General features: G+C 60.7%; 93 protein-coding genes and 2 tRNA genes (1 of these 95 running past the window's edge). 39 read left to right on the top strand and 56 right to left on the bottom strand.

Annotated elements, in window-relative coordinates:
- On the bottom strand, nt 1-184 hold the 5' portion of the coding sequence (locus FYK55_RS21775) for a DUF4416 family protein (RefSeq protein WP_150078726.1). The gene continues 380 nt to the left of window position 1, outside the view; the window shows 184 of its 564 coding nt (coding positions 1-184); the start codon lies at nt 182-184; its stop codon lies off the left edge, out of view.
- Nucleotides 185-259: 75 nt separating this feature from the next.
- Between FYK55_RS21775 and FYK55_RS21770 the strand changes: the two genes are divergently transcribed.
- Nucleotides 260-1366 (top strand): pyridoxal phosphate-dependent aminotransferase, encoded by a 1107-nt coding sequence (locus tag FYK55_RS21770; protein ID WP_150078725.1) that lies wholly within the window; start codon nt 260-262, stop codon nt 1364-1366.
- Nucleotides 1367-1429: 63 nt separating this feature from the next.
- Here FYK55_RS21770 and FYK55_RS21765 read toward each other — a convergent pair whose 3' ends face one another.
- From FYK55_RS21765 to FYK55_RS21750, 4 genes are all read right to left on the bottom strand, one after another.
- Complete coding sequence (locus FYK55_RS21765) at nt 1430-2608, bottom strand: cysteine desulfurase family protein (protein WP_150078724.1); 1179 nt, start codon at nt 2606-2608, stop codon at nt 1430-1432.
- Between the two features lie 18 nt (nt 2609-2626).
- Nucleotides 2627-3244: a phosphoesterase gene (locus FYK55_RS21760; RefSeq protein WP_150078723.1), complete on the bottom strand. Its 618-nt coding sequence runs from the start codon at nt 3242-3244 to the stop codon at nt 2627-2629.
- A 155-nt stretch (nt 3245-3399) separates the two neighbouring features.
- Nucleotides 3400-4503, bottom strand: a complete 1104-nt coding sequence (locus FYK55_RS21755; RefSeq protein ID WP_150078722.1) for a cis-3-hydroxy-L-proline dehydratase — start codon at nt 4501-4503, stop codon at nt 3400-3402.
- A 111-nt stretch (nt 4504-4614) separates the two neighbouring features.
- A complete protein-coding gene (locus FYK55_RS21750; RefSeq protein ID WP_201743774.1) occupies nt 4615-5118 on the bottom strand; it encodes a GNAT family N-acetyltransferase in 504 nt (167 codons plus the stop codon).
- Nucleotides 5119-5328: 210 nt separating this feature from the next.
- Between FYK55_RS21750 and FYK55_RS21745 the strand changes: the two genes are divergently transcribed.
- Complete coding sequence (locus tag FYK55_RS21745) at nt 5329-5997, top strand: transposase (RefSeq protein WP_150078720.1); 669 nt, start codon at nt 5329-5331, stop codon at nt 5995-5997.
- A gap of 79 nt (nt 5998-6076) precedes the next feature.
- On the opposite strand, the gene FYK55_RS21740 is transcribed toward FYK55_RS21745, so the two are convergent.
- From FYK55_RS21740 to FYK55_RS21715, 6 genes are all read right to left on the bottom strand, one after another.
- On the bottom strand, nt 6077-6508 hold the full coding sequence (locus FYK55_RS21740; protein ID WP_150078719.1) for a response regulator: 432 nt from the start codon (nt 6506-6508) through the stop codon (nt 6077-6079).
- Nucleotides 6509-6532: 24 nt separating this feature from the next.
- Nucleotides 6533-7966 (bottom strand): protein kinase domain-containing protein, encoded by a 1434-nt coding sequence (locus FYK55_RS21735; RefSeq protein WP_150078718.1) that lies wholly within the window; start codon nt 7964-7966, stop codon nt 6533-6535.
- Nucleotides 7967-8093: 127 nt separating this feature from the next.
- Nucleotides 8094-10301 carry a PAS domain S-box protein gene (locus FYK55_RS21730; RefSeq protein WP_161604670.1) on the bottom strand — a complete coding sequence of 736 codons (2208 nt, stop codon included), beginning with the start codon at nt 10299-10301 and terminating at the stop codon, nt 8094-8096.
- A gap of 205 nt (nt 10302-10506) precedes the next feature.
- Nucleotides 10507-12189: an L-lactate permease gene (locus tag FYK55_RS21725; RefSeq protein WP_150078716.1), complete on the bottom strand. Its 1683-nt coding sequence runs from the start codon at nt 12187-12189 to the stop codon at nt 10507-10509.
- A gap of 147 nt (nt 12190-12336) precedes the next feature.
- Nucleotides 12337-13149 carry a sugar phosphate isomerase/epimerase family protein gene (locus FYK55_RS21720; protein WP_150078715.1) on the bottom strand — a complete coding sequence of 271 codons (813 nt, stop codon included), beginning with the start codon at nt 13147-13149 and terminating at the stop codon, nt 12337-12339.
- A 423-nt stretch (nt 13150-13572) separates the two neighbouring features.
- Nucleotides 13573-16443: a 2-oxoglutarate dehydrogenase E1 component gene (locus FYK55_RS21715; RefSeq protein ID WP_150078714.1), complete on the bottom strand. Its 2871-nt coding sequence runs from the start codon at nt 16441-16443 to the stop codon at nt 13573-13575.
- Between the two features lie 533 nt (nt 16444-16976).
- On the opposite strand from FYK55_RS21715, the gene FYK55_RS21710 reads away from it, so the two are divergent.
- The 4 genes from FYK55_RS21710 to FYK55_RS21695 all read left to right on the top strand — a co-directional run bounded on the left by FYK55_RS21710 (nt 16977) and on the right by FYK55_RS21695 (nt 23632).
- Nucleotides 16977-17618, top strand: coding sequence for a hypothetical protein (locus FYK55_RS21710; RefSeq protein ID WP_150078713.1), 642 nt, complete (start codon nt 16977-16979; stop codon nt 17616-17618).
- Between the two features lie 113 nt (nt 17619-17731).
- Nucleotides 17732-19996: a multiheme c-type cytochrome gene (locus FYK55_RS21705; protein ID WP_150078712.1), complete on the top strand. Its 2265-nt coding sequence runs from the start codon at nt 17732-17734 to the stop codon at nt 19994-19996.
- A 101-nt stretch (nt 19997-20097) separates the two neighbouring features.
- On the top strand, nt 20098-20484 hold the full coding sequence (locus tag FYK55_RS21700) for a hypothetical protein (RefSeq protein ID WP_150078711.1): 387 nt from the start codon (nt 20098-20100) through the stop codon (nt 20482-20484).
- A gap of 91 nt (nt 20485-20575) precedes the next feature.
- A complete protein-coding gene (locus FYK55_RS21695) occupies nt 20576-23632 on the top strand; it encodes a M28 family peptidase (RefSeq protein WP_150078710.1) in 3057 nt (1018 codons plus the stop codon).
- 30 nt (nt 23633-23662) lie between these two features.
- Here the strand turns inward: FYK55_RS21695 and xerC are convergent, their stop codons facing one another.
- From xerC to FYK55_RS21680, 3 genes are all read right to left on the bottom strand, one after another.
- Nucleotides 23663-24565: a tyrosine recombinase XerC gene (gene xerC / locus FYK55_RS21690; RefSeq protein ID WP_150078778.1), complete on the bottom strand. Its 903-nt coding sequence runs from the start codon at nt 24563-24565 to the stop codon at nt 23663-23665.
- 6 nt (nt 24566-24571) lie between these two features.
- Nucleotides 24572-24817 (bottom strand): hypothetical protein, encoded by a 246-nt coding sequence (locus FYK55_RS21685; protein WP_150078709.1) that lies wholly within the window; start codon nt 24815-24817, stop codon nt 24572-24574.
- Between the two features lie 490 nt (nt 24818-25307).
- Nucleotides 25308-25868 (bottom strand): hypothetical protein, encoded by a 561-nt coding sequence (locus tag FYK55_RS21680; RefSeq protein ID WP_150078708.1) that lies wholly within the window; start codon nt 25866-25868, stop codon nt 25308-25310.
- A gap of 404 nt (nt 25869-26272) precedes the next feature.
- Between FYK55_RS21680 and FYK55_RS21675 the strand changes: the two genes are divergently transcribed.
- The 6 genes from FYK55_RS21675 to FYK55_RS21650 all read left to right on the top strand — a co-directional run bounded on the left by FYK55_RS21675 (nt 26273) and on the right by FYK55_RS21650 (nt 34157).
- A complete protein-coding gene (locus FYK55_RS21675; protein WP_235908880.1) occupies nt 26273-26503 on the top strand; it encodes a hypothetical protein in 231 nt (76 codons plus the stop codon).
- Nucleotides 26504-26746: 243 nt separating this feature from the next.
- Nucleotides 26747-27928 carry an NPCBM/NEW2 domain-containing protein gene (locus tag FYK55_RS21670; protein ID WP_150078707.1) on the top strand — a complete coding sequence of 394 codons (1182 nt, stop codon included), beginning with the start codon at nt 26747-26749 and terminating at the stop codon, nt 27926-27928.
- Nucleotides 27925-29871, top strand: coding sequence for a S1C family serine protease (locus FYK55_RS21665; RefSeq protein ID WP_235908879.1), 1947 nt, complete (start codon nt 27925-27927; stop codon nt 29869-29871). Before FYK55_RS21670 ends, FYK55_RS21665 begins: the two co-directional genes overlap by 4 nt.
- Nucleotides 29868-30992, top strand: coding sequence for a S1C family serine protease (locus FYK55_RS21660; RefSeq protein ID WP_150078706.1), 1125 nt, complete (start codon nt 29868-29870; stop codon nt 30990-30992). The genes FYK55_RS21665 and FYK55_RS21660 overlap by 4 nt, the downstream gene beginning before the upstream one ends.
- Nucleotides 30993-31004: 12 nt before the next feature.
- Nucleotides 31005-33026 carry a PDZ domain-containing protein gene (locus tag FYK55_RS21655; RefSeq protein ID WP_150078705.1) on the top strand — a complete coding sequence of 674 codons (2022 nt, stop codon included), beginning with the start codon at nt 31005-31007 and terminating at the stop codon, nt 33024-33026.
- 66 nt (nt 33027-33092) lie between these two features.
- Nucleotides 33093-34157 carry a ThuA domain-containing protein gene (locus FYK55_RS21650; protein WP_150078775.1) on the top strand — a complete coding sequence of 355 codons (1065 nt, stop codon included), beginning with the start codon at nt 33093-33095 and terminating at the stop codon, nt 34155-34157.
- 190 nt (nt 34158-34347) lie between these two features.
- Here the strand turns inward: FYK55_RS21650 and FYK55_RS21645 are convergent, their stop codons facing one another.
- From FYK55_RS21645 to FYK55_RS21635, 3 genes are all read right to left on the bottom strand, one after another.
- Nucleotides 34348-36264 carry a hypothetical protein gene (locus FYK55_RS21645; protein ID WP_235908878.1) on the bottom strand — a complete coding sequence of 639 codons (1917 nt, stop codon included), beginning with the start codon at nt 36262-36264 and terminating at the stop codon, nt 34348-34350.
- On the bottom strand, nt 36242-37135 hold the full coding sequence (gene kdsA / locus FYK55_RS21640; protein WP_315854064.1) for a 3-deoxy-8-phosphooctulonate synthase: 894 nt from the start codon (nt 37133-37135) through the stop codon (nt 36242-36244). Before kdsA ends, FYK55_RS21645 begins: the two co-directional genes overlap by 23 nt.
- A gap of 77 nt (nt 37136-37212) precedes the next feature.
- On the bottom strand, nt 37213-38196 hold the full coding sequence (locus FYK55_RS21635) for a diacylglycerol/lipid kinase family protein (protein WP_150078704.1): 984 nt from the start codon (nt 38194-38196) through the stop codon (nt 37213-37215).
- An 846-nt stretch (nt 38197-39042) separates the two neighbouring features.
- On the opposite strand from FYK55_RS21635, the gene FYK55_RS21630 reads away from it, so the two are divergent.
- Genes FYK55_RS21630 through FYK55_RS21620 form a run of 3 tightly spaced genes read left to right on the top strand, consistent with a single transcriptional unit; the run spans nt 39043 to nt 43552 of the window.
- Nucleotides 39043-40545, top strand: a complete 1503-nt coding sequence (locus tag FYK55_RS21630; RefSeq protein WP_235908877.1) for a BamA/OMP85 family outer membrane protein — start codon at nt 39043-39045, stop codon at nt 40543-40545.
- Nucleotides 40545-42209: a BamA/OMP85 family outer membrane protein gene (locus FYK55_RS21625; protein ID WP_150078703.1), complete on the top strand. Its 1665-nt coding sequence runs from the start codon at nt 40545-40547 to the stop codon at nt 42207-42209. The genes FYK55_RS21630 and FYK55_RS21625 overlap by 1 nt, the downstream gene beginning before the upstream one ends.
- A 2-nt stretch (nt 42210-42211) precedes the next feature.
- Nucleotides 42212-43552 carry an SMI1/KNR4 family protein gene (locus FYK55_RS21620; protein WP_150078702.1) on the top strand — a complete coding sequence of 447 codons (1341 nt, stop codon included), beginning with the start codon at nt 42212-42214 and terminating at the stop codon, nt 43550-43552.
- A gap of 331 nt (nt 43553-43883) precedes the next feature.
- On the opposite strand, the gene FYK55_RS21615 is transcribed toward FYK55_RS21620, so the two are convergent.
- The gene (locus tag FYK55_RS21615; RefSeq protein WP_150078701.1) at nt 43884-47429 is read right to left on the bottom strand and encodes a hypothetical protein; all 3546 of its coding nucleotides are present in this window, start codon (nt 47427-47429) and stop codon (nt 43884-43886) included.
- 665 nt (nt 47430-48094) lie between these two features.
- Here FYK55_RS21615 and FYK55_RS21610 point away from each other — a divergent pair.
- The gene (locus FYK55_RS21610; protein WP_150078700.1) at nt 48095-49171 is read left to right on the top strand and encodes a transposase; all 1077 of its coding nucleotides are present in this window, start codon (nt 48095-48097) and stop codon (nt 49169-49171) included.
- A 203-nt stretch (nt 49172-49374) separates the two neighbouring features.
- On the opposite strand, the gene FYK55_RS21605 is transcribed toward FYK55_RS21610, so the two are convergent.
- Nucleotides 49375-49668 carry a hypothetical protein gene (locus FYK55_RS21605; protein ID WP_150078699.1) on the bottom strand — a complete coding sequence of 98 codons (294 nt, stop codon included), beginning with the start codon at nt 49666-49668 and terminating at the stop codon, nt 49375-49377.
- 544 nt (nt 49669-50212) lie between these two features.
- On the opposite strand from FYK55_RS21605, the gene FYK55_RS21600 reads away from it, so the two are divergent.
- The gene (locus FYK55_RS21600; protein WP_150078698.1) at nt 50213-51433 is read left to right on the top strand and encodes a DUF1559 domain-containing protein; all 1221 of its coding nucleotides are present in this window, start codon (nt 50213-50215) and stop codon (nt 51431-51433) included.
- A 976-nt stretch (nt 51434-52409) separates the two neighbouring features.
- On the opposite strand, the gene FYK55_RS21590 is transcribed toward FYK55_RS21600, so the two are convergent.
- From FYK55_RS21590 to FYK55_RS21470, 25 genes are all read right to left on the bottom strand, one after another.
- Nucleotides 52410-56987, bottom strand: coding sequence for an outer membrane protein assembly factor BamB family protein (locus tag FYK55_RS21590; RefSeq protein ID WP_150078696.1), 4578 nt, complete (start codon nt 56985-56987; stop codon nt 52410-52412).
- A 496-nt stretch (nt 56988-57483) separates the two neighbouring features.
- A complete protein-coding gene (locus FYK55_RS21585; protein ID WP_150078695.1) occupies nt 57484-58053 on the bottom strand; it encodes an adenylate kinase in 570 nt (189 codons plus the stop codon).
- Nucleotides 58054-58294: 241 nt separating this feature from the next.
- On the bottom strand, nt 58295-59692 hold the full coding sequence (gene secY / locus FYK55_RS21580; RefSeq protein ID WP_150078694.1) for a preprotein translocase subunit SecY: 1398 nt from the start codon (nt 59690-59692) through the stop codon (nt 58295-58297).
- A 188-nt stretch (nt 59693-59880) separates the two neighbouring features.
- Nucleotides 59881-60375, bottom strand: a complete 495-nt coding sequence (rplO, locus tag FYK55_RS21575; RefSeq protein ID WP_150078693.1) for a 50S ribosomal protein L15 — start codon at nt 60373-60375, stop codon at nt 59881-59883.
- Between the two features lie 119 nt (nt 60376-60494).
- Nucleotides 60495-61031: a 30S ribosomal protein S5 gene (gene rpsE / locus FYK55_RS21570; protein ID WP_150078771.1), complete on the bottom strand. Its 537-nt coding sequence runs from the start codon at nt 61029-61031 to the stop codon at nt 60495-60497.
- A gap of 119 nt (nt 61032-61150) precedes the next feature.
- Nucleotides 61151-61519: a 50S ribosomal protein L18 gene (rplR, locus tag FYK55_RS21565; RefSeq protein ID WP_150078692.1), complete on the bottom strand. Its 369-nt coding sequence runs from the start codon at nt 61517-61519 to the stop codon at nt 61151-61153.
- A gap of 23 nt (nt 61520-61542) precedes the next feature.
- Complete coding sequence (gene rplF / locus FYK55_RS21560; RefSeq protein WP_150078691.1) at nt 61543-62082, bottom strand: 50S ribosomal protein L6; 540 nt, start codon at nt 62080-62082, stop codon at nt 61543-61545.
- 37 nt (nt 62083-62119) lie between these two features.
- Entirely contained in the window at nt 62120-62515 is a 396-nt protein-coding gene (gene rpsH, locus FYK55_RS21555; protein ID WP_150078690.1) for a 30S ribosomal protein S8, read from the bottom strand.
- A gap of 22 nt (nt 62516-62537) precedes the next feature.
- The gene (locus FYK55_RS21550; protein ID WP_095738320.1) at nt 62538-62723 is read right to left on the bottom strand and encodes a type Z 30S ribosomal protein S14; all 186 of its coding nucleotides are present in this window, start codon (nt 62721-62723) and stop codon (nt 62538-62540) included.
- Nucleotides 62724-62786: 63 nt separating this feature from the next.
- Nucleotides 62787-63359, bottom strand: a complete 573-nt coding sequence (gene rplE / locus FYK55_RS21545) for a 50S ribosomal protein L5 (protein ID WP_150078689.1) — start codon at nt 63357-63359, stop codon at nt 62787-62789.
- 111 nt (nt 63360-63470) lie between these two features.
- On the bottom strand, nt 63471-63815 hold the full coding sequence (rplX, locus tag FYK55_RS21540; protein ID WP_150078688.1) for a 50S ribosomal protein L24: 345 nt from the start codon (nt 63813-63815) through the stop codon (nt 63471-63473).
- Nucleotides 63816-63863: 48 nt separating this feature from the next.
- On the bottom strand, nt 63864-64232 hold the full coding sequence (gene rplN, locus FYK55_RS21535; RefSeq protein ID WP_150078687.1) for a 50S ribosomal protein L14: 369 nt from the start codon (nt 64230-64232) through the stop codon (nt 63864-63866).
- A gap of 131 nt (nt 64233-64363) precedes the next feature.
- Nucleotides 64364-64690, bottom strand: a complete 327-nt coding sequence (gene rpsQ / locus FYK55_RS21530) for a 30S ribosomal protein S17 (protein WP_150078686.1) — start codon at nt 64688-64690, stop codon at nt 64364-64366.
- Between the two features lie 4 nt (nt 64691-64694).
- Nucleotides 64695-64913 carry a 50S ribosomal protein L29 gene (gene rpmC, locus FYK55_RS21525; protein ID WP_150078685.1) on the bottom strand — a complete coding sequence of 73 codons (219 nt, stop codon included), beginning with the start codon at nt 64911-64913 and terminating at the stop codon, nt 64695-64697.
- A 110-nt stretch (nt 64914-65023) separates the two neighbouring features.
- Nucleotides 65024-65431 carry a 50S ribosomal protein L16 gene (gene rplP / locus FYK55_RS21520; RefSeq protein WP_261344960.1) on the bottom strand — a complete coding sequence of 136 codons (408 nt, stop codon included), beginning with the start codon at nt 65429-65431 and terminating at the stop codon, nt 65024-65026.
- Nucleotides 65379-66089: a 30S ribosomal protein S3 gene (gene rpsC / locus FYK55_RS21515; RefSeq protein ID WP_150078683.1), complete on the bottom strand. Its 711-nt coding sequence runs from the start codon at nt 66087-66089 to the stop codon at nt 65379-65381. Before rpsC ends, rplP begins: the two co-directional genes overlap by 53 nt.
- A 37-nt stretch (nt 66090-66126) precedes the next feature.
- Nucleotides 66127-66486, bottom strand: a complete 360-nt coding sequence (rplV, locus tag FYK55_RS21510) for a 50S ribosomal protein L22 (protein WP_150078682.1) — start codon at nt 66484-66486, stop codon at nt 66127-66129.
- Nucleotides 66487-66495: 9 nt separating this feature from the next.
- Nucleotides 66496-66765 carry a 30S ribosomal protein S19 gene (gene rpsS, locus FYK55_RS21505; RefSeq protein ID WP_150078681.1) on the bottom strand — a complete coding sequence of 90 codons (270 nt, stop codon included), beginning with the start codon at nt 66763-66765 and terminating at the stop codon, nt 66496-66498.
- A gap of 55 nt (nt 66766-66820) precedes the next feature.
- Complete coding sequence (rplB, locus tag FYK55_RS21500) at nt 66821-67681, bottom strand: 50S ribosomal protein L2 (protein WP_150078680.1); 861 nt, start codon at nt 67679-67681, stop codon at nt 66821-66823.
- A 101-nt stretch (nt 67682-67782) separates the two neighbouring features.
- A complete protein-coding gene (gene rplW, locus FYK55_RS21495; RefSeq protein WP_150078679.1) occupies nt 67783-68106 on the bottom strand; it encodes a 50S ribosomal protein L23 in 324 nt (107 codons plus the stop codon).
- Nucleotides 68107-68150: 44 nt separating this feature from the next.
- Nucleotides 68151-68795 (bottom strand): 50S ribosomal protein L4, encoded by a 645-nt coding sequence (gene rplD / locus FYK55_RS21490; RefSeq protein ID WP_150078678.1) that lies wholly within the window; start codon nt 68793-68795, stop codon nt 68151-68153.
- Between the two features lie 5 nt (nt 68796-68800).
- On the bottom strand, nt 68801-69454 hold the full coding sequence (gene rplC / locus FYK55_RS21485; protein ID WP_235908876.1) for a 50S ribosomal protein L3: 654 nt from the start codon (nt 69452-69454) through the stop codon (nt 68801-68803).
- A gap of 261 nt (nt 69455-69715) precedes the next feature.
- Entirely contained in the window at nt 69716-70042 is a 327-nt protein-coding gene (rpsJ, locus tag FYK55_RS21480) for a 30S ribosomal protein S10 (protein WP_147871869.1), read from the bottom strand.
- A gap of 649 nt (nt 70043-70691) precedes the next feature.
- A complete protein-coding gene (locus FYK55_RS29805) occupies nt 70692-70985 on the bottom strand; it encodes a hypothetical protein (protein WP_235908875.1) in 294 nt (97 codons plus the stop codon).
- A 250-nt stretch (nt 70986-71235) separates the two neighbouring features.
- Nucleotides 71236-71308 (bottom strand) — tRNA-Gly (locus FYK55_RS21470).
- Between the two features lie 575 nt (nt 71309-71883).
- Between FYK55_RS21470 and tig the strand changes: the two genes are divergently transcribed.
- The 4 genes from tig to FYK55_RS21450 all read left to right on the top strand — a co-directional run bounded on the left by tig (nt 71884) and on the right by FYK55_RS21450 (nt 76512).
- On the top strand, nt 71884-73371 hold the full coding sequence (gene tig, locus FYK55_RS21465) for a trigger factor (protein WP_150078675.1): 1488 nt from the start codon (nt 71884-71886) through the stop codon (nt 73369-73371).
- Between the two features lie 66 nt (nt 73372-73437).
- Complete coding sequence (locus FYK55_RS21460; protein WP_150078674.1) at nt 73438-75207, top strand: SpoIIE family protein phosphatase; 1770 nt, start codon at nt 73438-73440, stop codon at nt 75205-75207.
- On the top strand, nt 75204-75491 hold the full coding sequence (locus tag FYK55_RS21455) for an acylphosphatase (protein WP_150078673.1): 288 nt from the start codon (nt 75204-75206) through the stop codon (nt 75489-75491). The genes FYK55_RS21460 and FYK55_RS21455 overlap by 4 nt, the downstream gene beginning before the upstream one ends.
- Before the next feature lie 118 nt (nt 75492-75609).
- Complete coding sequence (locus FYK55_RS21450; RefSeq protein ID WP_150078672.1) at nt 75610-76512, top strand: thiamine-phosphate kinase; 903 nt, start codon at nt 75610-75612, stop codon at nt 76510-76512.
- An 88-nt stretch (nt 76513-76600) separates the two neighbouring features.
- On the opposite strand, the gene FYK55_RS21445 is transcribed toward FYK55_RS21450, so the two are convergent.
- Entirely contained in the window at nt 76601-77554 is a 954-nt protein-coding gene (locus FYK55_RS21445; RefSeq protein WP_150078671.1) for an AEC family transporter, read from the bottom strand.
- A gap of 285 nt (nt 77555-77839) precedes the next feature.
- Here FYK55_RS21445 and trhA point away from each other — a divergent pair, with 285 nt between their 5' ends.
- Nucleotides 77840-78622: a PAQR family membrane homeostasis protein TrhA gene (trhA, locus tag FYK55_RS21440; protein ID WP_235908874.1), complete on the top strand. Its 783-nt coding sequence runs from the start codon at nt 77840-77842 to the stop codon at nt 78620-78622.
- Between the two features lie 87 nt (nt 78623-78709).
- Here the strand turns inward: trhA and FYK55_RS21435 are convergent, their stop codons facing one another.
- Nucleotides 78710-79372: an RNA polymerase sigma factor gene (locus FYK55_RS21435; protein WP_150078670.1), complete on the bottom strand. Its 663-nt coding sequence runs from the start codon at nt 79370-79372 to the stop codon at nt 78710-78712.
- A 10-nt stretch (nt 79373-79382) separates the two neighbouring features.
- Nucleotides 79383-81173, bottom strand: coding sequence for a patatin-like phospholipase family protein (locus tag FYK55_RS21430; RefSeq protein WP_150078669.1), 1791 nt, complete (start codon nt 81171-81173; stop codon nt 79383-79385).
- Nucleotides 81174-81254: 81 nt separating this feature from the next.
- On the opposite strand from FYK55_RS21430, the gene FYK55_RS21425 reads away from it, so the two are divergent.
- The 4 genes from FYK55_RS21425 to FYK55_RS21410 all read left to right on the top strand — a co-directional run bounded on the left by FYK55_RS21425 (nt 81255) and on the right by FYK55_RS21410 (nt 86778).
- Entirely contained in the window at nt 81255-83321 is a 2067-nt protein-coding gene (locus tag FYK55_RS21425; RefSeq protein WP_150078668.1) for a prenyltransferase/squalene oxidase repeat-containing protein, read from the top strand.
- Between the two features lie 279 nt (nt 83322-83600).
- Entirely contained in the window at nt 83601-85361 is a 1761-nt protein-coding gene (locus FYK55_RS21420; protein ID WP_150078769.1) for a polyprenyl synthetase family protein, read from the top strand.
- A 55-nt stretch (nt 85362-85416) separates the two neighbouring features.
- Nucleotides 85417-85983: a hypothetical protein gene (locus FYK55_RS21415; RefSeq protein ID WP_150078667.1), complete on the top strand. Its 567-nt coding sequence runs from the start codon at nt 85417-85419 to the stop codon at nt 85981-85983.
- A gap of 24 nt (nt 85984-86007) precedes the next feature.
- Nucleotides 86008-86778, top strand: a complete 771-nt coding sequence (locus FYK55_RS21410; protein ID WP_150078666.1) for a tetratricopeptide repeat protein — start codon at nt 86008-86010, stop codon at nt 86776-86778.
- A gap of 495 nt (nt 86779-87273) precedes the next feature.
- Here the strand turns inward: FYK55_RS21410 and FYK55_RS21405 are convergent, their stop codons facing one another.
- Nucleotides 87274-87963 carry a class I SAM-dependent methyltransferase gene (locus FYK55_RS21405; RefSeq protein WP_150078665.1) on the bottom strand — a complete coding sequence of 230 codons (690 nt, stop codon included), beginning with the start codon at nt 87961-87963 and terminating at the stop codon, nt 87274-87276.
- 445 nt (nt 87964-88408) lie between these two features.
- Nucleotides 88409-88711, bottom strand: a complete 303-nt coding sequence (locus FYK55_RS29215) for a hypothetical protein (RefSeq protein ID WP_161604669.1) — start codon at nt 88709-88711, stop codon at nt 88409-88411.
- 138 nt (nt 88712-88849) lie between these two features.
- Between FYK55_RS29215 and FYK55_RS21400 the strand changes: the two genes are divergently transcribed.
- The 4 genes from FYK55_RS21400 to FYK55_RS21385 all read left to right on the top strand — a co-directional run bounded on the left by FYK55_RS21400 (nt 88850) and on the right by FYK55_RS21385 (nt 93870).
- A complete protein-coding gene (locus FYK55_RS21400; RefSeq protein WP_161604668.1) occupies nt 88850-90004 on the top strand; it encodes a glycosyltransferase in 1155 nt (384 codons plus the stop codon).
- A gap of 132 nt (nt 90005-90136) precedes the next feature.
- Nucleotides 90137-91423 carry a TIGR03000 domain-containing protein gene (locus tag FYK55_RS21395; RefSeq protein WP_150078663.1) on the top strand — a complete coding sequence of 429 codons (1287 nt, stop codon included), beginning with the start codon at nt 90137-90139 and terminating at the stop codon, nt 91421-91423.
- Between the two features lie 453 nt (nt 91424-91876).
- Nucleotides 91877-92518, top strand: a complete 642-nt coding sequence (locus FYK55_RS21390; RefSeq protein WP_150078662.1) for a hypothetical protein — start codon at nt 91877-91879, stop codon at nt 92516-92518.
- The gene (locus FYK55_RS21385) at nt 92515-93870 is read left to right on the top strand and encodes an HTTM domain-containing protein (protein ID WP_150078661.1); all 1356 of its coding nucleotides are present in this window, start codon (nt 92515-92517) and stop codon (nt 93868-93870) included. Before FYK55_RS21390 ends, FYK55_RS21385 begins: the two co-directional genes overlap by 4 nt.
- Nucleotides 93871-94000: 130 nt before the next feature.
- On the opposite strand, the gene FYK55_RS21380 is transcribed toward FYK55_RS21385, so the two are convergent.
- A complete protein-coding gene (locus FYK55_RS21380; RefSeq protein WP_161604667.1) occupies nt 94001-94795 on the bottom strand; it encodes an FHA domain-containing protein in 795 nt (264 codons plus the stop codon).
- A 291-nt stretch (nt 94796-95086) separates the two neighbouring features.
- Entirely contained in the window at nt 95087-96031 is a 945-nt protein-coding gene (locus tag FYK55_RS21375; RefSeq protein ID WP_161604666.1) for a ThuA domain-containing protein, read from the bottom strand.
- Nucleotides 96032-96243: 212 nt separating this feature from the next.
- Here FYK55_RS21375 and FYK55_RS21370 point away from each other — a divergent pair, with 212 nt between their 5' ends.
- The 3 genes from FYK55_RS21370 to FYK55_RS21360 all read left to right on the top strand — a co-directional run bounded on the left by FYK55_RS21370 (nt 96244) and on the right by FYK55_RS21360 (nt 99233).
- Nucleotides 96244-97134, top strand: coding sequence for a class I SAM-dependent methyltransferase (locus FYK55_RS21370; protein ID WP_235908873.1), 891 nt, complete (start codon nt 96244-96246; stop codon nt 97132-97134).
- A 128-nt stretch (nt 97135-97262) separates the two neighbouring features.
- Nucleotides 97263-98852, top strand: a complete 1590-nt coding sequence (locus tag FYK55_RS21365; protein WP_150078655.1) for a protein kinase domain-containing protein — start codon at nt 97263-97265, stop codon at nt 98850-98852.
- Between the two features lie 153 nt (nt 98853-99005).
- Complete coding sequence (locus FYK55_RS21360; protein WP_150078653.1) at nt 99006-99233, top strand: hypothetical protein; 228 nt, start codon at nt 99006-99008, stop codon at nt 99231-99233.
- Between the two features lie 99 nt (nt 99234-99332).
- Here FYK55_RS21360 and FYK55_RS21355 read toward each other — a convergent pair whose 3' ends face one another.
- A complete protein-coding gene (locus FYK55_RS21355; protein WP_235908872.1) occupies nt 99333-100262 on the bottom strand; it encodes an aldo/keto reductase in 930 nt (309 codons plus the stop codon).
- A gap of 175 nt (nt 100263-100437) precedes the next feature.
- Nucleotides 100438-101814, bottom strand: coding sequence for a BBP7 family outer membrane beta-barrel protein (locus tag FYK55_RS21350; RefSeq protein ID WP_150078651.1), 1377 nt, complete (start codon nt 101812-101814; stop codon nt 100438-100440).
- 542 nt (nt 101815-102356) lie between these two features.
- Between FYK55_RS21350 and FYK55_RS21345 the strand changes: the two genes are divergently transcribed.
- The 6 genes from FYK55_RS21345 to FYK55_RS21320 all read left to right on the top strand — a co-directional run bounded on the left by FYK55_RS21345 (nt 102357) and on the right by FYK55_RS21320 (nt 112591).
- Complete coding sequence (locus tag FYK55_RS21345; RefSeq protein ID WP_201743776.1) at nt 102357-104291, top strand: preprotein translocase subunit SecA; 1935 nt, start codon at nt 102357-102359, stop codon at nt 104289-104291.
- A gap of 557 nt (nt 104292-104848) precedes the next feature.
- Entirely contained in the window at nt 104849-108127 is a 3279-nt protein-coding gene (locus FYK55_RS21340; protein ID WP_390621755.1) for a hypothetical protein, read from the top strand.
- Between the two features lie 619 nt (nt 108128-108746).
- Nucleotides 108747-108941 carry a carbon storage regulator CsrA gene (gene csrA, locus FYK55_RS21335; RefSeq protein WP_150078647.1) on the top strand — a complete coding sequence of 65 codons (195 nt, stop codon included), beginning with the start codon at nt 108747-108749 and terminating at the stop codon, nt 108939-108941.
- Between the two features lie 270 nt (nt 108942-109211).
- Nucleotides 109212-109284, top strand: a tRNA-Glu gene (locus tag FYK55_RS21330).
- 347 nt (nt 109285-109631) lie between these two features.
- Nucleotides 109632-110837, top strand: a complete 1206-nt coding sequence (locus tag FYK55_RS21325) for a DUF1559 domain-containing protein (protein WP_150078645.1) — start codon at nt 109632-109634, stop codon at nt 110835-110837.
- A 545-nt stretch (nt 110838-111382) separates the two neighbouring features.
- The gene (locus FYK55_RS21320; protein ID WP_150078643.1) at nt 111383-112591 is read left to right on the top strand and encodes a DUF1559 domain-containing protein; all 1209 of its coding nucleotides are present in this window, start codon (nt 111383-111385) and stop codon (nt 112589-112591) included.
- Nucleotides 112592-112784: 193 nt separating this feature from the next.
- On the opposite strand, the gene FYK55_RS21315 is transcribed toward FYK55_RS21320, so the two are convergent.
- From FYK55_RS21315 to FYK55_RS21305, 3 genes are all read right to left on the bottom strand, one after another.
- A complete protein-coding gene (locus tag FYK55_RS21315) occupies nt 112785-112964 on the bottom strand; it encodes an LptM family lipoprotein (RefSeq protein WP_150078641.1) in 180 nt (59 codons plus the stop codon).
- A 229-nt stretch (nt 112965-113193) separates the two neighbouring features.
- Nucleotides 113194-113589, bottom strand: a complete 396-nt coding sequence (locus tag FYK55_RS21310; RefSeq protein ID WP_150078640.1) for a rhodanese-like domain-containing protein — start codon at nt 113587-113589, stop codon at nt 113194-113196.
- Between the two features lie 143 nt (nt 113590-113732).
- Nucleotides 113733-115112: a sulfatase gene (locus FYK55_RS21305; protein WP_150078637.1), complete on the bottom strand. Its 1380-nt coding sequence runs from the start codon at nt 115110-115112 to the stop codon at nt 113733-113735.
- Nucleotides 115113-115343: the final 231 nt, after the last annotated feature.

Here is a 115343-nt window from a genome sequence, read left to right as displayed (position 1 = left end):
TCAACGGGTGCCCCATCGACTCGGCGTAATAGCCTCCCGCTTCAAATGGCAAACAGGGCGACTGCACCATGATTTCACCCCAATTCTCGGACAACCTGTTGATTGCCTGGTTGCGGATGCGATCATCCGCTGAAATCACGGCACAGATTCGCACCACCGGTTCGACGTTGAACACCTCGGCCATCAGCCACCTCTCGTCTAGAATCTCGCGGTGTCACCGAAAACGACCGCATCCTCCCCACGCATTCATCGATCTATTATGCACCCCTGGATCGCCGATCGAACCACCACCTTTGACGCCAGCGGGATTCGAAAGGTTTTCGACCTGGCCGCAAAGCTTAAGGATCCCATCAACTTGTCGATCGGGCAGCCCGATTTTGACGTCCCCGAGTCGATTCAGGATGCCGCGATCGATGCGATCCGAAGTGGAAAGAACGCCTACTCACCAACGCAGGGCATCGCTCCGTTGCGGGAGTCGTTGATGCAATCGATCAACGCCCGCTATCCGAGCCAGGATCGCGACGTGTTCATCAGCAGCGGCACCAGCGGTGGGTTGATGTTGGCGATGATGTCGATGGTCAATCCGGGCGACGAAGTGATCTACCTGGATCCGTACTTTGTGATGTACCCGGCGCTGTTGAAAATGTCGGGTGGCGTCGCGGTTCCGGTGGATTCTTATCCGGATTTTGAATTGGATCCGGACAAAATCGCCGCCGCCGTGACTCCACGCACCAAGATGATCCTGTTGAACAGTCCGGCAAACCCGACCGGCGTCACGGCCAGCCGGGAGCAATTGGAGGCCGTCGCCCAGTTGGCGGCGAGCAAGAACATCGCGTTGGTCTCCGACGAGATTTACAGCCGCTTCTACTACGATAAATCCTTCGTGTCGCCCGCCGAGTTCAATCCCGACACGATCGTGATCGACGGATTCAGCAAGAGCCACGCGATGACCGGCTGGCGTGTCGGCTACGTGCACGGGCCGCCGGAGATCATCGCGACGATGCTCAAGATCCAACAGTACTCCTTTGTTTGCGCGCCACAACCTTTTCAATGGGGCGCGGTGCAGGCGATGCAGGTCGACCTCCAAGACCAGATCGAAGCCTACCGTCGTAAACGAGATTTGATCTGCGACGGCTTGGCGGACCGCTTTGAATTCACACGCCCCGGGGGCGCCTTCTACTTGTTCCCCAAGGCCCCCGGCGACGCGGGCGGTGAAGCGTTCGTGCGGACCGCCATCGACCGAGGCCTGCTGATCATCCCGGGAAACATCTTCAGCGACCGAGACACCCATTTTCGCATCAGCTTTGCGGCCTCCGACGAAACCATTCGCAAAGGTGTGGCCCTGCTGAATGAGCTGGCCGGGTGACGTGAAAAAGCCCACGTAGCCACGCTCGCCAGAGTGTGGCTATCTGGAACTGCCTCTGGCCAACTACTGCAGCGACCCTGCTACGCGCTGGAATCCCTCGACCAACGCTGCGATTGCCAGTTCGATCTCGTCGCGTGTGTTGAACTTGCCGACGCCGAATCGGACACTCCGCCGCGCTTCACTTTCGCTCAACCCAATGCCCGTCAAAACATGACTGGGTTTCGCGTCTACGCTGCTGCAAGCCGAGCCGCTGCTGAACGCCACGCCCGGGGTCGCCGACATCCACGCTTCACCTTCAATTCCGGGAAGCATCACGTTCAAGTTGCCGACCAGGCGGCCCGACGGCTCCAGCGATGATCCGTTCAACCGCAATTCGTCGATGGACCGGTTCAGGCCGCTCCACAACCGATCTCGCAATGACAGAGCTTCCCGGGCGGTCGACTCGATTTCGGCACAGGCCAGTTCCATGGCGGCGGCGCAGCCGACCACGTTGGCCGGAGCCATCGTCCCGCTTCGAAGATTGCGTTGCTGGCCGCCTCCGACGATCAGAGGTTTCAAACGGACGCGACGGGGATGACAGCCGCTGGCGATCGTTAAAAACCCGACGCCCTTGGGCCCATAAAACTTGTGCGCCGAAGCACTCAGCAGGTCCACATCGACCTCAGCCAACGACACCGGGATTCTTCCCACCGCCTGTGTCGCATCGCTATGCAGCAGGGCTCCGGCTTCGTGGACCATCGCCGCAATCTGGTCAAGCGGCTGGATCACGCCGATTTCGTTATTGGCCCAATGCACCGAGACAAGTGCCGTGTCCTCATTCAATGCATCGCGCAGCGCGGCCAGGTCAACTTGTCCAGCCGATTCATGCCCCTGCTGATGAACCGGGACGCGGGTCACGCGAAAGCCATCCTTTTCCAATCGATCCACCACGTCCAATACCGCCGGATGCTCGATGGTCGTGGTGATCACATTCCGCCGTTTCTGTCGCGGATGCCGACAAACGCCGTCGATTGCCAGATTATTGCTCTCGGTCGCACCGCTGGTCATCAAGATCGAGTCGGCGGCGACCCCCAGAATCGCCCCCATGACGTTTAACGACGAATCAATGGCCTGTGCAGCTTCACGTCCGATTTCGTGCGAGGTGCTGTGGGGGTTTCCAAACTTCTCGGTCAACCACGGCAGCATGCGATCCAGCACGCGGCGGTCACAAGGGGTGGTTGCGTGGTTGTCCAGATAGATCACGTTCGATCCCCACCCACCTCAAGGTGACCCGTAAAGGGCGTTCAACGTGATCTGGCTCCAGGTCTCCAACCCCTCACGCTGCTCGAACAGGTCGCTGACGGGCACGAAGCCGCCATCGGCGAGGTCCGCTTCGTTGCTGGAGACATCGGGTGAATCGAGCACAAATCGGTGAACGACGCCCAGGTGAACCTGGCCCACTTCATTGGACGGATCGTAAATCAACCCCTCGCGTGATTCGGTGTACTCCGAACCCAAACGAATCTCTTCCTCCAGTTCCCGCTGCATGCCGGTGGAGTACGCGTCCGCACCGTCGCCGGCGTCTTCGCGACTGATGTGCCCGCCGATTCCGATGCTTCGCTTGGCATGCAACCGAGCCTCGCCGCCTCCGCCGCCGCGTGTGTAGGCAAACACATGCACCTGCCCCTCCGCATCGGTCCATTGCAGCACGACGTAGGGAATCAGCTGTTTGAAGCTGGGATCAACTTCCATCTGACTCCGCGGCCGGTAGGCCAACTGATCACTGGCAAGGATCGGGCCCAAAAACCGTTCGACTCCGGACTCAAATCCTTCAATCGCGCCGATCGAATCGATCACGCTTGCGGGAATGACCAGTACATGTTCTTCGGAAACAGTCATCGACCAGATTTGCTCTCGAGGCAGACGTATTGTGAGACGTCCCAAAGCTACCAACCACAGCCCGGTACGTTAAGCCGTCCACACCGCCGCCAGCCGTCCGCAGGGCCCACGGTCGTGCCGCGCCCCCAACCGAACGAAGACTCGCGGTCGGCGTGTCACGCAATTTCCACGACCCGTGGCCCCAGAACCTCCCATTTCGGGGTAACTCCCAGCCCCGGTTCCGAGCTCGCGGCCATCATCCCGTCCTGCCGTTTCGGCGCCCCCTCGGCAGTGCTGACGGTAACGTAGCTGTTGAAATCCGTGCTCGTGAACCGAAACGGTTCGGGGGTGCTGTGGGCCAAGTGAGCGATTGCAGCGGTGGTGACATCACCACCCCAGCTGTCTTCCAGCGTCATCGCGATTCCCATCGAGACGCACAGGTCACGTGCTTGCTTGGCTTTGGTCAATCCACCCAACTTGCTGATTTTCAAGTTGACGACATCCATCGCCAAATCGGACTTGGCCTGTAACAGCATGTCCAGTGAATCGATGTTTTCGTCCAGCACGAATGGATGGCTGGTGTTTCGACGCACGGCAAGGCATTCCTGATAGCTCAAACACGGTTGCTCGATGTAGACATCCAAATCGTGCACCGCGCGGACGACGCGCATCGCTTCGTGCTGTGTCCAGCCCGTGTTGGCATCGGCGACCAGGCGGTCGGTCGGTTGCAGGACGGCACGGGCGGCCCGAATCCGCTGGATGTCCGTATCCGGATCGCCGCCAACTTTCAGTTGAAAACGCGTGTAGCCTTGATCGCGATAGCCGGCGACGTTTTCGGCCATCCGATCCGGTTCGATCTGGGAGATGGCCCGATACAGCCGGACGCTCTCCCCAAACCGTCCGCCCATCAACACGCAGACCGGAAGCTCCGCCGCTTTGCCCAGAAGGTCCCAGCAAGCGATGTCGATGCCGGATTTGACATACGGGTGTCCCTTCAGCGCCGCGTCCATCCGCACATTCAACTTGCCAAGTTCTCTCGGATCCATGCCCAACAGGTGCGGCCCCAACTCCCGCAGCCCCGCCCGGACACCCTCCGCGTAAGCCGGCAAGTAAAACGGTCCCAGAGGACAAACCTCGCCGTATCCGGTCAGCCCGCATTCGGTCTCGACTCCCACAAGGGTGCTGTCGAACACCGAAACGGATTTGCCGCCGGACCACTTGTAGGACCCTTCGATCAGCGGCAGTTCGACGCGATGAGCAAAGAGACGAGCGATTTTCATCACGAGCACCAGCGAAACGGCAAGGGGAACGGCGGCAATCAGTCAGCAGGTCGACCGGGGCAGGGCGACCAGGGCAGGGCGACGGGCCAAATCATAACGGAATTGAACGCGTCAGAGCGGCGACCCACCGACGTCAATCTTTTTCTCCCAGAACATCGCCCGGCCGTCTTCCTCCCGAAGCTGGTAGGGGACAAACCCGAATCTGCGGTAGGCGCGTTGGGCCGGTTCATTGCCCTCCAAAACCTCCATCGTCATTTTGCAGCAACCTCGTTCGGCGGCAACCTCCTCAACGGCCTGCAGCAACTCCCCCGCAATCCCCCGTCCGCGAAACTCACGTTCCACCACTACGTCGTGAATGTTGACAATCCCCTGGCAGGCAAACGTGGAAAAGGATTCGAAACAATTGATCAATCCCACGGCCCGATCGTCGACGAAAGCAAGCAAGCTGAAGGCGTAAGGGCGACGCGCCAGCTCGCCGACCAGCCGGCTCAACCGGTCGGCCGGGATCGGCTGGCCACCCCCGGCCGGATCCCGGGCGTAGCCGTCAAGCAATCGCACGATCGACTGCGCGTGACGTTCGCACGAATAATCCGCCAATCGGACCGTTGGACTCATCGACATCATCTCTCCGATCAAAACGCAGGACGAACCTGCTTGACACACTTCTGCTCCGCCCAGAGTGCGATCCGTCAGTGCCGCCACACCACTTTCGCGGAGCGAAAGGCGACAATGACACTCCGTCGCCTTTCGCTCCGCGAAAGTAGCGTTCGACTACCCGAGTCCTCCAACACAAACGCGACGCTCGAAAGGAGGCAATGCTATCCAATGGATGACAAACCGCTGGGGGAATTGTATGACCCACAGGCTTCCCTTGCGATCAGTCGGCACAATCGCCCCCACTGGTCGCAAGCCGGCGCGATCGTCTTCATCACATTCCGTACGGCAGACTCGGTTCCCAGAGACGTCTTGCAGCGATGGGACCGCCAGAAGAATCATTGGATTCACCGACACACGGGAATCGAACTGCCCTGGCGAGACGCTTTGCAGAAGCTTGGTCGTTCAGATCTTAACCGATTCCATCGAGAGTTTAATCGGTGCCGCGAAACCTACCTGGACTGCTGTCACGGACGGTGCGTTCTGCGGCAACCGGAATTGGCGAAGATCGTGGCGAATTCGCTGCTTCACTTTGACGGCGATCGCTATTGCATGGGCGACTTTATCGTGATGCCCAATCACGTCCACTTGCTGGCGAGCTTCGCGTCGGAAGATTCGCTGGTGGCGCAGCTTGATTCCTGGTTGCACTTTACGGCACGGCAAATCAATCGTGCCCTGAACCAAACCGGGAAATTCTGGCAACAAGAACCTTTCGACCACTTGGTTCGCAGCCCCGAACAATATGAGTATCTGCGGAAATACATTCGGGACAACGGTAAAAAAGCCGGGTTAAAGAGAGGCGAGTATCTCTATCGGCGTTACGGAAAACAACGCGATTAAGCTGACCAAGATTTGTTCGGTCCAACCGGCGCCTTCCCGCCGCTTTCGCGGAGCGAAAGGCGACAATGCTGGCCGGCAGTCATCCAGAGGGTAGCGTTACCGTATCAAACCAGTACGTGCACAGACGGTCCACCACCGATTGAAATTCGAAGACGTCCATGGGCTTGACGATGTAGGAGCGACAGCCCAGTTGATAACAAATGCGAAGGTCGGTTTCGGCGCGCGAGGTCGTCAACACGACCACGGCCAATTGGTCCAGACAGGGATCCTCCCGCAGTTCCGCCAACACGTCACGACCATCCATGACCGGCATGTTCAAGTCCAGCAGCACCAAATCGGGCGTGCGAGCTTCCGCAAACTCGTTCTCTTTTCGCAGGTATCTCAGGCACATCCTGCCGTCGGGAACGTGGTAAAGATCAACCGAATCACGGCTGCGTCGAAATCCTTCACGAGTCAGCTGCACATCGTCGGCATCGTCCTCAACCAGTAAGACAAGGTTCGTGCGCTCCATGGTAGTGATTTCCTCTGCTGCAGATCATGGGGTCGCCAAGGATTCGGCCGAATGACTCCGGCGGCTCAGGGTGATAAAGATCATTCTTTCCAAAACGTTCGCATTCAGATCGTTCTTACTTGCAAAATCATCCGCGCCACCCGCGATACAGGCTTCACCCACCGAGACGTCTTGTTGACCGGTCAGCACCAGAATCGGCAAGTCTTCGAACAGGCCTCGCATCTTCTGCACGGTCCCGCAGCCAAAACTGTCCGGCAATTGCAGATCCAACAGGACGACATCGATTGTCGGATGTGCACGCAGTTGCTCAACCGCTTCGGCGACGGAGTGCGCCGCGTGGGTGGTGATCGAACTGTTCGCCCGGCGCAGCATTTCCACGGTCAACACCAAGTCGTCCTGATTGTCTTCGACGATCAACACTTCCACACTCCGCTTCCCGCAAGGCTCGATGTTGACGGGGCGGATGGATTCAAGTGTTTCCAGAACTTCCGTCATCGATTGGTAGCGGTTCTCCGGTTGGTGGGCGACCATCTTCTCCCAGACCGCTCGGACGTGACTGGGCGCGACGTCATGACAGAGTCGCCCCAACGACCGATTGTGCCGCAGTGCTCGCAGCTTGTCGCACAGCGAGTCGCCGGGAATCCGAGAGCGGCCCGTCAACAAGTAGAACCAGGTTGCTCCAAGCGAGTAAACATCGGACAGCGCGGTCGCCGAGGAAAGTGAAATCGCCTGCTCGGGAGCCATGAAATCGGGAGTCCCCGCCGAAACACCATCCAGCGTATTGAAAACTGCCAGCGACGCCTGTTCCTCCTGATCCGACAACGCCGCCAACCCCAAATCCGTGACCTTGACGATTTCGTCGCCGTCAAACATCAGATTGCCTGGCTTCACATCCCGGTGGATCAGTCCGCGGCGGTGGGCGTGTTCCAATCCGCGCGCCGCATCAATCATCACATCCAAGGAGCGTTTCCAATCCAAGGGGCCGTGATGCAGCACGTACTTTTGAAGGTCCGGCCCCAGCAATTGCTCCATCGCGATGTACAAAATCTGATCCTGCTGGCCGACTTCGTAGGAGATCACGACGTTGGGGTGCGCGAGCCGCTGCACCAAGTCCATTTCACGCTTGAACCGGTCGGTTGAGTGGATCGACCGCAACACCTTCAGGGCCACCCGCTCACTGCCGTCCTCCGTCAACGCGCTGAAGACCTGGCCGGATCCACCGCAGCCCAACAGCTCCTGGATCACGTAACGACCAATCTTCTTGCGCTCTAAGGACTCTTCGAACGAGAGAGACGACTGGTGATTCAGCCACCGCCTCAGTTCCTCCCGGACCAATCCCAACTGTTCGCTCGAAAATTGCCCACTCGCGTTCAATCGTTCGATCATCGATTCCGCGACGAACTGCGTCGCTGGTCCTTGCGGCACACGGCACAGAACCGACGTATTGAAACTACTCATGACGTTTGCAACCCAAAGCGACGCGAATCATGTGACGCGAACTGGCTTGCCCCTAGTCTGTACGGAATTCTAACGCACCACAGGGGGGCTTCGGGCGGCTTTTTCTCGCGTCTGGCAATGTTTTTCCTCAGCCGTTTTGGAGCCGCTCCCCATCGAGCGGTGCCCCAGAATGCCGCCCGGAATGCTGCGGCACCTCAGGCGGGCGGGCCGGCGGGCTGATCGCCTGGCCCGTCGTTCCGCCGTCCGATGCGTTTCTCGAGGCCCGCCCCGCCGGCTCCGTGGTTTCCGGGTTTTGGTCCCCAAATGACGCTTCGACGGCCGGTGCGTGCAACGGATTGATCGGCAACTCCACGAAAAAGGTGCTGCCTTGCCCGTCCACGGATTCGGCCCAAATCTTGCCTCCATGACGGCGGACGATCCGACGGCAAACGGCCAGCCCGATCCCCGTTCCCGGGTAAGCTTCGCGCGTGTGCAGCCGACGAAAGATTTCGAAGATCCTCTCCAAATGCTCTTCGCCGATGCCGATCCCGTTGTCGCGAATCGAGATCAGGCACCGCTCCGGCCCGACATCCGCATCGATCTGCACCCTCGGTTTGTCGCGGCAGTACTTGATCGCGTTTCCAATCAGGTTCAGCAGCAACTGCAGGATCTGGGAGCGGTCGCAATCGATCGACGGCAAAGTCGCGCACTGGATCTCGGCCCCACGCTCTTCAATCGATGCGTCCAGCAAAGCGAGCGCGTCGTTGACAATGTCGTTCAAGTCGGTTCGCTCGAATGGTGCCGCACGAGATTCGACGCGACAATAGATCAACAAATCGTCGATCATCCGTTGCATCCGCTTGGCAGCTTCGACGATCCGACGCATGTAGTCATCCGCCTTTTCATCGAACTGGCCCTCATAGTCCGTCCTCAGGAATTGCGCGAATCCGGTGATGCCGCGGAGCGGCGTTTGCAAGTCGTGGGAGGCGACGTAGGCGAACTGCTGCAATTGAACGTTGCTCTCCTGCAACGCTTCGTTGGCCCGCTCCAATTCATGGTTCAATCGTTTCAGTTCTCGCTCATTTTCAATTCTCTCGGTAATGTCAACGTGCACGCCGATCATTCGCATCGGCAGTCCCTGTTCGTCAAACGTGGCGTCGCCCTGAGCGAGAATCCAGCGGTAGGAGCCGTCTTTGCAGCGTAGCCGAAAGATCGACTTGTATTCGTTGGTTCGATGCTCGAAGTATTCATTCACTCGCTCGTGGGCGACATCGAAATCGTCGGGATGAAGCTGAGATTCCCAGTGGCTGAAGTGGTTCCACTGGACATCGTGCGGATACCCCAGCTGCTTCTTGTAGGTGGCCGAGTAGTAGACTTTGTTGGTGCGCGCGTTCCAGTCCCAAAGGCCCACGTTCCCCGCCGTGAGCGCCAGCTCCAAGCGGTCGCGTGCCATCGCCAGATCGCTGTTGCGAACCGAAACGACACGCTCCAATTCTTCGTTGTCGCGTTTGAGCGCTTCTTGCAATCGCTTCCGCTCGGTGACATCGGTGAAGGTGACCACCGCCCCGATCAGCTGGTCATTTTCGTAAATGGGATGCGACCAACATTCCGCCGGAAATGACGACCCGTCGCGGCGCCAGAAAGTTTCCTCCTCCAAATGCGCCGACGTCCCCCGTAGGAATGCATGCGAAATTTGACATTCACCGATCGGGTACACCTCCCCTCCGTCTCGGGTGTGATGCGTCAACGCATGCATGTTTTTCCCCAGCAACAGATCGGCCGATTGATACCCCAACATCTCGGCACAGGCCGTGTTGGCGAACGTGCAATTGCCTTCGTTGTCCAGCCCGTAGATGCCCTCGGCCGCCGAATTCAACAGCAGTCGCGTGCGCTCTTCGCTGAGCGCCAATTTTTGTCGTTCGGCATTCAACTGTTCGACAAGCGAAGTCAATTCACGGCTCTTGGAATCCCGCTCTCGATGAGTCTCCTCGATATCGCTTGCCCAGCGTTGATCAATCGCGACGCGTCTCAGTTGGCTGGACCTTAAACGCAACCACTGAAGACTCAGCAGCGTGACCGCACCGATCGTCAAAGCAATCAACAGACGGGCAACGAACTGCTCGGCGACCGGATTGAGAGCACCGACCAGCAGAAGCAGGACCACACACGCAGCGGCGGAGACGAGGACGACCGCAGCGTTCCTCGACTGCGAAGCGACGATCACCACTCCCACGTACAAGACCGCGATGGCACCTGCACCTTGCCAATACCAGTCAGCGATCGCGACCAAGCTCGCCAGGATCGCTGCCAGAACGGCGTAGCCCCCACGCAAAAATTGGGTGGTATTCGCATCCACGGGATCACTCCGCATTCAACCACTGGCGTCCGAGCGACGACATTTTCCGTCGTGCCAGTCCCTCTATCCTAACCGCATCGGCAGTGCGGCGCAGTCTTTTTCGTGACATCCGGCCTCCCCAGCCCTGACGGCCAACGCCAAGCCGCCTGCACGTCTTGCCCCAAAACGGCCGGCAACGCCACCGAGACCTCAGGCGGACGAGATCTCACGCGACCGTCAGCCCGATCAATCCGGCTACCAGGATGTAGTAGAAGAACACCAGCGCGGTCACGCGAATCACGTCGCCTTCGCGTCCGACCAGCCCCACGACCGCGCAGGCGGCGACCACATTGTGAACGCAGATCACGTTCCCGGCCGCACCGCCCACTGCCTGCAACGAAACACCCCACAGGGGATCCGCGCCGATTTGCTGGGCAGCCTGGAACTGAAACAGCGAGAACATCATGTTGCTGATCGTGTTGCTGCCGGCGACGAATGCTCCCAGACCGCCGACCAACGGCGAAAACAACGGCCACGCCCCACCGGCAACCGAAGCCACTCCTTCGGCCAGAACAATCGGCATCGCCTCCAACCCCGAACTCCCGCCGCCGGAATGAATGAAAACCTGGACCATGGGGACGGCAAACAACAAGGCCGCCGAGGCGGAAAAGATCATTCGTCCCGACCGCGCCCAAGCGCGTCCGATCGCGGGCCGGCTCATCCGATGCAACGCGGCGGTCCCCAGGGACACCAACACGAACACGCTGCCCGGGACATACAACCATTGGATCGGTTTGATTTCGATTCCTGAGCCAAACACCGAATGCAGCATCGGGCTGTCGCTCGGGATCGTCCAGGCCTTCAACGAATCGCCAATGCCCAGTTGGGGCAGTCGAGTGATGACCAACAGAATGGCGATCACCAGGTAAGGCAACCAGGCTTCCCACAGTGGAATCCGTCGAGGTGCGTCGTCCAAGTCGATGGCGACGGATCCGTTCCAGTTGGAGGGCCAATCGGTTCGCGGCGGAAAATCCCACCCCGTGTCCTCGGGCAACAGAAACCCTACCTTCGCCGCGGGGATAATGATCGCTAGCCCCACCAAAGCGCCCAACAGCGACGGAAACTCGGGCCCCAGCAGGCGGGCGATGATTGCGTACGGGACTGTCATGCACAGTGACGCCAGCAACGCAAACTTCCACACTTGCAGCCCTTCGGCGACGCTGCGTTTCGCACCAAACAAACGAGTCATCACGCACACGACCACCAGCGGAATCACCGTTCCGCAAACGGCGTGAATCAGCGCCACGCGGGCGCCGACGATCGGAAGCAATTCCGTCCACGACAGCATTCCCTGTTGGGCTGCGTAATCGCTCACGCCCGGACTGTTGTCCAATCCGTTCTTTACACCCACCAAGATCGGTGTCCCGACCGCCCCGAAAGACACCGGGGTGCATTGGATCAGCATCCCGGAAATCACCGCTGACTTCGCCGGAAACCCCAGCCCCACCAGCAACGGGACACACACCGCCGCGGGCGTTCCGAATCCGGCTGAGCCTTCGATGAAGGATCCGAACAACCATGCGACGATGATCACTTGAACGCGGCGATCGTCGCTGATTTGAGTGAAGCCGCGACGGATCACGGCCAGAGCACCACTTTCACTCAAGGTGTTGAGCAGCAGAATCGCGCCAAACACGATGTACAGCAGCGTGATCGCGACCACCACACCGTTCAACGACGCGGCGGCAATTTGCACGGGTGCGATTCCCCAGTACAGCCACGCAACCGAGATCGCCCCCAAGTACGCCAACGGCATCGCCCTGGATGCCGGCCAGCGACGTCCCACAAGGAAGACAGCCACCACCACGATCGGCAGCAGAGACATCACGGGCGGCAGCCATTGGTTCATCGCCGGCAAATCACCTCAATCGGGGAGAGACAGGTGGGCACTGACTGATCGGGACTGACTGATCGGGACTGACTGATCGGGACTGACTGATCGGGACTGCCAGATGGGGTTCTGACAGGGATTCGCCGGGGACCGCAACCGCGTCGCTCAGCACAGCCCGGCGAACGTGCGATCCAGGTAGCGTTTGGTGTGATCGAGCAGTTGCTCGTAACCGATCGTTTCCACATCCTCACCGATCAGCTCGACTTCCCAGGCCCCACGATACCCTTGCTCGTGCAGCATTTCCATCAATCGGCCCAACGGAACGCAACCGTCACCGAGCAAACAGCGGTTCATCTCGCCATGCGGACAATGGCGTCCATCGCCTAATTGGACCAGGTGAATGTGTGGTGCCACATCAGGCAGCCAATGCATTGCTCCCTCGTCCATCCCGACATGATAGGTGTCCAAGACCAGGCCGAGTGCCGGATTGCCGACCCGCTCGATGATGTCCAGCGTCGATTGCAGGTCGTTGACAAAAGACCATTCGTCGCCGCAGCCAGGATGGTACGGTTCCAGAGCCAATTGGATTCCGTGTTCGCAGGCGACGGCCGCCAGGCGGCAGAGGGCCTGGCAAAGCGTCCGTCGCAGATGCGTTTGGATGTGATTGTTTTTTCCGCCGGCCAGGACGATCAACGTGTCGGCGTTCAATTCCGCCGCTTGGATGACAGCCTTGATCGCATCTTGCACCGCATCCTCATACGTTCGTCCGTCGCTTCCGGTGAAGCCGCCGACCCAGGAAAGCGATGTGACCGCCATGGAATGTTCGGCCAACAGTTCGATGGCCCGATCGACGCCGTAGTCCTCCAGCTTGGGACGGTACAGACCGATCCCGCTGAAACCGTGTTTGGCGTAGGCGATCACCTCCGACTCCAGGTCCCAACGGAGCGTCGAAAGCTGGCTTACAGAAAGCGTTGTCATCCGTGCGTCGGCTGATGGTAATGGGAGGGGAAAAGGGTCCGCACGAGCGCAGTCATCGGCAGTGACGACCGCCCTCGATTCCGTTGGTTGCGGATCGCGGTTCCGCGTTTAGCGGTCCGCGAGGTGGTGCCCGCGCCGGCCGAACAACCCGGACCCGCCTGCGATTGAATCGCTTACCTTGTGGCGGGCCGGCAACCGTCCTGGCCGGTCGCCGGCGATTGTAACCAATCGAACGAAGGAATCATCGGCGAAGCGTTTGATGGCAAAAGAGATTTTGAAAACTCTTTTCGCCAGACTTTGTGGCGAGCCGGACCGCACTACTGTCTCGCCGAATACGCGTCGATCACGAATTCGATCTAGGGACCTTCCCCAGGCGGTGGCAACGCTGGAAACTTCACGCTCTGGCGAGCGTGGCTACGGATCTCACAGGCCTTCGAAGGCCGCTTCGATCAGCTCTTTTTGCTCTAGCAAGTGGGCCGCCATGCTGCCCGTGCTGGGACTGGCCGATTCCGCTCGCGTGACCGGAACCAGTTCCCAACCGGTCGATGCGATTTCGTCACCAAACTTCAGTTTGATGTACGGCCAGGCGCCCATGTTCAGCGGTTCGTCCTGGACGAAGTACACGTCGCGGCCGCGTGGCAAACCGGAGAGCGCCGAAATCAACTGTTCGGCCTCCAGCGGATACAGCTGCTCGACCCGGATCAATGCGACGTCTTCCAGCTCCCGTTCACGACGCGACTTTTTCAAGTCGTAATAAATCTTGCCGGTGCACAACATCACGCGGCGGGCGGTGGCCAGATCGACCTCGGGATCACCCAGGATGCGATGGAAGCCGCCGTCGGACAATTCACTTCGATCGCTAATCACCTCGGGGTGCCGCAGCAAGCTCTTGGGCGTCAGGACGACCAGCGGCTTGCGCCAATTGCGGAGCACTTGGCGCCGCAGCAGGTGGAAATATTGCGCCGGAGTCGTCGGCTGGCAAACCTGGATGTTGTGTTCGGCTGACATTGCCAGAAAACGTTCCACGCGAGCGCTACAGTGTTCCGGTCCCTGGCCTTCGAAACCGTGTGGCAACAACATCACCAAGCCGCTCAACCGATTCCACTTGTCCTCGGCGCTGGCGATGAACTGATCGACAATCACTTGGGCACAGTTCCAGAAATCGCCGAACTGGGCCTCCCACATGACCAGATCATCGGGGGCGTCCAGCGAATATCCGTATTCGAAACCCAGCACGCCGGCTTCGCTCAGCGGGCTGTTGTGCATTTCCACCCGGCCCTGCTTGAACCCCAAATGCTCGCCGATGTGTTCCAAGGGCATGTAGGTCGCGCCGGTTTTGACGTCATGCTGGACGGCATGCCGCTGACTAAACGTGCCCCGCTGACAATCCTGTCCCGTCAATCGGATGGAGGTGCCGTCGGCCAGCAGCGTGGCAAACGCGGCCAGTTCGGCGGTGGCCCAATCGAACGGTTTTTCACCGCTGGCCATTTTGCGACGATTGGCCAACAAACGCTTGAGCTTCTTGTGCTGGGAAAACTCGCCGGGCAACCGCGTCGCCGCGTCGACCAGCTCGCCCAGCCGCGTTTCATCGAACGTCGTGTCGGTCGGATCAACGGGCTCGCGTCCGCCGAAGTAAGCCGCCCATCCGGCAGCCAGGGTCTGAGTGTCGGGGACGAATTTTTCCGCCTGACTGGCGGCGAATTCCGATTCCAGCTTTTCCGTTCGTTTCTGCTGAATCTTTTCCGCTTCGGCGTCGGTGATCTTCCCGAGGGTCTTCAGCCGATTGAGGTACTGCTCGCGGACACTGGCGCGGCTGTCGATCTCGACGTACATCCGCGGCTGTGTGAATCGCGGCTCGTCGCCCTCGTTGTGCCCCCAACGGCGATAGGCATACATGTCGATCACGACGTCGCGTTGGAATTCGTTGCGGAAATCCATCGCCAGCGAAACCACTTGCGCAACGGCCTCCGGGTCTTCCCCGTTGACGTGAAAAATGGGCACCTGCAACATTTTTGCGACGTCGGTCGCGTAGGTGGTGCTGCGTCCCTGGGACGGCTCGGTGGTGAACCCCACCTGGTTGTTGATGATCACATGCAACGTGCCGCCGACGCGATAACCCGGCAACTGGCTCAGGTTCAGCGTTTCCTGCACAACGCCCTCACCGGCGAAAGCGGCGTCGCCATGGATCAGGATGGTCATGACTTCGCGGCGTTTCGAATCGCCACGCCGGTCCTGTTTGCAACGCGTCCGTCCCAGCGCCACCGTGTTGACGTATTCCAGGTGGCTGGGATTGAAGCACAGGGAAATGTGCAGTTTGTCGCCGCGGGCCGTCTTCCAATCGCTGCTGTAGCCCAGGTGGTAGCGGACGTCGCCGCCGCCGCGATTCATCTCGGGATTGGGGTCGTCAAAGGACCAGAAAATGTTCATGGCCCGCTTCTTCAAGATGTTCGCCATCACGTTCAGACGGCCGCGGTGGGCCATCCCCATGACAACTTCCTTCACCCCGTGTTCGCCGGCTTTTTCCAGAGCCAGGTCCAACATCGGGATCAAGGTTTCGGCGCCTTCGAGCGAAAACGTTTTGGCGCCCACAAATTTCCGCCGCACGAACTCTTCGAAAATCGAGGCGTCGGCCAACCGTGCGTAAATCCGCCGTTGCTTTTCGTGGGAAAGCTCCAGCCGATTCTCGGTGCTTTCCATCCGTTGCTGGAGCCAATCGCGGATATTGCGATTGTCGATGTGCATGAACTGCGCGCCGATCGAACGGCAGTACGTGTTTTGCAGCTTCTGCAAAATCACGTCCAACGTGTCGCCCTCGACGTGTTCCAACGCCGCGGAATCCAGCCGCCGCTGAAGATCCTGGTCGCTGACGCCGTACCGTTGGGGACTCAGCTCGGGCGCGTCCCCACGGTCAAACCCCAGCGGGTCCAACTGGGCACGCAGGTGCCCCCGGACCCGATACTCACGCACCAGCTGATTGACGCGGTCCTGCATCCGCGACATCCACAACGCCTGATCGGTCGATTCATCTCCGGTCGATCCCTTGCGGGTCAGCGGCGGGGCGGCCACGGACACTGCGCCACCGGACGCCACCGCGCCTCCAGCAGCCTGTGCGGATGCGCCTCCCCGGCGACGTCCGTCACGCTCAACCGCGGCCTCCTCCCGACGCGCCGGTGCGGTTCGCGAACCGAGCATGAACTGCTCAAAATACTGTCGCCACGTGTCGGGCACACTTTCGGGGTCGCGAACATACTGGACATACAAATCATCGATGTAGTCCAAGCTGAAACTATTCATGTCAGCCGAAACCAGTCACATGCGTGAATGCGGGGGGGCAAGCGGAGGTGATCGCGTGGCGGGTCGATCGGTCGGTCGATTCGGTCTTGACCCGACGGCACCGCGGTCGGCACAGTCTAGAATTCCGTCCCAGGACCGTCACCAGCACTCGCGCCGCGGCGCGAATGATTTTCGGAAAAACGTTCCAGCCTGCTCGCGAAGCGCCCCAACATCTGTCGCCGCACCGAGACGGCACCGGCATGGCCCCGCCGCAAGCAACGTGTTCGACTTCGTGACCGTTTCCGTTCAACGGTTCCTCTCCACAAGCGCACAGCCCGTTCATGTCCCGATCGTTCAGGCCCAGGGTCACCCGAATTCCGGCGGTCGCCCGGATTCCGTTCTCGCAGCCGCGTCCCTCGCCGGTGCCCCGTTCACACACGCTTTCGACCCCTTCCGGCGACCGTGGCAAACCCAGCGGGAAACATGCAACGAATTGCGTGCTTCCGCAAACGCCAGACCGGCAAATGGCAGCCCACCGGGGGATGCGATTCGTCGTGACCCTGACCTCCTTCATCATCGCATGCTCGATCGCAAAGTCGAGTCCGTCCCAGGAGATTTCCGCCGGTCAGTCGATCACCTTGCCCGACGTCGACCTGCCCCAGACGCCCCCCCAGGCGGTATCGCCGCGGACCCAGGAGCTGATCCGCCAGGCGATCGAAGGAAAACCGGTGCCGGCCACTGCGGATCCGATGCTGCAGGATGTGCTCGATCACATTCGCGGCAGCCGCTTGCTGGAAGGTTTCCCCGACGCCGAAGATGTGATTCCCCCACCCAAACAGCCCGGCGACCGAGCGAAATCGCTCGCCGAACACGACAATCCCGACTCCACTCATCGCTACCCCAGGCTGATTCCCGAGGCTGCCCCCTGGAAAAACCGCGTGAAAGAACTGCGAACGGCCGAGCTTTTGCTGCGTACAGCACGGTTGCTTGCCAAACAGAGGCCGGTCGACGAAAAAAGGGAGCAACTGGTGAACGAGATGTGCCGGCAAGCGGTTCTTCTGGCGTCACCTGAACCGTCCCACAAACAGCCTTCCCAGACTCGACCACCCCGACGCCGGCCCCACCCGGATCTCCCCCTGGATCCGCATTCCACCACGCCGCAGGGCGGCGAACCGTTATCGCCCCAGTCCCCCTAACATCCTCCAGGCGGATCCCGCCTTCCAACGTCTTGCCATCCGCCGAATCGCTTTCCCCGTCTTCACCATCGAACGCTTCGGCCGATCATTCGCCTCGGCCGAGGAGGCGCTTGATGATGTTTGTCGGCCTGGTCGCCGTCGTCGCCGCCGGCGGGGTGCTTGCCGATTACTGGAGCGCCCACCCGGCCGGGATCACGCCCGAGTTTGTCGGACGCGACACCTGTGCCCAATGCCACCAGCAGGAATTGGCCGCCTTCACCGGTTCCGACCATGACAAGGCGATGGACGTTGCAACCGAGACGACCGTCCTGGGCGATTTCAACGACGTGACGTTCGAGCACGACGGTTTGACGAACCGCCTGTACCGTGACGGCGACCGCTTCATGGTGCACACCGAAGGCGAAGACGGCACCATGCAGGAATTCGAGGTCAAGTACGTGTTCGGCGTTTATCCGCTGCAACAATTCATGGTGGAATTTGACCGGGACCAGGACACGGATGACTGCGAGATCGCCCGGCTGCAGGTCTTGCGAATCTCCTGGGACAGCCGCGACAACCGCTGGTTCTATCTGCGGCCCCCGGATGTCGATGACAAATTGGCCGCCGACGACCCGCTGCACTGGACCGGGATCGCTCAGCGTTGGCAGACGATGTGCGCCGACTGCCACTCCACCAATCTGAAACGGAATTTTGACCCGGTCACGGCCACGTACCATACAACGTTCTCGGAGATCGACGTCAGCTGCGAAGCCTGCCACGGCCCGGGGTCGTTGCACGTCGAACTGGCCAACGAGTCCTCACTGTTCTGGGATCGCCGCTACGGGTATGGGCTGGCAAAGTTGAAAGGCGACGATGCCGAACCCCAATTGCAGACCTGCGCCCCCTGCCATAGCCGACGAAGTGTCATCGAAGGCGATTTTCAGCCCGGGCCGAACTATTGCGACCACTACCGGTTGGAGACGCTGGGCGAATCGACGTATTTCCCCGACGGACAAATCAAGGACGAAGTCTACGTCTACGGCTCGTTCATCCAGAGCAAGATGTATCACAAGGGGATTCGCTGCACGGATTGTCACGACCCGCACTCGTTAAAACTGAAACACCCCGGAAACGAGACCTGCACCTCCTGCCATCAACACGCCGCCGGCAAGTACGACGTGCCCTCGCACCACCACCACGCGCCGGGCAGCGAGGGGGCCAAGTGCGTGAATTGCCACATGCCGCACACCACGTACATGGAGATCGACCCCCGTCGCGACCACAGCCTGCGTATCCCGCGTCCGGACCTGTCTGTTCAGCTGGGCACTCCCAACGCCTGCAGCCATTGCCATGTCAAAGACCAGCTGGCCAAGATCCAACCGGAACGGCGCGACGACTTTGCGGCCATGGAATACTCCCAATGGTTGCAAGCAGCCGATCAGGACGGGTCAGAGGAATTGGGCCAGGACGGACAAACACTCGACGAGTTGATCGAACAGACGGACCGTTGGTGCGACGAAGCCTGCGACCGTTGGTACGGAGCCGACCGGCAACGCCCGGAGCATTTTGCCGAAATCCTGGTTCCGCTCCGACGCGGCGAACCGGGCGCGGCCACCGACGCGTTGGAAAAACTGTCCATCCAGGACGAGCGATTTCCCGCGATCGCCCGAGCAACCACGCTGGAAGAACTGGCCCGCCGGCCCGTTCCGGGGTTGACCACCGTGGCCGCGCAGCTTGCTAAAGATCCGTTGGAAGAACCGCTGGTGCGGGCTGCCGCCGCCGGCGCACTGGCCACCGCGACTCCGGGCACCGCGAAATCAAAGCTGTTGCCGATGCTGCAGGATGAATCGCGTCTGGTGCGCACCTCAGCGGCTCGCGCGCTGCTGTCCTCAGGGGCCTTCAATGAGCTCTCGTCCTCCGAACGGACACGTCTGGAGGGTGCGCTGCGCGAAGTCCATGAAGAACTGATGCAAGCCTCGGACCGCAGCGGGGCTCACATGAGTTGGGCGATGATGTTGGAGCAGCTCGGGCGTTTTGGTGAAGCGATCGAAAGCTACCAGACCGCCATCCGCGTCGAACCGAAAACGACCGGTCCCCGTTCCAATTTGGCAAACCTGTTGGAACAGTTGGCACCGCGGGTCTCGCCGCAGGAACGCGAGGCCCTGCAGAATCGCGCCAGCAAACTCCGCCAACAAGAGCTTCCGCTGATGGCGCGTGACGCGAAACTGGCGCCCAATCTGGCGGAAATCCAGTACCGTTACGGGCTAGCGCTTTACTTGGACGGCCAAAATGACGAGGCCCTTGCCCAGCTTGAGAAGGCCCAGGAGTTGGAACCGGAGAACCCGCAATTCGCCACCGCGGTGAAGTTGCTGCGGGAAAAGATGGACGAAGCGCCATAATTCCGATGGTCCCGCGTGCGACCGCGCCGCCGATCGCTTCCCCGGACTCCATCGTTTCGTTCTCACCGACATCGGGATTCAAGCTCACCCCCCGCCGCCGCATGATTGCCTTTCTTAAATCACTTCGAGAAAAATGGAACAATTGGTGCGGTGACCACGAAATGGAACTGGAGATCCGCAAACACCTGACCCGCAACGGGTACTACGGCGGCACCGTCAAGTTGCAAAACGTGCGACTGGTCGCGGTCCAGCGCCCAGGTTGGTTGCAGATCTATCGCTTTGAAGCCGTCGCCCGCCTGAAAGTGGAAGAATCCGATGGTCCCGACCCGGAACCGCAGTACGACCAGCTTTACGGGTTGGTCCGCGACGACATCCGCCACAAACTGACGCGTGTCCGCGTCTTCCACGATCCCGCCGAACGACGCGAATTGTTCCTGCGTTGGAGCGAAGACCTGATCCAACTGAGAGGCAGTCACGGACTGGTATAATCAGCCGCCGCCACCGCCTCGCCAGACCACCGTCTCGCCAGACCAACGACACGAATCCGATTCGCTGTTTCCCACCTTGCTTTGTGCGCCCATGCGATATTTTCTTGCTTCCCTTTGCCTTGTTGCCACCTGGTCCTTGTCGCCCCCGTTCGGTCATGCCTTGCGTGCCGAAGAGCCACCCGCCGAGCAATCCCCGAGCGACACCGATGATTCTGCCGAAAAGGATTCCGCCGAAAAAGAACAGGAACTGATTTCGAATCCCCGGCAAATCACATTCGAAGGCCTGCGCGCCGGTGAGGGGTATTTCAACCAGGACGCCACGCAGATGGTGTTTCAAAGCGAACGGGATCCGGCCAACCCGTTCTATCAAATCTATTTGATGGACCTACAAACCGGCGACATCGAAAAGGTTTCACCGGGGACCGGCAAAACCACGTGCGCCTGGATTCACCCGTCGGGCGACCGGATCCTGTTTTCCAGCACGCACCACGATCCCCAGTCGGTCCAAAAGCAGGAAGAATTGTTACAGCTGCGGCGTGAAGGAAAGCAACCCCGCTACGCCTGGGACTACGATCCGGAATTCGAGATCTACGAACGAACCGAAGACGGGGCGTATCACCGGCTGACCGATGCCCGTGGCTACGATGCCGAAGCGAGCTACAGCCCCGACGGCAAGCAAATCGTCTTCGCTTCCAATCGCGCCGCGTACTCGCGTGACCTCTCGGAGAAAGAGGCGGAGTTGCTGAAGACGGACAAGTCTTACTTCATCGACTTGTACATCATGGACGCCGACGGCACCAACGTCCGCCGATTGACCGACGTCCGCGGCTACGACGGTGGCCCGTTCTTTTCCCCCGACGGATCCCGCATTTGTTGGCGTCGGTTTTCGGAGGATGCGACCACCGCCGAGATCTACACGATGAAGACCGACGGCACCGATGTGCGGCGTCTGACCGACATCCATGCGATGAGTTGGGCTCCCTTTTTTCATCCCAGCGGCGACTACCTGATCTTCACCACCAACCGTCACGGGTTTTCCAACTTTGAACTGTATTGTGTCCGCGCCGACGGCAAAGGTTCCCCGGTTCGCGTCACCTACACCGACGGCTTTGACGGCCTGCCGGTGTTCCTGCCCGGAGGCGACCGCCTGGCCTGGACCAGCACCCGCACGCCCGAGAAACGATCCCAAATCTTCCTGGCCGAATGGGATGACGCCAAGATCCGTGAATTGTTGCAACTGAATCAGGAAGACGATTCCGATCTACAAGCAGCGCGACAGGCGGCCGAGGAATCGGCGCCCGAGTTCATCCCGGCGGACATCGCCCGGCACGTTGATTTTCTGACCCGACCGGAACTGGAAGGTCGCTTGACCGGGACCGAAGGGGAACGGCGGGCAACGGCGTACGTCGCCGCGTATCTGGAAAGTCTGGGTTTTGTCCCAGCGGGGGAATCAGACAGCTTTTTTCAAACCTTTGAGTTTCCCGCCGGATCGTCGCTGACCGACAACAACGTTCTGACCGTGGGCGACAAGCGGGCGACGTTGGATGTCGACTGGCGGCCGCTCGCTTTTTCAGCCGACGGAACCACCAAACCGACCGAGGTCGTCTTTGCCGGCTACGGAATGCAGGTTCCCGGCAATGACGAAGTCGAAGAGTACGACAGCTATGTGCACTTGAACGTTGCCGACCGCTGGGTCCTGGTGTTTCGCGATCTGCCGCAAGACATTTCACCGGAGCGGCGACAGCAACTGGCACGTTTCAGCTCGCCACGTCGCAAGGCCACCGTTGCTCGCGATCTGGGCGCGAAAGGAATCATCTTTGTCGCCGGCCCGACCAGCAAAGTGCGTGACGAACTGATCCGCTTCGATTCAAACGCCTCGTCAGCCGGAATCAGCATCCCGGCGATCTCCGTCACGAACAAATTGGCGTCCGAGTTGTTCTCCGCTGATGCCAAGCTGGTCGAAATCCAGAAAGAATTGGATGACGGGTCATTGGCAATGGGATACGTGCTGGAGGGAAAAAAGGTCGGAACCGAGGTCGAGATCGAACGCAAGACCGGTACCGGACGCAACGTGATCGCACGACTGCCGGCCGCGGAGTCGGACACTACCGAGTACCCCATGGTGATGGTGGGCGCCCACATCGATCACCTGGGACGAGGCGGCGGCAGCAACAGCTTGGCAACCGGCGATGAACAGGACATGATCCACCAGGGCGCCGACGACAACGCCTCCGGTGTCGCCGCCATGCTGGAGATTGCCCAGTATCTGGCCAACGAGAAAGCCGCCGGACGCTTGGACGCCCGTCGTGATTTTGTGGTTGCTGCGTGGAGCGGAGAAGAGCTGGGGTTATTCGGATCTCAGGCCTTCATCGAATCCTTCTACCAGCTGTATCCCGAGGCGCCCCGGGCGGAGGTTGATGAGCAGGCCCAAAGGGTCGCCCGCGCCCATGGGATGAGCCCCGGTGCGGCCCCGCTTTCGCCGGCCATCGCCGCGTACCTGAACCTGGACATGGTGGGACGATTGCGCGACAAGCTGGTCGTTCAGGGGGTTGGATCTTCGCCGCAGTTTGGATCTCTGGTTCGACGCCGCAATGTGCCCGTCGGATTGCCGCTGACTCTGGACAAAACCAGCACACGGCTGCCAACCGATGCCTCGGCGTTCGTCGCCCGCGATGTCCCGATCCTGTCGGGATTCACCGGAGCGCACGAAGACTATCACACGCCACGCGACACGAAGGAAAAACTGAACTACGAAGGGGCGTCGGACACCGCCAAGTTGTTTGCACTGCTCGCACGCGGCCTGCTGACCGACGCCGAACCGCCGGTGTTCGAATTAGACGAAGGGGAAAAGAAGGACCAGGAAGTGCCCCGCGCTCGCCTGACCGCCTACCTCGGGACCGTGCCCGATTACGCCGCCGGCGACATCAAAGGACTGAAGCTCAGTGGCGTTGCCGCCGACGGTCCCGCTGCCAAAGCCGGAGTCCGCGGGGGCGACGTGATCGTGAAACTGGCCGGCCGTGACATCGAGGATATCTACGACTACACCTACGCGATCGAAGCATTGAAGGTCGGCGAGCCCACGGATATCTCGGTCCGTCGGGGCGAGAAAACGGTGGAGCTGAAGATCACGCCAAGCTCGCGCGAGTAGCAGCCGCACGGATGCCGCCCGCAGGCGCAATCATTTGGCCCGCGGGTGCGCCCGTTCATACACCTGGCGCAAGCTTGCGGCGCTGACGTGCGTGTAGATCTGCGTGGTCGCCAGGCTCTTGTGCCCCAACAACTCTTGCACGCTGCGAATGTCTGCCCCGCGATCCAACAGGTGCGTGGCAAAGGAGTGACGCAACGTGTGGGGACTGGTGCGAGTATCCAGGCCGGCGGAAGCCAGATGTTTTTCCAGCAACCGTCCCACGCTGCGGGTGGTCAGACCGTTGCCGAATCGGTTCACAAAGACGGGAGCCTTGCGGCCCAGCGCCGCCGTTTTCTCGCTCCGCTGTCGGCGGGCCGCATAGCGATCGATTGCTTTCAGGGCGAAAGATCCGAGCGGACAAATGCGTTCTTTACGTCCCTTTCCGCGAATTCGCATGATCTGCTCGTCGGCGTCCAGATCCTCGTCGCGCAGCCCCACGAGTTCGCTGACGCGCAGGCCGCCGGAATAGATCGTTTCCAGGATGGCGCGATCCCGCAGACCGTCTACCTTGTCGGCCGGAGGGGCCAGCAGCAAACGTCCGATCTCTTTGTCCGACAAGACGTGAGGAAGCTTTCGCTCTCGGCGCGGGTTCCGAAGCGGTTTGGCCGGATTGCTGTCAGCCAGTCCGGCCCGCATCGCAAACTTGTAAAAACTTCGCAGCGCGGCAAGCTTGCGGGCGATGCTGGTGCGGGCATAGTCCGCCTTCTGAAGCGCCGCCTGGAACGCGCGCAGGTCTTGCGGCGTCAGCCGATCGGGCTCGGGAACCTTGCCCCGCGTGCTTTGCAACCAATCAACGAAGCTGAACAGGTCCTCGCGATACGATTTGATCGTCAGCTCGGACGCGTTCCGCTCATTGACCAGGTACCGAAGGAATTGCGCGATCGCCGAGTGCATGCTCACCTACCGAAAGTCTTCCGCCGAAAGACTGTCCATCTCGCTGTCGATCAACAGATCATCCTCAACGGGAACCGCATCCCGAATCTTGCGGCTGAGCATGGCAGCGTCATACCAAGAGAAATCCAGCTCAGGGTCGGCCGCGTAACGGGCCAATTGCCGGAGCGTTTGATCGCGATTGGCATCGTCAAACAGGAAGATGAATTTTTCCTCGCCCTTGACCAACGCCAACACGTTAATCTCTTTGTCCATTTTGGTTGACTGCCTGCGCTTCCGCGAAATACCTGTGCGAGACGGATCGTTCCAATCAAACGTGGTGGTCCACTTTGATTCGATCCTGTAAGCAGCTATCGGCTGTTGGGAAAGGAATCGATGAGAACCGTTGCAAGGGATCCAGCAGCGACGGCGATGGTTCTCCATTCGGTCGCTACCAGTGCCAACCGTTCCCGGACTCGGACAGCTGTCACAATCGTTCAGGTCCCCAGCAAGATCGTCGCTAGAGGGCGTCCCAATTGACGCCAAATTGATGTAGCTACCGTCGCCAGAAGGTGGCTGCTTTCAACGTGATAGAAAGCCGACGCAAGCCGGCGTCCGAATTGACGCCAAATGAATGGAGCCACCGTCGCCAGACGGTGGCTGAATTCAACGCGATGCCCGTCAACCGGCTTCGCTCCGTTCGGCACCAACGGATGCGTTTCAGCCGGGCATCCCAGGCGAACACCGGATCAGCGCGGGGATCGCATCAGTACGGATAAACGTACACTGGAACCCAGACGGTACGCTGAGCGGGATAGCGACTGCTCATCATCGGAATGCTGTTCCAATTGGGGCGCAGCGGTTCATAACCAGCCCAACGATTGCGTTCCAAGCGTTCCATTCTCTGGCGTGCGTGGTATTGCGCCCGAGCGGTTCGCAGTCGTCGCGCATTGGCCTTTTGGTCGCGATAATCCGCATCGCTGGGGACCGCATCGACCAGCCGCGGAGCGGCCGGATCGAGGGTTCGCTCGACCGGCATCTGGTCGACGGGCGTGCGGTTCGCCGGGGCTTGCACCAACGTCCCGGGAAACAGGCCGTCCTGATCGCCAAACGGATCCTCTTGCGGTGCGAACGGGTCGTCCGCCTGGAACGGATCACTCACATCGGCCGACTGCTTGAATGCACCGGCCGCTTCCGAGAACGGGTCCTTCGCGCTAGCGACCTCGTATTCCCAGGGTTCGTCCGCCAACGCCGTGTTGGCCCCCGGAGCGAGGCAGGCGGTGGTCATGGAGAGACCGATCAGGAGTGATTTCAACTTGGCTTGCATGGGAATTCCCGCTTCTAGAATGACGCGTCGTCCAGCAACGGGATTCGGCAAGATTTGCCGGGGTGCCTCAACTCACCCGAATCGGAACGGTCGAATAACAGTCGAAACGGTCGGTTCATGCCGATTATCTGGCTGTCGATGGTTGTATTGTTGCCATTGGGGTGATGAACGGCAAAAGTGACCACACGGGGATAGCCTTCTCGCCTGGCAGAGCAAAGAATGCTGGCTTACCCACGAATGGGACTGCGGGCCGACTTCGCAGCGTTGCCGGCCGACGCTCCCGGGCCAAAGCTGTTTGGGTTTTTCCCGGCCGACAGCCCCACTCGTTCGCGCGACTTGCTCGTTCGGAATGAAAGCTCCGTCAGCAGAGCGTTTTTCCTAACCTGACTTTGGAGAAAAGCACGATGAAATCAGTTTCTCGATTCTTGCTCGGCACGATGGCTGCCGGATTGTTGAGCTTCTCGCTGGGATGTGAGCCGCCGAAACCGCCGGCACCGGTCGAAGAACCCACCGCCGAAGTGAGCGACAACACGACCGCAAACACCACCGCCGGCACGGAAACCCCCGTTGCCGAAACTCCGGCCGAAGAAGAAGCTCCGGCCGAAGAAGCCCCGGCCGAAGAAACAGCCGAGTGATCCAAATCGGACCGGCGGAGGGGGCGACGCCACCGATGTCTCCCCCTCGCCAGATAAAAACACTGAATTGCCGTCGGGGCTTCTCGACGGCAATTTTTTTTGCAGCTCGGCTGGATTGACGCCGAACCGCCAGCGACCCTGCCTGGCGTTTTATTTCTCTGCCAAGCGGAGGTGATTCGACCGGCAGGACGTTGTGATAAACTGTGCATCTTGCGGCCCCTTCCCCCGTCGATTGGACCTTCGATGCTGTTGATCACTTTGTGGCTTTCCACCCTGGCGCCCGGTTGGCTGGCCGGTGTGTCGGTCGGAACGTTGGCCCTGGCAATTCCCGTCCAGCTGGAAACCGCTTCCGGCGAACAAGTCGAAGGCGATTGGGCCGGAACGACGGAGTCCGCCGTGCGAATCCAAAGCGGTTCGGAAACACGGGAAATCCCCTTCGATCAGATGGTTGCCATGCGACCGAAGTCGGCGCCGGATGGTCGCATCGGTCCGACCATCCACGTCGACTTGGTGACCGGCACCACCATTGCCGCCGATGATGTTTCACTGACCGACACCAAGTTGCAAATCGAACCCCGGGACCAAGCCGCATTGGAAGTGCCGCTGGACCAGGCCGGTTCGATTCGGTTTCGGGCCGCATCACCAGCCACCGACCCGCAGTGGTTGGGTCTGACCGAGGGAGAGAACCGTCAGGATTTGATGGTGATTCGGCGTGGGGGCGACCAACTGGACCCGATCCAAGGTGTGGTGCTGGGACTGAATTCCAAAACCCTGCAATTTGAATTGGACGGGGATGAACTCGAGGCACCGCTGGAACGTCTCGAGGGCGTCGTCTTTCGCACCGCACCGCGTGAACCGAATGCGACGCCGGTGAAGGTATCAGACATTTTTGGCTCGACGTGGATGGCCAGCCAATTGGAACCGTCCGGCGACGAAGATTCTGTGTTGGTGCGTCTGCCCGGCAATGTGAAACATTCCATCCCGCTGCAGCAGATCCGGTCAATCGCGTGGACCAGTGGTCGGATTTTGCTTGCAGATCAGCCGCCCGCGCAGCGCGGCATCGAATTGTTCATCCGGACAAGCATCCCGGCCAACCTGGTTTCCGAATGGTTCGGACCGCACGCTGAAGGCCAGGACCTGATCGGATCGGCCGGAGGATCGATCGAGTTTCGTGTTGAAAGCGGGTTTGAAACGTTCGCGGGAAGCGTTCAGCGGGATTCCGCGGTGGCGCGTGGCGGCTCGGTCGCGGTTCGAATTCTGGTTGACGGGGATGTCCGCTGGGAACAAACGATCAAGGACGATGCCCCGATGGGCTTTCGTGTCGACATCGCCGGAGCCCGCCGCGTGGGCCTGAAAGTGCTGCCCGCCGGCGACGGAGACGTGGGAGATCAGATCCGATTCTTGAAACCAAGGTTTTTGAAGTGAGACGGAACACTGTTTCCTGGGGCATCGCGGCAGGTCGACACCCTGCTGTGCACGCGTGCCTCAAGACGGGAAGGTCCGCGGTCGGTTGGCTGCTGGTGACCGTCGCGGCACTCACGCTGCCGACACGTCCCGGCGCATCCGGAGACGTTCGGGCCGCCGAGCCGATTCAACTGGATCCGATCATCCAGCAAGTCGAGCAGGCCAGGATCGACGCGATCGACCGCGCCCGACCGAGCGCCGTCAGCGTCTACGTTCCCGGCGGTGGAGGCGGCGGCAGCGGAGTCCTGATCTCCAAAGAAGGCTACGCGCTGACCAACTTTCACGTCACCAGCCCGGCGGGCAGCTTCATGCGATGCAGCCTGAGCGACGGAAGGGTCTACGATGCCGTCCTGGTCGGCTTGGACCCGGTCGGCGACCTGGCGATGATCCGGCTGCTTGGCCGCGATGACTTCCCCGCCGCGACCATGGCAAACAGCCTCGCCGCCCAACCGGGCGACTGGTGCATGGTCATCGGCAATCCGTTTCTGCTGGCAAGCAACCTGCAGCCGACCGTCACGTGGGGAATTCTTAGTGGTGTGGGGCGCTACCAGTATCCGTCGGGAACCCTTTTGGAGTACGCCGATTGCTTGCAGACGGACGCTTCAATCAATCCGGGCAACTCCGGCGGTCCGATTTACAATGCCGATGGGGAACTGCTCGGGATCGTCGGCCGGTGTTCGTTCGAAAAGCGTGGACGGGTCAACGTCGGCGTCGGCTACGCAATCTCAATCAACCAGGCAAAGAACTTCCTGGGCTACCTGCACAGCGGCAGGATCGTCGACCACGCCACGCTGGGAGCCACCGTGACGACCGATCCCGACGGCGGTGTGGTTGTCAGCAACATCCTGGAATCAAGCGATGCCTACCGTCGGGGCCTGCGCTACAACGCGGAAATTCTGGAAATCGACGGCCGTCCGGTCAGCACGGCAAACGACGTCCAGAACGTCCTGGGGACGTTTCCCAACGCGTGGCGTATCGAAGTCGTGTTCCGCGTCGACGGGGAAACCAAGCGGGCTCCGATCCGTTTGATGAGCGTGCACCAGAAGGACGAACTGTTGGCGAAGATGTCTGCCGCGTTGCCTCCTCCGCCGCCGGTCCCGGACGCTCCGGAAGAAACTCCCGACGGCTCCCCATCACCGGAGGATTCGCCCAATGAAGGCGAGGACGGGGAAGGCGATGACTCGCAGCAGCCCCAAGATCAACCGCCCTCGGAAGGCGAACCGAAGCCGCAGGAAGAATCGCCCGACAATCCGCACACCGGCGGGAAGAAATCCATTCCCCCACAGGTTGCCCAGCGGATTATCGATCGTCGCGGATACGCCAACTACTACTTCAACCAGTTGGAACAAGATCGGTTCATTGAATCGCTGCGTGCACAGTTTCCCGGCGGGAAGGCCGACGAACGCGTGTCCTGGGTGATCAACGGGAAAACCTCCGAGGGCGCCGAGGTGAAGCTGAACGTGGCGCAGGACCTGTATGCGATGGTCGTCGGCGACAACGCCCTCCAGGCCGGTTCCCAAAGTGAACTGTTTGACGCCGTGGAGGCACAAACCATTGGTGGAATCCTGCCCGCCCTGGATGCCTGGCGGATGATGTTGCAAACCGGACCGAAGAAGTTTGGCGAGACCTACTATCTGGGCACGATGCCGCTTGGCGGCCAACGACCGTTGCGTGACTGCACCGTCGGACTGTACGGCGGAATGGAGATCCGCTGGCTGTTGCATCCCGAAACCGGCAACGTCGAATGCATCGAAGTCTTTGCCGACCAGGATTCCGACCCGGCAGAATTGTGGCTCTACCGTGACGGCGACAATGTCAATCGGATGGAGTTGCGATACGGCACCGAACCGGTGTTGAACATCGATGTTTCGGAATGGAAGCAAGTGGAGCCGAGTCAACCATGACCCCGTCAAACCCAAACCCGGTTCGCGCCTCCGGCCTGCGGCCCGATCGCCGGCAGGACACCTCTGTCCGGTTCGGACGAATCCATCTCCATCGGCGTTCCTCGACCCACCGGACGGCAACACGCCGCTTTTCGCTGATTGCCGCGGCGCTGTTGTGGATCTGCGGACAATCGGTTTACGCACAACCACCGGTCGCCACCGACGCCCGCGACATCCAGCAGCGTGTCGTCAAGATTTACGGCGCTGGAGGCATGCAGGGACTGGAAGCCTACCAAAGCGGCTTCCTGGTTTCTCCCGAAGGTCATATCGCGACGACCTGGAGCTACGTCCTGGACGTGGAACCGATCGTGGTTCTGGACGACGGTCGACGGTTTGAGTCAACAATTGTCGGCATCCAACCGGCGCTTGAATTGGCGGTGCTGAAGATCGACGCGACCGACACGCCTTACTTCGAGGTCGGCAAAGAGCTGGAAGCCCAGTGGGGTGATCCGGTGCTGGCGGTCAGCAATCTGTTCGGCATCGCGGCGGGAGATGAACCTGCCAGTGTGATGCAGGGAACCATCGCGGCGGTCACGAATCTGGACGCACGCCGGGGTACGTTCAAAACACCGTATCGAGGCAAGGTGTTGATTCTGGATCTGATCGCCAACAATCCCGGTGCGGCCGGCGGTGCCGTGGTGGACCAGAACGGCCAACTGGTCGGCATGATCGGCAAGGAACTCCGCGACGCGAGAACCGGAGTCTGGCTCAACTATGCATTGCCGATCACGGCCTTGCGAACAGCCATCGGCGACATCCTGGCCGGACGGGCGACCACCGCCCCGAAGGAGGAAACGCCGATGCTGAGCCGTGAACAGTCGCACAATCTGGAGACGCTCGGCTTGGTCTTGGTTCCCGACGTGCTTGAATCCACTCCCACCTACGTCGATGCGGTGACATCGGGCAGTCCGGCCGACAAAGCGGATTTGCGGCCCGACGATTTGATCATTCTGCTCAACGGTCAACGTGTCGCCGATCAGCGCTCGCTGGTCGATCTGCTTCGGCGGATCGACCGTCGTGACGCCGTGTCCATGACGATCCAGCGCGACACCGAAGTGCTGCCGATCCGGTTGCAGCCTTAGGAGAGTCTCCCCGTGAAATTTGTTGAGTTCAGTTTCCTTTCGGATCTCCGTCCCGGTCGCGTGGCCGCTTCGTTGCTGCTCCTGCTTTCGGTAACACTGTCCGCGTCCCACGCACAGGAAGCCGGCGGAGAGCCCAGGGAGAATCGCGCCAAATATCGCGCCGCGCTGGCCGCAGCGGTGCGTCAGGCGGCGCAGGCGGTGTTGCCCTCGACCGTGTCGATCGAAGTGATCGGCGTGTCGGAAAGCGGCGGTGGCAACAATCAGAGCGAAGTCGCACAGGATGCGCCGACCTGCGGCGTCGTCCTGGATGCCCAAGGCTACATCATCGCCGCGGACATCATTGTTCGCAGACCTTCGGCGAGCATCCTGGTCGTTCTGCCCGATGAAACGCGGCTGGCGGCACGGGTCGTCGCACGCGACCATCACCGCGGTTTGGTGATGCTGAAGGTCGACCCCGATTCGCCGCTTCAACCGGTCGAACTTCCCGACCAGATTCAGACTCCCGTCGGGTCGACGGTCGTTACCGTGGGGCGTTTGGGGGGTGATCTGTCACCGATCGTCAGCACCGGAATCTTGAGCGCCGTCGATCGCTTGGAAGGAACGATGCTGCAAACCGATGCCCGTGTTTCGCCGTCCTTTTACGGCGGTCCTTTGGTGGACCTTCATGGGAACGTGATCGGCATCTCCGTCCCCGCGGTCGCCCCCGGCGGAGCGCCGGATGAGACCAGTTGGTACGACTCCGGAATCGCCTTCGCGGTGCCGACTCCAGTCCTGGCCGCAAAACTTGCTCGACTGAAAGAAGGTAACGACATCAAAAAAGGGCTGATCGGCATTGTCCCCAAGTCACAGGATCCGCTTGCCGAAGGTACCGAATTGGCAGCCGTGCGATCTCGGTCCCCCGCGGAACAGGCGGGGATCAAGCCCGGGGACACGATCGAAGCGATCGCGGGAAAGCCGGTGCGAATGTTCCAAGAAATCAAGCAAGCTTTGGGACCCTTTGATGCCGGAGAAACCATTCAGATTCGGCTGGCCAGGGACGGAGCCTCACAGGACGTTCAGGTCACACTGGCCGATTCGATTCCGCCGCTGCAACCGCAACGTCTGGGTGTTTGGGTGGCGGACGGTGAATCGGACGATCAAGACGGTCCCGGCGGTGTGATGGTCCGCGGCGTGGTGCCCGCCACCGCGGCCGACGGTGTCCTTCAAGCGGACGACCGCATCTTGCAAGTCGGTCAAACCACCATCGAAGACGTCTCCACCCTGCGTCGCCTGATGATCACGGCGGTCCCGGACCAGGCGTTGACGGTCAAGCTGTCTCGGCAAGGCAAAACGCAAGACGTGCAGATCACGCCGCAATCGATTGCCGGCGACGCTCTGCAAGAAACCCTCCCGGACTGGGAACCCGAAGATCCTGAAGCCGAGTGGAAGGTCCAGTCGCTACGATTGCCGGATGTCGCAAACCTGGCATCCTATGTGGCCCCGTCCGCGGAGGACGTCAGCGACAACGACGCAATCGGCCTTTTGGTCTTGCTGCTGCCACCGGATCAACGGGACCCCGCCGAAACGTTGAAGTCTTGGACGGCGGTTGCTGGTCGACACGGAGTCGTGGTGTGTGCGATTTGCAGCGAAGATGAAAAACGCTGGCAACCGACCGAGATCGACATTGTGTCGCGAATGGTGACGATGCTTTCGCAGCGATTGCCGATCGGCGGACCGGCGACGGCGATCGCGGCACCGGGTGCCATCAAAGGCGTTGATGCCTCGGCTGCCGACTCCATGGTGATCGCGATCGCACTTTCGGACCGTGGAAACTTTTCGGGGATCGCCGTCTCGGCAGAGACGCGACCGCCCGCCGTTCGTCTCCGTGAAAACGAACCCGACCGCTCGCTGGAAATCCTGATGCCGATCAAATCACTGGACGACGGACCGACCTGGTTGGCCCCATTGGTCGGCGCCGGCTATCCGGTCGCACTGGGAGGCGACAACGAATTGTCCGACCTGCTTCGTTGGACGCGGTTGCTGCAAACGATTTGAGATATAGTTTTCGCCCAGACCTCCTCCACTTTGCCTTCCCCCAAGAACGAGTCCTGCGAAATGCCGATGCGTCGCTCCTTCCTGTTTTCGACTTTCCTGGTATTGATCGCTCTGATCGGTGGCCAATCCGTTGACGCTTCCGCGGACGACGCTCGGGGCACTCTCCAATTCAAAGCGCCGGAAGCTTCCCGCGGTCACATCGTTCTGGTCGCCGGCGACGAAGAGTATCGCAGTGAAGAAGTGATGCCGATGCTGGCCAAAATCCTCAGCCAGCGTCACGGCTTCGATTGCACCGTACTGTTTGCGATGTCCGCCGATGGAAGCTACATCGACCCGAACAACTCATCGGGAGTGCTGGGCTGGGAAGCCCTGGACGATGCCGACCTGATGATCATCGGGACCCGATTTCGCACCCCCGACGACGAACAGGCCGGACACATCACCGAATTCATCAACGCCGGCAAGCCGGTGATCGGCGTCCGCACGGCAACCCACGCTTTTACCGGCGGCGGAAAGTTCGGAAGCGACCTGCCGTACGGCAAGTTCGGCCGCATGATTTTGGGCGAAGAGTGGGTCAACCATCATGGCCAACACAAGCGACAGGGAGCCCGAGGTGTGATTGCCGAAGGCCAATCGGAACATCCCGTCTTGAATTCGGTCTCCGACATCTTCGTTCCCTCGGATGTTTACGGCGTCACGCACTTGAGCGACGACGACACGATCCTGCTGCGTGCCGCGGTGACCGAAAGCCTGGATCCCAAGTCGAAGAACGTCGAAGGTGCGAAGAACGACCCGATGCAACCGTTCGCCTGGCTCCACACGTATGTTTCGCCAGACGGCACCGAGGGCAAAGCGTTCTGCACCACGGCCGGCGCTTCGGTCGACTTTGTCAACGAAGACTTGCGACGACTGGTCGTCAATGCGGCGTACTACCTGACCGGACACGACGTGCCGCAAAAGGCGGACGTGCGGGTGGTCGATCCTTTCTACCCGACCTTCTTCGGGTTCATCCGAGAAGACGGTTACTACAAGGATTTGGATTTGCAGCCATCGGATTTCGCGCTCGGCAAGTCACCTTCGCGGGAAGACCCCAAGGGCAGCCCGGAATGGAACTTCCGCGATCGCCCGTGATTTCGATTCGGGGCAAAGTCGCATCAGCTCCAGTCGTGAAGCGACGACAGCCCCCTGCCGTCGGCGCAAGCGGACGGAAACGGCCCCCAAAAAATCACTAGCCGCGAAGCGGCGACAGCAAGACTTTCAGCGAGGACCGTCACTGACGCGGCGGACCACCACGCTGGCAAGCATGCGACGCGGTTCGAACTCAGGACTCTTCCGCTTGCCCAGCCTGTTTCGCCAGCAAGCGCGCGCGGACTCGATTGCCGTGTTCCTGCGGCTCACCGACGCGTTTGTACAACTCGATCGCCCGATCCGTTTCCCCCAACGCCTCGGCAACCCGCGCCAAGTTGTAACGGGCTGATGGTTCCCAGTACGACTGCTGTTCTTCGTCCAGGGCACGTTTGCTGAACCAGTTTTCCGCCGTCTCCAAGCGGCCGTCGTCCGCTTGCAGCAGACTCAACCAATACGTCGCGGTGCGTTTCCCCATCCGCATCAGGAACTGGATCTGGGTGAGCTGTTGGTCCCACTGTTCCGAACCGGTGCCCAAATCACGCCGCAGACCGTAGGACTGCTGCAAGTCCACATCGATCCGCAAGTCGTCGATTTCGAATTCGGGAGCACGCTGCTGCATGTACAAGGTCCGCGCGCCCTCGATGCTTTCCTGCTCATCGTCGCTGAATTGCCCGGTCAAGTGCTGCCAGCGACCTCGAGCCAACTTGTCCGCCATGTCAAAATCGCCATCCAGCATCGCCCATCGCGCCTTGTACCAAAACGCAAACTGCGGATCCCGCTCGGCATACGCTTCGCACGTGGCCCGATAGACCTCCGCCAGATAGGGAACATCCCAGATTCGAACGCTGCTGATCCCGGTGACGGCATCGAAATCGGCCGCCAACTGATCGACGTCCACGTAAACGTTCATGCGTCGGTTTCCGGTCAGCCCGGACTGCAACTGCTGCATCCGCGGGCTGATGGCTTCGGGCAGCACGTTGAACAGCGCCGCACACTGTTGGGCATTTTCCTTTGCGATCGGATAGGTGAACTGGTCAAAACCCGCAATCGACAACCGTCGCAGAACCAGCGGGTCGCGACGAGCTTGTGCCAAGGTGGCGATCCCTTCTTGCCCCGGTCCTGGGACGAAAATGCCCAACCGAGGTTCGAACAGGTAGATTTGGTCGCCCAGCAGGACGCCAACGCAAAACGGCGTCAGATCCCCGGTGCTGTCATCAATCGACGCCAGCACGGCGGCCGGAATTCCCGCTTGCCGGCACAGCTGTGTGAATACGCCGGCCCGCTGCAAGCCGTCGCCGGTGCCACGGATCAATGTTTGGTAGTCGGTTTGGCGGTATCCCGGTCCGCGGAACTCCATGCCCAACGGAAACGATGGGCCCGGCGGCGCGGGGGTCTGGTCGAAGTCCGCTTCCAGAGCGATGTTGCGGACCGTCCAATCGAACAGCCGGGTGGCGGTCTTCAATTGAGCCACCGTTTCACCGCCCAATTCCTTTTCTTGGGCCTTGAACCAATCGGTCAACAAGGACTCATCGTGCTGATCCGTATCCACCCAGTTGTACAGAGTGTTGAACAGATAGCAGTCGCGGAGGTGGTCCGCGTCTCCAGGCAGGAATGTCAGGCTGCCCGAACGTCGTGTTAATTGGTCCGGCGGCATCACTCCCTTGACCGTGTCCAACAGCTCGGGGACCTTGGCATCCGGCTCCGGCTTCGATTCGCTCCATCGGTTCAAGTGATAGGCGATCTGCCGTTCCGCCTTTTCCGGCTCCAAGTCGATGTACTGCCGCAGCAGCACAAAGATTTCTGCAAGGTGGTCCTGCTGGGTGACCATTTGCTGCTTGGCCTGCCGCTGGTTCTGGATCTTGCGGACCAGCGCCGTGTCATCGCCGCAACCGACCAGTGCGACCATCGCGAACAGGGCCCCCAAGGCCAACCAACGACCCGCTCGATGTTCAATCCGGATCCGATGACGATCGGCGACCGCACCAGCGCTGACGGCGGGCAGTCGAGCGGCGGAAACGCGTCGGTGTGGGGGGGCTAACGTGTCACGTTTGCCGGAGCGAATCGGGACGGCCCGGGACAAACTGGGATCAAGATGCGTGGGAAACGCCATTCAATTGGCCAATCGATTGAATCGTGTGTCGGATCTGCAGCAGTCGGTCAACCAGGGCCGCGAACTGCGCCAGCGGAACCATGTTCGCGCCGTCGCTGGGGGAGGTTTCCGGACGGGGATGTGTCTCGAAGAAGACCGCGTCGATACCGATTGCTACGGCGGCTCGGGCCAATGGTTCGACCATTTGGCGGTTTCCCCCGGTCGACCCTTGGCCGGATCCGGGACGCTGCACGCTATGGGTCGCATCGAACACGACGGGGACCCCCAAGGAACGCATGATCGGCAACGCCTGCATGTCGTTGACCAACCGCCCGTAGCCGAAAAAAGTCCCGCGTTCGCACAACAGCACGCCACCCTCGCCGGCCGCGCGCGCCTTCTGCACGACATACTGCATGTCCTCGGGCGCCATGAACTGGCCTTTCTTGACATTCAAAGGCTTGCCAGTCTCCGCCGACGCCGTGATCAGATCCGTTTGCCGAGCCAGAAATGCGGGGATTTGCAACAAGTCGCAAACCTCGGCGACCGTCGACGCCTGCTGCGGCAAGTGGACATCCGTGGTCGTTGGCAGCCCGCTGGAACGGCCAATCTTATCCAACATCGCCAATCCCTCGTCCAGTCCCGGTCCGCGATCGGCTCCGACACTGGTTCGATTTGCTTTGTCGAACGACGCCTTGAAAACCACGTTGACGTCGGGCCGCTGATTCAGCTGCACCAACACCTCCGCGATCTGGTCGGAAATCGCTTCGTTTTGCAAGACACAGGGCCCGGCAATCAGCAGCAGCGGTTGATCGGGCCCGCACCAATAGGGGCCGACGGCGACGGGCGAGACGGCTCCGGAAGCCATCCCTTCGTTTTCTGAGGAGGTGTTCATGCGGTGAAGTTTCGACGATTCGCGGCCCGATCGCAATCGCAGTCCCGCCGGCGGCGCGTGCCGCGCGAATCCGATCTTCAGGTCGGGACCGGGGCGACCAACGGCCCCTCGAATGCGGAGACGGCGTTCGTCTGCGGTTCGGAGATCACCCGGGTGTAGCCCGGCGGTAACAGCAACCGAATGCGTTTGGGCAACACCTTGATCTCTAACGGCAGCCGGCCGGCGTAATCGCCATCCAGCTGGAACGCCACGCGGCGTTCCGCTTCGATACGGACGCGGGCGACTCGTCTGCGTTTGACATCCGCGAAGCCGCGGTGCCGCCCACCCGCGATCCCGGCAATGTATCGCAGCCCGCTCAAGACCGAACGGCCGCCAAACGTGATCAGATCCATCTGGCCGTCATCACTGCGCGCGTCAGGCTCAATTCTTAAACTGGCCGCATAGCAGGGCAGGTTGAACGCCATCGCCCACCCGACCGAAACGTCATCGATCAATTCGTCGGATTCATCCCAGCAACGAACCCGAACCGGCGGGAATCGATATCGGCCGATCGTGCGCAAGATCGGCGCCAGGTAACTCAGCCTCGAAATATGGCCTCGACGCCGCAGATGCAGCCGCCGAACCACCTCCGCGTCAAAGCCTGCCGAAGCCATGATCAAGAACAGACGACCGTTGGCCATCCCGGCATCCATCTGAAACGATCGCGAGGCCAACAGGGTCCGCAGGACCGCTTCCGCATCGTTGGACTGGCCGAAATACCGGGCCAACAGGTTCTCCGTGCCCATCGGCATTGGAATCAACGGCGTGTCACTGCGAGTCAATGAGGCCACCAGACTGAGTGTCCCGTCGCCACCGGCCGCCACCACCACCGGCTGCGGCAAACCGCTGCGGCGTCGATCCGCGGTCAAATCGACCAATTGCTGGCTGTCGGCGACGACCTGGCATCGCAGGTTCCGTCCCGAATTCCCAATCAATTCGATCAACCGGGGGATCTGCTCCCTGGCCGCACCGTTTCCGGCATTGGGGCTGGTAAAAACGATCACTTCGCGTTGCATTGACATCAATTCCGGTGGTTGAGCTCAACGCCTGGGTGGACGAATCGAACCTTCCGCATTTTAAGCTTAAGCCGGCATTGTACCTTCGCCAAATGATCGGCCGCCCCGACTCGTTCCCGGGCTCCCGCCCGGGAACGCAATGCCCCGCTGGCTCCGCCAGCTCCACAGGGAAGGTTGGCCGGCAGAGCCGGCAACACATCCGGTTCCAAGGCGGGAGCCTTGGAACCAGGCGCCGTTTCGCGCTCTCGTTCCCGGGCTCCCGCCCGGGAACGCAATGCCCGCTGGCTCCGCCAGCTCCACAGGGAAGGTTGGCCGGCAGAGCCGGCAACACATCCGGTTCCAGGGCGGGAGCCTTGGAACCAGGCGCCGTTTCGCGCTCTCGTTCCCGGGCTCCCGCCCGGGAACGCGATGCCCGCTGGCTCCGCCAGCTCCACAGGGAAGGTTGGCCGGCAGAGCCGGCAACACATCCGGTTCCAGGGCGGGAGCCTTGGAACCAGGGGCCGTTTCGTGCTCTCGTTCCCGGGCTCCCGCCCGGGAACGCAATGCCCGCTGGCTCCGCCAGCTCCCCGGTCACGCGGCATGTCGTCGGTTTTCGATCTGCTGATATTCCGGGGGGCCACACCCGCCGGAAATCCAACCGTCAATCGGTCCCGCTGCCCGGGGCTAAGGCGGTCAGAGCCTACCGAGGGATGATTTATCGCGGTTTTCCAGATTCGGACCTCGCGTCGGCGATGAATCTGCCTTGTCTTCGCCCTCCCCTCATTGGTAACACCGCAAAAGCTCCCCCGGAGCACGGCTCAAGACGCGAAACGGATTTCGCGTCGCCTTCGTCGAACCGAATCGCGCCACCTCATGAATCAGCGGCACCACGAGCCCAATCAACGGCCCTTGCGGTCCGGACACTGCGTCTGGCTAAGAGATTGCAGCGGTCCCAGAGATCACCTCGGTCCCCACGTCCGCAGCGTCCTGGCACGCGTCGGAGGCGCACTGGTCGTCTTCGCGGTCCTGTTCGGGAATACAGCGACGACCCGGGCCCAATTCGGCGGACCGGGAATGGGCGGTCCTGCGGGGCAGAGCGGCGGAATCACCGGACCGGCTGAACGGCCGCGATTTCGGGACCACATTCATAACCAGGATCTGTTGCCGATCGGGCGTGAAACAGGTGGCAAAGTCATCGCCAGCGTGGACGTCTCGGGCAACCGCTCCTTGGCTGAGAATACGATTCTGCAGGAGATGCAGACCAAGAAAGGACGGTTCTTCAGCCGCGAAGTGCTGCTCGGTGACATCCACCGGTTGAACAAGATGAACTCGTTCGACCATGTCAGCTTCAAGACACGCGAGACCCCCGACGGGATCGCCGTGACCTTCATTGTGCACGAACGGCCGTTGATCACGCGGATCGAATACCACGGCAACCAACGTCTGAACGACCGTGAATTGGTGGGCCGGTCGGGTCTGGCGGTGAAGGACCCGCTGAGCGAATTCTCGGTGGAATCGGCGCGTCGACGCCTGATCGACTACTACAAGGAAGAAGGCTTCAATCAGGTCGCGATCACTTCAACCATCGGATTCGAAGACCAACCCGGATTCGTCGTCTTTCGAATCAACGAGGGACCGAAGGAACGCATTGCGGACATCAAGATCGTCGGCAACAGCGTGCTGAGTGCGGCCCGCCTGAAATCGCTGATCAAAAGCAACGGTCCGCTGCTGGGCGTGTATGGCTACGCGTTCAACACCGCTGACATCAAAAAGATCGATCAAGACGTCGACATCCTGGCCGCCACCTACCACAACCTGGGATATTTGACCGCCACGGTGGGACGACGGCTGGCGTACGACGAAACGGGCAAGTGGCTGACCGTCACCTTCGTGATCAACGAAGGACAGCGTTTCAAAATCAACAGCGTGCAGATCGTCGGCAATCAGTTCATCACGGAGGAATCGCTTCGAGCCCGCCTGGAGCTACAAGCCGGTGACATGTTCGACGGCACGATCATGAAACGTGACGTCGGCGAACTGGTCTACGGTTACGGCGAGCTGGGCTTCATCTACGCCGACATCCAACCGCAGACGGTGATGCTGGATGAAGAGAACACCGTGGACCTGGTTTACAAGATCAACGAAGGCGACCGATGGAAGATCGGACAGATCCGCGTCAACATCGAAGGCGAACCCCACCTGATGCGTGAGACCGTGATGCTGAACATGCTTGATATGCGGGAAGGCGATTTCATCGACCGGCGACTGCTCGAGATCGGACAACGACGCTTGTTGAACAGTCAGCTGTTGGAAACCAATCCGCAGATCGCTGATCCGCCGGACATCATCGTCGAACCGGTGGAGGACGCGTACTGATGACACCACGCCCCCAAGTCTTCCACAACCGCGACGCCGCACCCGCCACGGCAATGCCCTCTCGCAACGACGCACGCGACAACAGCCGCATGGACTCCTTTGACCTCAGATTGCCGACTGCCGACCGGTTGCACCGCAACCGTCGCCGCACCCCGCGGTGGACCTCGGTCCTGTTAGCGGTCGGTGCTGTGTTGGCTACTTCCTCGGTGGGAAGCGGCCAAACCGGCCAACCTTACACGCAGCCCTACGGCCAACCATCCAACCAACAAACTTACGGACAACCCGCACCGTCCTACAGCCAACCCGGCCAACCCTACAGCCCTTCCGGTCAATCTTACACCCAGCCCTACACGCCCCCGCAAAGCTACTCACAGCCCGGGCAACCCTACGTCCCGTCGGCTCCGCCGGCGTATCCTCCGCCGCAAACGGCGCCCCCGGCTTCACCACCGAGCACACAAACATTCCCGCCAACGCAATTCGGACCTCGCACGCCTCCAATGGCCCCTCCGGGTGCGATGATGCCCGGGACCGGCGAAGTGTTTCCGCCGGTCGGTACCGCTCCGGTCTACACCCCGAACGTTCGTGTGGCCGACTTGGTCGTCAACGGTTTTCCCGCACGCACCGGACGCATCATGTTCGGCGGTGCCGTCAACAGTGACGCCGGCGTGACCGGACAAGTCACGATCGATGAACGCAACTTCGACATCATGCGGTGGCCGCGGTCCTTCCGTGACTTCTTCAGCGGGACCGCCTTTCGCGGCGCCGGACAAACGTTTCGGCTGGAAGCCGCACCTGGCAGTCAATTCGATCGCTACTCCCTCCAATTCGCCGACCCGAACCTGTTCGGATACCTTCCCATCAGCTTCTCGTCCAGCGGATTCCTGTACGACCGACGCTTCCGCGATTGGGACGAAAACCGGCTGGGGGCTCGATTCTCCTTGGGCTACCGGATCACGCCCGACCTTTCGATCGCCGTCGGCATTGGCGGTCAAAACGTCGAAGTCGACAACATTCGAAAACCCTACGGCGGCGTGCCGGAGCTGAACGAACTGGAAGGCAACAACGAACTGTACAGTGGCACCATCAGCCTGACACATAACACGCGCGACAGTCCCATCCAACCGAGCCAGGGGCACTACTTCGAGCTGAAATTCGAGGAAACGTTCGGCGATTTTGAGTATTCCCGACTCGAGGTCGAACATCGAAAATACTGGCTGCTTGCTTCCCGAGCCGACGGAAGTGGTAAGCAGACGTTGTCCTACAGCACCCAATTGGGTTTCAGCGGCAACGACACGCCCGTGTTCGAGCACTTCTTCGCCGGCGGTTACGCCACGCTTCGCGGATTCGATTTCCGCGGAGCCAGCCCCGTCGTCAATGACATCGAAATTGGCGGTCAGTTTCAGTGGCTCAATTCCGTCGAATACATGTTCCCGATCACGGCGGACGACGCTTTTCGCGGCGTCGCATTTTGTGACTTCGGGACCGTGGAACAGAGCGTTAAACTGGATGCCGATACTTTTCGTGTGGCACCCGGCGTCGGGTTGCGCGTCGCCATTCCAGCCTTGGGTCCGGCTCCCCTGGCGTTCGATTTTGCCTTCCCCGTGGCCAAAGCGGACTATGATGACGAGCGGATGTTCAGTTTTTACATGAGCCTGATTCGTTAGCCTTGCACCAGTCGCAAAAACCATCCGGCACGCCTCGCCCGTGGTCGCGGCAAATTCAGGCACGATACGAATGCCAGCTTTCCGACGACCTGATTGCCTGGTTTGACGATGCCGCGTGGCAACTGGCCGACGGCCAATCGTCGGGCGAGTTTTGCTTCGCCGTGCCGCCGGAACAATTGCTCTGTGACGCTCCGCCCGCCATTTGGCCGGCCTTGATGCCCTGCGATTTTTTGCCGGTCCTTGGCAACGACATGGGCGACTGGCTGTGCATCCGCGTGGGCGACGACGGGTCCACCGACCAGATCATCCATTGGTACCACGGCGGCGGCGACTGGATCCCCTGGGGCAATTCGCTGTCCCAGGCCATCCTGTTCGATCAGGTCCGCGGACGTTTGCCCGGCAGCCGAGGACACGCCGTCGCACCGCTGAAGACGGAATCAACATCGGATCCTGCTGGCGGCGATCGACGATTGGCCGAGTGGGCGATCGGGCGTTTGTCGGCGACGACCCGAACTGCGGCGAAGGCAGTTGCAACGCTGCAAGAACTTTCCGGGTATGAGTTGGCCAACGCATTGCTGGAACAGCACTGGTGTGAACCCGCCGTCCGCTGCCAAATGATCATCGACGCGTTGGCAAATCGCTGGTTGACCCCCGAACAGATCCAAAGCTGGCAGCTGGACGACGCCGATCAGGTGCAGCAATGGCTATTTGACAACCGGCGAATCGCCCCGGAGCGGCTGTCACAAATCGCTTCCCAGCACGGAATCTCCGTCGATCAATTGCTTGCCGATCAGTCCTGGGCCGACGTCGCGATGCACTGCCGGCACGTGGTGCAGTCCGCACCGGAACTTTCCTGGGGATATGAGCTGTTGGGATACAGCCACGAACGGGAAGGAGAAATCGAACAGGCGATCGAGCTTTACCGAAGGGGCCTGAATTGTTCCGTCTTCACCGACCAGACCGTCCGCGTTCGGACGCATGGATTCGACGCCGGCGGACAAAAGTTCTCCGCCACCCGACTGCAAGCAATCGGCTATCGCCCCGCCGGGGAATTCGAGCGCGAGTACCTGCAACGGTTGGGGTTTGACGACACCGATCGTCGCCGAGAAGCCGTTCAGAGTTTCTTTTCCGACCTGGCAGCCGAGGCAGAGCGGCAGGGCGACCCCGGTCGCGCCCATCGACTTTGGTGCCGCGCCGGCTGGGACCTGGGAGCCGAACCGATGACCGCCTTCGCGGAACTGCTCAGCCGGACCACCGCGGCAGCCAAGGACGCCGGACGCCCCGCCATGGGCGCCGTCGCGGCAACCCACCGCGAATGCTTCCGCCAACGTTACGGACTGTAAAACCTGCCACAACCGGTGCGGTCCACATAAGCGGCTAGGCGCTAGCCGCCGGTCGGTACGCGAGGCACAACGTCTCCCTGCGGTCCATCGAGGTCCCACGGACGACGGCACGGCCCCAGCCGCGAAGCGGCGACAGCTTTCTGCCGTCGGCGTAAGCCGACGGAAACCGCTGCCCAGAACACCCCAGCCGCGAAGCGGCGACAGCAAAACCGTCAGCGAGAACAGCGGCAATCTTCCCCTCGCCCCTCCTTGAAAAGCAGGGCGAAGAAAGCGGCACGAACTTCATCGCCGCCCGCAGAAGCATCCTGCCACGGCGGCCCAACGATCTCCCCTAAACGCTCGCCAACCGATCGGCCAGGACGGGATCGTCCGCTGCAACCCGCATCGGATCGGCGCCGAGCGTCCCGACCAGACTTTTGACGTAGTCCGGCTTCTCGGCCTCGGCCAGCTTCTCCCGCGCATAATCCAACCGCTCTTGCAGGTTCATCTCGGTCGCCACTTCGACATGGTCGGGATCCAAGTAGACGTTCAATCGCTCGATGCAGTCGCGCCAGTGTTGGATGTCGCGATCCTGCTGTTCGACCAGACGACGCTTGTACCAGTCGCTTTCCAGCAAGTGTTCGCGGGTAAACATTTCGCGGATGCTGGGATCGTCGATCGTTTTGCCTTCGTGGGTGCCCTTGTCCAAAATGTCCAGGATGGCCCGCAGGGGAGGACAAGCCAGGTCGTAGCCGCCGTCCTCCATGTATCGCCGGGCAACTTTCTGTTGGGCTTCGGCGATGTGCAGAATCCCATCGGCGAATGAATCCAGATCCTGCTTTTCCGGTTGCAGGATTTCATCGCTGAAGACCTTGCCGGGATTGTCGAACACGCGGGCCATGTAGGTTCGCACGAACCGTCGGGTGATTCGATAGCCCAGGCGGCTGGCGGGAATCGAGTTGCCGTCATGCTCAAAGTCTTCGATCTTTTCCAGCATGCCCGCGCGAATCATGTGAGCCGGGTCGCGTTCTTCCGGTCCCAGCCGACACCAGACTTCGGGGATCAGCAGGGAGATGTCGTGGCCGACTTCGAAACGCGGGCCGATATGTCCGGCCGCCGTGCTGAACCCGCCCAACTCCGTCAGGATCATCGACACGATCATGTTGTTCATGTCGGTCGAGGGCATCAGCGCGTTGAAGGGCCCTTTGGTGAGAGCGCCCTCGCTGCCCGCACCGGTCGTGCTGGGACTCTTGCCGGTCAAAGAACACAAGTAATCCATGACCAGTTCTGGAAGCTCCTGGTAGTGCAGGGGCGAATACACGGCCAGGGATCGGATGCCGGTTTCGGGATCCGGAGGATTGTTTCGTCGTCCTCCCAACACCGCGCCGACCGGGATGTGGATCGGATCATCGGCTTTCAGTCCGCGATGAAACTGGATGCCGCGGCGGGCGACATAAGTATCTCGAGCATTGACCATGTCCGGGCGGTCCTGCAGATACCGCGGATTCTTGGTCGGCTTTCCGTCGACGATCCGCGGATGGGAGGTGCTGACCACGTAGCTGTCTCCGTGTTCCAACGCGTCGGCCAGCAACTCCTTCATCGGCGTGGTGTACCGGTCGAACTCGATCGCGTCTTGGACCACTTCGGCCACGTCTTCGGTCGAGAGCGGCTCGAAGTTGCTGATGAAGTTGGCTGGTTGGGAAAGGTCCCATTCGGTTTGCTTGTCCAGACCACGGTGAACGGCGTCGTCGGGTCGCTGGAACAATCGGTACTCACAGTTCTCGACGAACTTGTAACTCCCGGCGGGCTGAATCGCCTTGCCAAGATTCGAAATGGCTTCGGCCGGAGCGACTGCACTGGCGCTGATGTCATCTTCGCGCTGCACCTTGGCGGCGGCGATGAAGTCCTGTCGCAACTTGAACGTGCGCCACCGGTTTTCGTCCAGCCCGACGCGGAGGTAGGTCCCAACCAACGTCCGGTCGCCAATCTTCAATTCATGGCCGGGCGTCCCGTTGACGATGTCCACGCCGAAACGTTCCTTCCAATTCGTCGTGCCTTCATCCCCGGTGAAACGTTTGATGATCAGCGCCATCGAGTAGACGTGTGGCGGAATCTTTTCCAGCCAGCGGTTGTAGTCATCGTTGTAATCCGGTGACGGCGTCAGCAACTTGATCACGCTGCCCAAACTCCGCGCCGGATCCAAGACCGCTCGGCTGGGCCCATCGGTGTAATCGGTGCGGCCTTGGTAGGACTCCGACCAACGGTGCGAATAATTTTTCTCGAAGATCTCATCCAACATCGCAAAGTCCGTCTCGCGATCGTTGATGAAGATCGGGCCGTACAGCATGTAGTCCCGCAGACTCTTGCTGATTTCGCTTTTCCCGCCGCCGCTGACCGTGCAGGGCTTGTGGCAAAAGATGCCTTCACCGACCGTTCCGACCAACCGCCACGACGGAGCGGCCGGGTGTTTTTCCAGTCGAATCTGGTAGCCGCTGGGGGCGATGTAAACCTGGTCGGGCGACAACCCGATTCGGTATTCTTCGCCATCCCGCTCCCACTTGATGCAACGTTCCGCCATCGTTGCTTTGGCATTCTCGGGGATGTAGACGATCGATCGATCAAAAATGTCGATCCCGTAACCCTCGGGCTTGACGTCAATGAACTCGCCATAGTCGCGAGCGACGTCCTTGAAGGTCCGACCGTTGTACCGCCGGCTGTCGACTTGAAACTCTTCGCCCAACGAGTACGAAGCGAACGCCAACGCGCCGCCGGCGTGTTCCTCTTCGGCCCGCCCCATCAGATTGCAGGCGTAGCTGATCTGCGTTTTGACTTCTTTCTTGCAATACCCGTAGTAGTTGTCCGCAATCAGCGTGACCACGACGCCGGACCGATCGCGGCAGGTCAGCTTGAACGCACCGCCACCGTTGTACCGCTCCGCTTCGTCGCTCCAACACATTCCGTCCCGCCGTTGACGGGCCGTGGCATCTTTCTCGTGCGGCAGCCCCAATTCCTTTTTCGTCAGCCGGGTCAGGTGCGGAGCCAAAATCACGCACCCCGTGTGCCCGGTCCAGCCGCGGGTGTCCAGACCCGCATCGTTCTCCGGAACCAACGGATCGCCGGCGTTGCCAAAGATCGACTCGACAAAGTCCAGATTGCTGACCAGGCATCCGGGAACGAAGAATCGTGTTTCCATCGACTTCGCTTCACAAAACCCCGGGATCGCAGGGCACACCAACGGACGCAGCAGCAACGACACCCAAGTCCGCGACGGCCGCTCCGCATGACTGGTGTACGGCAACAGCATGATGTCATCGGGCGGATTCATTGCGGCGCGAAAGATGTTGACGAACACCTCTTTGGGCACGGCCAACTTGTCGCCGGGGATCGGCAAACCGCCTTCGACGACGTGGAACGTTCCCGCCGTCGTGCGGCGGTCGGCTCGAGGGTTGTTCAGCACGCCGTTGCGGCAGCGATACGAGCTGACCAGATCGTTGCGGAATTCGTCTCCGTCGATCGGCAAACTCAATTCACGGGCCATCCCATGACGGTCAAGGGTCAACGTGTGCGACGGCAGACTCAATTCGTCCCCGTCCAGTTCGTCACGGAAGTACTTCGAAAGGAAGGTTTCGATTCGGGAATCCACCGGGACTCGGTGCGAGGACAGCAGCCGCGTCTTTTCCCGCATGCTGTCCAGAATGCCGGCGGAAAACTTGGTCATCGAGTGGGCGACCGAGTCGTCCGGCGGCAGCAAACCGGCAGCAGCCAGCTGGAGCGCCAAGTAGTTGCGGAGATTCGTTCGCTCGGCCGGATCGGTCGAGATCGACCTGTACCACCCGACTGCCCGTTGAAGTTCGCCAGCATCCCGGTAGAGGGAAAGATTTTCACGGAGTAGCGACATAAGATTCGTTGCGGTTATGAGGCTGAGTGGTTTCCCGGATCGCTCCAGAATATCAAACCTCCGCCGGTTGGTATTCAGGTGCGGCGACGGCGGACGGATTGTCACCCACCACGCAGCAATTACCGCTGCGCGGTAGCGTTGCCGTCGCGTCCTTTATCCGCCCATGATGGAGCCATAACCGCCGGGCTGTGCCTTCGGGCGATTTGTCGAACGGCAAAAATTGCCACCAAAAAAATCTCGGGCGATGCAATTTGTTCCCCGCAGGACGCCGAATCTCACTTGGCCGGCTCGGAGGCTTTCGTTCATTCCCGAACGCACGGTGTCGACTCCACACCAGCGAGCCAGTGCTTGATCGGATCGCACGTCAAACCCACGAACGTTGCCCCCGCCCACCCTCGCAAACGGGGACACAGCACTCGCAAAAGCAACCAAAGTCGCAAACGGGGACACAGCACTCGCAAAGAGTCGCAAACGGGGACAGAGCAACCAAAGAGGGACAGAGCACTACCGCCGACGAAACGTTGACATGGACCGGCTTGGCGTGTCTATTTTCTTGCAGTGGACATGGGCGGCACGTTGCCGACTCGATCAGCTGCGTTCGGGAGATCGGACTCCTTTGGTAGCTGGCATCGTTAGTCGAGTTACGCCCATCCGGAGGTGCCGCCATGGCCCGCCTGTGCCGTGCCGAATTGATCGATCCCGATCAAATCACACTCGTTCACGTCGTCAACCGCACCGTCCGTCGGTGTTTCTTGTTCGGTGACGATCCCGTCAGCGGTAAAAACTTCGATCACCGCAAGGTCTGGATCGAAGAGCGATTGGAGCGGTTCGCCGGGTGCTTCGGGATCGACTTGCTGTGCTTCGCCATTCTGTCGAATCACTACCATTTGATCCTCCGCTCTCGGCCAGACGTCGTCGCAACGTGGGACGACACGGAAGTGGCTCGTCGGTGGCTGATGATCTGCCCACCGACGCGTAAGAAAGGTCAATCAGCCGCGCCGACCGAAGCGGAACTCGATTCGATCCGCCGTTGCCCCGTACGGTTGGCCGAAGTGCGTCGCCGATTGAGAAGTATTTCCTGGTGGATGCGTTTGTTGAACCAGAACATCGCCCAACGCGCCAATCGCGAAGACGAGCAATCGGGACGATTCTGGCAAGATCGCTATCGGGCAACACGGCTGGACGACGAAGAGTCCTTGTTGGCGTGCGCCGCCTACGTGGACCTCAACCCGATCCGTGCCGGGCTTGCCGAAACCGTTGAGGCCAGCGACCACACTTCGGTCCAACGTCGACTTGAGTCCCGTTTTGACGTTCGCCCAACGAGCGTTGCGGGTTGCCGTGGCCCTCGAGCTTCGTCAGCGACCCGCCGGGATGCGTTTCTGGCAAAGCTGACGATCGAAAAGAGTGATGCGGTGGGTGCAGTCCCCGCGGAAAACGGACGCCGATGCAGCGACAAGGGATTTCTCTCGCTCAGTGATGACGCTTATCTGGAGCTGTTGGATTGGACCGCCCGCCAGATCGCTCCAGGGAAACGAGGGTCGACACCCATGCGGCTGCCATCGATCTTGAAGCGTTTGGGACTTGAGCAATCGTCTTGGTGCGAATTGGTCGCCGACTTCGATCGCTGTTTTTACCTGGTGGCCGGTCGTTGCGATCGCGTGCAGTCGGTACGTAGCCATCACACAGGCAGGCGATTCCGAGTCCGCCCCCTGGCCCGACGTCTTCTTCCGGCAGCTGCCTGAAACTCGCAATACGGCTCCCTCTGGCCGAGCGATGCGTCATCACGCTCGCAATAAGCTCTTGGACGGCTGCGGTCGACTCGTCGAACATTGTGTGAGCAATCGCTTGTGAGCCAGTGGCGGGGCCGTCTCAAGATTCGAAGACGCCCGTGAAAAAGTGATCAGCAACCACAACGATGGTCACAAGGGATGCGTTTGTCCCCAGATCAAACGCCAGTCGTGGTTTCCAGGACCAACATTTTTCCGTAGGGGGTGAAGGTGAAGAGCTGGGCAATCGATGCGAAGGTGAACTTCGACGCCAATGCTCGGTCCGCATCGATGCAGCTGAGGCGTTGGCAGTGCTCTGTCCCCAATGACCGCGCTCTTTCCTGAAACAGATCCCGGACACACTGATTCGAGGCGAGCACATAACTCTCCAGGTGTCGGAAACCGATAGCGGAAGTCGTCAGACTTTCGGATTCGGCTGTTTGGATATCGCAACCTTCAAAATACAGGCGCATTCCGCTAAGGCCTGTTCGCGCCGCGGTGCCGTGGTGGTTGGCATTGTCGCGACATCGTTTTTTGCAACGCCGCGCACTCCCGTGCTTGCGCCGCAAAAAATGCCTCCGACGGTTCGAGCCGTCGCCCGCCCATAGGTGCACGGGCGATCAAGCGCAACCCCCCAGAAAAGAATAAGTTTCGCTTTTTTTCTCAAAAAATTTGCGATCGCTCACCAGAAACCTTAGGGTGGGGGTTTCACTTTCTTCTCCTCTTGACAACTCGCACCGGCTAATGTCCAGCCCTTCTTCGTTCGTTTTGGTCGCTCTGTGGTCCCCGTCGGTTCGGCGACAGCGACATTTTGCCGGTGTTGAAACCTGACGCGACACTACGTCGCGTTTCGGGTCGGCACGGTGACCTCGAAGCTCGAGAAAGCCTGGAAGACGGCGACAAAAACCAGGCATTGGTTGGGTGTTGATTTTCGGGGGGAGCGGAACGCACGGGTCCTGTCCTCCGAGTTGGATTCGAGCGCCACCTGCTTCTTTTCTATTTGACTGGGAGACACCCATGTCGCACCGATTCCCCAGGCGGGGCTTTACGCTCGTTGAGCTCCTTGTTGTCATTGCAATCATTGGAATTCTTGTCGGTCTGTTGTTGCCGGCCGTCCAATCCGCTCGCGAGGCAGCTCGCAGGATGAGCTGCAGTAACAACTTCAAGCAGATCGGCTTGGCCATTCACAATTACCACTCCGCTTACAAGCAGCTCCCAACGCAGAACGGAGGGACGACGCGAGGACCGGGATTGCCAAATGGAGGTGCTGAACGCTTCATGCCGCCGGCGGCGAACGACCACTTGTTTCTGAGCGCGTTTGTCGGCTTGATGCCGTTTATGGAACAACAAGGTCTCTGGGAACAGATTTCCAACCCTCTGAGAGACCAAAATGGCGACATTTACCAATCGATGGGCCCATCCCCGCAGAAACCACTCGGTGGAAACCTGGGCCACTCGAGTTCCCGTTACGAACCCTGGCTGACAGAGATTCCAACGCTGCGCTGTCCCAGCGATCCAGGGTTCGGCTTGCCAGCCCAGGGCCGAAACAACTACGCGTTCTCCGTCGGTGACGCCAGTCACCTCGGTCACCGTGGCGAACGGCGAGACGACGGGACCTACGGGACCTGGCGATCACGTGCTGTGCAGGCCGCCCAACGTGGATTTTTCATTCCTCGAAGGGACACTCGGTTCCGCGACGTCCTGGACGGGCTTTCCAACACGATCGCTGCCGGGGAAATCGCTACCGATTTGGGAGACCGTGACATTCGCACCACGGCTGCTCGATCGGAAGTCGCTATCTGGTTGCCCGGCAACTCCAACGCCTGTCAAGATTTTTCCGACCCCAATCGTCCGCAGTTCTACGCCCCGGGGACGAACATCGCTAGCGGTGGGCAACGTGGCCGCGGGTATTGCTGGGCGTTCGGGATTCCCTATTACACCGGAATCACGACCATCACCCCGCCCAACAAAGCTCAATGCTTGCACCAGACCAACTGGATCATGGGCCAAGGGGTCTTCCCGCCGAGCAGCCGGCACCAAGGCGGGTGCCACATCCTGATGGGCGACGGCGCCGTGGTGTTCATCACCGATTCGATTGAATCCGGGAACCAGGAGGCTGCCCAAGTACGGATCGGAAACTGCTGCACTCCAGCCGGCTCGCCAAGCCCGTTTGGTCTCTGGGGCGCCCTCGGGACCCGAGCCAGCAAAGAGACGATCAAGGAACAGCTGAACCAGTAACTCTGGAATCCTTCTGTTGATCGCGTCAGCGAAGCCCCGCAGCTCGTCCTGCTGCGGGGCTTCGTTTTGATGATCTTTTCCCACTCACCACGTCACTCATTCGTTTTTTTACTGGAGTAGTTGATATGCAGTTACGTAAGCTCACGCTCTTCTCTTGTCTCCTTGTTTCGCCGCTTCTTCTCGGTTGCGGAGGTTCATCAGAACCCACGTCGGTTGCCGAAGGCGACGAAATCGAACAGTTCCTCGCGGAAAACCCCGACATGGCCGTTGATCTCGAAGAGGAAGCGCGGCTCGCCGAAGCCGACTCCGCGGTTGAGGGTGAGTAGCGGGATCGGTAACGAAACGCGTTTGGCCCGCCGATGGCCCACCGAGTCGTCGCAACGGGCCGACGCGTTCCGCCCCAGTCCCCCTGTCCCCGCCGACTGATCCGGTTGAAGGCTCTCGCGGTCCTTTGTCCCCATGAAGCCGCCACATTGAGATCTCCACGGTCCCACCATCCGATCTGAAAGATAAGTTGTCTTCTGCTCCGCGGGTCACTGGACAAGGTGCCGCGTCAGTCTGACAGACTGGCTCCCAATGCTACATCGCGAGCCCCAGCAATCCGGCTGCATGTGCTCTGTCCCCCGAGGGACTTCTGTGCTCAGGGACTTCTGTGCTCTGTCCCCGAGTGGACTTCCCAAGTCCACTCGAGTGCTCTGTCCCCCGACTGCTCTCGGGTGCTCTGTCCCCCGAGTGCTCTGTCCCCCGAGTGCTCCGAGGGACTTCTGTTCCAGAGTGGACTTCCCCCGAGGGACCCCGAGTGGACTTCCCAAGTCGACTCGAGTGCTCTGTCCCCCGACCGCTCCGAGCGGAATGCTCTGTCCCCCGAGCGGAATGCGAGTACTCGGAAGCAAGTGCTCTGTCCCCGGGTGGCCCCGCTGTCCCCGGGTGGCCCCGGAGGTAAGTGCTCTGTCCCCCGGGTGGAATGGGGCGTGGGCTATTGGTCGGGGTTGGGTGGCGAGCCGAATTCGAAGTTCAACGCTTCGCCTTCAATTCGCACCAACACTCGATTCTGCCTGGGCTGCACGATCAATGCGGTGGTCAGGCCGGCCGCTCTGCCGGCGAGCGATTTCTGCAGCTCTTCATAGATCGTTTCACCATCGGTAAGTCGCAGCATCTGCACGTCCATCTCCGTGCGGCTGGAACGATTGGTGGAAAAAATCGTCTTGGCTCGCACCAGCACCAACACGGGCGATCCGTGGGGTTGCGAAAGCGTGCAGCCCCATGGTTCGTCGAAATCTCGCTGCCAATTGATGTCGCCCGATTCAGTCGACACAGCGATGATTTTGTGGACGGTACGGTGAACATCTCCTTGCTGCGTTGTCATGTCCGAGGCGTTTTGCCGCTGAACTTCGTTGGCCGGCATCACCAGCAACTGGCCGTCCATCCACATCGCGTGCATGTACTGCAATTCCGGCATCTCTCCGACTTCATGTCGACAAAGTTCGGTGCCGCGCAACAAATCCCACACGACCAGACGCCCCGTCGTGTCGAACAGAACCAAGTATCGGTCTTGCAGGACCCGGCCGAAACCACGTCCCGTCCCCGCAACCTGCGGTGATTTGACCAAAGCTTCCGTTTCCAGCAGCACGCGTTCCTCCGGAGCCGCCAACGGATTGACCAACCGCACCGTCGCGGTGGCCGACTTTGAAGAGGTTTCGTAAGCCAAGACGCAGGAACCGATCGAACTCCACAGCGTCCCATACTTCCACGGCTGGCTGTCCAGCTTGCGTCCGTCCAGCAGATCAAATGTCGTCACGGTCGCCGGTTGATTGATCGGATTGGAAACCACCGCCACACGATCCGCGTCGGCAACCAAATGCCCCGTCGTGGGCGCCCCGGAGTGACGCCACAGCGTGTTCTTGTCGGTCAAACGGATTGCCACCAAGTCGCCGGCCTGCAACACAACCACGCGATCGCCCAATACCGGGCCGACTCGGAACTCTCCGATCATGTTGGCCGATGCGGAGTTGGTGGGATAGGACGAAATCGTGTCTCCGAATTCGGTCACGCGCGACTTTCGCGCCGTCGACGCGTCACCCTCGGAACCGAAATCCCGCGTCCAAATCACCGCCTCACTCGGTTGATTCGTGCGAATTGCAAACAGGTCCACCGCCGAGAGCTGGCCGGGACGTTCCATGATCATGATCCCGCCACTGATCGCGGCGTCGCGGTCGGAAACGTTGCGTCGAGGAAACGCTTCCAACGCGACACGTCGGCTTTCGCCCAACGGGTTCTGCAACATGACCGCGCCGGAGTTGTTGATCAGCGACCAGCCTTGAAAACTCTGTCCCGCCATCATCTCCGGTTCCACCGAATGCTGCAGCGCCTGCGCGCGCGCCCCTCCGGGCATGGCTTGCGTCTGCCAGGTCAATGACACCGGCGCCGTCACGTCCAACGCCTCACCGTCCAGTTCGACCGCCGCTTTGGCTTTTTCGCGAATCTCGTCCAACGAGCTCGGGGTCACCACCCGCTCCCCGTCACCCTCAGAATCATCCTGTGGCTGACGAGCCTGAACAACGTCCAAGATCTCCAGCGAGTCTTCGGCAAGTTGTCCCTCGGCATAGACACGTGCCAGTTCGACGGCCCGCTCCTGACTGAACGGCAATTGCCCCAGGTTCAGCAATCGAGCCGGCCGGATCGGGCCGAGCAGCAAACGCTCAGCGGCCGCCGGCAGCCCCTCGGCCATGCGGCGGGCCGCCAACGAGACGATCAACGAGTCGACGCCCAACGGTCGGAAATGTTCGACCATGCTTTCCAGCAATCGCGAAGAACCCCGACGCTTCTCCTGAATATGCTCCGCCAGCAGTTCCTGGACCAGCTCACTTTGCCCTTCTTCCGCGGCGATCCTGGCGAGCTCCGCACTGCGGGCGGAAGTCCAGCTGTCCAGATTGCAATCACGCATCGGATCTCGCAGGATTGACTCGTCTTCATTCCCCAACAGGTTCACGTTGCCGATCACGGACGAAAACTCCAGCAACAGTTCAGTCGCCTGCCGCACCGATCGTTCGCGAAGCGCCGACTGAATCCGCAACGCGAGAAATTCCATTCGTTGGGCCGGCGTATCGATCAGCGCATCAAGTTCCTTCACCAAAGCCGGCGAGGGCGACTCTTCTTCACGCAGCACGCCGAGCATCGCTGCGATCGACAGGATCAACACTTCGTCGCTGTCCGGCTCGATCTCCCGAGCTTTCTGCAAAACGGTCAGAGCTTCCTGCCGGTTTCCCTGCTCGGTCAACAGCAACGCCTTCTGAATCAGGGCATCCAGATTGTTTGGATTTTCCTCCAGCATCCGATCGACCTTTGGCCCCAAGGTTCGCGCTCCGAACGCGACCGCCAACGTGGTCGGACCTTGCGATATCAATTCGCCATCGACGGCAACCAAGTTGCCAAGCGGGTAGCGTGTCGTCCGACGCTGCAGCTCGGACCCGTCTTCGATCGACACGCTGATCAACTCGTTGCCGCTGGTAGGCACGATATAGCGGTCCGGCCCAAAGACGCCTCTTCCCACAATTTGCTGCCCCGGCGCAATCAGCTTCGCGTCGGTCGTCCATTGCAGCCGCCCGTTTTGAAGGTCATAGCATCGCAGTTCGCGGGCCCCGATCACGAACAACTTGCCGTCGCGAATCCCGGCAACATAGAAGGCTCCCAGCCGCGGCTTGTTGAATCGGCGTTTGCCGTCCACCAAATCAAAACAATACAGGACATCGGTGACGACCGGTGTAACCAAAACGCTGTTGCCGCTGGCGACCGCCAGTGAATGGTGCCACCGTTCCAGCAGCTCATCGGGTGAGTCGCCGGCACGTTGGAATCGCCCCAACGCGTTGCTCTCGGCACGTCGCTCGTACGTGTTGCCCCACCGCAACGTTCGATCCCCCAGGTCCACGGCGACGGTCGCCCCGGCGCCGGTGGGACAGATCAACACACCTTCGTGATAGGTCGGCGCCGCACCGGCGGTCCGACGCGACGCGTCGTATTGAATGCCCAGCCCTTCGATCGCCACCAGTTGCTGTCGCCAACGCATGTTTCCCGTCGCCGGATCCAGACAAACCAGGGAGATGTCACCAGCCATTTCCACGATGGCGTACAGTGAACCGTCCACGGGCAGCGGTGGCCCCAGGAAAAAAGCCTCATTCAGTTCACTGGCGATCGTCGGGTCCTGCCCCAATCGCCACAACGTTTTGCCCTCGGTCTTCAGTTCCAATGCGACCAACGTGTTGCGATCGCTGTCGGCGGACTCAATGTTCTGAATTCCCATCAACGGATTGATTTGCACCGTCTGTACCGGCGACAGATCATCCAACAGATAGACCCGCTCTCCGTCACTGCTGAGCTGGCCGTAGGGCAAATCGTTCCAGACGCGACGTTCAAGCAAATCGTCCCCTTCATCCTGGCCACCACCGCGAGACGTCAATGATTGCTCTTGCTCGAACGAGTCATCGCTCTGGAACCAGGGGTACTGCCAAACGCGTTTGCCGGTGCGAAAGTCCACGCCCATCAAACGCTCGGTGGTTCGCATCAATAGCTGATCACCGACGCGAATCGGTGTCCAACTGGGTGGAATGAGCCGACCGCTGGAAGCCAATTCCTCACCCCGCAGACGCAACGCTTGTTCTTCGCGCGGCGTCGCCGTTGTTTCCAACATCCAGCGGGGCGTCGACAACGGCAACTGTCCGTCCGCGCCGTCATTGCGAGATGCCCCGCCGCCCAAGTACGGATAGTCGGCAGAGCGGCTGATCGCATCGGACGAAGGCAGTTGATAGTTCTTTTCAATCCAGCTTCGCCAATCCGAGACCGATGGGTTCCCATCCGACTCGCCCACACGAAGCTCCGCGGGCAACTCGGAAAGCCCGGTGGCCGGCGATCGTGCGGAAACCTGGCAGGCAACGGCATGCAGCAAAACGACTTCACGTCCCAACTGTTCGACGGCGGCTTTGCTGGCGACCACGTCATCAAGCAGCAACGAGGCGGCCAGGGGATGCCCCAAAAACATCTCGTGCTGCGCGAGCAGCAGCGAGGCGTTGTAACCGGCTTCGGTGTGAAAGTAACGGCGGCGGACTTCACGCAACTTGTTCCAATCTCGCGTGGTCGTTGCATCGCCGAGCAGTTGCTCGGCGAGCGCCCCATATCGCAACTCGTACGTTTCCCGTCCTTTGGCGGGCAGAGATCCGATCAGGTTGCGACAATGCTTTAGAAAACTTTGGTCGCGACGCGGTTGGTTTTCCTCCTCCGCCTCCAGGAAAAAGTCCTGACCTGCCAGACTCTGCTCGTCCCCCGGGTCCGGAACGCGTTCCAAGACGTCGCCCAAGACGACCACCGCGTCGCTGTATCGCTCCTCGGCAATCGCCCTTTCTGCTTCTTTCAACTGCTGGGTGATCGCCCGCGGCGGCGGGATGAACCGGGACATGTTTTGTTGAAACGCGATCCCGAAACGCCCCTGCTGGGCGATCGTCAAGCTGGCACCGAGAAGCGATATCGCAATCGCAATCAGGCACCGGTGGGTGAAAACTCGCATATTCAGTCGTTTCGAGAGGGGGTCGGGCGTTTATCGCGATAGCGGCACCGCGGACGATCTGGCCGGTAGGACGCTCGTCGCGATTCTTCCGCACAGGATTCTGCAGCATCTACTGCCGTCTCAACCAGCTTCGATTGTATCGGCCCAGGCGACCATACGACGAGGGAGTGTTTGCGATTCGAAGTCGCCGTCGGATTGATGGCCCGTGTCGACGTCCCCTGTCTCCATCCCGCAGATCCGCGGCGGGTCCCGGTTTCATCCGCCGCAACGACCGCGATCCAGAGCCCAGACGTGCCCGTGCTGGCCACCCGGATGTCCCCGACCCGGACATCCCCGACCCAGCTGGCCGACAAGAAAAAGTCTGCCGGCGCGTGCCACGAACCGGACACTGCGACGCAGATTGTGCTCACCGCGGAAACGCACGGCCCGGACGCAGCCCGTGATTGACGGTTGTTGCCGGACCGCCGAAACCGAGTCGCCGTGAGCTTCCGTGATTTCAACCTTCAATCGCGTCAAGCGTTTGTCGGATTTCCGCGTACACTTCGTCGGGCGGCTGCATGCCATCAATCGGGCGGACGATTCCCTGCTGACGATAGTGCTCCAGCACGGGGGCGGTCTGATTGAAGAACACCCGCAGCCGCGCGGCAATCGTCTGGTCGGTGTCATCGACACGATGCTCAATCTGGGCGCGTTTGAGCAACCGCTCGATCAACGTCTCCTGCTGAACCTGCAGATTCAAGACCGCACTCAGCCGCAGCGATTGCTCCGCTAAATAATCGTCCAACATCTGGGCCTGATTGACCGTCCTGGGAAAGCCGTCCAACAGACAGCCTCGGTCACAATCTTCTTCCTGCAGACGCTTGATGACGATCCGCATGACCAGATAGTCCGGCGCCAAGCGTCCGGAGTCGATGTATCCGGCGACCAGCCGACCCAAAGCCGAACCGTCACGCGTGGCGCGCAGCATGTCTCCGGTGGAGATGTGGGGAATCTCCAAGTCTTCGGACAGGCGGCGGCACTGTGTTCCTTTGCCGGCGCCGGGCGGCCCGATGAAGACGATTCGCACTGGTGCTTCCCGGCAGAAATTGATGTGGAGCGTCTCGCGACGTGGGAGCAGGGTCCTGGAGGTCACGTCGAAAATGGTTCGCTAGACGAACCAGCGGTGGGACATCTGACGTCCCCTGTCATGCATCGCGATCCGTCGTCCGATTCTCCGGTTCGGACGGAAAGTTCAACAACCCGGAGCGCCATGCCGCTCCGCGAAATGCATCGCGTGCCCCACCTGCTGGGAGCGAACGTCGTCCGCTTTACACCACCGGCGAAGTTCCGCCGCCGGCACCTTCCAGCAGCCCGCGGTAGTTCCGCATCACCAGGTGGCTGTCGATCTTCTGGACCAAGTCGAATGCGACACTGACGGCGATCAGAAGGCCGGTGCCTCCGTAAAAGCCGGCAATCGAGTAGGGCACACCCAACGACCCGTAAACGATCGTCGGAACGATCGCCACGATCGACAAGAAGGCGGCGCCCACGTACGTGATTCGCACCATGACCTTTTCCAGGTAGTCGGTGGTGCGTTTCCCAGGCCGATATCCGGGGATGAACGTTCCGCTGTCACGCAGGTTGTCCGAGATCTCTTTCGGGTTGAAGGTGATCGCCGTCCAGAAGTAACAGAAGAAAAAGATCAGCGCGACGTACAACAGGTTGAACAGGTACGACGCCTGATCGCTCATGGTCAAGCTGATCAAGTTCAACGACTTGAAGACGAACCCGCCGGTTTCGAACAGGCCGGCCATCAGTCCGAAAAACACACTGGGGATCATCAGCAGACTGCTGGCAAAAATGATCGGCATCACACCGGCCTGGTTGATCCGCAACGGCAGGTGCTGGCGGGTTCCGCCGTAAACTTTGCGACCGCGAGTGAACTTAGCGGATTGCGTGGGAATCTTGCGTTGTCCCAGGGTGATAAAGACGACGCCGACCACGACCCCAATGAACAGCACAAACAGCAAGATCAGCGTTTCGATGCCGACCTGACCGCGGCTCAACCCGGTCAGCTGCGTTTCCATGTTGCGGACCAGCTCGTAAAGTGCCTTGGGCATCTGGGCCAGGATCCCGGCCATGATCAACAAACTGATCCCGTTTCCGATGCCGTGCTCGTCGATCTGTTCCCCCAACCACATCAGGAACACACTGCCGCAGGTCATCACCGCGACCGCGACCAGTTGCCAGGGCAGGTACAACCCCGTGCCGGTGGAATTCAAGAAGTTCGGGTTGATGTTTCCGCCGCCGGGGCCGCTGGCCGTCAACATCACCGACAGATAGATCCAGCTCTGCACCAGGCAGATGAAGACTGTCAGGTAACGGGTGTACTCGTTGATCTTTTTCTGTCCCGCCTGGCCTTCCTTCTTCAGCTCGGCCAGTGCCGGGACGGTGGTCCCCAATAACTGCAGAATGATCGAGGCGGAGATGTACGGCATGATTCCCAAGCCGAAAATCGTCAGCTGGCGGAGGTCGCTGGCCGCAAACAAGCTGACCTTTTCCAGGAAGTCTCCGGCGCCGCCGCCGGCCGAATCCATCGGCGTGTTGGAGACCATGGGCAGGGGGATGTGGAATCCGATTCGATAGATCGCCAGCAACCCGAGCGTGAGAAAAATCTTTCTCCGCAGCTCGGGAATGGTCATCATGATTCGCAGTTTTTCAAGCATTCGCTCGATCCGTCTTTCGTTGATGGTGATGCGGATGCCGGCAGATCACATTCGCCGGAGGGGCCGCCTGCGCAACTTTAGTGTTTTTTCTCGACACTGGCGAGAGCAACGATTCTCAATGCAAAACGCCAGTCCGCGGGTACGAACTGACGTTTTCGTCTGATCCGGGTTGAATTCCGGAAGGGGCCCTACTTGGCCTCTTTGAGCGCCTCGACACGCTCGGCCGGGGTCCGCTTGGGGGCCAGCTTGGTGACGGTGCCGCCGGCGGCGGTGATCTTCTCTTCGGCCGACTTGCTGAAACGGTGTGCAGATACGTTCAGCTTCTTGTTCAGTTCGCCGTCGCCAAGGATCTTGACCTCGTCAAAGGTGCCTTTGGCGACGTCCTTGGCCGACATCGCTTCGAGCGTCACGTCGGCGCCGTCATCGAAGCAATCGTTCAGCTTGCCGACGTTGACGGCAAACACGGTCGACGCCCAACGGTTGTTGAATCCGCGTTTGGGGACGCGACGGAACATCGGCATCGCCCCGCCTTGGAAGCTGGGCTTGCGGCTGTAACCGCTGCGGCTCTTGTGGCCCTTGTGGCCACGGCCGGACGTCTTGCCGGTCCCGCTGCCGGGGCCGCGGCCGATCCGTTTTCGTTTGCGGTTTTTCTGAATCCCGCGATGGACATCATTCAGATTCATAGCGATACCGAATTCACCAGTGGTGCTAATTTCACGGGGCGGCGCGATTCCTCGCGGGACTCACCCCAAGGGGCGACCGAGCTGCCGGACGGCGGCGCGGTCATTCATCTTGTTTCAAATCAAGCCGACAGTTCTTCGACGCTCAGTCCACGCAGGGCGGCCGCTTCTTCGCGGGTCCGCAGCTTGGACAGAGCTTCAACGGTGGCCTTGACCAGCGTGACCGGATTGTTGGTTCCGTAGGACTTGGTCAGGATGTCGTGAATCCCGCAAGCTTCACAGACCGCACGGACTGCCTGGCCAGCGATGATCCCGGTACCAGCCCCGGCCGGGATGAGGGTCACACTGGCGGCGCCGAATCGGCCCCAGACCTGGTGGGGGATGCTGCCCTCGACCAGCGGCACATTGATCATGGCGCGGGTGGCCTGCTTGGTCGCCTTCTGGACGCTCGGCGGCACTTCGTTGGCTTTGCCGTAACCCCAGCCGACCTTCCCCTGTCCGTCACCGACGACGACCATGGCGGCGAAGCTGAAGCGGCGACCGCCTTTGACCACGGCGGCACAGCGTTTGATCTTTACGACGCGGTCGAGCAGGCCGTCATCTTTCGATTCCTCGGCTTGCTTTCCGCCACGACGACGTTGTTGGTTTCCAGTACTAATGGTTCCGACCCTCGGTGAGCCGACCGCTGGGGCCGGCAATTTAAAATCGCGGTTGTAAGCTGCTGTTTTCCGTCAGGACGCCGACTCGACTCGGTCGGCTGTTGGGGATCTGGTTCGGTCTACAACGACAACCCACCCTCGCGGGCGGCATCGGCGAAGGCCTTGACCCGGCCGTGGTACTTGTTGTGCCCACGGTCCAGTTTGACTTCCTTGATCCCGGCGGCGGTGGCCTTCTCGGCGATCGCTTTTCCGACTTCCGCGGCTGCGTCGCAGTTGCCCCCGCCTTCGACGGATTCGCGGAGCGTCTTGTCTTTGGTGCTGGCACTGACCAGCGTCTTGCCGCTGTCGTCATCGATCAGCTGGCAAGAGAAATGTTTCAGCGAACGATGCACGCACAAACGCGGGCGGTCCGCCGATCCCCGCAACACGTTGCGGACGTGATTGCGGCGGCGGTATCGTTTCTTTGCGAGTTTCTTGTTCTTGTCCATGTTCTTGCCGTTTCTCAGACCGCCTACTTGGTGGCCGCCTTACCGGGTTTGATCTTAACGTATTCGCCTTGGTAACGAATCCCTTTGCCTTTGTACGGTTCGGGTTTTCGCAGTGCCCGAACTTCCGCGGCAAACTGCGTGACGCGTTGCTTGTCGCACCCCTGAACGACCACGTGGGTCTGGTCGGGACAGGTGACCGTCAGGTCCGACGGGATCTTGCGATACAATTCGTTGGCGTATCCGACCCGCAACTGCAGGGTGTCGCCGGAGATGCTGGCCAGGTAACCAACCCCGACGATCTCGAGCCGCTTTTCGTAACCTTGCGTGACGCCTTCGATCATGTTGGCGACCAATGCCCGGGTCAGGCCGTGCAGTTCGCGACACGTCCGATCTTCGCTGTCACGGCTGACGGTCACGGTGGAGTCTTCCACACTGACGCCGACCTCGGGCCGGTGCTTCATGGTCAACTTTCCCTTGGGGCCTTCGACCGTGATCACACGGTCGGCGACACCGACGGTGACACCGCTGGGAATGTCGACAGGTTTTTTTCCGATACGGCTCATTTCAGATCACTTGCTGAAAACGTTCGATTGAATGGTGTTACGCGACTTCGCACAGGACTTCGCCGCCGACTTTTTCCCGCCGAGCTTCGCGATCGCTGATCACACCCTTGCTGGTGCTGATGATGGTGATTCCCATCCCGCCGAGCACCGGCTTGAGGTCCTTGCAATGGGCGTACAAACGGCGTCCGGGCTTGCTCATCCGTCGAATCGTCTGGATCACGCGTTCACCGTTGGAGCCGTATTTCAGTTCCAAACGCAGGGTGTTGACGGGTGATTCTTCGACTTCCTGCCAATCCCAAATGAACCCCTCGCGTTTGAGCACATCAGCGATGCCTCGCTTGACGCGGCTGGCGGGGATATCCACGAACGCTCGTTCCACACGAACGGCGTTGCGGATGCGGGTCAACATGTCTGCAATCGGGTCTGTCATCATGGGTTTTCGTCGCTCCGTTGTCTTACCAACTGGCCTTACGAACACCGGGGATCAAACCCAAGTTCGCATTTTCGCGGAAACAGATTCGGCACAATCCGAACTTGCGATACACCGAACGCGGGCGACCGCAGAACTTGCACCGGTTCTCGCGCCGGGTGCTGAACTTCGGCTTCCGATTTGCCTTGGCGATTTTCGATTTACTTGCCACGGGCTGTCTTTGGGTTGCAGCTGTGAAACGGTTCGCAAAATAAAATGGTTTTCAAGACGCCACTCAGGCGGCGTCGTTCTTCTTGGCAGGCTGCTTGAACGGCATGCCGAAGAATTCCAACAACGTGCGGGCTTCTTCGTCGCTCTGGGCCGTCGTGACGAACGTGATGTTCATCCCCTGCGGTCGAGTGAATTTGTCGGGGTTCAACTCCGGGAAGACCAATTGTTCGGTCAAGCCCATCGTGTAATTGCCGTTGCCGTCGAAGGCCTTGCGGCTGATCCCGCGAAAGTCACGCACACGCGGCAGGACGATCGCGACCAGTCGGTCAAAGAACTCGTACATGTGCTGGCGTCGCAGCGTGACCATGCAGCCGATCGGCATGCCTTCACGCAGCCGGAAACCGGCGATCGATTTGCGGGCCAGGGTGGTCACGGGCTTTTGGCCCGCGATCTGAGTCATCGCGTCGATCGCCAGGTCCAGGATCTTCTTGTCGCCGATCGCCTGGCCGACGCCCATGTTCAAGGTGATCTTTTCCAGGCGGGGCACCTGGTGCGGGTTTCCGTAGCCGTACTTCTCCACCATCTTTTCACGGATGGTGTCCTCGTAGGCCTGTTGGAGTCGTGGTTTGTTTGCCATCGTCGGTTCTGCGTTTGGCGGCTGTGGGTCGGTGCGCGGCGGGGACGCGACTTTGCTGCAAGTCGTTGACGACCGTGCGAGTCGTCAGCGACGGGGGAATTTCTTCGGGAACTACTTCTGGTAGGAGGGTCGGGCCGGGGCAACTCGCCCCAGGCTGGCACCACTCTTTTTGGCGTAACGTTCCTTGGATCCGTCGTCCAAGTAACGGACACCGATCCGGGTCGGCTTTCCGGTGGACGGATCGATGACCATCACGTTGCTGGCGTGGATCGGCATCTCTTTGCTCAAGCGGCCCCCTTGCGGGTTCTTCTGGCTACGCTTGACGTGTTTGCGGACCAGGCCGGCGCCTTCGACGACGACCTTGTTCTTCTTGCGATCGACGACCAGGACTTTGCCGCGATGACCTTTGTCACCGCCGGCGATCACCAGGACTTCGTCTTCTACTCGGAGCAACATGACTGGAAAACTCTGTATGGATGCGAGGTGGATGTGGGGGGCTTCCGATCAAACCACTTCGTTGGCCAGGCTGACGATCTTCATGAAGTTGTGCTCACGAAGCTCGCGAGCGACCGCACCGAAGATCCGCGTGCCTCGCGGGGACTTGTCTTTGTCGATCAGCACGACAGCGTTGCTGTCGAACTTGATGTAGCTGCCGTCGGGCCGTCGGACGGGCGTCTTGGTCCGCACGATGACCGCTCGAACGATCGCCTTTTTCTTCACGTCGCTGCCGGGAATCACGCTTTTGACGCTGCACACGATGACGTCGCCGACGCGGGCAAACCGCCGACGGCTGCCGCCGAGCACCTTGATGCACATGACTTGACGCGCACCGGTGTTATCTGCGACGTCCAGACGGGTTTCTTGTTGGATCATGATTGACTGTTCGGCTTGCGAACGCGGTGGACCGGAGGACGGTTCCGCCGGGGCGGCCGCTCCGCTGACTCGCGGCGAAGGATCAAAACGGTGGACGGTGAGTATCGGAACAACACGCGGACGGGCCGCGACTACGCCTCGGACGATTCCCCGGACGCCGCTTCGGCCTGCTCGGCTTCTTTGCGAGCGGCCCGCAGGGCAACCAGGTCGACCTCGGTGCTCTTTTCCAGCACGCGGACCAACCGCCAACGCTTCAGCTTGCTCAACGGTTCCGATTCGATGATCTCCACGCGGTCACCGATGTGCGACTCGTTGTCTTCATCGTGAACGTGGCAAACCGTTCGCCGGCTGATGTATTTCTTGTACTTGGGATGCTTCACCAGGCGATTGATCTCGACGCGGCGCGTCTTGTCCATTTTGTCGCTGGTGACAATGCCCGAAACAACGCGTTTTGGCATGTTGTTACGCTTCGGCTGGGGTGGAATTGGCTGGTTTGGCTCGCTCGGTCTGGATCGTTTTGATCCGAGCGATCAAACGTCGGTTCTTGCGAATATCGCTGGGCGTGTTCAAACGCTCCGACTGAGACTGGAAACGCAGTCGGAACAGCGTCTGCGCCGCTTCGGCCGCGGTCGCCTCGAGCTGTTCGTCGCTCATCTCTCTCAGTTCGCTATTGCTGGTCATGACCAGGCCTGTCTCTGAAAACAAAAACGGTTGGAGGGGAAACGCCGGCCGCCGTTGTCGAACGCCCACCGCGATGGCAGGGCGATCAGGGCACCGGCGGCATCGCCGATTCAGAACGTCCGTCGTTCGACAAAACGGACTTTCACCGGCAACTTGCTGGCAAGTCGTGCGAAACAGACTTTGGCTTGTTGTTCGGTCACACCGCCGAGTTCGTACAGGACGGTCCCCGGCTTGACGACCGCGGCCCAGAAGTCTGGTTCACCCTTACCTTTCCCCATCCGCGTTTCCAGCGGGGTGCTGGTGACGGACTTGTCGGGGAAAATTCGGATGTACAGCTTTCCTTCACCGCGGACGTACTGCTGAGCCGCAATCCGTCCGGCCTCGATGGTCGTCGCCTTGATCCAACCGGGTTCCATCGACTGGATCCCGTATTCGCCAAAGACGACCGTGTTACCACGAGTCGCACTACCTTTTATGCGCCCTCTTTGGCTTTTTCGATGCTTGACCCGTTTGGGCATCAACGCCATCGGTGTCGTCTCCGTAAGTACCTTGGTTAATCCAGACCTGAATACCGATGTGCCCCTGTGGCGTCATCGCTTCGGTCGTTCCGTAATCGATCTTTGCCTGCAGGGTGCTCAACGGAATCGAGCCCAGGCTTTGTTTTTCGCGGCGTGCCATTTCGGCTCCGCCCAATCGGCCGGCCAACTGGATCTTGATCCCCTTGGCGCCGGCGTCCATGGTTTGCTCCAGCGACCGCTTCATCGTCCGACGAAAGCTCGATCGCTTCTGCAACTGCTGGGCGATGTCTTCGGCGACCAGCTGTGCCTGCAGTTCGGGACGCCCGACCTCTTCCACCTTCAGGTTGATTCGGCGGCCGATCAGGTTCTGCAGTTCCGCCTGCAGGATCTCGATCTCCTGTCCCTTCTTGCCGATGATCAAACCGGGCCGGGCGACGTACAGCATCACGCGAACTTCGTCGCGAGTCCGCTCGATTTCGATCCGGTCGATCCCGGCGTTCTTGTACTGGGTCTTCTTGGGATGGTTGGTGATGAAGTTTCGCAACTTGCGATCTTCCACCAATAGATCCGCAAAATCCTGTTTCGACGCGTACCAGCGGCTCGACCACCCTCGGGTGACTCCGGTGCGAAACGCGATCGGGTTGACTTTTTGTCCCATCGTTTACGACTCGTTGGGTTGCTGTTTCCGAGGGGCCTTAAATTTCGTCGATCGGCGTCACTTTGACGCTGATGTGGCTGCTGCGTTTCTTGATGATGTGAGCACTTCCGCGGGCACGCGGACGCATGCGGCGAAACATCGCCCCACCATCGACCCGCACATCGGTCAACACCAGATCTTCGATCCGGTGCGGGGCACCCTCGGTCTGATCCGGATCCAGAGCGTTGGCAACGGCACTGCGGATTACTTTCTCAAGCATCCGGGCGCCACGCTGGGGCTGGAACTTCAACGTGTCCAACGCCTCATCGGCGTACTGGCCACGCACCAGGTCGGCAACCAGACGCACCTTGCGGGCGCTGATCCGTGCATTTCGGTGACTTGCGGTGAATGTTGGCATGGTTTCGACCTACTTCTTGCTCCTGCCGCCGTGGCCCTTGAATGTCCGGGTCGGAGCGAACTCGCCCAGCTTGTGACCGACCATGTCCTCAGTGACCTGAACCTGAACGTGCTTGCGTCCGTCATGCACCATGAAAGTCATGTTGATGAATTCCGGAACGATCGTGCACGAACGCGCCCAAGTCTTGATCGGGGTCCGTTTTCCTTCGTCGGCCTGCTTCTGCACTTTGAAGAACAGCTTCGGGTCGACAAAGGGGCCTTTCTTGCTACTGCGGCTCATCGTTTCTCAGCTACCTACGGGGGTGGCTTCCGGTCTCCCGAAAGCGTCTTGTTTCCTAGCGATGCATCTTCAGTTGGCCGTACCGCTTGCTCTTGCGGCGGCGGACGATCGCCGTGTTGCTGGGCTTGCGTTTCTGACGGGTTGCTCCGCCCTTGGCGCTCTTGCCCTGCGGGCTGACCGGGTGACGACCACCCTTGGTCCGACCTTCACCACCACCGTGCGGGTGATCGATCGGGTTCATCGCGGTTCCGCGGACATGCGGACGACGGCCCAACCAACGGGCCCGCCCGGCCTTGCCCAACACCACGTTCATGTGTTCGCTGTTTCCGACCCGCCCGATGACCGCCCGGCAACGACTGGGAACCCGACGCACTTCCCCGCTGGGCAGTTGCAACTGAGCCCAATCGGCCTCGCGTGCCATCAGGACCGCACCGGTGCCGGCCGAACGGCACAACACCGCTCCGCCACCGATCCGCATCTCAATGCAGCAGACCGTCGTACTCAGCGGGATGTTCTTCAGCGGCAGGCAGTTGCCCAACGTCGGCGGGGCATCGGCTCCGTTGACGACCGTGTCGCCGGCCTTCAACCCGGCCGGTGCAACCACGTACGTCTTGTCGCCGTCGCTGTATTTCAGCAGTGCAATTCTCGCGGATCGGTTCGGATCGTACTGCACCGAGTCAACCGTCGCCGGCATGTCGTCTTTGACGCGCCGGAAGTCGATCACGCGGTACATCTGCTTGTGACCGCCGCCACGATGCCGCGCGGTGATCTTGCCTTGGTTGTTCCGTCCACCGGTCTTACGCTTCGGCTTCAGCAACGACTTTTCGACCTGGTAACCCGGCGTCAGTTCAGCAAAGTCGCTGACCGTCGCATTCCGGCGACCAGGGCTGGTCGGTTTGTAGGTGCGAATTCCCATCGCTGATTTCTATCTGGCTACTTGGTAAAACGTTTTGTGTGCGAAGCCGTGTGGCTTACCCTTCGGCGACGAAGGCTCCCCGGAGGCGGGAAGCCGGCCGCTTAGAAGAAGTCAATCTTGTGATCCGGGTGCAGGTGGACGATGGCCCGCCGCCAGTCGGAGGTGCGCCCCAACCCGTTCCGCGTCCGGCGAAACTTCCCCTTGCGGTTCTGCGTGCAAACCTTGTCGACCTTGACGTCGAACAACTTCTCGACCGCGGCCTTGATTTCCGGCTTGGTCGCAAACTGGTGCACTTCAAACGCATACTCGTTGTGGCGAGTCGCACGGTGCACGCCTTTCTCGGTCACGAGCGGACGCAACAACACCTGGTGCGGCTCGAGCTTGATTTTGGTTTCCGGCTTGGCCGGGGGCTGAATTCTTGCCATCGCACAAATTCTTTTGATGTCTTGGTGAGGGATGCCGCGAGACGCTAGACGGCCGAACTGTCAGCAAACGTCCCGTCCTTGATCCGATCCAAAGCCGCCTTGGTGACCAGCATCCGCTTGGGCTTGAGCACCGTGAGCGCGTTGAGCTGCCGCACCGGCTGCACGTCGACACCAGGGATGTTCCGGCCACTCTTGTAAAGCGCCGCATCGGACTCTGCGGTCGCAACCAGTGTCGTCGTGGCCCCCAGGCCCAACGCCTTCAGCACCGCCGCCATCCGCGAAGTCTTGGGCGCGTCAAACGACAACGAATCGATCACGATCATTTCGCCGTCGTCGATCTTGCTGCGGATCGCCATCCGCGTCGCACGCTGCAGAGCCTTTTTCGGCAGCCGATAGCTGTAGTCACGCGGCTTGATCGTCCGAGCCACGCCACCGCCACGGCGAACGTTGGTTCGCTTGGAACCAGCACGAGCATGGCCGGTCCCTTTCTGACGGTACATTTTCTTGTTGGTACCGCTGACCTGGCCGCGGGTCCGGGCACTGTGAGACCCCTGACGACCGTTCGCCTGGTACATCACCACGGCGTCGTGCAGCAACTGCTTGCTGACGCGGTCGGCAACCGCCTCGGAATCGATCTCGTATTTGCCGACTTCATCGCCGGACTCGTTAAATACTGGAAGTGTTGCCATTGGACTTAGCCCACCTTGTTCGTTTGACGAATGGACAGCATCCCGCCATTGGGGCCGGGAACCGCTCCGCGGATCAGCAACAGATTGTCATCGGCCAGGACGCGAACCAACTCCAGGTTCCGCATGGTGATCTTCGCATTGCCGTACTGACCGGCCATCCGCCGGCCCTTGAACAACCGACTGGGCGAAGCACTGCAACCGGTACCGCCGGCGTGCCGGTGCACCTTCTTGACGCCGTGCGAGGCCCGCTGGCCCGAGAAATTGTGCCGCTTCATGACACCCGAGAAACCACGCCCCTTGCTGGTCCCGGTCACATCGACACGCTTGACCTCGCCGAAACTCTCGACGGTTACCGTGCCACCGACCTGCAAGTCGGTTTCCCCGCGGAACTCGCGGATAAAACGCTGAGGCTCACACCCCGCCTTCTCAACCAGCTCAACGCCGGCCGCAGCACGCGACTTGCTACGCTTGCTCTCAAGCTTCGCAACATGCCCACGCTCGGCACGCGAAGCGAGACGTCGCGGCTTATCTTCAAAACCCAACTGCACGGCGGCGTAACCGTCGCGATCGACCGAGCGAATCTGGAGCACAGGGCAAGGACCGGCCTGGACCACCGTCACGGGAACGACCGTGCCGTCCTCCAGGTAGATCTGGGTCATGCCAATCTTGCGACCGAGTATTGATGGTGACATAGCTCTAGCGCCGCGGCTTTCGCCACGGAATTCATCGCTCGTACGTGGGTTTTGAACTCACCGACCCGAACCGTGAATCGACGACGCGACTCAGGTTATCGAGACCGGTATCCGTCCATACGGAATTACCGAACCTAAAACTTGGGGGGACAGCCGCTCGCACCGGACAACTCAATCCGACTTGCCACACGCCGCCAATCAAGACGACACGGGCGGGCGAGCCAATTACTATCTAGCCGAAGCCTTGATCTTGATATCCACCCCTGCGGGCAGACTCAACTTGTTCAACGCCTCAATCGTCTTCGCCGTCGCTTGAACAATGTCGATCAGCCGCTTGTGCGTCCGAATCTCGTACTGCTGACGAGCTTTCTTGTTCACGAACGGGCTGGACAGAACAGTGTACCGCTCCACACGCGTCGGCAACGGGATCGGCCCGTGAACCTCGCTGTGAGTTCGCTTGACGGTATCCACAATCTCTTGGGCGCTCTGATCCAGCACGGAGTGATCGTACGCTTCCATACGAATCCGAATGACCTCGTTAGCTCCGGCAGACACAGTCGCGTTCCAAGTAAGATGTGAGGGTGGTTGAAACAGCGGGATGCGGATGAACCGCCCCCGTTTCCCGCGAGACAGGATTCCCGTGGGAGGGCGAGAATTTAGGCGTGCGGCACCGGAGCGTCAACGGCTCTTCGCCGATTCCTCAAAAAAGTTTCGCCGAATCGAAACTGCCGTTCAGCCGGCCCGCAGATCGGCACTTCCCCCAGCCCCCAAGTCTCCCAAGTTCCGCCGCCGGCACCACATGACCGCACGGCGAGTCCACCTGCTGGGGCTCAGTAAATCGGGGCTCGACATCCGCCCCCCGACACATTCATCCGCCTGGTTGAAAAGCGCCTCCCTCAATCCAAAAGCACCGTGATTTGCCGAGCAACGAGCGGCAAGACGCTGGCCGCCGGTGGAGGCAAGAAAACCCGCGGCCAGCGCCACGCGGCTCACGCAAAGCGGTGCTGTCCGGTTCTTGCCTGCCTGATCGTTCGCAAAATCCGTACCTGCCGTCGCAATCGCAGTGGAAAGCCAAGCCCTGGCGAGCGTAGCCACCCGTTTTCAGACAAAGCCGGGCTGGACAGCGTGCCATCGGGGTCGTCGCGTCGGCCAGAGCATGGAATTGGCAGCATCGCCATGGCAAGAGACTCGAAGAGGCCGCGGACTACAAATCGGCCTTTTCGTTGCCGTGCTCGTCGTAGCGATTGAAGGCGAAGTAGGCAAACGGGACCGGCAGACACAGGATCAGCAGATAAAAGAACCAACCGATCGTCAGCCCCAACACGACCGTCAGCGCCACGAACAGCACCCAGACCCACCACGTGTCACGCCACAAACCGCCCAGCTGATTCACCGCAAAACCCTCCCAATCAGGAACACCTGTTGCGCCCAGCCGGCGCGCTTCGTCACCCTGGCGACCGACGCTCTCACGACGCAGCCCCGCAAAAGGAAATGACACGCGAAGCGGAGGCCGACAGAGCAGAGACGCATCAGGCAGGCCCCGCCCGAGCACGAGCAATCCCCGCATAGTGCCACGCTACAGAGAGCCGCGCCGCACACATCGGGACACTCCGGCACACCGCCGCACGAATCTCGTGAGTCTCGTGAGCCCACCCCGCGCCGCATCGGCGAACGGGCGAATGCGAACAAGATACGGGCTGGAAACACAAAAGGCACGCCCGACGATCCCGGACGTGCCTTCTGCGAAGAGCGGCTGATGGGATTCGAACCCACGACAATCACGTTGGCAACGTGATGCTCTGCCAACTGAGCTACAGCCGCATACTGAGAGAGTCTCGCCGAAGCGAGGCAGCGAATTATCAACAGAAGTCTGATTTCGGCAAGCCCTGACGCAAACTTGAGCGGGATTGTTTTTCAAAACAACGCGGAGCGGCACATGAGCCTTCGCCCGGCACCAGCCAGGCCATACCGCCGGACGTTGCTACCAGCCGTGCTACCAGCCGTGCTACCAGCCATGCCGTCGAGCGTGTCGAGCGATTCGACCGCCCCGGCGGTGCCGCGATTCCGGGTGCAGGCGGTTCCGCGATTCCGGGTGCAGGGACCAGGCCGGCCCGCGCTGGCGGGCAAACTTCGCGGGCAAACTTCGCGGGCAAAATCCCCGGTGTGGCTTGCCGATTTTAGCCGGTGCGGGATAAATTGTGGGCTTCCCCGCAGCGGACTCCGCCGCGGTGCACCGTTTGCTCTCTCGCGAGGCCAGCGCACTGACCAGGCCTCCGTGGTGTCACCGACCGCCTTCTTGAACCAAAGAAACGCCGTCGGCAGACGCGTCGACGCGGCGCCCAATTTCAACGTCCATTTCCAATTCACCTCTGTCCCCGCTTAAGGTACGTCACAGGATGTCCACGTCCATCGATTCGCCCAACGCCGCCGAAGAAACGACCCCGATTCAGGTCGAAGTCGAAGTCAAGTCGCCGCAACCCTGTGTCCGTGATGTCGTCGTCACCGTGCCGGAATCCGAGGTCAAACGGTACCTGAAAAAGGAATATGACGAACTGGTTCCGGAAGCTCAGGTTCCCGGATTCCGCAGCGGCCGTGCGCCCCGCCAGCTTGTGGAAAAGCAGTTCAAGGAACGCGTCACCGAAGCGGTCAAGGGCAAGCTGCTGATGGACGCTCTGTCCCAAGTCACCGAGTCGCAGGACTTTTCCGCGATCAGCGAACCCGACTTCGATTACAACTCGATCCCCGATCCGGGCGAAGGCCCGTTCACCTTCCAGTTCTCGATCGAAGTCCGGCCCGAATTCAAAACGCCCGAATGGAAGGGATTGGAACTGACGAAGAGCGTCGAAAAGATTGACGACGAAGCCGTCAGCAACGCGCTCGACCGCGTCCTCAAGGAACGCGCCACGTTCGAAGCCACCGACGAACCCGCCGAGATGGGTGACCGCCTGTTGGTGACGATCAAGTTCCGCGAAGGCGACAAAGTATTGTCGACGATGGAAGAAAAGCGAGTGAACTTGGCCGAGCAACTTTCGCTGGCCGACGGAATCTGTGAACAGTTCGGCAAAGACGTGGCCGGCAAGAAAGAAGGCGATGTCGTCACGACCCCCGTGACGCTGGCCGGGCAGGACGACGCCGAAGGCGACTCGCGCGAAATCGTCGCGGAAGTTCAATTGGTCGAGGTGATGAAGCAGGAGAAGGTCGAACTGACCGACGAGATCCTGGAAGACCTGGGCGATTTCGAATCCGAAGACGAACTGCGTGAGTTCATCAAGGATTCGCTAACGCGTCAGTCCGAATACCGAGCCCAACAGGAAGTCCGCAAAACGGTCACCGACTTGCTGGCCGATTCGGTCGAGTTCGAGTTGCCCGAAGACCTGGTGCGACGGCAAACCAACCGCGAATTGCAGCGTCGCATCCTGGAGATGCGTCGCAACGGATTCGACGACACCACGATCCGCGGCATCGTCAACGCCCTGCAGCAAAACGCCCGCGTGTCGACCGAGTCGGCGCTGCGTGAACACTTCGTCTTGGAACAGATCGCCGAAGAAGAATCGCTGGATGCCGAACCGAGCGAATTCGATGCGGAAATCGCCTTGATCGCGCAACAATCGGGCCAGAGTCTGCGTCGGACCCGAGCCCGGTTGGAGAAAACCGGCCAAATGGACGCGCTTCGCAATCAGATCGTTGAGCGCAAGGTGATCGAACGGATCGTCGAGAACGCCAAGGTCACGGAAAAGGAAGTCACGCAGGACGCCGGCGAAGAAGCCGAAAAGTCTTTCCCGGTCGGGCACAGCGTGCTGGGGACCAAGGACGCCTCGGCCATCCCCGACGCCAAGTACGAAGACAACTCTGTGCCGACACCGGGCGAGAAAGAATCCGAGTAGCCGGTCGCACCCGCCCTCCGGGGCACGCAACCAAGAAGTCCGCAGTTGAAACAGCCGAGCGTTCCCATGGCGTTTTTGTCTACCCGACCGAGTGAAAGTTCGAACGACGAATTGGGAGACACCGGCTCGATCAGCAGCGCCCCCAAACGTTATGAACTGACCGACGGGGAAACGTCCATCGGACGCCATCCCGACTGCCAGATCCATATCGATGCCGGGGCGGTCAGCCGCTATCACGCCAAGGTGGTTCGGCAACGGGACCATTTCTCGGTTTTCGATCTGGGCAGCCGCAACGGGACGTTCCTCAACGGCCAACGTCTCAACAGCGGCCAGATCCTGCGGGAAGGCGACCGGATTCGCATCAGCGACATCGAACTGGTTTTTCACGGCGATTCCGTTCCGGAATTCGCCGCCGAGTCAAAGATGACGTTCAGCGGCACCAATTTTGGTGTCGTGATGGTCGACGACGACTCCTCCAGCCTGGTCGCGCCCCAGGTCGAATTCGAAAAGTCCGGAAACGGGCTGAAGCTGCGTGCGACACCGGAAGCGAAGCTGGAAGCATTGCTGAAGATCAACCGCAACCTCAGCAAGACCCTGGCGCTCGACGAAGTGCTGCCGAAGATTCTGGACAGCCTGTTCGACATCTTCCCCTCGGCCGACCGGGGGTTCGTCGTGATGGAATCGGCCAACGGCGATTTGCAGACCAAGTGGGTCAAAACGCGACAGTCGCGTGATGAAACCGAAACCGTTCGCATCAGCCGGACCATCATCCGCCGCGTGATGTCGACCGGTGAAGCGATTCTGTCGTTCGACGCGATGGAAGACAGCCGGTTTGACAGCAGCGAATCGATCGCCGACTTTTCCATCAAGAGCATGATTTGCGCGCCGCTGTCCGACGGGGAAGGCCATCGCTTCGGGGCCATCCAGATCGACTCCACGCGGGGACGCGGGCAGTTTGTCGAGGAAGACATTGATCTGCTGGCCGGCGTCGCCACGCAAGCCGGCATCCTGATCAACAACGCGTTGATGCACCAACGGGCCTTGCAGCAGCGTGAAGTCGAGCAGGACTTGAAGTTGGCCACCGATGTCCAAAAGGCGTTTCTGCCCCAGGCGCCTTTCCACGCCCCCGGCTATCAGGTCGAAAGCTTTTACAAAGCTGCCAATCACATCGGGGGCGACTATTTCGACTACATCCAACTGGCGGACGGGCGGATTGGGCTGGTCGTCGCCGATGTCGTCGGGCACGGCGTGGCCGCAGCCATGTTCATGGCCAAGTTGTCCGCTGAAACGCGATTCTGCCTGGCCGGCGAACCGGACGTTGCCCGCGCCGTGGCGCGGCTCAATGACCGGATGAGCCGTTTGGCGGTGGAACGTTTCGTCACGTTCCTGCTGGTCGTGATCGACCCAAGCAGCGATGAAATCACCATCGTCAACGCCGGCCACATGGCTCCGATCGTTCGGATCGCCAAGACGGGCGAGATCACCGAACCGGGGGCGGAAGAATCCGGATTGCCGATCGCGATTGACACGGGGATGGAATACGAAGCGGTGACCTTGCCGCTGCATCCCGGCGACGTGATGTTGATGTACACCGACGGGATCAACGAAGCGATGGACCCCTCGGACAACGAATTCGGCATCGAGCGGATCCGCAAACTGGCCGCGGAAGGGGGCGGCAGCGTGCAAATCAAGGATCGCATCGTGGACGCCGTCCTCAAGCATGTCGGAGCCGCACCGCCGTTTGACGACATGTGCCTGGTCGTTGCCCAGCGCACCGATCGCGACGCCGAAGAACCGCCCGCGACCGAGCCCCGCCCCCAGTCGATGGACTCATGACTGCCGCTTCCGCGAATCCCCAACGGCTGATCGCACGATTTTGCGGACGGGTCCAAGGTGTCGGTTTCCGCGCCACCGTGATGCATCATGCCCGTGATCTGGACGTGCATGGTTTCGTCCGCAACGAACCCGACGGCTCGGTGCTCTTGGACGTCGACGGTGCTCGTGGCCAGTTGAAAACGCTACTGTCCCGGATTCAGGATCAGCCGGCAGGAGAACTGGACTCTTGTGACGTGACCTGGACCGATTCGCTTTCCAGGACGCGCGGACTGGGGATCGGCTGATTCTCGCGCATTCTCTGCGGTAGGTCATCCGTCCGTCATCCGGCACGGCTCGCCCCTTTTTGCCGCTCACGTTGTCTCCCATCCACGCACAATCGAACGACGGTCGATTTCCGCTCCCATGGAACAGTCCTTTCTCGCCTACCTCCGCGGCCGCACCCGCCATCTTCCTCAAGTCGATGTGGGCATCGGCGACGACGCCGCGGTGATCCAAACCGACGGCAATTCGATCATCGCCTGCACCGACCAGATCATTGAAGGCGTGGATTTCGATTTGAACGAGTGTGAATTGGCCGACGTGGGCTACAAGGCGATGGCGATCAACCTGAGCGATATCGCGGCGATGGGTGCCGCCCCGCAAAGCGCGCTCGTCACGCTGGCGCTGCCCCGCGAGAACGCCACCAGGATTGCCGGTGAAGTGTACGAAGGGATCCTGGAAGCCGCTGAACCGTTCGGCGTCGCGATCGCCGGCGGTGATCTGTCCACCTACGAAGGCCCCTTGTCGATCAGCATCACGATCCTTGGCAAAGTGGATTCGGGCAAGCCGTGGCTGCGAAGCGGAGCCCGCGAAGGCGACGTCGTGCTGGCCAGCGGCAGTTTCGGCGGCAGCATTCGCGGACGCCATTTGCGTCCCACGCCGCGGGTGGAACTGGCCACGCAGGTGCGTCGGTTGGCCGACGTGCACGCGGCGATCGACGTCAGTGACGGGCTGTCGCTGGACTTGGATCGAATGTGCGCCAAAAGCGGCGTCGGGATCGAATTGGACACCGATGCAATTCCGATCCATCCGGACGCGATCGCCTTGGCCGACGAGACCGGTCGCACCGCGTTTCAGCACGCCTGGAGCGATGGAGAAGATTTCGAACTGCTGTTGGCGGTTTCCCCCGACGACGCCGATCGATTGCGAACCGAGACGCTCGCCGCCCCGCTGACCGCCATCGGCAAGATCGTTGGACGCACCGGACTGTGGCAGAAACAGGATGGCAAATACGTGCGTCTCTCGCCGCAAGGCTACATGCACTGATCCCGACCGCCCTGACCCCGTCCGCACTGACCCCGACCGCCAGCGAATCGGCTGATTGGCACGACGGTGCGTGGCTTGATGCGAGTGCTTATCCCAACCAGGCGGCACCGATTGCCAGCCAGATGGGGATCAATACCAACGCCGCGATCGAAGTCCACAAGACCACGCGAAGCGCCGTTTCGGTATCGCGGTGGTACAGCTTGGTCAGGACGATCGGGAACACCGCCGCCGGCATGGCGGCCTGCAACATCACGACCGTGCGAAGGTCGTTTTGGGTGACCAGCATCGCCCCGGCGGCGAGCATCAGCAACGGCAGCAAGCCTTGCCGGATCAGGATCGCCGCCAACGCGACTCGGGGAGCGCCCAGCCAGGAGCGGTCACGCAAAAAGTCAACGATGATCGCGCCGCTTAGCAATAAGCCCAGCGGAATGGCACAGCCGCCGAGCGCTCCGATGGCGGATAACACCGGGTCCGGGATGTAGCGGACCAGTGACAATTGGCTGAGCGTGATGGAGATGATGACGGCCCACAGAGGCGGGCTAGTCAACGGCTTCTTCCATCCACTGCCCGCGGTCCCGCCGATGATCGCGATGCCAATACTCCATAACGCGACATCGACACCGACGTTGTGCAAAATCAGCTCGATGACCGCCGAAGGATAGAACTCTTCAGCCAAAGGCAGGGGAATGTAGCCGTAGTTGCAAATGCCCGCACACAGAGCGAACGCACGCTGCGAGGCATCCGTGGTCAGCCCCAGCCAGGGTCCGCACGTGCGGGCAAACAACAGGGCGACGCCAAACCCGACCGCCGTCGCAACGAACCCGAACACCGGCGGTTGCCAAGCCGTTGCGATCGATTCGATCTCCTCGCTCCGGGAAAACTGGTGGATGAAGTAAGCCGGCAACATGACGTTGGCTGTCAGATTCGCCAGCGTGCGATCCGCCTCGGCGGTCAACCATCCCAAGTGACGGCATGCCGCCCCGATCCCCATCACCAGGAAGACGCCCAGGACCGAAGCGATAATTGGCCACAAATCTTGCATGGCGGCAAGAATAAACGTCGGCTTTCGGTTCGATAAGGTGCTAGGGTGCAGAGGAAGGTTTTCAAACCGGTGCCGACGTTCAGGGGCAGTTTGCTTTGCCCAAGGCAATCCGCCGCGGCGATCCGGCTGAACGACGTCTGAGCGCGGCGACAGCGTTCATTTCTGTGATGGGGCCAGGACTCCCCATAAAAAGCGGTTTAAGGGGTCTCGACAAAATCGGTGGGTTGCCCGAAAACCCGGGATCGATTTTGATGATCGCCCGTCTTCAAGGAGTTACCGATCAAAATGTCGACAGCAACGTCCGCCACTGAGATGCGGTCCAACGACACATCCGACGATGAGTCGCAGATCCACCAATCACAGCTTCCCGTGGCCTGTTGCAGCGACTCGCCGGACGACGGATCGTCGTTGACGAAGAATCGTCCGCACGCCGATGTCCATGCCGGTGCTCCGGTCCGCCCTGACGAAGAATGGGCCAACGCGGCCACCCACTCGATCGCATGTGCCGGGACCGTGCTGCTGGGCGCGACCCTGTTGTCCGCCGCATCAGCGGAAGGTCTGGGGCTGACGATCGCCTGCGGCTTGTACCTGGTTTCCGTCTTCGGGACGTTTGCCTTCTCGACGCTGTCGCACTCGATTCTGCGTCAACCGATGCTGAACACGTTGCGCGCGTGGGACCAGGCGATGATCTACGCGATGATCTCTGGCACCTACACCCCGATCATTTACCGGTTCGCACCCGACGCGGTTCGAATGCCGCTGCTGATCGCCATTTGGGTCGCGGCTCTGACGGGCATCGCGGGCAAGCTGCTGATGCGTCACCGCGTCAACAACATCACGACGGTCGGTTATCTGCTGCTGGGATGGCTGCCGGCGATCCCGATGTACGGCCACGTTCCCTCGGCAATCGCCTGGGGGACCTTGCTGGGCGGCGTGCTGTACAGCCTGGGCGTGCTGGTCCTGATGAACGACGGCAAAGCCAAATACCTGCACGCCCTTTGGCACTTGATGGTGATGAGCGCAGCTTTGTGCCACTTTCTGGTAATTCGCTGGTACGTGGTCGGGTAGCCACGGCGTCGCGTGGGTCAGAGTGCTGTTTGACTCCAGCCGCGGAAGCGGCGGCAGCCCCCTGCCGTCGCCGCGAGCCGACGATTATCAGGAGGATTCGGAGAGTTCGGGAAACACGTCTTCGTCCAACTCCGAACGTTTGATGATGGACTTCAAACGGATTTGAAAGTCGCTCTTATAGTTCGCGACCTGCTGTTCAGTCAGCGTGAGCGCTTCGGCCACCTGTTTGTTCCCCCAGCCACGAACGATCATCAATTCGATCGCCTTCAACTTGCTCCAGTTCCCGGATTCTTTCCAGCGGAGAATCTGCTCTTCCATCGCTTCGCGCACCGCAGCTTCTTCGATCTGTTTGCGTTCCACACTCCGGGCGATGGAGCTTGCCACGCGTTGGGATCCGGGCAGATCGATCGCACCGCCGGAGCTACCGCGGGCATGCATTTGCAGCGACGGTCGGCGTCCCTCGCGGCGCAGGTGATCGGTCAACTTGTACGCGCAAATTGAAAACAGATAACTCTCCAACGGACGTGTCCCGTCGTAGTTGGGCAGGCTGACCAGGAATCCGACGAACGCCTCCTGGACGATATCTTCGGCGGCGGCGGCATCCCGAATGCGATTCCGCGTGTAGGCCAGCAAGCGGCCTTCGTAGCGGTTGATCAAGGATTGCCAGGCCTGGGAATCACCACTGCGAATCTCACGGACGAGAGCCTCGTCGCCTGACGATTCCGAGCGGTCGTTGGGTGATGGGGTCACGAATCAGAGCTCATGCGATGTCGGTGGTCGGTTTCAAATTGGCGATCACGCGTTTGACGTCTTCCACCGCCTGCTCGCCAGCAAGCCGGCCGGCCTCGATCAGCGGATCGACCGCGTGAAAATCTTCGATCCGGAAGTCGGACGTCTGGGGGATAATGATCAGGTCGCTATCCTCGCGATGCAGGGCGCTGGAATGTCGCCGGCTGATGTCCATCGTCCGTAAAAGCGTCGACAAATAACTGGGCCGACGCAACTTTCCGTACCGATCTTTGGCGTAATTGGTGGAAATCGTCGATCCGACATCGATCGAGATCACGTGATCGCAGCCTTCACGCCGGAGCACCGACGCCGGCACATTCATCAGCACGCCGCCGTCGACCAACAACTGCCCGTCGTGGACGATGGGTCGCCCAAAGACCGGATGGTTGATGCTTTGCAGGACCGACTGCACCAGGTCGCCGGAGCGTCGGATTTGCTGCTCGCCGCTGATCAGATCCAATGTGGTGATGGCCAGCGGCAGATCCGCTTGCTCGAACGACATGGCCCCCAGGTAGCGGCGCAGCTTGCTTTCGAACCGGCCGCCACGAAAGCTGTGCAACAGGAACATTCGTCGCATTGCCGGCCGAGACCGCATCATCGGTGGAGGGATCATCTCGCGCCGAAAGAATTCTCCCACCTGCGCCGGCTGGAACCCCGCACCGTAGGCCGCCGCCACGATTGCCCCGGCGCTCGTTCCGGCGATCGAATCGAATACCACATCGTTGCGCCCCAGGACTTCCAACACGCCGATGTGGGCGATCCCACGTGCTCCGCCACCGCCCAACGCCAGGCCAATCCGTTTCCCGACCAGTGATCGGTGCAATCGCGTCACGCAGGCGTGATCGAACCGGGCCTGGACGTCGCTGCCTTCGTACCGGCAACGGACGGTCAGGTGTTCATCCATCTGCATCGCGGGGCGGGGCGAGGTCTCTCCGTGGAACATCAACGCCACCAGCGGACGTCGGTGCGAGGCGATCGAGTCCAATTGCTGGGCGGCGTGTGGAGAAAGCCCCAACACGGCTTCCGCCGCGAAGATGACTCGGTTGGACTCCTTGATCGCCGCCGCCGAAGCCGCTGGCCCGCTGGCGATTGCCACGGTCAAAGCACGCTGTGACCTTTCGGCGACGGTGTAGGCTAGATCCGCGGCGGAAACACTGAGCGCGTCGCGATCGAATTCGCGGGGCGGAATCATCAGGTCCGAATCGGCCACCAGAATCGGCTGGACCAATTCTCGCTCCAGGCGCAATTCGGCGACCAACTGTTCGGCCAGTGGCCAGCCGCAGGGGTGATCGACGATGATCGCCAGCGAATGGACGCCGCGCTTACGCTCGGGTGCCAACGCCGCCGAGACGTTCATGTTCGACAGCCGCTTGGTCAGGGAACGGCTGAGGTTTTGCAGCAGCTGCGGGTAGGCGTGAACCAACCGCCGATAGTCCTCCCCCGAAAGCACCAACGTTTCGACGTAGGTCACCGCGGTGACCGTCGCCGTCCGCGGCCCCCCCGAAATCACGGACGCTTCACCGAAGTGTTCTCCCGGCCCCATCACACTTAACGTTCGCTCAGCAACCGCCGGCCCTTCGCCGGACCACACGCGGACCTTGCCGGCCGCCAGCAGGAACAATTCATCACCGGGATCGCCGGCCTGGATAATCGTCGATCCGGCTTCGTAGCTGCGGGGAACGAACGCGGAGAGGATTTCTTGCAGCCCTTCATCGCTCAGCCCCATCAACAGTGAGCGCGTGACTGATTCGTCTCGATCCATCCCTACTTTCCTGGCGAGTTTGCATCCGGCACAAAGCTACGGTTCAGTTTAGCAGGATTGCGATTCGGATATACTTTCCGCATGACGACACGCACCCAGATTGACTCCCGCCAGCAGGTTCGACAGCGAGCACGCCAGACCTTGGATCAGGTGCGGCAGGAATTGCTGCAAGCGCGTCACGACTCGGGCCACTGGACCGGCCAATTGGCATCTTCAGCGCTCAGCACCGCCACCGCGGTCAGCGCCTTCGCCGCGGTCGTGTTGAATCGCGCCCCCGGTGTTGGGCCGAACGACGATGCCGAATTGCGCGCGATGGTCGGCCGGGGCATCGCCCACCTGCGTACCCAGCAAAACGGCGACGGCGGTTTTGGCGACACCGACCGCAGCCACTCCAACGTCGCCACCAGTTATCTGGTCCTGGCCGCTTCGACGCTGGCCGGAAAAATCGGCCAGGCCACGCTTGACGATGCGCAAATCGATCAGCTGAACGCCTACCTGGACCGTGCCGGTCGCTTGGACGGGCTCAAACGGCGGTACGGCAAAGACAAGACGTTCGTGGTTCCGATCATGAACAATTTGGCCATCGCCGGCTTGATCTCCTGGGACGACGTGGCGGCGCTGCCGTTTGAAGCAGCGGTCTTTCCGCAGTCGATGTATCGCTTTCTGCGGATGCCGGTGGTCAGCTACGCGATCCCCGCCTTGGTGGCGATCGGCCAGGCCCGACATTTTCTCGGACGACGGGCGTTGTTGCCGCTGCGGCTGATCCGAACCTTGTCCGTGGATCGCACGCTCCGCGTGTTGCGGAACATGCAACCGGAAAGTGGCGGCTACCTGGAGGCGACTCCTTTGACGGCGTTCGTGGTCATGAGCCTGGCGGCGACGGGCCGCTGCGATCTGGAAGTCGTGCAACAGGCCTTGAGGTTTTTGCGGACGTCCATGCTGCCCGATGGCAGTTGGCCGATCGACACGAATCTGGCGACCTGGGTGACCTCGTTGGCCATCGGTGCGTTGACCAGCGATCCCGAAGACGACGGGGCGTGGTACAGCGACGCGTTGGCACGTTGGCATCTGGATTGTCAGCACCGGCAGCGGCATCCCTTCACCGGCGCCGAACCGGGCGGGTGGGGATGGACCGACTTGTCGGGCGCCGTCCCCGACAGCGACGACACGCCGGCGGCCCTGCTGGCGATCGATCGGATGAAACGGTTCGCCGGCCCCTCAACTCGGAATGCGATGTCCGACGCGACGCGGGCGGGCGTGCGATGGTTGTTGCGATTGCAGAACCGCAACGGCGGCTGGCCCACCTTTTGCCGCGGTTGGGGCAAGCTTCCGTTTGACCGCAGCAGCACCGACTTGACGGCGCATGCGCTGCGGGCGATCGAGGTCGCTACCCGGGGCGGGGCAGAGACCGCTCTAGGCCGCGCCGGCGGACGGGCGTCCCGCAAAGGCATTCACTTTTTGGTGCACCAGCAACACGCCGACGGCAGTTTTCTCCCGTTGTGGTTTGGCAACCAGGATCATCCGGAAGAATCCAACCCGATTTACGGAACCGCCAAAGTGCTGATTTCCGGCAAACTTCCCCCGCGTGACCAGCGGGCGGCGAAAGAATTTTTGCTCGGCTGCCAAAACCCGGACGGCGGCTGGGGGGGCGGACCATCCGTCGGCGAAAAAATCCGGCAGCTGACAGAAACCGACCAGGCGATTGCCGACCTGCAGCCTCGCATCCCCTCCGGACTGGTCAGCAGTGTGGAAGAATCGGCGTTGGCGGTCGAAGCGCTGGCGACGGTCGTTTTGCTGGAGCGTGGCGCAGGAGAACGCGACGCGGTAAATTGCGGTCCGGATCGAAACACGCCGGAGCGATCCCTGGGTGACGATTCACGCTCGGCCTCGGCCCCGTCCGATCCGACCGGTCGCGTTGCAGGGACGACTGCTGGGAACGCCGCCGTCGACGCCGCTATACTGCGGGGGGTCGATTTTCTCTCGCTCAGCGTCGCTGACCGCCGCCATCATGTCGCTTGGCCGATCGGCTTTTACTTTGCAAAGCTCTGGTACCACGAACAACTTTATCCCCTGATTTTCACCGCTGCCGCCCTCGGAAAATTTCTTCGTGCGACCGACCCCGTGTACGATGCCGATTGGCCAAAATGACCGGTTCGATGGCTCCCGCCCAAATTCGGTCTCTTGATCGCAACGGCCACCATCGACTCGAATGCACATCGTGATTCACCCGCCCCGCCCCCAGCGTCCCGCCCAGAGGTAATCGGTTTGTCGACCGGATTCAGCCGCACCGCTTCCAGCAACGCCAATCCCGAATCGTCCCCGGCATCGGCCACCGCGTCGAAACCCTCCGATGGTGATTCGTCGGCGCCTTCACGCAGCAAACGCCGCAAGACCAGCCATTTGAAGGAAGTCCCTGAAACGCTGGAGATGCGTGAGAGCTTGAAGGCACGCTGCGAGGAGGTCGCCGATCGGCTCGATCGCAGCGTTCCGATGACCAAGGACGAATTGGAACAGGTGGCCCGACGCACCCTGGAAGAAGCGGATCTTCCGGAGTCCTACGTGGGTTGGATGATGGTCATGATCAGTTCGGCCTTCTGGCGTCATGCACTTCGCGGCGTGCCGCCACACCGCCGATTGTTCTTGTTGCCCCACTGCCTGAAACACGCCGAAGGCTGTCCAGCGGATTACGACGAATTCGGCATGAACTGCAAAGAGTGCGGGGCCTGCAGCATTGCCGATTTTCGCGGCCTGGCTGAGGAAATGGGATACCGCGTGCTGGTCGCCGAAGGGTCCCCGGTGGTCATGAAGATCATCGTTGGCGGCTACGTCGATGCGGTCGTCGGCGTTGCCTGTCTGAACGTGCTGGAAAAAGCCATCGACAAGGTACTGCTGGCCGGCATCCCCTGCATGGCCGTGCCGCTTTTGAGCAGCGATTGCCGTAACACCAAAGTCGACGAACCCTGGGTCGACGAAATGATCCGCACCCCGTACGAACCGGCGCGCCAACAAACTCGCAGCTACGTGCACCTGATGCGGGCCGCAAGCGACCTGTTCGCACCCGAATCGATTCAAGCAGTCATTCCCCGATCACGCGGCAAGGCGGACTTTGGAACCGGCGAGCTAAGCGCCCAATCGGTTGCAGCCATGGACGCGATCGAGGCCACCGAGCACATCGCCTACGATTTCTTGACCCGCGGCGGTAAACATTCGCGACCGTTCATCACCATGGCGGCCTACGATGCGATGACCGGTGGAGATTGCACCGGTGGCGACGCCGATCAGGCGATCGATCGCATGCCCGACGCGGTGCGCCGCGCTGCGATGAGCATTGAAACGTTCCACAAGGCCAGCTTGGTCCACGATGACATCGAAGACGACGACGCGTACCGCTACGGTCAACCGTCGTTGCACAAAACGTTCGGCGTTCCCACCGCGATCAACGTCGGCGACTACCTGGTGGGACTGGGGTATCGCTTGTTAAGCGACCGCAGTGCGATGAACTCGGTCCCGGCCGAGGCTCAGATTGAAGTGCTGGATTGCCTGGCCGCAGCCCACACGCGGCTCGGCGAAGGTCAGGGAGCCGAATTGTTGTGGCGAGACGGGAAGAATCGCGAATTGACGCCACTGGACGCGCTCAAAATCTACGCGTTGAAAACGTCGCCGGCTTTTGAAGCGGCACTATTCAGCGGTGTCCGACTGGGTTGCGGCGACGACCAGGCCGAACAAGCGGCGAGCTACCGTGATGCGATTCGGACGTTCAGCCGCAACCTGGGAGTCGCCTTCCAGATCCTGAACGATCTGGGTGATTTTGCCGGGGACGACCACAACAAACTCATCGCCGGCGGCGACGTGTTCGGAGGGCGGCCGACCTTGCTGTGGGCTCTGGCGTTGGAATCACTTGAGGGAGCAGATCGCGAGGAATTGTTGAGTCTGGCCGGCAGTGATTGCGGGATGTCGGATTTCGACCGGCTGGCCGCGGTTCGCCGCCTGTACGATCGGGCCGGTGTGTTTGACACCGCGTTCCGACTGGTCGACAAGCACCAACAACGGGCCGAGCAGGTGGCCGACGACTTGGAGCCGGAACCTCTCCGCCGTCTGCTTTACTTCCTCGTGGACACCGTGCTGGAACGGCCCGAAATCGCCTCGCCCAGCGTCGTCTCTCTGGGCATCGTCGCTCCGGCCGTCTGACTTTCGCATCCCAGCTTTCCAACCCTTTTTCAACGATCGCGTCGCGAGTGACTTGATGGCTACCGGGCTTTCCAAAGACGATTCCAAAGTCAAGATCGAAGATTTGCTGGGGGAGTTCTATGACGCGGACTCGGATTTCCAGTCGTGGGGCTCCTGCGTGTCCGTTCGGACCCTGGACCCGCCCTACGACGCGTTGCTGAATCATCACGAACACATGACCGTCACCGTGGAATCGCACCATGGTGAAAAGGTCGATGTCGTCGTCCACCGCCATCATCGCCGGCGCGACGACGCGGGTGATTGGTACGCGAGAGAGATCACGCTGAAGACGCAACAGACCGGTCGCGTCGTGCAGTATGGAATCGTGCGACTGAACGTCGATTCCTTGGACAAGGAAGTCTGGCAGGAAATTGAATCGCAGCGAACCCCGCTGGGACGCGTGCTGATCGAACACAACGTCCTCCGGGAGGTTCAACTTTGCGAGCTGTGGGCCATCCGGGCCGGCGCCTCACTGGCAGAGCTGCTCGGTTGTGACGTCGGCGAAACCGTTTTCGGCCGGACCGCGCTGATTTACTGCAACGGGGTCCCGGCCATCGAATTGCTGGAAGTCGTGGCGAAGTAACTCCACCTGATTCGCACCGGACCGATGAAATCAATCCCCCGCCTGATGTGCGTGCTGCTGGCGATCGCCTGGTTGGGCGCGCAGGACATCGCCGCCCAATCTGCCGACAGCGACGCCACGACAGACGCGTCGCCGCCGGCGCCCATCGAGTTGCTGAAGTCGGCAACGGCGGAACTCCGCCGCGGGCATCGGACCGAGGCGTTGCAATTGGCCCGCCAGCTTGCCGATCAACCGGTCCCTCGAAACCTGCGGTCCGCCACCGCCGATCTGCTGCTTCGTGCTGGCGATCCGGACCGGGCGGTCAAGCTCTTCGACCAATTCCTTGACGATAGCCCCAACGACAAACCCTACCTCTGGCAGCGCGGCATCTCGCTGTACTTTGCGGGAAAGTACGCCGAAGGCGCCGAGCAGTTCGAAGTCCACCGAAAGGTGAACCCCAACGACGTCGAAAATGCCGCCTGGCACTATCTCTGCGTCGCTAAAAAGGAGTCCCCGGAAAAAGCTCAACAACTGCTCTTGCCGGCGCCGGGGGACCTTCGTGAACCAATGGACGAGGTGCTGGAAATGCTGCGCACCGGCGATCCCGACGGAGTCTCCCGGCGGATGGACGCGATCGCAGCATCCGATGCGGCACACCGTTCCGCTCGGTTCTACGGGCACCTGTACCTGGGACTGTTCGCCGACGCCCAAGGCCGAAAGGCGGAGGCGCGAAAGCAGATGGAGTCGGCCGTTCGCTTTGCCGACCGAGGCTACATGGGCGATGTCGCTCGAGTGTACGCGGATCACCTGCAGTGACGCAGAGCCTGCGCGGGGCTCTGCGATGGAGTGATCGTCGCCAAACGGTGCCGCTGCTAAGTTTTCCGCGCACTGGCGAGCGTGGCTACTTCACGGCGACCCTGTTCCGATAACTGGTTCAACCGCCCTGCATGTTTGGGTCAATTCCGCAAAGGTCCAGCTAGCAATCAATGCCAGGCAATCTCTGGTTCACCCTCCCGCGAGGAGGTCGTGCAGCTTTACTACTTCACCCTCCCTCCGGGAGGGTCGCGGAGGAGCTTGCGACGACGCGGGGAGGGGCATTGCGGCCATGCTTGATTTCATCTGGTTGTCGTAGACACCCTCCCCAAAGGCTCGTGCCTCACCTTTGACCCTCCCGGAGGGAGGGTGATCTCAAAAAACACGTCATTTGCCGACTCAGAAAGCTGCACGACTTCCGAGCGGGAGGGTGAAGTGGCGAAACGCGTCGTCGCTGGTCACAAACATCCAGAATGAAAAAACCAAATAGCCGACCGATCAGACGGAAACCTGATCGGGTTTGCAGGTGGCCTGCATGATGGTGAAGAAGGAGAACGGGCTGGGCTTATAACGGGCGTCCACTCGGATCGGCAACTCATGAACGATCTCTTGCAATTCCAGATCGGTCCGCCAGCCCAGGCGTCGCGTCACGTTGCCTGCTGAATCGACCACGCGGGCGATCAACGGGTTCTCGCTGCGGAAATGATTGACGATCAAGATCCTGCCTCCGGGTCGGCAGACACGCACGATTTCGCGCATCATCTTTTCCGGGTCCGAAACCACACTGACGGTGTGAAACGAGGTCACCACGTCAAACTGGTTGTCGTCAAATTCCAGGTGCTCCGCGTTCATCGGCCGGACCGACATGTGATCCCAGCCGCGGCGCTGAATCAGCGTCTCCGCCTCCGCCAACATCGCCTCGGACAGGTCGATTCCCGTCAAGCGAATGTTCTTGGGATAAAACGGCAGCGCCAGACCGGTTCCCACGCCAACTTCCAACACCGAGGCGCCGTCCGGCATGTCCACCGAAGCGATCGCCGAGCGGATGTTCCTGCCGGCAACCGCGGGCCACAACGCCTGGTAGGCAGGTACCAGGTTGTGATACAGCTTGGCGGCATGAGGCACCCGGTCGGAACCGTGGCGGGTCTTGGGACGACGATTCTGTTTTGGCGGCGTTGCGGTAGTCATCAAAGAAGACTCGTGTGCAGAAAACGCGGGACGTCGATCGTCAGCGGCTCGAGCGTCTGGACGTCGCCGCGCGGAGATCGTTCGCGGAATGGCCCAAACCAGCGGCTATCCCTGATTGTTCCACCAGAGCCCCCGCGGACAAGATAGCTTCGCAGAATTCGGGTTACGGCTCAAACTGTGACCTGCAGCGGGGGAATCGCCCGAACTATAGAGAGCACAAAGACTTATCGCCCGAAAACGGGGCGCAAGGCGGCGGTTGGTGACGTGATTATTACACCCACCATACAATCGCGGTGGCGGAGCGAGAGGCGGAATGATCGTGCGGGAGCGATGGAGACGGACCGCACCCCGTGCAGTCGCGACACTCGCACCGACTCTCATGCTCGGCCCCGCCCCGTGGTCGCTCACCCGGCCGCGCCTTCAGCGGATCTCGGTCGCACGCCGTTCACCCCGGGCCATTGCGGTCGGACGGCTTGCCGCCCGGCCGGTCTGCCGGTGAGTCCTGCGAGGCGTCCGAGGACGGTGGGGCAGGGTTCGACTTGGGTGCCGCCGCGTCGCGGCCAACGGTCAGCGTGAACTTCACGCCATGCACGGACTCAATCGTCAGGCTGGGCAACGTACTCATCGTTCCAACTTCTGCTTCGAGCGGTTCGGGATCGGCCGCTCGTTCGTCGGCCGCCTCAATGCTATTTTCGCCCGCAATGCCAGCGACCGATTGCGCCATTCCGACATTCCGGTGTTGAAGCATGCCGGTTCGGGTCGGGTTGCACCGGTTGGGCGAAGACCGAAGGGCTTTGGATCACCACTGGGCTTTGGAGCAACACTGGGCTTTGGATCAACACTGAGCTTTGGTTCCCAACCGGTTCCGATCCCGTATGCTTGCGGCATGCGAATCGATTTTGTCATCACCGAGCTGAACATGGGCGGCGCCGAAAAGGCGTTGACCGAGATCGCTTTGACGATGCAGCGGCAAGGCCATCAAGTGCGTGTGCTTTCGATCGGATCGCCGCCCGTGGGAGACCGCGGTGTTCTGGCGGACCGGCTGGCAGACGAAGATCTTGCCGTTCACTTCGGCGGCTTCGATCATTGGATCCGCTTGCCATCAGCAATGCGTTGGCTCAAACGGCTGCTGCGTCAAGATCCGCCAGAACTGTGCCAGACGTTTCTATTCCACGCCAATTGCCTGGGCACGTTTGCTGCCGCGGAATCCAACGTCCCGTTCCGGATCGGCGGCGTCCGCGTGGCGGAGTCGATTGCGTGGCGCTGCCACATCGAGCGTCGTGCGGCGGCGAAAATGGATCGAGTGACTTGCGTCAGCGAGCGTGTGCGTCGGTTCGTGATCCATCGGTTGAACGTCGATCCGCAAAAGTGCGTGACCATTCCCAACGGAGTCGATGTGACAAGATTCGCCTCGGCCGAACCCTTCGATTGGCGACAACTTGGTTGGGACCCCGCGTCCAAAGTCGCGTTGTTCGTCGGTCGTTTCCATCCTCAGAAGGGGCTGGAACTGATTCGCAAGCAGACCCAACGACTGTTCGCGACCGCCGATCACAAATTGCTGCTGGTCGGCGATGGTCCGCTTCGATCGTCCTTACAAGACTGGGCAGATTCCGTCGGCTCGGACCAGATTCAGCTGATACCCTGGCAGCGTGAAGTGGCGCCGCTGATGAAGGCGGCGCAAATGGTCCTGTTGCCCAGCCACTACGAAGGGATGCCCAACGTGATGCTGGAAGCCATGGCTGCGGGGCGGCCCGTGGTCTGTTCCCTGGTGGAAGGAAGCGACGAGCTGCTGCCCCAGAAGGTGCCAGCACAGGATCCGGTCACGGCCAAATTGGACCGTCGGTCGTTGCAGGGCTTCCCGCCGGGCGATTCGGCCGCCATGGCCGAACGGGCTGAGCGGTTCTTCGCCGACGAAGTTTTGTGCCAAAGGGTGGGCGCGGCGAACCAGAAAGACGTCCAGGATCGGTTTTCAATCGCCTCCATGACGGACGCCTACGCCGCCCTCTACCAGCGGTTGCAAACCGCTCAACCCGACCCCTAAGAAGGCAATTTCTACCCAGTCGCTAAATTTTACCCCGTTGACTTGATCGTGCCATCTTGACCGTTATCCTAGCGAATGGTCGCCGGGGTTTCCGGCGCAAAGCGCGAAGGAAAGTCGGAGGAAAATGACAACATGACGCGATCTCGATTTTCGGTTTTTGCGGCAGTTTTCGTTGCGGCGGCAGGATTGTCCGACCTCGCAACGGCTGGCGGTTCGTCAGGGGGCTATCTATCCGGATATGCCAGCTCCGGCGGAAGTAGTGGCGGGTATGCGGCCTACAGTGTCGGCTACGGTTCATCGGGCGGTTACGGCTCGTCTGGCGGCTACGCGTCATCAGGCGGTGGCTACGCCAGTAGCGGCGGTTCGTCCGGCGGTCACGTCGGTCCGTTGCGTCGGTTGGCCGCGCGGATCCACGCCCATCATGCCGCAAAGGTCGCCCGCCGCGCCGCGCGTCGCGCCTCGGCCAGCAGCGGCGGCGTCTACTACAGCGCTTTCTACGGCGGCAGCAGCGGAGGATCTTCCGGCGGCAGCAGTGGTGGTTCCTCGGGCGGTTACGTCAGCTCCTATGGTGGCAGCAGCGGCGGCTCCTCGGGTGGAAGCAGCGGCGGCGTTTCGTACTCGGCGCCGGCCACGCGCTATTCCGTTCCGATGACCGAATACATGGTTTCCGGATCGCGTCCCTCCAACCGCTCGGTGGCCTCGTCCGCGTCCGGCCTGGCGGGATATGAATCCTCCCGTGTCCAGTCTTCCTACCAGCAGTACCAAACTCCGTCGCGTTCCGTTGCGGCTTCCGCGGCAAGTGCGTCGTCGGCTGAACGCTACACGTCGGCCAAGCCTGCCATCGACGATGATGCAGCACTGTTGACGGTCACCCTTCCCAGTGAAGAGGCCACCGTCACGGTCAATGGGCATGAAACCACCAGCGAAGGCGCTGTCCGCAAATTCATGTCGCGAGGTTTGAAGGAAGGTTACCTTTACACCTACGTGGTCGACGTGACGTACGAGCAAGACGGTCAACAGAAGACGGTCTCTCGCGAAGTCAAACTGCGACCGGGCGACAGCGAAAACCTTGTTTTCGAAGCGACGGACGAACCGGCCGAGCCCGTGGTCGCAGAAACGACCGCCAATGATTTGACATCGGCGCCGGTCCAAAAGAATCCCGTGACCGTTGTTCGCCTGCAGGTTCCGGCCGACGCCAAAGTCAACTTGGCTGGAAACCAGACCAAGGGTACCGGCGGTCTGCGGACTTTCCGCACCACGCAACTTGGGCCTGGTGAGCGTTGGCAGGACTACACCGTCCGCGTCACCGCAACCGTGAACGGGCAGCTGGTCAGCCGCGAACAAGTCATCGACGTCCTCGCCGGAAGCACCAACGAGCTGTCGTTCGATTTTGACAAGTCGACTGTCGCCAAACGCTAGTCACTGCGAAGCCTGCATCGCGATTCGTCGCGTGAATTCACCAACCGCTCTGCCGGGTTTGCCGGCAGGGCGGTTTTTTTATGGCATAATCGCAAACAGGCTTTCATCGAGCCGACTTTCATTCACCCGGCCCCGGGTTAACCTGTCGATGATTGCCCGCATGCGAACCGGATCTCAAGTCCGCTGCCCCCCTTGCTGTCACTGGTTCTGATGTCGAAACGAGCTTCGGAGAATCAAAAGCCCTCCCGACGGACGCGCAAGCGCCAACCTGACGCCCCGAATTCCGCAACCCCGACGGATTCGCAACCACAAGGGCCGGCATCTTCGACCGGGGTCCCCAAATGGAAGTGGGTTGTCAGCGTCCTGATTCTGTTTCACCTGTGCGCCGTCATCCTTCCCCCGTTGGCGTTCCAGACGATTAGCGCCACCGGCCCGTCCCCATTGATCGGGACGGTGATTCGCCCCTTCCAGGGATACGGCCAGTTCCTTCATCTCGATCGGGGGTACGCCTTCTTCGCGCCGGACCCGGGTCCGAGTCGATTGATCCAGGCGGCGATTGTGCAACCGGATGGGAGTGTGCAAGAAGAACTGTATCCCGATCTCAGCTCCCAATGGCCTCGGTTGCTGTACCACCGCCACTTTATGTTGACCGAATACCTGAGCGAGATTTACCAACCGCCAGGACCTCCCAACGAGATGTTTGAAATCGATCCGCTCGAGGCCCAGCTTTGGCAGCGTGCACGCGGGCGGTATGAGTACGTGCGGCAATCGATGATCGACCACTTGAGAACCGTCAACGATGACAAACAGGTCGCCATCCGACGCATCGAACATGCCTTGCCGACGTTGGCACAATTCAACGAATCTCCACTAGCGCTTGATGATCCCCGGTCCTACAACGTCCTGTTGGACCAGCCGGTCGTTTCCGACACGATCGCGCCGACCGGCCCCACCGAAGTGATCCCACCGCCAACGACGCCGGGACAGGCGACGGATGCGGGTCCGCTGTCACCACCGGCCGCGACAGCGCAGCCCCAACCGTCCGATCCCTCCCGCGGGCTCGAGTCCGCGACGGATAGCGAGGGGCGACCATGACCGGCGAAGCGACCACCCGACCCGCCGTTGCGACACGTCCGGCCGGCTCCAACCAACCAAGCGAACAAGCGGCAGCCGAAACGCCCTCTTTTCGACGCTCGGCTGAATACTGGTTGGAAGCTTGGAACCGGTTTTGGTTCACCCCCAGGTTGCCCGACACCTTATGCGTGTTGCGGTTGCTGACCGGTGCCATGCTGCTCTACTGCCACCTGGTCCTGGCCAGCGACCTGCTTTCGTTCGTCGGCCCGACCGCCTGGATCAACAACGACATGGCCCGGCAGTTGCATGACGGCGCGTTTGCGCCCAGCGACTGGGCGCGGAGCTATCTGTGGAACATCGACAACCCGACGCTGCTGTGGATTCACCACGCCGCGACTCTGCTGGTCACCCTTTGCTTTTTTATCGGTCTTGGCACTCGAATCGCGGCCCCGTTGGCACTTTTCTTCCAACTGATGTACCTGCACCGTTTGACGGGCGCCCTGTTCGGTCTGGACCAGATCGTCACCTACGCGACGATGTACCTGGCACTGTCACCCTGCGGTGCCCGTTTTTCCGTCGATGCCTGGCTTGCGAGACGAATGGGGCACCGCCGCGACGCTTCTCGCACGTGGCGGTTTCTGTTGCCGAACGATTCTCCGAGCGTCGCCGCCAATGTGGCGACGCGGCTGTTGCAACTGCATCTGTGCGTCATTTATTTGTTTGGCGGACTTTCGAAAGCGCGCGGCACGACGTGGTGGGATGGAACGGCAGTCTGGTACGCGATGGCCAATTACGAATACCAGTCGTGGGACATGACGTGGCTGTCCCGCTACCCGGCGATCATCTCGGCTTTGTCGAATGCCACTCTCTTCTGGGAAGTCTTCTATTGCGCCCTGATCTGGCCACGCGTCACGCGCCCGATCATGTTGGCGATCGCCGTCGCGGTGCACGGTTCGATCGCGATGTTCCTGGGCATGATCACGTTCGGCCTGATGATGATCTTCGCCAACGGGATCTTTGTCTCGCCCGAAGTGTTCCGCCGGCGCCGCTCCGAGCAGGTCGCGGAAACGGATCCGCCGACGACCGTGGAAACGTCGACCGGGGAACTGCCCGATTACGCTTTGAAGCAAAGTACGCTGGATCCCGACGTAGAAAAGCTGCGTGCGAAAAAGGTCAAAATTCGCGACGCAGCCTCGAAAGTCAAGCGGCGCTATCGGGCATTGAAGCAACGCGAAGAGAAGTACGAAGCACGCGTCAAGAAGCTGCGAGAACGTGAGGACAAGATCAAGCAGTATGTCAAGAAGCGGCGCGAGCGGCAAAACCGCGGCGAGGGGTCCGACGGGGACGAGCCGGGCCAGGACGGACTTCTCTGAATCGTTTTCACACGCCGTCGCCGCGGTCGCCAGACGGTGGATGCTGAAGATTCCGCACTCTGGCGAGCATGCTACCTATCGGCGGCGCTGCGCAGCTTGTCCATCCACGCTTCCGGCCGTGCGAGCGTTCTTAACGGACGAACAGATTTCGGAGTGCTTCGGCGGCGGCGTCCTGGGAATCTTTCGGTCCTTTCGGACGAAGGTGTGCAGGCAGCTTCGCGGGTTCCTTCTTGGATTTGATTTCCGAAGTATCATCGCCCACATCGCGATCGGATGGATCGGCATCCGAACAGTGGTTGCCAGTGTCGGTTGACCCCGGCTGGGATTCTGGCCGGTTCAAGACTACCGAACCGGTCTCGGACCCCGGTTCGTCATCCGAGTCCGACAGGGGGTCATCGAGATCAGTGCGGTTGGAAAGCCGATGTTTCGGCGATCCCGTCGGGGACGTCGTACTGGTCGCAGAAGCTGAATCGACCGGCAATTCCATGCGCGTGGCAAGTTGATCCAGCTCATTCAACAACTGTGCCGTTCCCTTCTCCTGTTCGCCGGTCAAATCAACGCGGGGCCCGGACAAGGTCGACACGTCAATCAAGTCGGGCCGATGCGGTTGATTGGTCTGGGCATCGCGCACGGACACCCGGAACGTGAACTTGCCCATTCGAATCACGCTATGGTGCGTCAGATTCTGGGGGACGTTGGGTGCCAGCAACTCTCCATCGAGCCAAGTTCCATTCCGGCTGCCCAAATCTCGTATCAGGACATGGCGTTGGTCAAAGACGATCGCGCAGTGACGGCGGCTGATGGTGCGGGTGGCAAATTGAAGATCACAATCGGCGTGCCGTCCGATCACGCAGGGCGAAGCTTCGACCCGATGCCGCTTGCCCCGTCCCGATCCGTCGGTTTGCAACAGGCTGACTTTGAACAATGGAGCGATTCACGAAGCGGACGAGACGGAGCGGGCACCAAGGCGTCCATCGGCTTGCGGATCGGCGGGCTTTGTCTGAAACGCCTCTTGGACCCCAAGCCGCCGTCGTCAGACGGCGGAAAACCAGGCTTGAACGCCCCATGGTTTCAGGCAAGAGCGTAAAGGGACCAGATGAAGACTTCATAAAGCCACTGTTTCCATCGTGGTTATGCCGGGAATTGGCACCCGGCGAACCTATCTGGCCCCCCCACGGGCTTTCGGCTCACCGTCGATCATTAGCGTTATCGATCATCAGCGTTGCGGCGCCGGGGCCGGATCGGTCGGTTGCAGCTTGGCCGTGGGTGTTGCGTCAGCCTCCAGGTCACCGAGGGCATATTGGATCCCGTCCAGCAGATGCTTGACGATCGGCGGCTGCTGATAGGTTTCTTCTCGGTGACCGAAGTTCGTGTAAAAGACACGTCCGTCTCCGGCCGTTCGGATCCACGACACGGGGACTTCCCGGGGGCCGTCGTCGATTCGTTCCGACACTGCCGCTTGGCTCATGTCCAAACTGACCAGAACGCGAAGCACCTCGGGACCGACATACGAATCGGGGGCGTATTGGTAGATTTCGTCTTGATGCCAGAATCCCTTGCCCCCAAAGGCCTGATTGAGCACGTGATTGGGGTCATCCAATTTGAACGCCCAGGTCCCACCGGCACCCCAGGGGTGGCCGGCGAAGGTCCCGCCGACCATCGCCAGGCATTCCGGGTAGCGATTGAAATTGTCGCTGGCCGCGTGGATTCCGATCAGCCCGTTTCCTTCGGCAATGAAATCCATCATGGCATTCTGCTGCGCGGGATCTTGGAACTGCATCTTGGTGGTGTTGTTCAGCAAGATGGCGTCGTACTTGGCAAGATTTTCGTCGCTAAAGACGTCGTAAGTATCGGCGAAGTCGACTTCAAAAGCCCCCGTTTTCTCGGCCAAGGCGCGAACACATTCGTTGGCATGCGGGATCGAGGAGTGGATGAAGCCTTCGCAACGATAGAACACCAGGATGCGACGGTCCTGGGACGGTTTGGCAGCCGGGGACTCGGGGACGGCCGCCGCGATCCTTTCTTTCGTCTGGTCGTCCAGAGGTTGAAAACGCTCCGCCTTTTGTTGTTCCCAGGACGTTGGCTCCTGCGCCGGAGCGACGGACAGAAGAAACGTGGAAGACAACAGCAGCGGGGCAAGCAATCGCGCGGAGTTCGGCATGGGATCATTCATGGAAGAGAGGCAGGATGGATCGCTCCAGCGATCCGAAATCGGCGGAATCGCCTGGCGAGGAGGGACATCGGTCGTTGACCATTCTAGCCACGTCCGCAAAGCGATGGCAGAATGCAAGCCGGCGGGATCCCCGATCGCCGTTCCAACGATTCGGATCCCCCGTCCGTTCCGTCTTGGCTCTCCAAACGCCCGATCCACGCTTGTCCGAAAACCGATACCAACTGATCGACTTCGGTGACGGCAGAAAGCTGGAGTCCTTCGACGGACGTTTGATCGATCGCCCGTCGCCGGCGGCCGACGGCATCGTGAAAGCCCGGCCGAGTCTCTGGCGTCGGGCGGAATCGGTGTTTGACGCTCCAACCAAGCGGTGGCACCACCGAACGCGATGGGCCGACGACAGCCGGATTAATTGTGGCGGGTTTTGGATGCCGGTCGCCGCGACTCCGTTTGGGCACGTGGGCGTGTTCCCGGAACAGGCACCCAATTGGGACTGGCTGCGTGACACGTCATTGGCGGGGACCAGCCCGACGCGAGGCGAACCTGCGTGGGGGCTGAACCTGTTCGGCTACACCGGTGCCAGTACGATGGCGATGGCGATCTCGGGCCTGGCCGTCTCCCACGTCGATGCCGCCAAGCCCAACGTGACCGCCACACGGCTGGCCGCGACGATCAATCGGTTGCAAAACCACCCGATCCGCTACCTGGTCGACGACGCCGCGAAATTTGCCGCCCGCGAAGTTCGTCGGGGCCGGAGGTACGACACGATCGTCTTGGATCCGCCGGCGTACGGCCATTCCCCCAAAGGCAAAGCGTGGCGGTTGCAACGCGACCTTTGGCCATTGCTTGATGACTGTGTTTCGCTGCTGTCGCCCGACCGGTATCGTTTGCTGGTCACCGGCCACTCCGCTGAAATCGGCCCCGACGACGTGCTAAACTACCTGCTAGCACGACTGCCCGGTGCCGCAGGACGCAACGTCCGCAGCTCCGACTTCCATCTGGAGTCCGGCCGGCTGGTTTTGACCGACCTGAACGAACGGCACTTGGATGCAGGTTTTTATGTCCGTTGCCGTCGCACCGCCGACAACGATTGATGCGGTCGGCCGACAAGCCCGCTGACAGATCCCGTCCGGGCGTCTGTCTGAAGAGGAGATTCGTATTTGCCATGGTTCCGATTCCCGCCAGCTACGCACGTCCGTCGTGACGGCGACCAGGAGACCTCATGAGTGAAGGGCAAAATGGATCCCCCGGTCAGCCTTCGCCCGACCAATCCGTTGGCAGTCCCCCCCCTGCCAGTCAATCCGCTGCCAGCCAGTCCGCTGCCAGTTTGATCGGAACTCGGTTGGCCGGCTATCTGATTCTCAGCCGACTCGGTCGCGGCGGGATGGCCGACGTTTATTCGGCCCGCGACGTGGCTTTGGATCGCGATGTGGCCATCAAGGTGCTGCGTCAAAACCTGGCCAACGACCGCGACTACATCGCGCGGTTCCGCCGGGAAGCCAAGGCGGCGGCCAAATTGAACCACCCCAACATCGTGCAGATCTACGAGGTCGGCGAAGACGCTTCGCGGTACTACATCGCCCAGGAGTTGATCAGCGGTGTCAACCTGCATGAATGGTTGGACCGCAACGGCGTGCTCTCGCCCGACCAGGCGATCGAAATCCTGTACGGCGTCACGTCGGCTTTGGATGCCGCGGCGAGCGAGGGGATCACGCACCGAGACATCAAACCGGAAAACGTGATGTGGTCGAAAACCGGCAGCGTCAAGGTTGCCGATTTCGGTTTGGCCCGGCTCGGGAACGAAAGGGACACGACGCATGCGGACCTGACGCAAGCCGGACTGACGTTGGGCACACCGCGGTACATGAGTCCTGAACAGGTCCAGGGACGCCCCGTCGACCCGCGCAGCGATCTCTACTCGCTGGGCGTCATGATGTATCACCTGTTGACCGGGCGTCCGCCGTTCGAAGCGGATGATCCGCTGGCCTTGGCATTCGCCCATGTCAATGAAACGCCGGTTCCGCTGGATCGCGCCCGTGGCAACAAGGACGTTCCGGAATGGTTGATCGCGATCATCGCCAAATTGATGCGCAAGGATCCGAAAGATCGCTTTCAGTCGCCGGCCGAACTGCTGGAGGCGTTAACCGGTGACGCGATGGACCAGCGGACGCACGCCAAACAGTTCGCCGGGGCCGCATCGGCGACCGCTCATCTGCAGCGGATCGCCGACACCCAACGGCGTCTGCGTTCCAGGAAACGCATGCAGGCGGTCGCGATCATGTTGGTCCCCCTGCTGTTCGTCGTCTTGGGGGCTGCGGTGGTCGCCCAAGTGCAGCGTCCGACGGTTGCCAAAATGTTGCGACCGGACGTCGTCCCCCAAGCCGATTCCGTCGAGGCACAGTTCTTGGACGCAGTCCATCGCAACGATGTTGCCGGTTGGAACGCCGTCGCCAAATACTTTCCTCCGGCCGAGAACGCCGCGAATCGATCCTATGCCACCAAAGCCGCCTTCCAACTGGCGCGATACTATGAATCCGAAGGCGGCTTGAAGGACGCCGACACGACCCTGGAGCAGCTGCTCAACGATCCCGGCTTGGGCCGAAAGTATCGCCTTCTGGCCTGGGCCTGGCGGGTAAGAATCCTGCAGGCGATCGGGCGGCCGGAAGCCGTCAATGAGGCCAAGAGGCAGCTGGAGGCGGTGTATGCGGACCTGAAAACCACCAATCCCAACGCGGTTCGATGGTTTGATCGGATGATTCCGCCCAGCGAGCAAAGCGCGTTGGGTTTGACGCGTGAGACAGGAAACACCTAGCCGGGGGACAGCTGAAGAATGCAAACCGCGGAGCGAAACCTCGCCGCCGCATTCGCTGTCGGTTTGGTATCGTCTCCAGCGTGAACTAAACTATCGGGTCAAGAAAAGACCTGCGTCCCCTTTTTCGCCCCTCCTGCACCCTCCTTCCCCGACATGATTTATTTCATCCCCTGGGCCCTGCTGATGTTGGCCGTGATCCTTGCCGTTCCGATTGCGGCAAAGATGTCACCGAAACCGGCCGGAGCCAAACGTGCCGCGGAAGAACCGGACGGTGAGGAAGTGTTCGAAGAGGGCGTGCCTGGCGAAGACGACTTTGCTTCGGCGGAAGATGACTTCGGCGCCGAACCGCTGGGAGATGATGATTTCGCGGATTTCAAATAACGCGGACTTTCAATTAACGGTGGTTGGCGACAACACCGCTGCTCAGCCAGCTTGAGGCCCGAACCCTCACTCTCACCCTCAGGACAGGGCGTCTTTCTCTCAGGGCAGGGCGTCTTCGACGCGACGGCGTGTCGGATCGGCAACACGATTGACCGCGGCCAGCAGCTCCGCGTCCATCGGACGGGCGCCAGCGAGTTCTCGGATCTGCTCCGGACGTCTCGCTCCCACCAGAGCTCCGGTGACGCCGGGTTGAGAGATCACCCAACCGACGGCCAACTGCGCCACACTCTGTCCGAATTGTCGGGCGATCAGCGAAAGCTGGTCCAGCATGTCATGGATCGCCTGACGCGGTTGCCCCTGATAGATGGCGTATCCAGGTCGGCTGTCTCCCTCGGCAAAGACATGGTCGCGTGAAATTTTGCCGGCCAACAATCCCTTCATCAGAGCCCAATAGGTGTACACGGATCGCCCGACCGACCGACAGGGATCGATCAGGGTGGCAATCGAGTCCGTTTGCACCAGGTTCAACGGACACTGAATCGCGTGCAGGTCCATCCGGCTGGCAAGCTGGTCCAACTGCGGCGGGCTGACATTGCAAACGCCCAATTGGCGGCACAGCCCCCGCGCTCGCAAAGATTCCATCGCAGCGGCGGACTCTTCCAACGGCACATTCGGGTCGGGGGAATGCAAATACAGCAGATCGAATTGGTCCAACTTCATTCGCGCCAACGACTCTTCGGCGTCGGCGATCAACTGTCGGCTTGAACCGTCGACGACACGTCGGCGATCCGGCGTCCAGCGTTGGCCGACCTTGCCCATGACGGTGAACCGGTCACGTTCGGCACGCACAAATTCGCCCAACAAGCGATCACTTTCGCCGTCGTACCCATAGCTGTACGCGGTATCGAAAGTTGTCACGCCGGCTTCAACGGCGGCGCGAATCGTCTCGCGCGCGGCGTCCTTGGTGACGCCGACGGTGGTGATGCCCGCGATCGGCCACAGCCCCATGACGATGCCAGATTTGGTCACAACTGGATCCTCCGGAATGAAAAAAAAACGCGTGGCCACGTGGCCACGCGTTTGATCGATTCACATCTGCTAGGAACGGCGAAGTATCAATTCCCGGACTCAACGAAACGCTTCGAATCGTTCCAGACCGATGTTTTGCCTTCAACCCCGTTGGCGGCAGGGGATACCTTCCCGCCTAGTAGTCGATGGAAGCACCCAGGCTGATGCCCTGGACCCACAAGCTGCCGTCGACGATATCGAAGCCTTGCGGCACCACGGCGGCACCCAAGTTGTCGGTATCGAGGTTGCGATTGATTTGTTCCCCGGCAAGGGCGACCGAATCAAAGTACAGGAAATTGTACCCGACGGTGAACGAAACGTGATCGCGGAAACGGTATCCCAGGGTGAAGTTCATCTCGGGGATGAACGTGAAGACGTCTTGCGACTCTTCACCTTGGTTTTCCATCACCAGCAGGCTGCTGTTGGTTCGGGCCAACGGCGGAGTTCCCGGCGTCACTTCATCGGTGTAGCCGCGGATGTTGACCGACTGTTGCATGTTGCCCAAGTGCACCTTGGTCAACGCGCGGGCACTCCAGCGTCCGCGCCGAATCAGCGATTCAAAACCGATTTGTCCGCCGTGGAAACGGTTTTCGGTATCGAACGAACTGGCGAACGTCGTCGCGGTCGCCGTCTGCAGGTCGACCGACCGACTGCGGATTCGCACTTCATCGTCCAAGGCAAAGAAGCTGTAACCACCGATCATTTCCAATCGGCACTGCTTCTGGTTGCAATAGGTCAAGCGTGCGTAAGCTTCTGCGCCGATCAAGTCGGTCGAGAAACTTGCTTGCACGTCACCGGCGAACAGTCCAGCCTGGTTGACCAGCAGCGCGTCTTCTTGGGCAATCCCCGGGTTGACCGTGGGGACGAAGAAGTAGGGGCGACCGATCGAACGCCCGGTGCCGTCTCCGCTAGCGGAATAGTCGTCACCGTTTTCGCTCAACCACAACACGCGGCCGCCGATGCCAAAGCTGTCGGTGAAGTAACGTCCGACGTCACCGCGGAAACCGCCGGAGACGCCTCCATCAAGTTCCTCACCGAATTCGACCATCGCATCGGGCAGAATCGGAAACTCGCCCTCCGCAGCCGAACTGACCAAGGCCGGGGCACGCCGCTCGGACATGAACATGATCAGTCCCTCGGCACGGATCCAGCCGTCCTTCTTGCACAGATTCAGGAACCCGCTGTCGCACCCCATACCGTCGCAGCCGCCATCGCAACCGAAGGCGTCGCAAGTCTCAGCAGGGTAGCCCTCAAAGACCATCGATTCGTGCGGGATGCTTTCCATCGGATAAGGGACCGATTGCATGTCCCCCACGTTGATGGGTGCGTAATTGGATACCGGGGCGATGGTGTCACCGACGTGGTAAGATCGTCGGGTGTCCATGTCGCCAACAAACGTGTTCGACTCCGCGCCGGCTCCGGTGTGGGCCAGCGAATGGTTGCCGGCGTGAACCGACGGTGAGGCGCACAGCAGCAACGCTGCCAGGGTCATGCCTCGAAAATTTCTCTTCATCTTTGTAGTCTCGCGCAGTCCGGGAATACTGGAATGACTGGTATAAGTCGATCGACGGAATCGGCCGTCAGATCAAGAACGTCCGTCACGAGTCGCAAAGTTTTTCCAGAATTCCCAACCACCCACCCAAAGCCCCCTGGAACTCCCAGATCCCCAGTTTTGGATCATTTGGACCGCCGCCGCCGCCCCGACCGGTCCGACGACCAGGGTGTTTCGGCAAAACTTTTCACGGTCGATGCCCGTACGAGACCCCGATGAGCGTTCGAGAAAGCAGCACCGATCCCAGCCAGTCGCCCGACGCACCGGCCACACCGACCGGTCGGGCGGCGGATGACGCTGCCGGTGAAACGCACCAGGAGGCCTCCGCGGTGACCTCGCCGGCGGACAATAGGCTGAACAATGGGCTGGTCGACGGGTCAGACGGTGGGTCAGACAATGGGCCAGACGATGCAGCGGCAGCCGACGGGCCCGGCGACGCGGGCCCACCGGCAGCGGCGCCGACCATTGCGCCGGAACGGTTCCAGACCCTCGGGACAAAGTCGATGTCCGCCTTCTCCCGGCGCGGCTTCCATCCCAAAATGTTGCGTTGGAAGCGGATGCTGGGCGAGATCAACGCCTTCGAACCGCAATTCCAGTCCGAGTCGGATGAAGCCCTGCGGAAGCGGTCGCTGGCACTGCGGTACCGCGCGATGGCCGGCGAAAAGCTGGCCAAATTGCTGCCCGAAGGCTACGCGCTGGTGCGGGAGGCGGGACGCCGCACGCTGGGGATGCGGCATTACGACGTGCAAATGATCGGTGGCATTTCGCTGTTTGAAGGCCACATCGCCGAGATGCAGACCGGCGAGGGCAAAACGCTGACGGCGACGCTGCCGCTGTACCTGCATTCGTTGGTCGGAAAGGGTGCCCACCTGGCAACGGTCAACGACTACCTGGCCAAGCGGGACGCCGAATGGATGCAGCCGATCTACAACAAGCTGGGCGTTTCGGTCGGCATCATTCAGACCCCGGACGACCAAGGGTCGCGTCGCAAGGCCTACGGATCGGCGGTCACGTACGGCACCGCGAAAGAGTTCGGGTTCGATTTCTTGCGGGACCGTTTGCTGCTCCGCGCCCAGAATCGCATTCAGACCGAAATGCTGGGCGACGGTGGAGCCGGCTTTTCGCAATCGGGCGACAAACCGGTGATGCGGGGGATGCACTTTTGCCTGGTCGACGAAGCGGACAGCATCCTGATCGACGAAGCCAGAACGCCGCTGATCATCGGCAGCATTGAGGACACGGTGCGAGACCAGATCGTCGAAACCTACCGCTGGGCCGCCGAGCATGCCGAAGAGTACGAATTGGAAGATCACTACACGATCGATGACGAAACGAAGCAGTACGAATTAACCGCTCGCGGACGACAAAAAGTACGTTCCCTGCCCAAAAGCGACCTGGTGCGGACGATGGGCCTGGTGGATTTGTACGAGTACACCGAACGGGCCATCAAAGTGGCGAGGGAATTCCTGCTGGATCGCCAATACGTGGTTCGTCCCGGAGATCAGGGGACCGACGAAATCGTGATTGTCGACGAGTTCACCGGACGGCTGGCCGAAGGACGCAAATGGCGCGACGGGATCCACCAGGCGATCGAAGCGAAAGAACAAATCGAAATCAGTGTGCCGACCGGCCAAGCGGCGCGGATCACGGTCCAAGACCTGTTCCTGCGGTACAACTTCCTGGCCGGGATGACGGGAACCGCGGCCACCAGTGCCGGAGAGCTCAAACGGATCTACCGCACCCCGGTGCTGCGCGTTCCGACCAACCGGCCGCCCCAGCGAAAACGGCTTCCCGACCGCGTGTTCGGCTCGATGATGGCCAAATTCCAGGCGATCGTTGACGAGGTCAAACAGATTCATGCCAGCGGCCGACCGGTGCTGATCGGCACGCGGTCGATCGACAAGAGTGAAATCCTGTCGCGGATGCTGACCGAGTTGGAAATCTCGCACCAGGTGCTCAACGCAAACAACGTCGAAAAGGAAGCCGACATCGTCGCCGACGCGGGACAGCGTGACCGGGTCACGGTGGCCACCAATATGGCCGGCCGCGGGACGGACATCAAGTTGACGGACGAAATCGTTGACCTGGGCGGGATGCACGTGATTTGCACGGAACTTCACGACGCGGCCCGCATCGACCGCCAGTTGATCGGGCGCTGTGGACGGCAGGGCGACCCGGGTTCCTACCGGCAATACCTGTCCCTGGACGATGACATCCTCCGCGGCGGCTTGGGGCCGGACAAGGCCGAGCGTTTGAAGACGCGGGGCGAATCGCTGACGACCGCCGTCGATTCCTACGCGAAGCTGTTCCGTCGCGCCCAACGCAAAGTGGAAAAGAAGCATTTCCGCGACCGGATGGTCCTGTTGCACCACGAAAAAGAACGCAAGAAGATGCAACGCGAGATCGGCCAGGATCCTTATCTGGACACCCCAGATTGACATGAATCGCGCCGGTTTTCTTCAACTCTTCCTCAAGTCGCTGGCGTTCCCGACCGACACGGGTTTCATTTCGAAAAAAAGCGGGAAAGCGGCCTCTGCCGAGCTTGACAGCCGGCTCGCAAACCTCGTATCCCCGCTTCCGTGTCCCTTAGCTCCCGGCATGTCTGCCCCTATCGGTAGACGGAAGTCGGCCCCCGATCGCGCCTGAACCGTTTGGACGTGGGGTGGGAATTGCGGACGTCGGTCCAACTCGTTGGACAAACGTGCCGTGGGGCTAAACCAACGGATCGGTTTTCGTGAACGTAGGCGAAAACGAAACAAACGTTCCGATTGAAGTCTCACCGCGAAGAAGGAGTGTCGCGTTGAAACGCCGCGAAAAACTATTCGGCCCCAATCCGTGGGGCATCGCCGTTATGGCGTGGGCTGTGGGGGCGTCCAGCGTCTCCGCACAGCTTTCGATGCCGGGGTCCAACCCGCCATCCAATGACAAATCGGGCGCGGCATCGGTTGCCGCTCCTTCGTACGCCGGCCCCACGGCCGGTGCCGCCGCGACTCCGATGACCTTGGCCCAGGCCGAGCAATTGGTCCGGCAAACGCAAACCGCGATCTCGAATCGTCAATTCGAGTCGGCGGTTCAATCGTTCCGCACCGCGGCAGCCGCGGCCGGACGACACCCGTCGCTGGCTTCGCAAGTGGCCCGACTGCGGGTCGACCTGCAAGTCGCCGGCATCGATTCCGAACTGCTGGACTTGCCCGCCGGTGGAACGCCCCTGCCCAATCCGATCGACGCTCAGGCGTTGCCCGGAAACGAAGCCGTGGCAACCGCCGGATCGGCCGACATGTCCGCCCGCAAGCGCGAAGCCTTGCGGCTGGTCGCCGTGGGCCGGGCAACTTTGGACCGAGGTGACACCGCCACCGCATTGCGTCTGGCTCGCCAGGCCCAAGCGTTGGGCGTTCCCGAATCGGCCTACGCCGCCGGCGAACCTCGCGTGTGGGACTTCGTTCTGGATGCCGAGTCCGCCGCACGACGCGCCGGCACTCTGGACTCCGGAATCGTCCAAGCGGGCGGCCAACAGGAATTAGACGGCAACGAAGCCGAATTCATCAAACAGATGTTGTTCAACGCCGGTCCGAACGCCGAAGGGTCCGTTGCTCAAGTGCAAGCCTTGGGTGCCCCGATCCAAGGCCCGGCGAACAACGCACCGCAAAGTGCTGCCGCCGGCAACGCCACCGACTTGTACGAATCCGGATTGCAGGCGTTGCAAGCCGGCGACAAAGAGCAAGCGCGCAAGTTGTTCCTGGAAGCCTGGAAGTATGAGTCGGAATTGGACCTGGCGACACGCAGCCAATTGAAAGACAAGCTGACCTTGCTTCAACCGGCTCGCTTGCCGACCCCCGGCGAAGACACCGAAATGTCGCCGATCGACAAGGTCGATGCGGAGACCAAAGAGAAGACCCGACGGCTGTATCGCGAGATCACTTCGGAATTGGCCAAGGCAGCCGAAATGCGGGAAGAGAAACCGCTGGACGCCTTGGACAGCCTGAACCGCTTGCGTCGCCGCGTCGACGGAGCGACGATCGACGAAACCAGTCAGCGAACGCTGGCCCGAATGGTTGATCGGGAATTGGAAAAGCAGAAACAATTCGTCGAAGCCAACCGCGCGGAGATCGAACTTGAGCTGCAAAACGATGCCGTTCGCACCGAACTGGCAACCGTTTCCGCCCGCGATGCGAGAATCGACGAAGAGATCTCGACGCTGGTCGACACCTTCAATGACCTGATCGAAGAGCGTCGGTTCTCCGAGGCCGAAGTGGTCGCCAAGCAGGTCGCCGAACTCAAACCGGGTTCGACGATCGCCACGAACATGTTCCACGTCAGCCGCTTCGGAACGCGCGACTTGATGCTCAAGGAGATTCAAGCCGGCAAGGAAGAAGTGTTCGCGATGGGCTTGATGGAAGTGGAAAAGTCCGCGTCCAGCTTTGACGGCATGGACCTGAACCAACCGCTGGCCATGCCCGATCCCAAAACGTGGCACGAATTGTCCATGCGACGTTCGCAAGATTCTCGGTCCCTGTTCGGAAGCGTTCAGGAACAGAAGATCAAGCAACAGCTGACCACGCCGGTCAACGTCCAGTACCGCAATCGGCCGCTGGGCGAAGTGATCGAGGATTTGGCCAACGTGACCAACATGCCGATCGTGCTGAACGAACGAGCCATGGAGGCCGTCCGGGTCACCCGCGATACGCCGGTCACGTTGAACCTGCCGGGTGCGATTGAACTCAAGAGCGCCCTGAACTTGATTCTCGAGCCGCTGGATCTGGGCTACGAGATCAAGTACGACGTGTTGAACATCACCAGCGCCGAAGCCAAGCGTCTGAACGTGGAAACTCGCGTGTACAAGGTTGCGGACTTGGTCACCCCGATCCCCAACTTCACGTCCAGCTACGAGGACGGTCTGGCCGGGGCACTTCGTGCGGCCTACCAGATGACCAACCCGCAGGTGAACGTGCAAATGACGCCGGTCTCGATGACCGACCTTGCGACGCGGCAAGCCAACGCGCTGCAGCCCAGCAAGATGTCTCCGAACGTGCTGGGTCAGTACTCGCCGATGGGAGCTCAAGGCGGCTTCGGGCCGCAGAGCCCGACCGGAGGGATGTCCGGCGGCAGTTCGTTTGCCGACTTTAGCTCCCTGATGAATCTGATCGAGACCACGGTCGCGCCGGACACCTGGGAAGCCTTGGGCGGCAACAGCACCATGGCTCCGTATCCCCAAAACCTGAGCTTGATCATCAGCACGACCAGCGACGTGCACGACCAGATCGTCGACCTGATCGAATCGCTTCGTTCGCTGCAGAACCTGCAGATCACGATCGAAGTTCGATTCATCACGCTCTCCGATACGTTCTTTGAACAAATCGGTGTCGATTTCAACGTGCAGTTCGATGACAACGTCCAAGAGCTGCCTTCCGATGACGCCGGTCCGACCGTGACCATCGGCTGGGATGGGATTTCGCAGATTCCGACCGCGGACCTGGACATCCAGTTCAACAATGGCTCCTTCGGCGTGACACCGGCCTTCGGTGCTCCCGACCCTGGGGCCCTGTCATCGATCGGCTTTGCCATCCTGAGCGACATCGAAGCGTTCTTCTTCTTGCAAGCCGCCCAAGGCGACGAGCGGACGAACGTCATGCAGGCTCCCAAGGTCACGCTGTTTGACGGCCAGATCGCAACGATCTCCGATCAATCGCAGCAACCGTTCGTGACCAGCATCACCCCGGTGGTCGGTGACTTTGCCGTCGCCCAACAGCCGGTCATCGTCGTGCTCAACGAAGGCACACAGCTGAACGTCCAAGGCATCGTCAGCGATGACAAACGCTTTGTCCGGCTGACGCTGGTTCCGTTCTTCAGCCAAATCGGAGACGTCGACACGTTCACCTTCGAAGGCTCGCGACGGTCACGCCGCAGCAGCCAAGACCAGGAAGACACCAACGGTGACGGAGTGGTCAATGGTGACGACGCGGTCGATACCGACGAAGAAGAGGAAATCATCTCCGGTTCGACGGTGCAATTGCCGACGTTCGCCTTCACACAGGTCAGCACCACCGTCAGTGTTCCAGACGGCGGGACGATCCTGCTGGGCGGCATCAAGCGACTTAGCGAAGGGCGAGCCGAACGCGGCGTCCCGATGCTCAGCAAGATTCCGTACGTCAGCCGACTGTTCCGCAACGTGGCGGTCGGACGCGACGCCTCCAGCTTGATGTTGATGGTCACACCGCGAATCATCATCCAGGAGGAAGAGGAGTTCGCTCAGACCGGTTTCGATCCGAACCGCTAGCGGTCCGAATCACGAGGGCGGTGCCTACGACCGCCCCCGACGAATCTCATGACGCGACGCAGCCAACCGGCTGCGTCGCGTTTTTTTGTTGACGGGCGTCCGACATGAATCAACGCTCTGCCGACACCCGCTCAGGAGTCCCGGAGGCCAATCCGGATCGCGTTGTGAGCGTCTTGGATCGCGGTCAGCGTTGAGTCGCGACACGCCCAGCCGGTCGGAATCGGGTCCGGCGAAACTCGAATTTCCTTCCCTGCGTGGCCCCAGTCTCTTGCCCAGCGACGTGGCCATGAGGGGCCGCGGGAGCGAATCCGGGCAATCTCCGCCACACGGACCGCACGCGGCGGCAGCCCCCCCGAAAGTGGAGATTTGCGGATTAGGTGTTCCAGTGGGGGCCCGGAATGGTCAAAATCCGGTGTTTGTCAAGCCAGAATTCCTTGACCGGCACTATTTTTGTTCTAGAGTTGGACAGTAGGAGTGGAAGCCCGTATCTCCCATGCTGGGCCTCCGCATTGAACCGGCCTACAGCGATCTTGCCGAATGACCCTCCCAGTCGGACGCTGGTTCGCCTCGTAGGCATCCAATCCATGAAATCAGGCCGGTCAACGAAAGGACTGAAACAATGTTGGTTTTATCGAGAAAGAAGAACGAGAGTATCGTCATCAACAACGACATCAAGATTGTCGTCGTTGAGATCCGTGGTGATAAGGTGCGTCTGGGTGTTGAAGCCCCACGCGAAGTGCCGGTGCACCGCCGCGAAGTCTATGAGGCGATCAAGAAAAGCCTGGAGTCTGGCGACGCTCCGGTCGATGCCTGATAAGCCGTCGCGGCCAGGCTCGTTCCGCCGCAACTCTGACGGTCTGGGGAATTCCGTTCAACCGTGCTCGCCGCGCCGCTGCTCCCGGCAGCATGACTCGTGGTGTTTGATTCGCGGGACATCGATTGACGGGGTGGTTGGTTCGATTTGCTGCATCGCAAAAATGCGTGGCGATTTGACGCTGACTCCGTCCTGAACCCTTGACGGTCAATCGCGGTCTTCGGTACAACTCCGCCCAGCGACGGCTGGTTCTGCCAGAGTGTCGCGCCCGGCCCCTTCGTCTAGCGGTCTAGGACATCGCCCTTTCACGGCGGTAACACGGGTTCGAGTCCCGTAGGGGTCACTCCACAAAGAGTTCATTGAAGCCCGGCGTTCCGATTGGAACGTCGGGCTTTCTTCGTTTCCGCCTACGCTTTGTCTCCGATTTTCGTTTCAGCTCAAAGCGATTGGCTTCTTCACACCCTGCTGCCGCGATTCGCTACGGTGGGCAACGATCCCTTGCCGGATCTCCCTCAATCGCTGAAGTCAAAGCGGGGACCAACCAGAAGAACGCTGCAGCTTTCAATGCCCTGCCAACAAGAGGGGGCCGATCCAGGCCCCGCAGGTGGGTTGATGGATTGGGAAAATCGAGGAACCTAGGGTGGTCCCATTCCCGTTAACTCATTCTATCAATTGTAAGGAGATTGCAGTATGCGAAGCAATCTGCGACGTCGGGGCTTCACGCTGGTGGAGCTGCTGGTCGTCATCGCCATCATTGGCATTCTTGTGGGGCTGCTGCTTCCGGCAGTCCAGGCGGCTCGCGAAGCGGCCCGCCGCATGAGCTGTAGCAACAATTTCAAACAGCTCGGGCTGGCGTTGCACAATTATCACAGCGCCTACAAGCAGCTGCCGATGCACGGCGGCGGCACGACCGGAACCGGTCCGAACAACTGGTGGACCAGCCGCGACGATTCAAACGTATGGCGGCTGAGCGCCTTGGTCGGAATGACGCCTTTCCTGGAGCAACAGGGTTTGTGGGAGCAAATCTCCAACCCCAGCACGTTTGACGCCGTCGACCCCGACATTCCAAGAACCCCCCCCTGGCCCCCCATGGGCCCGACTCCCACGCAGGCCCGATACCTGCCCTGGGTGACCGAGCTGCCGACGCTGCGGTGTCCGAGTGACCCTGGTGTGGGATTGCCCGCACTCGGACGAACCAACTACGGCGTTTGTCTGGGCGATTCGATGTGGTGGTCGATCCGCGGAACGCAACGTGTCAACGACCCGCCGAACTCTGGCTGGCGGCAGGACTCTCGCGCCGCCGAGCGGGGATTCTTTGTCGTTCATGGCGAATCGAAATTTCGCGACGTCCTGGACGGGCTATCCAACACCGTCGCGATGGGCGAATTCGCGACGGACCTGGGCGATCGCGACACCCGCACGATCCAGACCAACAACGGCAGCCAGAACCCGCCGGCCAGCATCCGCGACAACCCCAAGTGGTGCTTCAATCAAGGCCAGATTGATCCGGAGCGGCCCCGGTTTTGGGCCCAAGGCGTCACCCTGCCAGGGGCGACCAATGGACGTGGCTATCGGTGGGCGGACTTCTGGTGCGTGTTTTCAACCTGCCACACGATCTTGCCGCCCAACAGCGAGATCTGTGGCGGCAACAACCCGGGACAAACCGGGATCCATCCGCCATCCAGTCGACACCAGGGCGGAGCCCACGTGCTGATGGGCGACGGCGCGGTTGTGTTCCTGACCGATTCGATCGAAGCAGGCAATTCGAATGCCGGCATGGTCTATCGACAGGGCACCGACGGGCAATCGCCGGGCTCCGTCAGCCCCTACGGGCTGTGGGGCGCTCTCGGCACCCGGGCATCGCGTGAGACGATTCAGGAGCAATTGAATCAGTAGTCGCTCGGCCGCGTGCCTGAGAAACCCCTTGTGCCCCGCTTCGGATAACCGAGGCGGGGCTTTTTTGTTGGTTCACACCGAAACAGAGGTTCTTCGAGAGGGTTTGTAACCGGAAGGGTTGGCAGTCCGGAGGGTTAGCAACACCGTGCGTCGGCAACAATCCGGTTCTCCAATGCCACTGCTTGTGTTTGCGGCTTCGCCGCTTGCCCGCGAGCCTTTATTCGCTGACCGCAGCCTGCGCCCCACAGCCCCCCTCCTTGGCCAAGCGGAACAGCCCCGCCGAAAAATATTTCTGAGATTCTTGAGTTCTTCCCGACTTTGCGCGATCCGTTTTGTCTACCGGAAAGCTTTAATCGATCGAGGTTGCGAGTCAATTTGTCGGTCGCCATCTCTGGCGAATGTATGTGCCGGCATCGTTCGAATCATTCCGCGGCTAATGCGAAACACGCGTGCTCCGCTTGACGCGTTCCACCAGTGCCCCAGCGGGACATCCAACCACATCACTCCGGTTGTCGTTTAAAAGAGATTTCGAGAGGAAATTGGGAATGAGAGAAAGATCTGCGCGGCAGGGTTTCACCTTGGTGGAACTGCTGGTCGTGATCGCCATCATTGGCATTCTTGTGGGGCTGCTATTGCCGGCAGTCCAGGCTGCGCGCGAAGCCGCGCGCCGGATGAGTTGCAGCAATAATTTCAAGCAGCTTGGTTTGGCCCTGCACAACTATCACAGCGCCTACAAAGAACTTCCGATGCACGGCGGCGGCACAACCGGCACCGGACCGAACAACTGGTGGACGGCGCGCGACGACTCCAACGTGTGGCGTTTGAGCGCTCTTGTTGGAATGACTCCGTTCTTGGAACAGCAGGGCCTTTGGGAACAGATCGCCAACCCGAGCGTTTACGACGCGGTCGATCCGGCAACGCCCCGCACCCCGCCGTGGCCCGCCATGGGCCCGACCCCCACGCAAGCTCGCTACCTGCCGTGGGTCACGGAGTTGCCAACCATGCGATGCCCCAGCGACCCCGGCGTCGGCCTGCCCGCGTTGGGCCGGACCAACTACGGTGTGTGCTTGGGGGATTCGATGTGGTGGTCGATCCGCGGAACGCAGCGCGTCAACGATCCGCCGAACTCCGGTTGGGCTGAAGATTCGCGTGTCGCCGAACGTGGATTCTTTGTCGTCCACGGACGTTCCAAGTTCCGTGACGTATTGGACGGTCTGTCCAACACAATCGCGATGGGCGAGTTCGCCACCGACTTGGGTGACCGAGACAACCGAACGATTCAGACGAACAACTCCAGCGAGAACCCGCCGGCGAACGTTCGCGACAACCCGAAGTGGTGCGAGGACCAAGGGCAAATTGACCCGGCACGCCCGCAGTTCTGGGCCCCGACGGGCGTGACCCTGCCGGGCTCCACCAACGGTCGCGGCTTCCGCTGGGCAGACTTTTGGTGTGTGTTCTCAACCTGCCACACGATTCTGCCTCCCAACAGTGAAATCTGCGGCGGCAACAACCCCGGACAAACGGGGATTCACCCGCCGTCCAGTCGCCACCAAGGTGGGGTGCACGTGCTGATGGGCGACGGTGCTGTCATCTTCCTGACCGATTCGATCGAAGCCGGCAATGCTCGCGCCGGGATGGTCTATCGGCAAGGCACGGGCGTTCAAGCACCCGGGATGCAAAGCCCCTACGGTCTGTGGGGTGCCTTGGGAACACGCGCTTCGAAAGAAACGATTCAAGAACAGCTGAATCAGTAGCCTCCGTTATTTCGAAAGCACTTCGGCTTTCGATCGACGTCACGAAAAACGCCCCGCAGTCATCTGATTGCGGGGCGTTCTTTTTTTGATCCAGGTCGCCGACGCTGGTGAAGCACGGCGTTGATTTGTGATCGCGTCGCGACACATCGCGCATGCCTGATGCGCGTGTGCACGCGATCGCTGGGAACCGAACTTACTGCTGGCCTTCCATTGCCGCGTTGGCTGCCGCTTCTTCTTCAGCGATCATCTGTTCGTAACTTTGGATATCTTCCACACTCGCGTTTTCCACGGTGTTGGTCGGGCCACTGCTACCGCAACCGGCCAACGGAACAACAGCGACGGCAAGGGAAAAGATGCACAGGAAACGTTTCATGAATTAACCTTCGTTGATGGAGTGAACCAAAGCGTAATTATGAATTGCAAAGTCGATCAAGGCAACGGGCTGTTTTGACGCGCGTGATCATTGCGAATACTCAACGGTGCAGTCGCTTGCAACGCGCCGCGACCGAAGAACGGGACCCGAACCACTCTTGGCCCACTGAGTCCAACAGGGCCCATTGAGTCAACAGGCTCGGAGTGTCGCTCCGATCGCGCACCGCGCGTTAACTGACGGACACGTAATCACCCGGCACGGTAAAGACACGGTGGTAAACGTGAACGCGTTTGGTCGGCTGTCCCGTCGCGTCGACCAAGGGCTCGCCGGCCTGGCACCAGCCAACCACGCTTTCCGTATAGTTGCGGGCATCGATGCCCTGCGCGATCAATCGTCGCGTGTACAGATGACTGCGTCCACCGATCGTGCAATAGGGGACGACAACCCGATGACGAAAGTCGTCCTTCCTCGCGCAGTATTCCGGTTCGGTAATGGATCCGGGGATCTTTGAAACGGACCATTCGGCTTCCGTTCGGACGTCCACCAGAACCACCGGTGCGGTGCCGCCGCGATCGTTCGAAACGGACACCCCATTGGCGTTGGCATCCTCGTTCGCGTGTTGCATTCGAGCAACAAGCTCGGCGGTGCTGATCGATCGCACCGACGGCCTGCCGCAAAGCCGATCCCACAAATCAAGGATCGAGAAGCACGCCCGTGAAAGCCAAATCGCGCAGCGCCCGCTGCGTGAAAGATCCTTGCCGGTATTCACTAACGTTTGTTTTCAGGATGGGGCGGCGTCTCCGTTTCGGGCATCCACTTGGCAAGCTCTTTGATGACGTCTTTGTAATCCGGATTGGTCGCAAGATTCTTCCACTCATACGGGTCGCGCTGCTCGTCATAAAGCTCTTCGCTGCCGTCGTCATAGCGAATGTATCGGTACTGCTCCGAACGCACCGCGTGCCGTTGGTAACCGTGGGTCGTCAGGGCAGGCCGGTCCCAAGTGGCCTTCGGGTCACGAAGCAACTTCTTGATGCTGACACCGTCACAGTGCTCGGGGATCTCCAGTCCGGCCAGTTCGCAAAGCGTCGGATAAACACTCGTGAAATCGACGGTTCGTTCGCAGATGGCCCCCTCGGGGGTGACACCGGGCGCGACCCAAATCAATGGGGCCCGCGTCGCTTCCTCCCACAACGCAAATTTTCGCCAGTGCTGTTTCTCGCCCAGGTGCCAGCCGTGATCTCCCCACAGGACGATCACCGTGTTGTCGGCGATGGCGGATTGGTCGAAGGCGTCCAAGAGTCGCCCCAGTTGAGCATCCGCGTACGTGATGGAAGCCAGGTAGGCTTGTACGGCTTCTTTCCACACGCCGTTCTTGGTGATTGCGGCGTGATCCCCATCGGGCTTCGCGGTGCGCACGCCGGCCGACGGGATGTCTTCCAAGTCACCTTTGATATGAGGCGGCAATTGGATGTCTTTTAGCGGGTGCATGTCGTAATACTTTTTGGGAACCGCCCAGGGCATGTGGGGACGGAAGATTCCGCAGGCCAAAAAGAGGGGTTGATCGTGTTCGGCCTTCAGCTGTTCGATGCAATAAGAAACGGTGTGATAGTCTCGGATCGAATCATCCTCGCCGCCGAGCTGTGCCCAGCGGATGCCGTTGAAGTTCTTCTTCACCAGCGGCTTTTCTGGCGACGTCTTGGCACGCTTCTGGTAATCGTTCCATTCTTCCAATCGGCCGCCGCCGCCGTGATAGATTTTGCCTGCCCCCAATGCCAGGTACCCCTGATCGCGAAAGTACGAATTCAAGGTTTGATCCGGACGGATGTGGGGACGGTAGTCGTCAGGGTTGTGATAGACGCCGGTGGTCGACGGCCTCATTCCGCTCATCAACGCCGCGCGAGACGGGTTGCAGGCCGGCGCCGCGCAGTAGGCATGGGAAAAACTGACTCCCCGCGATGCCAGCCGATCGACGTTGGGGGTAATCGTCTGGGGATTGCGGTTGAGATGGCCGATCCAATGATTCAAATCGTCGATCGCAATGAACAGCACGTTCGGACGGGTCGAAGCAGATGGTTGCGCGGCGGCCGTCGGTGCCACGGCACAAACAGTGCCGACCAACAGCAGCAATGACCAAAATCGTCGTGACATTGTGGGCTCCATGATGCGGGGTCAAAAAGGAAGCTGGCCACATTGGCTCCGAGAAATCTTATCAGACGGAACTCGCGGCCGAGGTGAACGGCGGGGGCCACACGATGCCGGCTTGGCGGAGTCCGAGCAAGGGCTCGCGCCCCGCGAAGGTCCGGCACCGCCACGGTGATCCGGCTGCGGCATTGCCCCCCAAATCCCTTTGCTCCCTTGCCAGGGGCTTGCGGGCCCCGG

Origin of the sequence: Roseiconus nitratireducens, from assembly GCF_008629675.1 — a bacterium.
Classification (GTDB): Bacteria; Planctomycetota; Planctomycetia; order Pirellulales; family Pirellulaceae; genus Stieleria; species Stieleria nitratireducens.
Note: the sequence above shows the minus strand (reverse complement) of the source record. Positions and strands in the feature narration are given on the sequence as shown.

Excerpts from the sequence above, each read along its gene's own strand:
- FYK55_RS21660 (WP_150078706.1), top strand. The coding sequence starts at position 29,868 with ATGACCCCGTCAAACCCAAACCCGGTTCGCGCCTCCGGCCTGCGGCCC.
- FYK55_RS21345 (WP_201743776.1), top strand. The coding sequence starts at position 102,357 with ATGTCCGCCTTCTCCCGGCGCGGCTTCCATCCCAAAATGTTGCGTTGG.
- FYK55_RS21340 (WP_390621755.1), top strand. The coding sequence starts at position 104,849 with ATGACCTTGGCCCAGGCCGAGCAATTGGTCCGGCAAACGCAAACCGCG.
- FYK55_RS21635 (WP_150078704.1), bottom strand. The coding sequence starts at position 38,196 with ATGTCAATGCAACGCGAAGTGATCGTTTTTACCAGCCCCAATGCCGGA.
- rpsQ (WP_150078686.1), bottom strand. The coding sequence starts at position 64,690 with ATGCCAAAACGCGTTGTTTCGGGCATTGTCACCAGCGACAAAATGGAC.
- FYK55_RS21365 (WP_150078655.1), top strand. The coding sequence starts at position 97,263 with ATGAGTGAAGGGCAAAATGGATCCCCCGGTCAGCCTTCGCCCGACCAA.
- FYK55_RS21360 (WP_150078653.1), top strand. The coding sequence starts at position 99,006 with ATGATTTATTTCATCCCCTGGGCCCTGCTGATGTTGGCCGTGATCCTT.
- rpsH (WP_150078690.1), bottom strand. The coding sequence starts at position 62,515 with ATGATGACAGACCCGATTGCAGACATGTTGACCCGCATCCGCAACGCC.
- FYK55_RS21375 (WP_161604666.1), bottom strand. The coding sequence starts at position 96,031 with ATGCCGAACTCCGCGCGATTGCTTGCCCCGCTGCTGTTGTCTTCCACG.
- rplR (WP_150078692.1), bottom strand. The coding sequence starts at position 61,519 with ATGGACAAGAACAAGAAACTCGCAAAGAAACGATACCGCCGCCGCAAT.
- rplX (WP_150078688.1), bottom strand. The coding sequence starts at position 63,815 with ATGTTGCTCCGAGTAGAAGACGAAGTCCTGGTGATCGCCGGCGGTGAC.
- FYK55_RS21460 (WP_150078674.1), top strand. The coding sequence starts at position 73,438 with ATGGCGTTTTTGTCTACCCGACCGAGTGAAAGTTCGAACGACGAATTG.
- FYK55_RS21670 (WP_150078707.1), top strand. The coding sequence starts at position 26,747 with ATGCTGTTGATCACTTTGTGGCTTTCCACCCTGGCGCCCGGTTGGCTG.
- FYK55_RS21740 (WP_150078719.1), bottom strand. The coding sequence starts at position 6,508 with ATGGAGCGCACGAACCTTGTCTTACTGGTTGAGGACGATGCCGACGAT.
- FYK55_RS21645 (WP_235908878.1), bottom strand. The coding sequence starts at position 36,264 with ATGGCGTTTCCCACGCATCTTGATCCCAGTTTGTCCCGGGCCGTCCCG.
- FYK55_RS21405 (WP_150078665.1), bottom strand. The coding sequence starts at position 87,963 with ATGACTACCGCAACGCCGCCAAAACAGAATCGTCGTCCCAAGACCCGC.
- trhA (WP_235908874.1), top strand. The coding sequence starts at position 77,840 with ATGTCGACAGCAACGTCCGCCACTGAGATGCGGTCCAACGACACATCC.
- FYK55_RS21605 (WP_150078699.1), bottom strand. The coding sequence starts at position 49,668 with ATGCGCCTGTATTTTGAAGGTTGCGATATCCAAACAGCCGAATCCGAA.
- FYK55_RS21410 (WP_150078666.1), top strand. The coding sequence starts at position 86,008 with ATGAAATCAATCCCCCGCCTGATGTGCGTGCTGCTGGCGATCGCCTGG.
- rplE (WP_150078689.1), bottom strand. The coding sequence starts at position 63,359 with ATGGCAAACAAACCACGACTCCAACAGGCCTACGAGGACACCATCCGT.
- FYK55_RS21425 (WP_150078668.1), top strand. The coding sequence starts at position 81,255 with ATGACGACACGCACCCAGATTGACTCCCGCCAGCAGGTTCGACAGCGA.
- xerC (WP_150078778.1), bottom strand. The coding sequence starts at position 24,565 with ATGCACTCGGCGATCGCGCAATTCCTTCGGTACCTGGTCAATGAGCGG.
- FYK55_RS21400 (WP_161604668.1), top strand. The coding sequence starts at position 88,850 with ATGCGAATCGATTTTGTCATCACCGAGCTGAACATGGGCGGCGCCGAA.
- rplC (WP_235908876.1), bottom strand. The coding sequence starts at position 69,454 with ATGACCCAGATCTACCTGGAGGACGGCACGGTCGTTCCCGTGACGGTG.
- rplP (WP_261344960.1), bottom strand. The coding sequence starts at position 65,431 with ATGCCCAAACGGGTCAAGCATCGAAAAAGCCAAAGAGGGCGCATAAAA.
- FYK55_RS21430 (WP_150078669.1), bottom strand. The coding sequence starts at position 81,173 with ATGGATCGAGACGAATCAGTCACGCGCTCACTGTTGATGGGGCTGAGC.
- FYK55_RS21450 (WP_150078672.1), top strand. The coding sequence starts at position 75,610 with ATGGAACAGTCCTTTCTCGCCTACCTCCGCGGCCGCACCCGCCATCTT.
- FYK55_RS21685 (WP_150078709.1), bottom strand. The coding sequence starts at position 24,817 with ATGGACAAAGAGATTAACGTGTTGGCGTTGGTCAAGGGCGAGGAAAAA.
- FYK55_RS21750 (WP_201743774.1), bottom strand. The coding sequence starts at position 5,118 with ATGAGTCCAACGGTCCGATTGGCGGATTATTCGTGCGAACGTCACGCG.
- FYK55_RS21455 (WP_150078673.1), top strand. The coding sequence starts at position 75,204 with ATGACTGCCGCTTCCGCGAATCCCCAACGGCTGATCGCACGATTTTGC.
- rpmC (WP_150078685.1), bottom strand. The coding sequence starts at position 64,913 with ATGACCAGCAATAGCGAACTGAGAGAGATGAGCGACGAACAGCTCGAG.
- FYK55_RS21770 (WP_150078725.1), top strand. The coding sequence starts at position 260 with ATGCACCCCTGGATCGCCGATCGAACCACCACCTTTGACGCCAGCGGG.
- FYK55_RS21325 (WP_150078645.1), top strand. The coding sequence starts at position 109,632 with ATGCGAAGCAATCTGCGACGTCGGGGCTTCACGCTGGTGGAGCTGCTG.
- secY (WP_150078694.1), bottom strand. The coding sequence starts at position 59,692 with ATGCTTGAAAAACTGCGAATCATGATGACCATTCCCGAGCTGCGGAGA.
- FYK55_RS21715 (WP_150078714.1), bottom strand. The coding sequence starts at position 16,443 with ATGAATAGTTTCAGCTTGGACTACATCGATGATTTGTATGTCCAGTAT.
- rplW (WP_150078679.1), bottom strand. The coding sequence starts at position 68,106 with ATGGCAAGAATTCAGCCCCCGGCCAAGCCGGAAACCAAAATCAAGCTC.
- FYK55_RS21315 (WP_150078641.1), bottom strand. The coding sequence starts at position 112,964 with ATGAAACGTTTCCTGTGCATCTTTTCCCTTGCCGTCGCTGTTGTTCCG.
- FYK55_RS21680 (WP_150078708.1), bottom strand. The coding sequence starts at position 25,868 with ATGCAAGCCAAGTTGAAATCACTCCTGATCGGTCTCTCCATGACCACC.
- FYK55_RS21735 (WP_150078718.1), bottom strand. The coding sequence starts at position 7,966 with ATGAGTAGTTTCAATACGTCGGTTCTGTGCCGTGTGCCGCAAGGACCA.
- FYK55_RS21310 (WP_150078640.1), bottom strand. The coding sequence starts at position 113,589 with ATGCAACACGCGAACGAGGATGCCAACGCCAATGGGGTGTCCGTTTCG.
- FYK55_RS21600 (WP_150078698.1), top strand. The coding sequence starts at position 50,213 with ATGTCGCACCGATTCCCCAGGCGGGGCTTTACGCTCGTTGAGCTCCTT.
- rplB (WP_150078680.1), bottom strand. The coding sequence starts at position 67,681 with ATGGGAATTCGCACCTACAAACCGACCAGCCCTGGTCGCCGGAATGCG.
- rplO (WP_150078693.1), bottom strand. The coding sequence starts at position 60,375 with ATGAATCTGAATGATGTCCATCGCGGGATTCAGAAAAACCGCAAACGA.
- FYK55_RS21700 (WP_150078711.1), top strand. The coding sequence starts at position 20,098 with ATGATTGCCTTTCTTAAATCACTTCGAGAAAAATGGAACAATTGGTGC.
- FYK55_RS21590 (WP_150078696.1), bottom strand. The coding sequence starts at position 56,987 with ATGCGAGTTTTCACCCACCGGTGCCTGATTGCGATTGCGATATCGCTT.
- FYK55_RS21615 (WP_150078701.1), bottom strand. The coding sequence starts at position 47,429 with ATGTCGCTACTCCGTGAAAATCTTTCCCTCTACCGGGATGCTGGCGAA.
- FYK55_RS21610 (WP_150078700.1), top strand. The coding sequence starts at position 48,095 with ATGGCCCGCCTGTGCCGTGCCGAATTGATCGATCCCGATCAAATCACA.
- rpsC (WP_150078683.1), bottom strand. The coding sequence starts at position 66,089 with ATGGGACAAAAAGTCAACCCGATCGCGTTTCGCACCGGAGTCACCCGA.
- tig (WP_150078675.1), top strand. The coding sequence starts at position 71,884 with ATGTCCACGTCCATCGATTCGCCCAACGCCGCCGAAGAAACGACCCCG.
- FYK55_RS21675 (WP_235908880.1), top strand. The coding sequence starts at position 26,273 with ATGAAATCAGTTTCTCGATTCTTGCTCGGCACGATGGCTGCCGGATTG.
- FYK55_RS21420 (WP_150078769.1), top strand. The coding sequence starts at position 83,601 with ATGCGTGAGAGCTTGAAGGCACGCTGCGAGGAGGTCGCCGATCGGCTC.
- FYK55_RS21395 (WP_150078663.1), top strand. The coding sequence starts at position 90,137 with ATGACGCGATCTCGATTTTCGGTTTTTGCGGCAGTTTTCGTTGCGGCG.
- FYK55_RS21625 (WP_150078703.1), top strand. The coding sequence starts at position 40,545 with ATGACACCACGCCCCCAAGTCTTCCACAACCGCGACGCCGCACCCGCC.
- FYK55_RS21760 (WP_150078723.1), bottom strand. The coding sequence starts at position 3,244 with ATGACTGTTTCCGAAGAACATGTACTGGTCATTCCCGCAAGCGTGATC.
- FYK55_RS21650 (WP_150078775.1), top strand. The coding sequence starts at position 33,093 with ATGCGTCGCTCCTTCCTGTTTTCGACTTTCCTGGTATTGATCGCTCTG.
- FYK55_RS21415 (WP_150078667.1), top strand. The coding sequence starts at position 85,417 with ATGGCTACCGGGCTTTCCAAAGACGATTCCAAAGTCAAGATCGAAGAT.
- FYK55_RS21695 (WP_150078710.1), top strand. The coding sequence starts at position 20,576 with ATGCGATATTTTCTTGCTTCCCTTTGCCTTGTTGCCACCTGGTCCTTG.
- csrA (WP_150078647.1), top strand. The coding sequence starts at position 108,747 with ATGTTGGTTTTATCGAGAAAGAAGAACGAGAGTATCGTCATCAACAAC.
- rplV (WP_150078682.1), bottom strand. The coding sequence starts at position 66,486 with ATGCCAACATTCACCGCAAGTCACCGAAATGCACGGATCAGCGCCCGC.
- kdsA (WP_315854064.1), bottom strand. The coding sequence starts at position 37,135 with ATGAACACCTCCTCAGAAAACGAAGGGATGGCTTCCGGAGCCGTCTCG.
- FYK55_RS29215 (WP_161604669.1), bottom strand. The coding sequence starts at position 88,711 with ATGCTTCAACACCGGAATGTCGGAATGGCGCAATCGGTCGCTGGCATT.
- FYK55_RS21755 (WP_150078722.1), bottom strand. The coding sequence starts at position 4,503 with ATGAAAATCGCTCGTCTCTTTGCTCATCGCGTCGAACTGCCGCTGATC.
- FYK55_RS21350 (WP_150078651.1), bottom strand. The coding sequence starts at position 101,814 with ATGAAGAGAAATTTTCGAGGCATGACCCTGGCAGCGTTGCTGCTGTGC.
- FYK55_RS21630 (WP_235908877.1), top strand. The coding sequence starts at position 39,043 with ATGAATCAGCGGCACCACGAGCCCAATCAACGGCCCTTGCGGTCCGGA.
- FYK55_RS21720 (WP_150078715.1), bottom strand. The coding sequence starts at position 13,149 with ATGACAACGCTTTCTGTAAGCCAGCTTTCGACGCTCCGTTGGGACCTG.
- rplF (WP_150078691.1), bottom strand. The coding sequence starts at position 62,082 with ATGAGCCGTATCGGAAAAAAACCTGTCGACATTCCCAGCGGTGTCACC.
- rpsS (WP_150078681.1), bottom strand. The coding sequence starts at position 66,765 with ATGAGCCGCAGTAGCAAGAAAGGCCCCTTTGTCGACCCGAAGCTGTTC.
- rplD (WP_150078678.1), bottom strand. The coding sequence starts at position 68,795 with ATGGCAACACTTCCAGTATTTAACGAGTCCGGCGATGAAGTCGGCAAA.
- FYK55_RS21745 (WP_150078720.1), top strand. The coding sequence starts at position 5,329 with ATGGATGACAAACCGCTGGGGGAATTGTATGACCCACAGGCTTCCCTT.
- FYK55_RS21705 (WP_150078712.1), top strand. The coding sequence starts at position 17,732 with ATGATGTTTGTCGGCCTGGTCGCCGTCGTCGCCGCCGGCGGGGTGCTT.
- FYK55_RS21385 (WP_150078661.1), top strand. The coding sequence starts at position 92,515 with ATGACCGGCGAAGCGACCACCCGACCCGCCGTTGCGACACGTCCGGCC.
- FYK55_RS21320 (WP_150078643.1), top strand. The coding sequence starts at position 111,383 with ATGAGAGAAAGATCTGCGCGGCAGGGTTTCACCTTGGTGGAACTGCTG.
- FYK55_RS21725 (WP_150078716.1), bottom strand. The coding sequence starts at position 12,189 with ATGAACCAATGGCTGCCGCCCGTGATGTCTCTGCTGCCGATCGTGGTG.
- rplN (WP_150078687.1), bottom strand. The coding sequence starts at position 64,232 with ATGATCCAACAAGAAACCCGTCTGGACGTCGCAGATAACACCGGTGCG.
- FYK55_RS21445 (WP_150078671.1), bottom strand. The coding sequence starts at position 77,554 with ATGCAAGATTTGTGGCCAATTATCGCTTCGGTCCTGGGCGTCTTCCTG.
- FYK55_RS21305 (WP_150078637.1), bottom strand. The coding sequence starts at position 115,112 with ATGTCACGACGATTTTGGTCATTGCTGCTGTTGGTCGGCACTGTTTGT.